The 111021-nt window shown below is 72.0% G+C and carries 113 protein-coding genes, 1 pseudogene and 1 riboswitch (2 of these 115 running past the window's edge); of the genes and pseudogenes, 65 read left to right on the top strand and 49 right to left on the bottom strand.

Translation table 11 applies throughout. The features are described 5' to 3' along the window. The 8 genes from ACFWRV_RS02885 to ACFWRV_RS02850 form a co-directional block, all read right to left on the bottom strand. On the bottom strand, positions 1–553 hold the 5' portion of the coding sequence (locus tag ACFWRV_RS02885; RefSeq protein ID WP_384327282.1) for an alpha/beta hydrolase. Its footprint begins 1016 nt before the window's first position; 553 of the gene's 1569 nt are visible here — the first part of the coding sequence; its start codon is at positions 551–553; the stop codon falls past the left edge of the window. A gap of 168 nt (positions 554–721) precedes the next feature. Continuing rightward, positions 722–1507, bottom strand: coding sequence for an urease accessory protein UreD (locus ACFWRV_RS02880; RefSeq protein WP_384327181.1), 786 nt, complete (start codon positions 1505–1507; stop codon positions 722–724). Continuing rightward, positions 1504–2181, bottom strand: coding sequence for an urease accessory protein UreG (gene ureG / locus ACFWRV_RS02875; RefSeq protein ID WP_384327179.1), 678 nt, complete (start codon positions 2179–2181; stop codon positions 1504–1506). Before ureG ends, ACFWRV_RS02880 begins: the two co-directional genes overlap by 4 nt. A gap of 56 nt (positions 2182–2237) precedes the next feature. Then, on the bottom strand, positions 2238–2900 hold the full coding sequence (locus ACFWRV_RS02870; RefSeq protein ID WP_384327177.1) for an urease accessory protein UreF: 663 nt from the start codon (positions 2898–2900) through the stop codon (positions 2238–2240). Between the two features lie 15 nt (positions 2901–2915). After that, positions 2916–4637: an urease subunit alpha gene (locus ACFWRV_RS02865; RefSeq protein ID WP_384327175.1), complete on the bottom strand. Its 1722-nt coding sequence runs from the start codon at positions 4635–4637 to the stop codon at positions 2916–2918. Continuing rightward, positions 4630–4941, bottom strand: coding sequence for an urease subunit beta (locus tag ACFWRV_RS02860; protein WP_044369300.1), 312 nt, complete (start codon positions 4939–4941; stop codon positions 4630–4632). Before ACFWRV_RS02860 ends, ACFWRV_RS02865 begins: the two co-directional genes overlap by 8 nt. A gap of 13 nt (positions 4942–4954) precedes the next feature. Then, a complete protein-coding gene (locus ACFWRV_RS02855) occupies positions 4955–5257 on the bottom strand; it encodes an urease subunit gamma (protein WP_050357661.1) in 303 nt (100 codons plus the stop codon). A gap of 137 nt (positions 5258–5394) precedes the next feature. Then, the gene (locus ACFWRV_RS02850) at positions 5395–6015 is read right to left on the bottom strand and encodes a TetR/AcrR family transcriptional regulator (RefSeq protein WP_384327172.1); all 621 of its coding nucleotides are present in this window, start codon (positions 6013–6015) and stop codon (positions 5395–5397) included. A gap of 138 nt (positions 6016–6153) precedes the next feature. On the opposite strand from ACFWRV_RS02850, the gene ACFWRV_RS02845 reads away from it, so the two are divergent. Beyond that, positions 6154–7149 carry an ABC transporter permease gene (locus ACFWRV_RS02845; RefSeq protein ID WP_384327171.1) on the top strand — a complete coding sequence of 332 codons (996 nt, stop codon included), beginning with the start codon at positions 6154–6156 and terminating at the stop codon, positions 7147–7149. Between the two features lie 111 nt (positions 7150–7260). Here the strand turns inward: ACFWRV_RS02845 and ACFWRV_RS02840 are convergent, their stop codons facing one another. Then, on the bottom strand, positions 7261–7551 hold the full coding sequence (locus ACFWRV_RS02840; RefSeq protein WP_384327169.1) for a type II toxin-antitoxin system Phd/YefM family antitoxin: 291 nt from the start codon (positions 7549–7551) through the stop codon (positions 7261–7263). 92 nt (positions 7552–7643) lie between these two features. Between ACFWRV_RS02840 and ACFWRV_RS02835 the strand changes: the two genes are divergently transcribed. The 3 genes from ACFWRV_RS02835 (at position 7644) to ACFWRV_RS02825 (ending at position 9716) form a co-directional block, all read left to right on the top strand. Beyond that, on the top strand, positions 7644–8249 hold the full coding sequence (locus ACFWRV_RS02835; protein WP_384327167.1) for an ATP-dependent Clp protease proteolytic subunit: 606 nt from the start codon (positions 7644–7646) through the stop codon (positions 8247–8249). A 37-nt stretch (positions 8250–8286) separates the two neighbouring features. Beyond that, positions 8287–8592, top strand: coding sequence for a hypothetical protein (locus ACFWRV_RS02830; RefSeq protein ID WP_384327165.1), 306 nt, complete (start codon positions 8287–8289; stop codon positions 8590–8592). 485 nt (positions 8593–9077) lie between these two features. Beyond that, positions 9078–9242: riboswitch (cyclic di-AMP (ydaO/yuaA leader) on the top strand. Between the two features lie 3 nt (positions 9243–9245). Beyond that, positions 9246–9716 (top strand): C40 family peptidase, encoded by a 471-nt coding sequence (locus tag ACFWRV_RS02825; RefSeq protein ID WP_384327163.1) that lies wholly within the window; start codon positions 9246–9248, stop codon positions 9714–9716. Between the two features lie 65 nt (positions 9717–9781). Here ACFWRV_RS02825 and ACFWRV_RS02820 read toward each other — a convergent pair whose 3' ends face one another. Continuing rightward, positions 9782–10429, bottom strand: coding sequence for a LysE family translocator (locus tag ACFWRV_RS02820; RefSeq protein WP_384327161.1), 648 nt, complete (start codon positions 10427–10429; stop codon positions 9782–9784). Between the two features lie 74 nt (positions 10430–10503). On the opposite strand from ACFWRV_RS02820, the gene ACFWRV_RS02815 reads away from it, so the two are divergent. Beyond that, complete coding sequence (locus tag ACFWRV_RS02815) at positions 10504–11445, top strand: LysR family transcriptional regulator (RefSeq protein WP_384327159.1); 942 nt, start codon at positions 10504–10506, stop codon at positions 11443–11445. 31 nt (positions 11446–11476) lie between these two features. Here ACFWRV_RS02815 and ACFWRV_RS02810 read toward each other — a convergent pair whose 3' ends face one another. Further along, on the bottom strand, positions 11477–11908 hold the full coding sequence (locus ACFWRV_RS02810) for an ATP-binding protein (protein WP_384327157.1): 432 nt from the start codon (positions 11906–11908) through the stop codon (positions 11477–11479). 235 nt (positions 11909–12143) lie between these two features. Here ACFWRV_RS02810 and ACFWRV_RS02805 point away from each other — a divergent pair, with 235 nt between their 5' ends. Further along, positions 12144–12998 (top strand): helix-turn-helix domain-containing protein, encoded by an 855-nt coding sequence (locus ACFWRV_RS02805; protein WP_384327155.1) that lies wholly within the window; start codon positions 12144–12146, stop codon positions 12996–12998. Positions 12999–13057: 59 nt separating this feature from the next. Beyond that, entirely contained in the window at positions 13058–13318 is a 261-nt protein-coding gene (locus ACFWRV_RS02800; protein ID WP_384327154.1) for a DUF397 domain-containing protein, read from the top strand. Here the strand turns inward: ACFWRV_RS02800 and ACFWRV_RS02795 are convergent. Continuing rightward, positions 13311–14471: an 8-amino-7-oxononanoate synthase gene (locus ACFWRV_RS02795; protein ID WP_384327152.1), complete on the bottom strand. Its 1161-nt coding sequence runs from the start codon at positions 14469–14471 to the stop codon at positions 13311–13313. The two genes, ACFWRV_RS02800 and ACFWRV_RS02795, sit on opposite strands and share 8 nt — an antisense overlap. 270 nt (positions 14472–14741) lie before the next feature. Here ACFWRV_RS02795 and bioB point away from each other — a divergent pair, with 270 nt between their 5' ends. From bioB to ACFWRV_RS02775, 4 genes are all read left to right on the top strand, one after another. Next, a complete protein-coding gene (bioB, locus tag ACFWRV_RS02790; RefSeq protein ID WP_384327150.1) occupies positions 14742–16016 on the top strand; it encodes a biotin synthase BioB in 1275 nt (424 codons plus the stop codon). Next, the gene (locus ACFWRV_RS02785) at positions 16009–17352 is read left to right on the top strand and encodes an adenosylmethionine--8-amino-7-oxononanoate transaminase (RefSeq protein ID WP_384327148.1); all 1344 of its coding nucleotides are present in this window, start codon (positions 16009–16011) and stop codon (positions 17350–17352) included. The genes bioB and ACFWRV_RS02785 overlap by 8 nt, the downstream gene beginning before the upstream one ends. A 6-nt stretch (positions 17353–17358) precedes the next feature. Then, the gene (gene bioD / locus ACFWRV_RS02780; RefSeq protein ID WP_384327146.1) at positions 17359–18057 is read left to right on the top strand and encodes a dethiobiotin synthase; all 699 of its coding nucleotides are present in this window, start codon (positions 17359–17361) and stop codon (positions 18055–18057) included. Between the two features lie 116 nt (positions 18058–18173). Further along, the gene (locus ACFWRV_RS02775) at positions 18174–18851 is read left to right on the top strand and encodes a class I SAM-dependent methyltransferase (RefSeq protein WP_384327144.1); all 678 of its coding nucleotides are present in this window, start codon (positions 18174–18176) and stop codon (positions 18849–18851) included. A gap of 27 nt (positions 18852–18878) precedes the next feature. On the opposite strand, the gene ACFWRV_RS02770 is transcribed toward ACFWRV_RS02775, so the two are convergent. Both ACFWRV_RS02770 and ACFWRV_RS02765 read right to left on the bottom strand, forming a co-directional pair. Further along, the gene (locus ACFWRV_RS02770; protein ID WP_018957883.1) at positions 18879–19250 is read right to left on the bottom strand and encodes a hypothetical protein; all 372 of its coding nucleotides are present in this window, start codon (positions 19248–19250) and stop codon (positions 18879–18881) included. Further along, a complete protein-coding gene (locus ACFWRV_RS02765; protein ID WP_384327142.1) occupies positions 19247–19474 on the bottom strand; it encodes an antitoxin in 228 nt (75 codons plus the stop codon). The genes ACFWRV_RS02770 and ACFWRV_RS02765 overlap by 4 nt, the downstream gene beginning before the upstream one ends. Positions 19475–19583: 109 nt before the next feature. On the opposite strand from ACFWRV_RS02765, the gene ACFWRV_RS02760 reads away from it, so the two are divergent. From ACFWRV_RS02760 to ACFWRV_RS02730, 7 genes are all read left to right on the top strand, one after another. Next, on the top strand, positions 19584–20024 hold the full coding sequence (locus tag ACFWRV_RS02760) for a GNAT family N-acetyltransferase (protein WP_384327141.1): 441 nt from the start codon (positions 19584–19586) through the stop codon (positions 20022–20024). Between the two features lie 188 nt (positions 20025–20212). Beyond that, positions 20213–21550: a hemolysin family protein gene (locus ACFWRV_RS02755; protein ID WP_384327139.1), complete on the top strand. Its 1338-nt coding sequence runs from the start codon at positions 20213–20215 to the stop codon at positions 21548–21550. After that, a complete protein-coding gene (locus ACFWRV_RS02750) occupies positions 21547–22566 on the top strand; it encodes a hemolysin family protein (protein WP_384327138.1) in 1020 nt (339 codons plus the stop codon). Before ACFWRV_RS02755 ends, ACFWRV_RS02750 begins: the two co-directional genes overlap by 4 nt. A gap of 77 nt (positions 22567–22643) precedes the next feature. Next, positions 22644–23513 carry an SGNH/GDSL hydrolase family protein gene (locus tag ACFWRV_RS02745; protein ID WP_384327136.1) on the top strand — a complete coding sequence of 290 codons (870 nt, stop codon included), beginning with the start codon at positions 22644–22646 and terminating at the stop codon, positions 23511–23513. 103 nt (positions 23514–23616) lie between these two features. Beyond that, positions 23617–25050: an adenylosuccinate lyase gene (gene purB / locus ACFWRV_RS02740; RefSeq protein WP_384327279.1), complete on the top strand. Its 1434-nt coding sequence runs from the start codon at positions 23617–23619 to the stop codon at positions 25048–25050. A 19-nt stretch (positions 25051–25069) separates the two neighbouring features. Beyond that, entirely contained in the window at positions 25070–25639 is a 570-nt protein-coding gene (gene mug, locus ACFWRV_RS02735; protein ID WP_384327134.1) for a G/U mismatch-specific DNA glycosylase, read from the top strand. A 154-nt stretch (positions 25640–25793) separates the two neighbouring features. Beyond that, a complete protein-coding gene (locus ACFWRV_RS02730; protein ID WP_384327132.1) occupies positions 25794–26951 on the top strand; it encodes an ROK family protein in 1158 nt (385 codons plus the stop codon). A gap of 106 nt (positions 26952–27057) precedes the next feature. Here ACFWRV_RS02730 and ACFWRV_RS02725 read toward each other — a convergent pair whose 3' ends face one another. Beyond that, positions 27058–27828, bottom strand: a complete 771-nt coding sequence (locus tag ACFWRV_RS02725; RefSeq protein WP_384327130.1) for a GntR family transcriptional regulator — start codon at positions 27826–27828, stop codon at positions 27058–27060. 285 nt (positions 27829–28113) lie between these two features. Then, the gene (gene sigJ, locus ACFWRV_RS02720) at positions 28114–28998 is read right to left on the bottom strand and encodes an RNA polymerase sigma factor SigJ (protein ID WP_384327129.1); all 885 of its coding nucleotides are present in this window, start codon (positions 28996–28998) and stop codon (positions 28114–28116) included. A gap of 122 nt (positions 28999–29120) precedes the next feature. Between sigJ and ACFWRV_RS02715 the strand changes: the two genes are divergently transcribed. After that, positions 29121–29951: an alpha/beta fold hydrolase gene (locus ACFWRV_RS02715; RefSeq protein WP_384327127.1), complete on the top strand. Its 831-nt coding sequence runs from the start codon at positions 29121–29123 to the stop codon at positions 29949–29951. Positions 29952–30044: 93 nt separating this feature from the next. Here the strand turns inward: ACFWRV_RS02715 and ACFWRV_RS02710 are convergent. Continuing rightward, positions 30045–30887: pseudogene (locus ACFWRV_RS02710) on the bottom strand (DMT family transporter); the annotation flags it as partial. 47 nt (positions 30888–30934) lie between these two features. Here ACFWRV_RS02710 and ACFWRV_RS02705 point away from each other — a divergent pair. The 3 genes from ACFWRV_RS02705 (at position 30935) to ACFWRV_RS02695 (ending at position 35684) form a co-directional block, all read left to right on the top strand. Beyond that, positions 30935–32386 (top strand): PLP-dependent aminotransferase family protein, encoded by a 1452-nt coding sequence (locus tag ACFWRV_RS02705; protein WP_384327125.1) that lies wholly within the window; start codon positions 30935–30937, stop codon positions 32384–32386. A gap of 147 nt (positions 32387–32533) precedes the next feature. Next, on the top strand, positions 32534–34126 hold the full coding sequence (locus ACFWRV_RS02700) for an alkaline phosphatase D family protein (protein WP_384327124.1): 1593 nt from the start codon (positions 32534–32536) through the stop codon (positions 34124–34126). Between the two features lie 145 nt (positions 34127–34271). Further along, on the top strand, positions 34272–35684 hold the full coding sequence (locus ACFWRV_RS02695) for a GNAT family N-acetyltransferase (RefSeq protein WP_384327276.1): 1413 nt from the start codon (positions 34272–34274) through the stop codon (positions 35682–35684). On the opposite strand, the gene ACFWRV_RS02690 is transcribed toward ACFWRV_RS02695, so the two are convergent. Further along, complete coding sequence (locus ACFWRV_RS02690) at positions 35617–36831, bottom strand: trans-sulfuration enzyme family protein (RefSeq protein WP_384327122.1); 1215 nt, start codon at positions 36829–36831, stop codon at positions 35617–35619. The two genes, ACFWRV_RS02695 and ACFWRV_RS02690, sit on opposite strands and share 68 nt — an antisense overlap. Before the next feature lie 60 nt (positions 36832–36891). On the opposite strand from ACFWRV_RS02690, the gene ACFWRV_RS02685 reads away from it, so the two are divergent. The 3 genes from ACFWRV_RS02685 (at position 36892) to ACFWRV_RS02675 (ending at position 40148) form a co-directional block, all read left to right on the top strand. Then, positions 36892–37371, top strand: a complete 480-nt coding sequence (locus ACFWRV_RS02685) for an Lrp/AsnC family transcriptional regulator (RefSeq protein ID WP_384327120.1) — start codon at positions 36892–36894, stop codon at positions 37369–37371. Positions 37372–37507: 136 nt separating this feature from the next. Then, on the top strand, positions 37508–39196 hold the full coding sequence (locus tag ACFWRV_RS02680; RefSeq protein ID WP_384327118.1) for a DUF885 domain-containing protein: 1689 nt from the start codon (positions 37508–37510) through the stop codon (positions 39194–39196). Positions 39197–39266: 70 nt separating this feature from the next. Beyond that, positions 39267–40148, top strand: coding sequence for an ATP-grasp domain-containing protein (locus tag ACFWRV_RS02675; protein WP_384327117.1), 882 nt, complete (start codon positions 39267–39269; stop codon positions 40146–40148). A gap of 79 nt (positions 40149–40227) precedes the next feature. Here ACFWRV_RS02675 and ACFWRV_RS02670 read toward each other — a convergent pair whose 3' ends face one another. After that, positions 40228–40722, bottom strand: coding sequence for a rhodanese-like domain-containing protein (locus ACFWRV_RS02670; RefSeq protein WP_384327115.1), 495 nt, complete (start codon positions 40720–40722; stop codon positions 40228–40230). An 88-nt stretch (positions 40723–40810) separates the two neighbouring features. On the opposite strand from ACFWRV_RS02670, the gene ACFWRV_RS02665 reads away from it, so the two are divergent. Beyond that, positions 40811–41257 (top strand): Lrp/AsnC family transcriptional regulator, encoded by a 447-nt coding sequence (locus ACFWRV_RS02665; RefSeq protein WP_359144110.1) that lies wholly within the window; start codon positions 40811–40813, stop codon positions 41255–41257. A 31-nt stretch (positions 41258–41288) separates the two neighbouring features. Here ACFWRV_RS02665 and ACFWRV_RS02660 read toward each other — a convergent pair whose 3' ends face one another. From ACFWRV_RS02660 to ACFWRV_RS02650, 3 genes are all read right to left on the bottom strand, one after another. Beyond that, on the bottom strand, positions 41289–44441 hold the full coding sequence (locus ACFWRV_RS02660; RefSeq protein ID WP_384327113.1) for an AAA family ATPase: 3153 nt from the start codon (positions 44439–44441) through the stop codon (positions 41289–41291). Next, positions 44438–45607 (bottom strand): exonuclease SbcCD subunit D, encoded by a 1170-nt coding sequence (locus tag ACFWRV_RS02655; RefSeq protein ID WP_384327111.1) that lies wholly within the window; start codon positions 45605–45607, stop codon positions 44438–44440. Before ACFWRV_RS02655 ends, ACFWRV_RS02660 begins: the two co-directional genes overlap by 4 nt. Before the next feature lie 178 nt (positions 45608–45785). Further along, entirely contained in the window at positions 45786–46412 is a 627-nt protein-coding gene (locus tag ACFWRV_RS02650) for a YigZ family protein (RefSeq protein WP_384327109.1), read from the bottom strand. 74 nt (positions 46413–46486) lie between these two features. Here ACFWRV_RS02650 and ACFWRV_RS02645 point away from each other — a divergent pair, with 74 nt between their 5' ends. Both ACFWRV_RS02645 and ACFWRV_RS02640 read left to right on the top strand, forming a co-directional pair. Then, positions 46487–46948, top strand: a complete 462-nt coding sequence (locus ACFWRV_RS02645; RefSeq protein WP_384327107.1) for a CoA-binding protein — start codon at positions 46487–46489, stop codon at positions 46946–46948. A 46-nt stretch (positions 46949–46994) separates the two neighbouring features. Further along, positions 46995–47819, top strand: coding sequence for an aminoglycoside N(3)-acetyltransferase (locus ACFWRV_RS02640; protein WP_384327105.1), 825 nt, complete (start codon positions 46995–46997; stop codon positions 47817–47819). Positions 47820–47872: 53 nt separating this feature from the next. Here the strand turns inward: ACFWRV_RS02640 and ACFWRV_RS02635 are convergent, their stop codons facing one another. The 3 genes from ACFWRV_RS02635 to ACFWRV_RS02625 form a co-directional block, all read right to left on the bottom strand. Then, on the bottom strand, positions 47873–48427 hold the full coding sequence (locus ACFWRV_RS02635; RefSeq protein WP_384327103.1) for a YbaK/EbsC family protein: 555 nt from the start codon (positions 48425–48427) through the stop codon (positions 47873–47875). 44 nt (positions 48428–48471) lie between these two features. Continuing rightward, complete coding sequence (locus ACFWRV_RS02630; protein ID WP_384327101.1) at positions 48472–49044, bottom strand: helix-turn-helix domain-containing protein; 573 nt, start codon at positions 49042–49044, stop codon at positions 48472–48474. A 200-nt stretch (positions 49045–49244) separates the two neighbouring features. Next, positions 49245–49994 carry an acyltransferase gene (locus tag ACFWRV_RS02625; protein WP_384327099.1) on the bottom strand — a complete coding sequence of 250 codons (750 nt, stop codon included), beginning with the start codon at positions 49992–49994 and terminating at the stop codon, positions 49245–49247. Between the two features lie 160 nt (positions 49995–50154). Between ACFWRV_RS02625 and ACFWRV_RS02620 the strand changes: the two genes are divergently transcribed. After that, entirely contained in the window at positions 50155–50685 is a 531-nt protein-coding gene (locus ACFWRV_RS02620; RefSeq protein ID WP_384327273.1) for a gamma carbonic anhydrase family protein, read from the top strand. 115 nt (positions 50686–50800) lie between these two features. Here ACFWRV_RS02620 and ACFWRV_RS02615 read toward each other — a convergent pair whose 3' ends face one another. Further along, on the bottom strand, positions 50801–51238 hold the full coding sequence (locus ACFWRV_RS02615) for a DUF4442 domain-containing protein (RefSeq protein WP_384327270.1): 438 nt from the start codon (positions 51236–51238) through the stop codon (positions 50801–50803). Positions 51239–51359: 121 nt separating this feature from the next. Here ACFWRV_RS02615 and ACFWRV_RS02610 point away from each other — a divergent pair, with 121 nt between their 5' ends. Continuing rightward, positions 51360–52451 (top strand): hypothetical protein, encoded by a 1092-nt coding sequence (locus tag ACFWRV_RS02610; protein ID WP_384327097.1) that lies wholly within the window; start codon positions 51360–51362, stop codon positions 52449–52451. A 50-nt stretch (positions 52452–52501) separates the two neighbouring features. On the opposite strand, the gene ACFWRV_RS02605 is transcribed toward ACFWRV_RS02610, so the two are convergent. The 4 genes from ACFWRV_RS02605 to ACFWRV_RS02590 all read right to left on the bottom strand — a co-directional run bounded on the left by ACFWRV_RS02605 (position 52502) and on the right by ACFWRV_RS02590 (position 55641). Next, positions 52502–53347, bottom strand: coding sequence for a spermidine synthase (locus ACFWRV_RS02605; protein ID WP_384327095.1), 846 nt, complete (start codon positions 53345–53347; stop codon positions 52502–52504). A gap of 72 nt (positions 53348–53419) precedes the next feature. Further along, on the bottom strand, positions 53420–54595 hold the full coding sequence (tuf, locus tag ACFWRV_RS02600; RefSeq protein ID WP_384327093.1) for an elongation factor Tu: 1176 nt from the start codon (positions 54593–54595) through the stop codon (positions 53420–53422). A gap of 97 nt (positions 54596–54692) precedes the next feature. Then, complete coding sequence (locus tag ACFWRV_RS02595) at positions 54693–54860, bottom strand: hypothetical protein (RefSeq protein WP_384327091.1); 168 nt, start codon at positions 54858–54860, stop codon at positions 54693–54695. A gap of 67 nt (positions 54861–54927) precedes the next feature. After that, positions 54928–55641 carry a DNA alkylation repair protein gene (locus ACFWRV_RS02590; RefSeq protein WP_384327089.1) on the bottom strand — a complete coding sequence of 238 codons (714 nt, stop codon included), beginning with the start codon at positions 55639–55641 and terminating at the stop codon, positions 54928–54930. 49 nt (positions 55642–55690) lie between these two features. Here ACFWRV_RS02590 and ACFWRV_RS02585 point away from each other — a divergent pair, with 49 nt between their 5' ends. After that, positions 55691–56413 (top strand): TVP38/TMEM64 family protein, encoded by a 723-nt coding sequence (locus ACFWRV_RS02585; protein WP_384327087.1) that lies wholly within the window; start codon positions 55691–55693, stop codon positions 56411–56413. A gap of 169 nt (positions 56414–56582) precedes the next feature. Continuing rightward, entirely contained in the window at positions 56583–57455 is an 873-nt protein-coding gene (locus ACFWRV_RS02580) for an undecaprenyl-diphosphate phosphatase (protein ID WP_384327085.1), read from the top strand. Between the two features lie 134 nt (positions 57456–57589). Here ACFWRV_RS02580 and ACFWRV_RS02575 read toward each other — a convergent pair whose 3' ends face one another. Continuing rightward, positions 57590–58150 carry an AAA family ATPase gene (locus ACFWRV_RS02575; protein ID WP_384327083.1) on the bottom strand — a complete coding sequence of 187 codons (561 nt, stop codon included), beginning with the start codon at positions 58148–58150 and terminating at the stop codon, positions 57590–57592. 20 nt (positions 58151–58170) lie between these two features. Further along, positions 58171–62361, bottom strand: coding sequence for a molybdopterin-dependent oxidoreductase (locus ACFWRV_RS02570; protein WP_384327081.1), 4191 nt, complete (start codon positions 62359–62361; stop codon positions 58171–58173). A 388-nt stretch (positions 62362–62749) separates the two neighbouring features. Here ACFWRV_RS02570 and ACFWRV_RS02565 point away from each other — a divergent pair, with 388 nt between their 5' ends. Genes ACFWRV_RS02565 through ACFWRV_RS02550 form a run of 4 tightly spaced genes read left to right on the top strand, consistent with a single transcriptional unit; the run spans position 62750 to position 67101 of the window. Then, the gene (locus ACFWRV_RS02565; RefSeq protein WP_384327079.1) at positions 62750–63490 is read left to right on the top strand and encodes a class I SAM-dependent methyltransferase; all 741 of its coding nucleotides are present in this window, start codon (positions 62750–62752) and stop codon (positions 63488–63490) included. Beyond that, a complete protein-coding gene (locus tag ACFWRV_RS02560) occupies positions 63487–64632 on the top strand; it encodes a pyridoxal-phosphate dependent enzyme (protein ID WP_384327078.1) in 1146 nt (381 codons plus the stop codon). The genes ACFWRV_RS02565 and ACFWRV_RS02560 overlap by 4 nt, the downstream gene beginning before the upstream one ends. Further along, positions 64629–65855 (top strand): ATP-grasp domain-containing protein, encoded by a 1227-nt coding sequence (locus ACFWRV_RS02555; protein WP_384327076.1) that lies wholly within the window; start codon positions 64629–64631, stop codon positions 65853–65855. The genes ACFWRV_RS02560 and ACFWRV_RS02555 overlap by 4 nt, the downstream gene beginning before the upstream one ends. A gap of 10 nt (positions 65856–65865) precedes the next feature. Further along, positions 65866–67101, top strand: coding sequence for an MFS transporter (locus ACFWRV_RS02550; RefSeq protein WP_384327074.1), 1236 nt, complete (start codon positions 65866–65868; stop codon positions 67099–67101). On the opposite strand, the gene ACFWRV_RS02545 is transcribed toward ACFWRV_RS02550, so the two are convergent. Then, positions 67098–67715 (bottom strand): sigma-70 family RNA polymerase sigma factor, encoded by a 618-nt coding sequence (locus tag ACFWRV_RS02545; RefSeq protein ID WP_384327267.1) that lies wholly within the window; start codon positions 67713–67715, stop codon positions 67098–67100. The two genes, ACFWRV_RS02550 and ACFWRV_RS02545, sit on opposite strands and share 4 nt — an antisense overlap. 410 nt (positions 67716–68125) lie before the next feature. Next, positions 68126–68803 (bottom strand): hypothetical protein, encoded by a 678-nt coding sequence (locus tag ACFWRV_RS02540; RefSeq protein ID WP_384327073.1) that lies wholly within the window; start codon positions 68801–68803, stop codon positions 68126–68128. 244 nt (positions 68804–69047) lie between these two features. On the opposite strand from ACFWRV_RS02540, the gene ACFWRV_RS02535 reads away from it, so the two are divergent. The 4 genes from ACFWRV_RS02535 to lnt all read left to right on the top strand — a co-directional run bounded on the left by ACFWRV_RS02535 (position 69048) and on the right by lnt (position 73687). Then, the gene (locus ACFWRV_RS02535; RefSeq protein ID WP_384327071.1) at positions 69048–70127 is read left to right on the top strand and encodes a ferric reductase-like transmembrane domain-containing protein; all 1080 of its coding nucleotides are present in this window, start codon (positions 69048–69050) and stop codon (positions 70125–70127) included. Positions 70128–70216: 89 nt separating this feature from the next. After that, the gene (locus ACFWRV_RS02530) at positions 70217–71086 is read left to right on the top strand and encodes a universal stress protein (protein WP_384327069.1); all 870 of its coding nucleotides are present in this window, start codon (positions 70217–70219) and stop codon (positions 71084–71086) included. 92 nt (positions 71087–71178) lie between these two features. Beyond that, positions 71179–71688, top strand: coding sequence for a nuclear transport factor 2 family protein (locus ACFWRV_RS02525; protein WP_384327067.1), 510 nt, complete (start codon positions 71179–71181; stop codon positions 71686–71688). Between the two features lie 232 nt (positions 71689–71920). Beyond that, positions 71921–73687 (top strand): apolipoprotein N-acyltransferase, encoded by a 1767-nt coding sequence (gene lnt, locus ACFWRV_RS02520; protein ID WP_384327065.1) that lies wholly within the window; start codon positions 71921–71923, stop codon positions 73685–73687. Here lnt and ACFWRV_RS02515 read toward each other — a convergent pair. Then, complete coding sequence (locus ACFWRV_RS02515) at positions 73611–74516, bottom strand: Gfo/Idh/MocA family protein (RefSeq protein WP_384327063.1); 906 nt, start codon at positions 74514–74516, stop codon at positions 73611–73613. The genes lnt and ACFWRV_RS02515 overlap by 77 nt on opposite strands. Before the next feature lie 328 nt (positions 74517–74844). Here ACFWRV_RS02515 and ACFWRV_RS02510 point away from each other — a divergent pair, with 328 nt between their 5' ends. Continuing rightward, the gene (locus ACFWRV_RS02510; protein WP_384327062.1) at positions 74845–75303 is read left to right on the top strand and encodes a hypothetical protein; all 459 of its coding nucleotides are present in this window, start codon (positions 74845–74847) and stop codon (positions 75301–75303) included. A gap of 29 nt (positions 75304–75332) precedes the next feature. Here the strand turns inward: ACFWRV_RS02510 and ACFWRV_RS02505 are convergent, their stop codons facing one another. From ACFWRV_RS02505 to ACFWRV_RS02450, 12 genes are all read right to left on the bottom strand, one after another. Next, positions 75333–75860, bottom strand: coding sequence for a hypothetical protein (locus ACFWRV_RS02505; RefSeq protein WP_384327060.1), 528 nt, complete (start codon positions 75858–75860; stop codon positions 75333–75335). A gap of 112 nt (positions 75861–75972) precedes the next feature. Continuing rightward, a complete protein-coding gene (locus ACFWRV_RS02500) occupies positions 75973–76656 on the bottom strand; it encodes a uracil-DNA glycosylase (protein ID WP_384327058.1) in 684 nt (227 codons plus the stop codon). Between the two features lie 104 nt (positions 76657–76760). Then, positions 76761–78341 (bottom strand): ABC transporter substrate-binding protein, encoded by a 1581-nt coding sequence (locus tag ACFWRV_RS02495; RefSeq protein WP_384327057.1) that lies wholly within the window; start codon positions 78339–78341, stop codon positions 76761–76763. Between the two features lie 118 nt (positions 78342–78459). Next, on the bottom strand, positions 78460–79215 hold the full coding sequence (locus ACFWRV_RS02490; protein WP_384327055.1) for an SDR family oxidoreductase: 756 nt from the start codon (positions 79213–79215) through the stop codon (positions 78460–78462). 31 nt (positions 79216–79246) lie between these two features. Continuing rightward, the gene (fabG, locus tag ACFWRV_RS02485) at positions 79247–80008 is read right to left on the bottom strand and encodes a 3-oxoacyl-ACP reductase FabG (RefSeq protein ID WP_384327053.1); all 762 of its coding nucleotides are present in this window, start codon (positions 80006–80008) and stop codon (positions 79247–79249) included. A 219-nt stretch (positions 80009–80227) separates the two neighbouring features. Continuing rightward, positions 80228–80611: a DUF3037 domain-containing protein gene (locus ACFWRV_RS02480; RefSeq protein ID WP_384327051.1), complete on the bottom strand. Its 384-nt coding sequence runs from the start codon at positions 80609–80611 to the stop codon at positions 80228–80230. Further along, positions 80608–81489, bottom strand: a complete 882-nt coding sequence (locus tag ACFWRV_RS02475; protein ID WP_384327049.1) for a HipA family kinase — start codon at positions 81487–81489, stop codon at positions 80608–80610. Before ACFWRV_RS02475 ends, ACFWRV_RS02480 begins: the two co-directional genes overlap by 4 nt. A 110-nt stretch (positions 81490–81599) precedes the next feature. Next, the gene (locus ACFWRV_RS02470) at positions 81600–82835 is read right to left on the bottom strand and encodes a tyrosine-type recombinase/integrase (RefSeq protein WP_384327047.1); all 1236 of its coding nucleotides are present in this window, start codon (positions 82833–82835) and stop codon (positions 81600–81602) included. A gap of 50 nt (positions 82836–82885) precedes the next feature. Continuing rightward, positions 82886–83194, bottom strand: coding sequence for a helix-turn-helix transcriptional regulator (locus ACFWRV_RS02465; protein WP_384327045.1), 309 nt, complete (start codon positions 83192–83194; stop codon positions 82886–82888). A 637-nt stretch (positions 83195–83831) separates the two neighbouring features. Continuing rightward, positions 83832–84332 (bottom strand): gamma-glutamylcyclotransferase family protein, encoded by a 501-nt coding sequence (locus tag ACFWRV_RS02460; protein WP_384327043.1) that lies wholly within the window; start codon positions 84330–84332, stop codon positions 83832–83834. Continuing rightward, entirely contained in the window at positions 84329–84832 is a 504-nt protein-coding gene (locus tag ACFWRV_RS02455) for a GNAT family N-acetyltransferase (protein WP_384327041.1), read from the bottom strand. The genes ACFWRV_RS02460 and ACFWRV_RS02455 overlap by 4 nt, the downstream gene beginning before the upstream one ends. 70 nt (positions 84833–84902) lie before the next feature. Then, complete coding sequence (locus ACFWRV_RS02450; protein WP_384327039.1) at positions 84903–86087, bottom strand: hypothetical protein; 1185 nt, start codon at positions 86085–86087, stop codon at positions 84903–84905. A gap of 1029 nt (positions 86088–87116) precedes the next feature. Between ACFWRV_RS02450 and ACFWRV_RS02445 the strand changes: the two genes are divergently transcribed. Further along, the gene (locus ACFWRV_RS02445; RefSeq protein ID WP_384327037.1) at positions 87117–87533 is read left to right on the top strand and encodes an ATP-binding protein; all 417 of its coding nucleotides are present in this window, start codon (positions 87117–87119) and stop codon (positions 87531–87533) included. A 101-nt stretch (positions 87534–87634) separates the two neighbouring features. On the opposite strand, the gene ACFWRV_RS02440 is transcribed toward ACFWRV_RS02445, so the two are convergent. Together ACFWRV_RS02440 and ACFWRV_RS02435 are read right to left on the bottom strand one after the other, a co-directional pair. After that, positions 87635–88117 (bottom strand): SAM-dependent methyltransferase, encoded by a 483-nt coding sequence (locus ACFWRV_RS02440; protein ID WP_384327035.1) that lies wholly within the window; start codon positions 88115–88117, stop codon positions 87635–87637. Between the two features lie 72 nt (positions 88118–88189). Further along, complete coding sequence (locus tag ACFWRV_RS02435) at positions 88190–89434, bottom strand: Tat pathway signal protein (RefSeq protein ID WP_384327264.1); 1245 nt, start codon at positions 89432–89434, stop codon at positions 88190–88192. A gap of 333 nt (positions 89435–89767) precedes the next feature. Between ACFWRV_RS02435 and ACFWRV_RS02430 the strand changes: the two genes are divergently transcribed. From ACFWRV_RS02430 to ACFWRV_RS02320, 23 genes are all read left to right on the top strand, one after another. Then, the gene (locus tag ACFWRV_RS02430) at positions 89768–90265 is read left to right on the top strand and encodes a DUF6415 family natural product biosynthesis protein (RefSeq protein ID WP_384327032.1); all 498 of its coding nucleotides are present in this window, start codon (positions 89768–89770) and stop codon (positions 90263–90265) included. Positions 90266–90625: 360 nt separating this feature from the next. Continuing rightward, the gene (locus tag ACFWRV_RS02425) at positions 90626–92146 is read left to right on the top strand and encodes a sensor histidine kinase (RefSeq protein WP_384327030.1); all 1521 of its coding nucleotides are present in this window, start codon (positions 90626–90628) and stop codon (positions 92144–92146) included. Positions 92147–92210: 64 nt separating this feature from the next. Next, positions 92211–92729: a roadblock/LC7 domain-containing protein gene (locus tag ACFWRV_RS02420; protein ID WP_384327028.1), complete on the top strand. Its 519-nt coding sequence runs from the start codon at positions 92211–92213 to the stop codon at positions 92727–92729. Then, complete coding sequence (locus ACFWRV_RS02415) at positions 92726–93133, top strand: DUF742 domain-containing protein (protein ID WP_384327026.1); 408 nt, start codon at positions 92726–92728, stop codon at positions 93131–93133. Before ACFWRV_RS02420 ends, ACFWRV_RS02415 begins: the two co-directional genes overlap by 4 nt. A 7-nt stretch (positions 93134–93140) precedes the next feature. Next, positions 93141–93767, top strand: coding sequence for an ATP/GTP-binding protein (locus ACFWRV_RS02410; RefSeq protein ID WP_384327024.1), 627 nt, complete (start codon positions 93141–93143; stop codon positions 93765–93767). 101 nt (positions 93768–93868) lie between these two features. After that, complete coding sequence (locus ACFWRV_RS02405; RefSeq protein ID WP_384327023.1) at positions 93869–94414, top strand: GAF domain-containing protein; 546 nt, start codon at positions 93869–93871, stop codon at positions 94412–94414. A gap of 87 nt (positions 94415–94501) precedes the next feature. Then, entirely contained in the window at positions 94502–95755 is a 1254-nt protein-coding gene (locus ACFWRV_RS02400; protein WP_384327021.1) for an acyl-CoA dehydrogenase family protein, read from the top strand. A 128-nt stretch (positions 95756–95883) separates the two neighbouring features. Next, on the top strand, positions 95884–96375 hold the full coding sequence (locus ACFWRV_RS02395; protein ID WP_384327019.1) for a LuxR C-terminal-related transcriptional regulator: 492 nt from the start codon (positions 95884–95886) through the stop codon (positions 96373–96375). Between the two features lie 71 nt (positions 96376–96446). Next, positions 96447–97019, top strand: coding sequence for a hypothetical protein (locus tag ACFWRV_RS02390; protein ID WP_384327261.1), 573 nt, complete (start codon positions 96447–96449; stop codon positions 97017–97019). After that, positions 97016–97591: a DUF6624 domain-containing protein gene (locus ACFWRV_RS02385; protein ID WP_384327018.1), complete on the top strand. Its 576-nt coding sequence runs from the start codon at positions 97016–97018 to the stop codon at positions 97589–97591. Before ACFWRV_RS02390 ends, ACFWRV_RS02385 begins: the two co-directional genes overlap by 4 nt. A 181-nt stretch (positions 97592–97772) precedes the next feature. After that, entirely contained in the window at positions 97773–97985 is a 213-nt protein-coding gene (locus ACFWRV_RS02380; protein WP_384327016.1) for a DUF5999 family protein, read from the top strand. An 8-nt stretch (positions 97986–97993) separates the two neighbouring features. After that, entirely contained in the window at positions 97994–98533 is a 540-nt protein-coding gene (locus ACFWRV_RS02375) for a hypothetical protein (RefSeq protein WP_384327014.1), read from the top strand. Between the two features lie 24 nt (positions 98534–98557). Further along, a complete protein-coding gene (locus tag ACFWRV_RS02370) occupies positions 98558–98869 on the top strand; it encodes a hypothetical protein (RefSeq protein ID WP_384327012.1) in 312 nt (103 codons plus the stop codon). Between the two features lie 15 nt (positions 98870–98884). Beyond that, the gene (locus tag ACFWRV_RS02365; RefSeq protein ID WP_384327010.1) at positions 98885–99211 is read left to right on the top strand and encodes a DUF6082 family protein; all 327 of its coding nucleotides are present in this window, start codon (positions 98885–98887) and stop codon (positions 99209–99211) included. A 251-nt stretch (positions 99212–99462) separates the two neighbouring features. Beyond that, on the top strand, positions 99463–99648 hold the full coding sequence (locus ACFWRV_RS02360; RefSeq protein ID WP_384327008.1) for an FxLD family lanthipeptide: 186 nt from the start codon (positions 99463–99465) through the stop codon (positions 99646–99648). An 89-nt stretch (positions 99649–99737) separates the two neighbouring features. Further along, positions 99738–101777 (top strand): lantibiotic dehydratase family protein, encoded by a 2040-nt coding sequence (locus ACFWRV_RS02355; protein ID WP_384327006.1) that lies wholly within the window; start codon positions 99738–99740, stop codon positions 101775–101777. Beyond that, a complete protein-coding gene (locus ACFWRV_RS02350; RefSeq protein ID WP_384327005.1) occupies positions 101774–102838 on the top strand; it encodes a lanthionine synthetase C family protein in 1065 nt (354 codons plus the stop codon). Before ACFWRV_RS02355 ends, ACFWRV_RS02350 begins: the two co-directional genes overlap by 4 nt. A 34-nt stretch (positions 102839–102872) precedes the next feature. Beyond that, positions 102873–104918 carry a methyltransferase, FxLD system gene (gene fxlM, locus ACFWRV_RS02345; RefSeq protein ID WP_384327003.1) on the top strand — a complete coding sequence of 682 codons (2046 nt, stop codon included), beginning with the start codon at positions 102873–102875 and terminating at the stop codon, positions 104916–104918. 4 nt (positions 104919–104922) lie between these two features. Then, positions 104923–106035 carry a hypothetical protein gene (locus tag ACFWRV_RS02340; protein WP_384327002.1) on the top strand — a complete coding sequence of 371 codons (1113 nt, stop codon included), beginning with the start codon at positions 104923–104925 and terminating at the stop codon, positions 106033–106035. A gap of 434 nt (positions 106036–106469) precedes the next feature. Then, on the top strand, positions 106470–107765 hold the full coding sequence (fxlM, locus tag ACFWRV_RS02335; RefSeq protein WP_384327000.1) for a methyltransferase, FxLD system: 1296 nt from the start codon (positions 106470–106472) through the stop codon (positions 107763–107765). Positions 107766–107843: 78 nt separating this feature from the next. Further along, entirely contained in the window at positions 107844–108980 is a 1137-nt protein-coding gene (locus ACFWRV_RS02330; RefSeq protein ID WP_384326998.1) for an NUDIX domain-containing protein, read from the top strand. Between the two features lie 53 nt (positions 108981–109033). Then, entirely contained in the window at positions 109034–110509 is a 1476-nt protein-coding gene (locus tag ACFWRV_RS02325) for an NUDIX domain-containing protein (RefSeq protein ID WP_384326996.1), read from the top strand. After that, on the top strand, positions 110506–111021 hold the start of the coding sequence (locus ACFWRV_RS02320; RefSeq protein WP_384326995.1) for a M15 family metallopeptidase. 750 nt of this gene lie beyond the right edge of the window; the window shows 516 of its 1266 coding nt (coding positions 1–516); its start codon is at positions 110506–110508; the stop codon falls past the right edge of the window. Before ACFWRV_RS02325 ends, ACFWRV_RS02320 begins: the two co-directional genes overlap by 4 nt.

Here is a 111021-nt window from a genome sequence, read left to right as displayed (position 1 = left end):
CCAGCTTGCGCTGGGCACGTTTGTCGGCCTCGCTGTCGGGGACCGGGTCGGCCTTGGGGGCCTTGACGAACTCCTGCGGGTCGACACAGGAGATCGGGGCGGAGTGGCCGACGCCGCGCGGGTCGAAGCCGACGAAGTCGTACGCCTTCGCGGTCTTCGTCCAGAGCGGGTTCTTGCCGGTGATCCGGGTGGGGAAGCGCAGTCCCGAACCGCCGGGGCCGCCCGGGTTGTAGAGCAGGGCGCCCTGCCGCTCGTCCTTCGTCCCGGTGCTGACGTGCCGGTCCACGGCCAGCTCGATCTTCTTGCCGTACGGCTTGGCGTAGTCGAGCGGCACGGTCACCCAGCCGCACTGGATGGGGGCGGTCAGGCCCCAGTCCTCCGGGCAGTCCTTCCAGTCGATCCCGGTCTTCGCGGCCCGGTGCGCCGCGACGGCGACCCCACGCGCCTCCGCGTCGCCCCGGCCGTGGTGGCGGCCGTCGGCACCGGCGGCGGGTGCGGCCATCGCCCCCGCTATGAGCGTGCCCGCGACGAGAGCCCCGGCCGAGCCGAGCATCGTTGTGCGTCTCACGTGAATCTCCCCCTTCATCCGATCCGCCGCCGAGGGCGGCGTGGTCATCGGTACGTCGCGGGGATCCTTTCGTCTGCGGGGCGCCCGGGGCCAGGGCGTACACGTGTTTCTTTACCGAACCCATAACCGGTGAAGGAAGTTCGCTGAGCGGACTCAGCCGCCGGAGCCTTCCCCGAGTCCGCCCAGCAGCTCGCTCGTCGCACCGTCCAGGATCCCGCGCAGCAGGCGGGCGTCGGCGGCCACGGCAGTGACGAGGACGGCGGGGCCGGCCAGCGGGGTGAGGGCGGCGGTGGGACCGAGGAGGCGGGCCGGGAGCGGGGCGTCCTCGAAGGACGGGTCGGCGAGCAGCAGTTGACCGACGGCCCGGTGGCCGGCGAGGACGGCGGGGCCGTCCCAGCCCTCGGGGGCGGCGGGGCCGTAGGCCAGCTGCTGGTCCAGGAGCGGGCGGCCCGCGCGGTGGACGGTGAGGCGGGTGGTGAGCGCGCCGGTGGCCTCGCCGTGCCGGCCGAGGATCTGCTCCTCGCGCAGCAGGAGGCGGGCGGTGGCGCCGAGTTGGACCCGGGTGCTCTGGTGCAGGTCGCTGCCGTGGGCGGAGACCAGCTGTTCGGGCAGCCAGTGCAGGACGGCCCCCTCCCCCACGCTCAGGTCCACGGTGTACGTGGACGGGCCGGTGTCCTCCCGGGGGCCCGGGAGGGCGACGGTGGCCGCCGCCGCGTCGACCGTGAGGCGTGCGCCCTCGGCGACCTCGGCCTCGATGGCGAGGCGGTCGCCGTTCAGCGGTGCGCTCATCGCGCCGACGACGGTGACCCGGGCGTACGCGGCATGTGCGGACCGGGTGCGGCGCAGGGCGAGCGGGCCGTCGCTCTCCAGGACGGGCAGGGCGGTGCCGCCCCGCCCGTCGGGCTCGGCGCGGAGCCGGGCCCGCGCGCGGACGCTCACGCGGTCCAGGCGGCGAGCTGTGCGCGCACCCAGTCGGCGACCGGTCCGACGCCCTCGGCCGAGGTCAGCGAGGTGAAGGCGACGGGGAGTCCGCCGCGCTGCTTCTTGGCGTCCAGGGCCATCCGCTCCAGGTCGGAGCCGACGTAGGGGGCGAGGTCGGTCTTGTTGATGACGAGGAGGTCGGCGGTGGTGACCCCGGGTCCGCCCTTGCGCGGGATGTCGTCGCCGCCCGCGACGTCGATGACGAAGATCTGCGCGTCGACCAGGCCCTTGGAGAACGTGGCGGTGAGGTTGTCGCCGCCGGACTCGACGAGGATCAGGTCGAGCGGCCCGACCGCGTCCTCCAGGTCCTCGACCGCTTCGAGGTTGGCGGAGATGTCGTCGCGGATCGCGGTGTGCGGGCAGGCGCCGGTCTCGACGGCCTGGATGCGCTCGGGCGGCAGGACGGCGTTGTTCAGGAGGAAGTCGGCGTCCTCGCGGGTGTAGATGTCGTTGGTGACGACGGCGATGGAGAGCCGGTCGCGCAGTTCCCGGCAGAGGGCGGCGACGGTGGCCGTCTTGCCGGAGCCGACGGGACCGCCGAGGCCGATGCGCAGGGCGCGCCGGGTCCCGTCGGGGCGGGTGGCGTCGGCGCTGACGGCGGCGGGGCCGTCGTGGGTGTGACCGAGGTGCATGAGGGCTCCTGTGGGTGTGCGGATCGGAAGGGGCCCGCGAGCGCGGGCGGGTGCGGTTACGAGGCGAAGAGGCGGACGGGCCAGGCGGCGTGCGCCTCGGCGGTGATGTCGAGGAGCGGGGCCGAGGCGGCGGGCAGGGCGTCGATGCCCTGCCGGGCGGCCTCGGCGGCCTGTTCGGCGACCCGGTCCAGCTCGGGGGCGAGCCGGGCGAGTACGGCGGTGGCGTGGAAGGGGTCGAGGGACAGGAGGCGGACGACGGCGGTGGCGGGGCCGCTGACGGTCTCGTAGGCGACGCAGTGCGCGGCGTCCTCGGGGGCGAGGCCCGCCGACCGCGCGGTGAGCCCGAGGACGACGGGCTGGTGGGCGCCGCGTGGCCGGGCCCGGGCGAGCGCCTCCAGTTCGGGGCTCGGCCAGGTGGCGCGGGCGGCCCGCATCATCTGCCGGCCCAGCTTGCGGGCGGTGGCGCGCAGGGCCGGCGAGGGCGTACGGGCGTCGGCGGCCTCGTCGAGGACGAGCGGGTCCAGGCCGTGGGCCGCCGCCGCGGCGAGGGCGGCGGCGGTGAGGCCCGCGGTGTGCAGGCGGCCCCGGCAGAAGGCGGCGAGGGATTCGGCGTCCCGGATCCGCCCTTCGGCGACGGCCGGTTCGGCGCCACCGGAGTGGGCGTGGCCGCCGGCGGGGAACCGGCCGTCGGCGAGGACGAGGAGAGCTGCGCGTGACATGGCTGCGACCGGCCCTCAGAAGAGGAAGTAGCGCTGGGCCATCGGCAGTTCCGCCGCCGGGGCCGGCTCGACCGGGTCGCCGTCGATGGTGACGGCGAAGCTGTCGGGGTCGACCTGGACCTGTGGCACGGCGTCGTTCTCCCGCATGTCCGCCTTGGTGACCCCCCGGGTGCTGGTGATCGGCACGAACCGCTTGTCCAGGGCGAGCCGTTCGGGCAGCCCGTCCTCGATCGCGGCGGCGGAGACGAAGTTGAACGAGCCGTGGGCGGCCGCCCGTCCCAGCGCGCCGAACATCGGGCGGGGCATCACCGGCTGGGGCGTCGGGATGGAGGCGTTGGCGTCGCCCATCTGCGCGTACGCGATCTGGCCGCCCTTGATGACGGTCTGCGGCTTGACGCCGAAGAACGCCGGGTCCCAGAGCACGAGGTCGGCGAGCTTGCCGCTCTCCACCGAACCGATCTCGCCGTCCATGCCCTGCGCCACCGCCGGGTTGATGGTGTATTTGGCGACATAGCGACGGACCCGGTGGTTGTCGGCCCGGCCGTCCCCGGGCAGGGCCCCGCGCCGCTTCTTCATCACGTGGGCGGTCTGCCAGGTCCGCAGGATCACCTCGCCGATGCGCCCCATGGCCTGGGAGTCGGAGGAGATGATCGAGATGGCCCCGAGATCGTGCAGGATGTCCTCGGCCGCGATGGTGGAGGGCCGGATCCGGGACTCCGCGAACGCCAGGTCCTCGGGGACGGCGGGGTTGAGGTGGTGGCAGACCATCAGCATGTCGAGGTGTTCCTCGATGGTGTTGACGGTGTGCGGCCGGGTGGGGTTGGTCGAGCTGGGCAGGACGTACGGCTCGGAGACCACGCTGATGATGTCGGGCGCGTGCCCGCCGCCCGCTCCCTCGGTGTGGTACGCGTGGATCGTCCGGCCGGCGATGGCGGCGAGGGTGTCGGCGACGAACCCGGCCTCGTTGAGGGTGTCCGTGTGGATGGCGAGCTGCGCGCCGGTCTGCTCGCAGACGGTGAGGCAGGCGTCGATGACGGCGGGGGTTGCGCCCCAGTCCTCGTGGATCTTGAAGCCCAGTGCTCCGCCGCGCAGTTGGGAGTGCATGGCGTCCTGCGACATCGTGTTGCCCTTGCCGAGCAGGCCGATGTTGACGGGGAAGGTCTCCAGCGCCTCGAACATCCGGGCGAGGTGCCAGGGGCCCGGGGTGACGGTGGTGGCCTTGGTGCCCTCGGCAGGGCCGGTGCCGCCGCCGACGAGGGTGGTGATGCCGCTGGAGAGCGCCTGGTCGACGAGGGTGGGCGAGATGAAGTGGACGTGGGCGTCGACCGCTCCGGCCGTGAGCAGTTTCCCGTTGCCCACGATGACCTCGGTCTCCGGCCCGATCACCAGGTCGGGGTGGACGCCGTCCATGGTGTCCGGGTTCCCGGCCTTGCCGATGCCGGTGATCCGGCCGTCCCGGATGCCGATGTCGGCCTTGACGATGCCCCAGTGGTCGATCACGACGGCCCCGGTGATGACGGTGTCGGGCGCGCCCTCGGCCCGGGTGGTGCGGGCCTGGCCCATGGACTCCCGGATCACCTTGCCGCCGCCGAACACCGCCTCGTCGCCCGCGTGTCCGGGGCCACCGGAGCGGTCCTCCTCGATCTCGACGAGCAGATCGGTGTCGGCGAGCCGGATCCGGTCACCGGTCGTGGGCCCGAACAGGTCGGCGTACACGGCTCGTTTGAGGTCAGGCATCGAGGGCACCTCCGGTTTCGCCGCGCAGGCCGGGGACGACGCGGCGGCCGGCGAGGGGGACGAGTTCGACGTCGGCGGGGATGCCGGGCTCGAAGCGGACCGCCGTACCGGCGGCGATGTTCAACCGCAGGCCGTGGGCGGCGGCGCGGTCGAAGCGCAGCCCGGGGTTGGCCTCGGCGAAGTGGTAGTGGGAGCCGACCTGGACGGGGCGGTCGGCGGCGTTGAGGACGGTGAGGCGGGTGACCGCCCGTCCCTCGTTGAGGGGGATGTCCCCGTCCCCGTACAGGATCTCTCCGGGAATCATCGGCGCGCCCCCGTCAGACGATCGGGTCGTGGACGGTGACGAGCTTCGTGCCGTCGGGGAAGGTGGCCTCGACCTGGACGTCGTGGAGCATCTCGGGGATGCCCTCCATGACGTCGTCCCGGGTGAGCACCTTCCGCCCCGACGCCATGAGTTCGGCGACGGTACGGCCGTCCCGGGCGCCTTCGAGCAGATGGGCGGTGATCAGGGCGACGGCCTCGGGGTGATTGAGCCGCAGCCCGCGTGCCCGGCGCTTCTCGGCCACATCGGCGGCCACATGGATGAGCAGACGTTCCTGCTCGTGCGGGGTCAGTTGCACGCTTCCACCTCATCCTCTTCCGTCCGGCTCCGGGTCCGGACGCAGCGGGACCCTATCCCCGTTCAACAACTCGTTGAACGCGGATCGCGGTCTCGCGACCAGGCATTGCACGTTAGGGCGGAAGTTTTTCCGTTGCGTTAACTGATCTTTTGCGGGGTGATGGACATCAGACCGCACAACCCGTTCTCCAGGACCTCGGGGCGTACGTCCCCGAAGAGCGCCTCCTGCACGATGAAACCCTGCGCCGTCGCGATCATCGTGCGCGCCACGTCGTCGCCGGGCACGTCGCTCCTCAGGATCCCGGCGGAGCGGTAGGCCTCGACGAGCTTCGCCCAGGCGACGCGCATGGTGGCGTAACCGTCGTCGAGGAGTGCGGCGAGCCGCTCGTCGCGCAGGGTCTCGGACCAGAGCTGGACCACGAGCGCGGCGAAGGTACGGCGCTCCAGCCCGTGTACCTGCCCCGCGAGCACCCCGCCGAGCACCCGGCCGAGCAGCGCGTCCGGGGTGGGCGGCGGTGTCATGCGGGAGGCCTCCTCGAAGGCGCCGCGAATGACGCCGAAGGTCTCCTCGGTGATGGCCGCGATGATGTCCTCCTTGCCGGGGAAGTAGCGGTAGACCGCTCCGGCGGACAGGCCCACCTCCTTGAGGACGTCCTGCATGGACGTGCCGTGAAATCCGTTGCGGGCGAAGCAGCGCGCCGCACCGTCGAGGATCTGACGGCGGCGGGCGTCGAGGTGTTCCTGGGATACACGAGCCATGACCTCAATCTAAAACGAACGTTCCTTCTTGACAATCGGGCGCGGCGTGCCGACAGTGGGACCACGCCGTAAAACGAACGATCCTTCTCTTTGGCCGCCCCCCTGCGCGGCCCTCGCCCCACGAATCGAGGCCCCCCCATGTCCACCGCACCCAACCGCCGCGCGGTGGCGGTGATCCTGCTGGTCCCCCTGATGGTGACCCTCGCCCTCTGGGCCTTCGCCTGGCCCGCCGCCCGGATCGCGCCGCGCGACCTCCCGGTCGGAGTGGCGGGCGCGGGGCCGGCCGCCGAGCAGCTGGAGCAGCGGTTCGAGCAGCGCGGTGGCGCCTTCGAGGTGCACCGCTACGACGACGAGGCCTCCGCCCGCACCGCGATCGAGGACCGGGTCGTATACGGATCGGTCGTCGCCACTCCGCAGGGGCCGCGCCTGCTCACCGCATCGGCGGCGAGCCCCGTCGTCTCCCAGCTACTGCGTGAGGCCGTGACCGCGTCCGTTCCGAAGGGCACCCCGGTCGAGGTCACCGACGTGGTGGCCGCGCCGCCCGGGGACCCTCGCGGCAGCGCGCTCGGCGCGAGCGTCCTGCCGCTGGCCCTGGCGGGAATGGCGGCCGGAGCCGTCGTCACCCTCATGGGGCTGCGCGGGGCGCGGGCCGCGTTGACCCTCATCGGGTCGGCCGTGCTGGTGGGGCTCGCCGCCACGGCCGTGGCGCACAGCTGGCTCGGCGTGGTCACGGGCGACTGGTGGACGGAGGCGGGCGTGCTCGCGCTCACCGTGCTGGCCATCGGTTCGGCGGTGGCGGGGCTCGCCGCCCTGTTCGGTTCGCGCGGCATCGGACTCGGCGCGCTGCTGATGGTCCTGCTGGGCAATTCCTTCTCCGGGGTCACCAGCGCCCCGCAGCTGCTGCCCGAGCCCGTCGGGGCGATCGGCCAGTGGCTCCCGCCGGGCGCGGGCGGTTCCCTGCTCCGCTCGGTCGCCTTCTTCGACGGGAGCGCGGCGGGCGGGGCCGTACTGACGCTCTCGCTGTGGTCGGCGCTCGGACTGGCGGCGGTGCTGCTCGCCCGCCGCGCACCGGCGCCGGCTCCCGAGCCGACCGAGCCGAGCGAGCCCGCCCGGGAGCCGACCCTGACCGGCTGAGCCCGCAGGCGCACGAGCCGAGCCGGGCGCCCCGTGACGTACGGGCCGAGCCGGGCGCCCCTCTTCCGGGAGGGGCGCCCGGCTCTGCGCTGTCGCGGGCCGGTCGGGGCGTCAGGCCTCCGGGCCCTCGCCGTCGTAGGGGCGGTGCTCGGCGGCGATGCCGAACCTGCGCCGTTCGCCCTGAGCGGAGGGCGCGGAGCCGATCGAGGAGACCGAACTGATCACCTGCTCCTCGGCGGCAGTCTCCTCCGCTTCAAGTCGTTGCAGGTCAGCGGCGGAGACCAGTGCGATGAGCGGCTTGCCGTGCCGTGTCACCACGACGCGTTCACCGCCGTAGACGACGCGGTTGATCAGTTCGGCTAGCTCCGCCCGTGCTTGCGTCACCGGAATCTCGTAGGCCATAGTCCCCATCATAACCTTCTGTACGTCCTGTACATTTTTTACGCAGGGACGGACGGACAGACGGATGGTCAGTTCCAGGAGAGAGGCACGCCATGATCCGCCCCGCCGCCCGCTACGTCCTGCCCGAGTTCACCGAGCGCACCGCGACCGGAACCAGGACGCTGGACCCGTACTCCAAGCTGCTGTCCGAGCGGATCGTCTTCCTCGGTAGCCCGATCGACGACACCGCGGCGAGCGACCTCATCGCCCAGCTGATGTACCTGGAGCACGCCGATCCGGACCGGCCCCTGTCGCTCTACATCAACTCACCCGGCGGCACCTTCCAGGCGATGGCCGCGGTCTACGACACGATGCGGTTCCTGACCTGCGAGGTGGAGACCTTCTGCCTGGGGCAGGCGGGCTCCTACGCGGCGGCCCTGCTGGCGGCCGGGGCAAAGGGGCGTCGACATGCACTGCCCGGCGCGCGGGTAGTCATTCAGCAGCCCGCGCTGGAGGAGCCGATGCGGGGCCAGCCGTCCGACCTGGAGATCCACGCGCGCGAACTGGTGCGCACCCGCGAGATGTTCGCGGCCATGCTGGTCCGGCACACGGGCCGGACCGCGGAGCAGGTCACCGCCGACATCGAGCGCGACACCATCCTCGACGCGAAGGCCGCCCTCGCCTACGGGCTGGTCGACCACGTCGTGGAGAACCGCTGACTCTCCCGGCCGCCGTACGACGCGAGGGGAAACGCCGATGGAGCCACCCGAGTTCCCGCCCCTGCCCGCGCTGACCCGCGCCGAGGGCGAGTTCGTCGACTGCTATCTGGCCGTGCTCGACCAGGTGGGCCGGATCAACCCGGCCCACGGCGGCGACACCTACAGCGCGCTGCGAGCCGCCCAGGCCCTCGCCTCCGGCGCGGCGGCCCTGCGCGACGCCCTGGCCCTGATGCACGAGCGGGGCGAGTCGCGGCTCCACGCGGCCACCCTGGCGCGGGCCCTGCGCGTCCTGGACGGGGAGCGCCGGGCGGGCCGGGTCGCGATGCCGCCGACGGTGAACTGACCCGCTCCGCACCCGGAAGCACGATACGGAGACGGCCGGAAGCGCCTCACGGGGCTGGGGCGAGCGCCCCGTTGGAGCGGGCAGAACGGCCTCACGGGGTCGGGGCGGGCGCCTTGTTGGAGCGGGGAGGACATCAAACGGGGGCGGACCGGTCGCCCGCCGCACGACACGCCCGGTCCCGCGATCGATTTGCCTCGCTCGTTCGGCGTAGGAGATCACCCGCGCGAGCGACTGCTCAACTTGCGTTCGACGCCCGGCCCGTACTCGAAATGCGCCCTTTCGTCGCTGGTACGAGGGTGTGCGCCCGGCTCGTCGGCGAGCGCGAATCGGGCCTGTCCACCTGAATGGATCAGTGGTGAGGAGACTCACAAACCACCGTTTCAGCTCGGAAATCCGGCACGGAGTGCGTCAAGATCCCTGGGACGAACAGCCCCCGCCACCGCGGCGGGGCGGTCCGGGCGGACGCCGAGTCCTGCCGCCGCCCGGATGACTGGTCGACAGAAGTGGATCGGCAGGAGTGGAGGACCCGAGCACAACGGGCCGACCGGGAGACCGGGAAGCCCTCGGGGTGAAGCCGCGTCAAGCGGCCGGGCAACTTCGCCAGCCCGAACCCGACAGGTCATCCTTCACAGGCGGCTGACGAAGGGTTGCGCATGTCTGCGCAGGTTCATGTCCCGTCTCTGTTCGCCCGGGTCGGTACGGCCTCGGTGCTCACCCTGGCCGTGACGTCCACGATGCTGGCGCCCGGCATGGTGAGCGACGCCGAGGCCGCCGCTCACTCGACGAAGGCCCTGAAGGTCGCCGCGTCGAAGAAGGGTGCTCCCTACAAATACGGAGCGGCCGGCCCCAGCCGTTTCGACTGTTCGGGCCTGACGGTCTACTCGTTCAAGAAGGCCGGCAAGAAGCTTCCCCGCACCGCACAGCAGCAGTACAACAAGACCCGCCATATCGCGAAGTCGCAGCGCAAACGCGGCGACCTCGTCTTCTTCCATTCCGGGCGCAGCGTCTACCACGTGGGCATCTACGCCGGGGCCGGGAAGATCTGGCACTCCCCCAAATCGGGGGACGTGGTGCGACTGGCGAAAATCTGGTCCAAGAGCGTCTGGTACGGAAGGGTCCGCTGACCTCCGGCCGGACGCTCTTTCCGTGCGGGAGTCACGGGCGGCCGCTGAGGGCGCCCGCGACGTCCTCAGCGCAGCAGCGGGCCGGTGACCAGGGCGAGTCCCAGACCGGTGAGCGCCACACCGCTGCCGCCCTCGATCGCGCGGGCGGTACGCGGTCGGCGCAGCCACCGGCCCAGCCGGTCCACGAGCAGGGCCACGGCCGGGAACCAGATCAGCGCCAGCACCACCACGAGGGCCGCGAGCAACAGGGTCCGGGGCAGGGGCGGCTGGCCGTCGGGCACGAACTGCGGCAGCAGACTGAGGAAGAGGACCGGGGCCTTGGGGTTCAGCGCGTTGGTCAGGAACCCCTGGCGCACCGCGCGTCCGAACTCGCCGGGCACGGGCCGCCCCGGCGCGTCCTCGGGAGTTCCGTCGCCGTCCGCCGCTCCGCGACGCCGGATCGCGTACAGCGTGCTGATCCCGAGGTAGAGCACGTACGCGCCGCCGAGCAGCTGGACGGTGCGGAAGAGCACGGGCATCGTCACGAGCACCGCGGCGAGTCCGGCGACCGCGAGTGCGGTGTGCACCAGCAGCCCCCCGGCGACGCCGAGCGCGGTGGCCAGGCCGGCGGCGCGTGAGGCCAGGGCGTTGCGTACGACGACGGTGAAGTCGGCGCCGGGCAGCGCGACCATACCGGCGGCGACCCCCGTGAAGGCGATCAGTTGTGCGTCCATGAGGTCCACCTTGGACCGGCGGAGCCTTTAGCGTGTACTTGCAATCTTCTGGGTCTACCTAAAGGAACGCTTTCATGTACGACCCGACACGGCTCGCGGCACTCGTGGCGGTCGCGGAGGCCGGATCGATCACCCGGGCCGCCGCCCGCCTGGGCTACACCGCGCCCGCGCTCTCCCAGCAGCTGGCCAAGCTGGAGCGGGAGGCCGGGGCGGCGCTGCTGGTGCGCCACCATCGCGGTGCGCGGTTGACGGCGGCGGGCGAACTGCTGGCGGGCCGGGCCCGGCGGGTGCTGGACGAGCTGGACCAGGCGCGGCACGAGCTGGCGCAACTGGCCGGGCTCTCGGGCGGCAGGCTGCGGGTGGGGACGTTCACGACGGCCGGGATCCATCTGCTGCCCCCGGTCCTCAGCGCGTTCCGGCGGGCTCATCCGGAGGTCGAGCTGACCGTCGCCGAGTACGAACCGCCCGGCGGGGTCGCCGCCGTGGTCGCGGGCGAGGTGGACCTCGCTCTGACGCATGCCTATGAACCGGCGACGGCGGGCCCCCTGCCGGTGGGTGTCCTCGTCGAACCCCTGCTGGTCGAGGAGCTGGTGCTGGTCACCTCGGCGGGTCACCGGCTCGCCGAGGGCACCGGTCGGCTGCCGGTCAGCGAGCTGGCGGGGCGGCCGCTGATCAGCAGCGCGCCCACTCACCCGCCCCGGCACGGGGTCGAGAGCGCGCTCGCCGAGGCCGGGGCGACGCCCGCGGTGGTCTGCGAATCGCCCGGGTACGCGCTGGTGTGCGCGCTGGTCAGTGCGGGTCTCGGGGTGGCGGTGGTGCCGGAGATGGTCGCCTCGATGGCGGCGGCCCCGCTGTCGGTCCGTCGACTGGAGCCCGCGTCGTTCCGGAGGACCATCTCGGTCGCGCACCGGGGCGACCGGTCGAGCGCGGCTGCCGGGACGCTGCTCGCGCTGCTGCGCAGCGGCTTCGGCCGTGGCGGCACGGCAGCACCGGCGAATCGGCCGTCCGCGGGCTGACGCCCCCGGCTCTCCCCGTGCTCCGCCGGGATCAGCCCTGGACGGCGACGACCCACGGGAGCGCGATCCAGACCGTCTTGCCGCCCTCGGCGGTCGGGGTGACCTGGAGCCGCCCGCCGCGCTCCTTGGCCAGTGCCCGGATGATGACCATGCCGCGCCCGTTGTCCTGCCGTACGGCGGCGGGCAGTCGCTGCGGCCAGCGGGGGTGACTGTCCGTGACGCCGAGATACAGCTCCTCGTCGCGTTCGAGGCGCAGATCCACGGTGAAGGTGGGCGACTGGCCGAAGGTGTGCTGAACGGCGTTGGTGGCCAGCTCCGAGACGATCAGGCGGATGGTGTCGGCGAACTCGCTGTCGTCGGGCAGGCCCCATTGGGTCAGGGTCCTGGCGACATGTCTGCGGGCCGAGGAGACCGAGACCGGATCGCTCGGCAGAGTGACGGTTGCTTCCTGATGGTCTGCCATGGCGACGCCGTCCCTTTCCCGCCCCGGCCGACCGACGGTCGGCCAGGATTGTGCTTCGCGCCAGATTGCCATCGATGCAGCTCCCTGTAACGGGGTTCGGCCAAGATATGCATATATCTGTCGCTCGAAGCGGTGAATTCGGGACCCGTACGGCGTGGGCGGGCGGCACACTGACCTCCCTGCGGGCCGGCCCCGGTGACGGACCGGCCCTTCCCGACAGCAGAAGGAGACCGGCATGCTGCACGGCCCCGTCGTCCGGCGGCGCAAGCTCGGTGAGGAGCTGCGGAGCCTGCGCAGCGCCTCCGGCCTGACCAGCCGGGACGCGGCGCGGCTGCTCGGCTGGCACCAGTCGAAGGTGAGCCGCATCGAGACGGGCGCCAGCGGGGTGACGCCGGCCGACGTTTCGCGGCTGCTGGACGTCTACGCGGTGCGGGACACCCAGTTGCGTTCGCTGCTGGAAGTCCTCGCGGGGTCGGCGGGCGGCGGCGGTTCGGGCTGGTGGCACGCCTACCGGGGGCTGATCCCGCCGCAGTACCGCGACTTCATCAGTCTGGAGTCGCAGGCCAGTACGGTCCGGACGCTGGAGACCTCCGTGGTGCCGGGGCTGCTCCAGACGGCCGGATACGCACGGGCCGTGACCCGAGCCTCACTGGACGGGTTACCGGACGGCCGGCTCGACTCCCTGGTCGAGGTCCGGCTGACCCGCCAGCGGGTGCTGCGCGCGAGTCCGCCGCTGCGGTTCACCGCCGTCCTGGACGAGGCGGTGCTCCATCGCGAGGTGGGTGGGGCGGCGGTGATGCGGGATCAGCTGCACCACCTGATCCAGGTGTCCCAACTCCTGCATGTCCAGTTGCAGGTGTTGCCGTTCTCGGTGGGCGGGTACGTCGGACTCACCAGCCCTTTCGTTATCTTCTCCTTTCCGAACACTTCTGATCTGGATGTGGTCGTTCTTGACCACTTGACGAGTAGCCTCTATCTGGAACGGAAAGAAGACCTTGAGGCGTACAGCTCGGCCTTCCGTACGTTGCAGGCGCACGCGCTGTCGCCCGAACGCTCGCTGGACCTCATCACCGCGATCAGCCGCGGCTAGCGGAACCGGGCCGTCCGGCCGGGTCCCGCCGGACCGTCCGACTGCCCGAGGGGGCCACCATGTCCGACCGTTCCGCACCACAGCCGTCGCCCGGGGCGCCGTCCACCGCGTCGTGGCGGCGCAGCAGCCGCTCGACCGGGATGAACAACTGCGTGGAGACCGCGCTGTTCGGCGCCCTGCTCGCGGTACGCGATTCGAAGGACGTGGACCGGCCGCCGCTGCGCTTCTCGGCGGCGGCCTGGAGCACGTTCGTCACGGGTCTGGGGCCTGCCCGACCCTTCACGTCGTCGCCCGCGGGGCGGCCGCGCGGGGTCAGCTGACCGGAGCGTCCGCCGGCCGGGGAGCGGTGGCGACGATCGTGGCCACCGCGGTCGTGAGCTGCTCCTCGGTCAGGTCGGCGCGGGCGGTGAGCCGCAGCCGGGAGATGCCGTCCGGTACCGACGGCGGGCGGAAGCAGCCCACCGCCATCCCGGCCGTGCGGCAGTCGGCCGCCCAGCGCACCGCCGCGTCCGCCGAGGGCGCCCGGACGGAGACGACGGCCGCGTCGGGCCGGACCGCCCGCAGCCCGGCGGCGGTGAGCCGCGTGAACAGCGCGGTGGCCACCTCACGGGCGCGGGCCGCCCGTTCGGGCTCCCGGCGCAGCACGTCGAGCGCGCCGAGCGCGCCGCCGGCCGCCGCCGGGGCGAGTCCGGTGTCGAAGATGAACGTACGGGCCGTGTTGACCAGGTGGTCGATGACCCGGGCGGGCCCCAGAACCGCTCCGCCCTGGCTGCCCAGCGACTTGGACAGGGTGAGCGTGGCCACGATCCCGTCGCGGCCCGCCAGGCCGGCGGCGGCGAGCGCGCCGCGACCGCCGTCGCCCAGGACGCCGAGGCCGTGGGCGTCGTCGACGAGCAGGGCGGCGTTCGCGGAACGGCAGGCCTCGGCAAGGGCGGGGAGCGGAGCGGCGTCGCCGTCGACGGAGAAGACCGAGTCGGTGACGGCGAGGGACCGGCCGTCGTGGGCCCCGAGCGCCTTGGCGACCGCGTCCGGGTCGGCGTGGGAGACGACGGCGGTCTCGGCGCGGGAGAGCCGGCAGCCGTCCACGATCGAGGCGTGGTTGCCCGCGTCGGAGACGATGAGGGAGCCGCGCCCGGACAGCGCGGTCAGGGCGGCGAGGTTGGCCGCGTAGCCGGAGGAGAGCACGAGGGCCGCCTCGAAGCCGCAGAACGCGGCCAGCTCCCGTTCGAGTTCGGCGTGCAGGGCGGTGGAGCCGGTGACCAGCCGGGACCCCGTCGCCCCCGCCCCCCAGCGAAGGGCGGCATCGGCCGAGGCGGCCGTGACCTCCGGGTGCCGGGTGAGGCCCAGGTAGTCGTTGCTCGCGAGGTCCAGCAGCTCCGGCTCGGCGTCGCGTGGACGCAGCGTGCGTACGAGTCCGGCGGCGGCCCGGCCGCGGGCCTCGGCGTCGATCCAGTCGAACGGGGCGAAGGACATGGGGCGGTCCCTTGGGTAGGCGGGCCTCGGCGGGCGGCTCCGCGCGGACGTCCGGTGCGGACAGCCCGGTGCGGAGGGTCTGGCGCGGCAGGTCTGGGGCGGACGGTCCGGTGCGGGCAGTCCTGTGCGGACGGGCTCTTTGTAGGCAGCCAACAGACCCTAGCCGGGTGCGCAGCAGGTCAGGGTGTGGCAATACACACACCCTCGCCCGGGTCTCCTGTCTGGTTCCTCCTTGGCTGGAGGCGGTGCGGTAAGCCAGGATCATCTTCCATGGACCTGCTGAACACGCTGGTGGACAAGGGGCTGCGGCGCGAACTGCCGACCCGCGAAGAAGCGCTCGCCGTACTGGCGACCTCCGACGACGAGCTGCTCGACGTGGTGGCCGCCGCAGGGAAGGTGCGCCGGCAGTGGTTCGGGCGGCGCGTGAAGCTCAACTATCTGGTCAACCTGAAATCGGGGCTCTGCCCCGAGGACTGCTCGTACTGCTCGCAGCGGCTCGGGTCGAAGGCCGGAATCCTCAAGTACACCTGGCTGAAGCCGGACGAGGCGTCCAAGGCCGCCGCCGCCGGAGTGGCGGGCGGCGCCAAGCGGGTCTGCCTGGTCGCGAGCGGGCGCGGCCCGACGGACCGGGACGTCGACCGGGTCTCGAAGACCATCGAGGCGATCAAGGAGGAGAACGAGGGCATCGAGGTCTGCGCCTGCCTCGGCCTCCTCTCCGACGGACAGGCCGACCGGCTGCGCTCGGCGGGCGCCGACGCGTACAACCACAACCTGAACACGTCCGAGGAGACGTACGGGGCGATCACCACGACGCACACGTACGCGGACCGGGTGGAGACCGTGCAGCAGGCCCAGGCCGCCGGGCTCTCGGCATGTTCCGGGCTGATCGCCGGGATGGGCGAGAGCGACAAGGACCTGGTCGACGTGGTGTTCGCGCTGCGGGACCTGGACCCGGACTCGGTGCCGGTGAACTTCCTGATCCCGTTCGAGGGCACGCCGCTGGCCAAGGAGTGGAACCTCACCCCGCAGCGCTGCCTGCGCATTCTGGCGATGGTCCGCTTCGTCTGCCCCGATGTCGAGGTGCGGCTCGCGGGAGGGCGTGAGGTGCACCTGCGCTCGATGCAGCCGCTGGCGCTCCACCTGGTCAACTCGATCTTCCTGGGCGACTACCTGACCAGCGAGGGCCAGGCGGGCCAGGCCGACCTGGAGATGATCGCGGACGCCGGTTTCGAGGTGGAGGGCGCGGGCACGACGACGCTGCCGCGCCACCGGGCCGACGCTCTCGCCGGCGGTTGCGGTACGTCGGCGGAGCCGGCCGCGTGCGGACCGCAGGAGTCCGCCGGCTGCGGTGCGCACGGGGGCGGCGGAGGCTGCGGCCCGTGCGGTGGCCATGGAGAGCAGGAGCCGGTGGCCGACCCCGTCGCCGTCGCCGACGGCGGGGAGAGCGTCCCGGTCGCGCGTACGGAGACGAACGGCGCGGCGCGTACGGACCTGGTGGCGGTCCGCCGGCGCGGTGCGGGGACGGATCTCGCCCCCAATGCCTGAGCCGTACGCCCCCGCGCTCCCGTTGTCCGCCGCTCCGAAGCCGTACGCCCCCGACGAACTGCGGGCGCTCGACCGCGCGCACGTCTGGCACCCGTACGGTCCGATGCCGGGCCGCCAGGAGCCGCTGATCGTGGAGTCGGCCTCCGGGGTACGCCTCAGGCTCGCCGAACCCGTCGAGGGGCAGCGCGAGTTGGTGGACGGCATGTCGTCCTGGTGGTCGGCGGTGCACGGCTACAACCACCCGGTCCTCAACGAGGCCGCGCGCGGCCAGCTGGACCGGATGAGCCATGTGATGTTCGGCGGGCTCACGCATGAGCCCGCCGTCCGGCTGGCGACCCGGCTGGTGGAGATCACCCCCGAGCCGCTCCGGCACGTCTTCCTCGCCGACTCGGGGTCCGTCTCCGTGGAGGTCGCGGTCAAGATGTGCCTCCAGTACTGGCGTTCGGCCGGCCGGCCGGCCAAGCGGCGGCTGCTGACCTGGCGCGGGGGCTATCACGGGGACACCTGGCAGCCGATGTCCGTGTGCGACCCGGAGGGCGGGATGCACGAGCTGTGGTCGGGCTCCCTGCCCCGGCAGGTCTTCGCCGACGCCCCGCCGGACGGCTTCGAAGCGGAGCCGGACCCCGCCTACGTGAACCATCTGCGGGAGCTGGTCGCGGCGCACGCCGAGGAGTTGGCGGCGGTCATCGTGGAGCCGGTGGTGCAGGGGGCCGGGGGGATGCGGTTCCACTCCCCCGCGTATCTGCGCGTGCTGCGCGAGGCGTGCGACGAGCACGACGTGCTGCTGGTCCTCGACGAGATCGCGACCGGGTTCGGGCGTACGGGCAAGCTGTTCGCCGCCGGGCACGCCGGGATCTCGCCGGACGTCATGTGCGTCGGCAAGGCCCTGACCGGCGGTTATCTCACGATGGCGGCGACGCTGTGCACCACGCGGGTGGCCGAAGGCATCTCCAGCGGCGAGGTGCCGGTGCTGGCGCACGGGCCGACGTTCATGGGCAATCCGCTGGCCGCCTCGGTGGCCGCGGCCTCGGTGGACCTGCTGCTCGGGCAGGACTGGGAGGCCGAGGTGGCGCGGATCGGCGCGGGCCTGCGGGCCGGGCTCGCTCCCGCCGCGGACCTCGCGGGAGTGGTGGACGTACGCGTCCTGGGGGCGATCGGGGTCGTCCAGCTCGACCACGACGTGGACATGGCGGCGGCGACCCGGGCGGCCGTACGCGAGGGCGTGTGGCTGCGGCCGTTCCGCGATCTCGTCTACACGATGCCGCCGTACGTCACGGGCGACGAGGACGTGGCCCGGATCTGCCGGGCCGTGTGCGCCGCGGCGCGGGAAGGTTGAAGCGACATGTCGACGATTCTGGTGGTGTCCGGTACGGGCACGGAGATCGGCAAGACAGTGGTGACCGCCGCGGTGGCGGCCGCCGCCCGGGGCCGCCGGGTCGCGGTGCTCAAGCCCGCGCAGACCGGGCTCGCCCCCGGGGAGCCGGGTGACGCGGCCGAGGTCGCGCGCCTGGCGGGAAGCCATGTGACGGCGGTCGAGCTGGCCCGCTTCCTGGAGCCGCTGGCCCCGGCCACGGCCGCGCGGCGGGCCGGGCTCGCCCCGGTTCGGCAGTTCGAGGTCGCCGAAGCGGCCGAGAAGCTGGCCACCGAGCACGATCTCGTGCTGGTGGAGGGTGCGGGCGGGCTGCTCGTGCGGTTCGACGACGAGGGCGGCACCCTCGCGGACGCGGCCCGGCTGCTGTCCGCGCCGGTGCTGGTGGTGGCCCCCGCGGGTCTGGGCACACTGAACTCCACCGCGCTGACGGCCGAGGCGCTGCGGAGCCGGGGTCTGAGCTGCCGGGGCGTGGTGATCGGCAGCGCGCCGGCGGAGCCGGACCTCGCGTCGCGGTGCAACATCGAGGATCTGCCGGTGGCGGCCGGCGCGCCGCTGCTGGGCGCGGTACCGGCCGGCGCGGGTGCGCTGCCGGGCGCGGACTTCGCGGCGCACGCGCCGAACTGGCTCGCTCCGGAACTGGGCGGGACCTGGGCCCCGACCCGGCCGTGAGCGCTGCGCTCCGAGGTTCCGCGAGGGTCCTCCGCGGGCTGCGGAGGGCTATCGGGGGGCGTTACGGGGGAGAATCGTCGAGGAGCCCTACGCCCACGCCGTAACGGAGGTCCGTCATGCAGCTGCGCAGCAGGAAGCTCCCCCGGGACGCCGTGCACCACCCGGTCTTCGCCCGCTTCTACGCACGGTTCAGCGTGACCGCCGATCTCAGGGGAGGCGTCGCCGCGTACCGCGAGGAGCTGCTGTCGGGGCTCTCCGGCCGGGTCATCGAGGTCGGTGCGGGGAACGGGCTGAACTTCGCCCACTACCCCGGCGCGGTCTCGGAGGTCGTGGCGCTGGAGCCGGAACGTTCGCTGCGGCAGCTCGCGGTCCGCGCCGCCCTGCGCGCCGAGGTGCCGGTGGACGTGGTGCCGGGGGCGGCCGAGGCGCTGCCGGTCAAGAGCGAGGGGTTCGACGCCGCCGTCGCGTCCCTGGTCCTGTGCACCGTACGGGATCTGCCCCGGGCGCTCGCCGAGATCAGGCGGGTCCTGCGGCCGGGCGGCGAACTGCGGTTCTTCGAGCACGGGCTGGCGCCGGGGCGGGCGCTGGCGACCGCGCAGCGGGCGGCCGACCGGACCCTGTGGCCGCTGCTCTTCGGCGGCTGTCACACGGCCCGGGACCCCCTGGCCGCGATCGAGGCGGCGGGCTTCGAGATGGGCACGTACCGCAGGCTGCGCATTCCGGAGGCGGGCCTCCAGATGCCCTCGTCCCCCTGTGTCCTGGGCGTGGCCCGCAAGCCGTTCACGGAGGACTGAGCCGGCGGCCGGGGCGTTCGCACCGTCTCACACGCTCCACTGCCGCAGCTCGTCGGCGATGGCCCGTACGTCCGCCTTGCCCTGCTTCACCAGCAGCGCCAGGTCGCGGACCTGTTCGGGCGAGGTGATGACCTTGAGCCCGGAGGCGACGAGATAGCCGTACGCGACGGCCGAGGCGAACATCGCGTTGGAGTGTTCGAGCGCGGGCACATGCAGCAGCAGCTGCAACAGGGCCGCCGCCCGCGCGTGCGGGTCGCTGTAGACGGCGCTGCCGAAGATCTCCGCGTCATGCCGTGCCACAGCGGCGACGAGCGCGCCCCAGTCGACGACCTGCGGGTCTCCGGGCGTCTTGTGCTCGGCGACCATGAGCAACCAGGAAAGGTCGATCCGCAGGTTCAACGGGTGCCTTCGCGCTCCGGGCCGAACTCCTCGGCGAACACCGTCTCGTACTGCTTCATGAAGTCGGCCGCGGCCTCGACGAAGGTGTGTCCCACCTCGCCGGCGTCCTGCTGGACCAGTTCTTCTATGTAGCGGTTCACACTCATCCCCCTCTGCAGCGCGCGCTGCCGCGCGGCCTCGGCGGTGGCCTCGTCCACTCGAACGTTCAGCTGAGTCTTGGGCACCCTCCCAAGCTAGCGCGACCGTGCTAGCACCGGCAAGGGGACGGCGTCCGGGACCCGGGGCGGCCGCATCGTGGAATGCGTTCGATTCCGTGCCGCGGCGGATGATGGGATGGCCGTCATGAACGATCACTCGCTGTCGACACGGTCCGCGACCCCCGCCGATCTGGACGAGGTCCTCGCCTTCTGGAAGGTGGCCGCGGAGGGCACGAGCATCAGCGACGACGGGGACGGGATCGCCCGCCTGGTGGAACGGGACCCCGAGGCGTTGGTCCTCGCCGAGCGGGAGGGGGCGCTGGTCGGCACCGTCATCGCGGGATTCGACGGCTGGCGCTGCCATCTCTACCGCCTCGCGGTCCACCCGGACCAGCGGCGCCGGGGCGTGGGCAGCGCCCTCCTCGCGGCGGCGGAGGAACGCTTCACCGCGCTGGGCGGGCGGCGCGCCGACGCCATGGTCCTCGACCGCAACGCCTCGGCCCACCAGGCCTGGCGCGCGGCGGGGTACGAGCCCGAGCCGCAGTGGAGCCGCTGGGTGAAGCACCTGACGGAATGACGCGGTAGGACGGGGCGCAGCTGGGCAGACGCCTACGATGACATGCCCCTCCGTCACCCCCCTCCCGAAAGGTGTGAGCGTCCGTCCATGGGCGAGCCTCCCAGGAGCCGGTACCGCCGATCCCTCCGTTTCCGCCGACACCGCGCGGTCACCCCGCCCCTGCCTGATCATGGGACGGAGGTGAACCGATGATCGAAGTGCTTCTGCTGCTCGTCGCCCTGCTGCTCTGCGTCGCCTGCGGCGCGTTCGTCGCGGCGGAGTTCTCTCTGACCACGGTGGAGCGCAGCGAACTCGAACAGGCCGTCGAGCGGGGCGACCGGGGTGCTTCGAGCGCGCTGAAGGCCGTCCGGAGCCTCACCTTCCAGCTCTCGGGGGCCCAGCTCGGCATCACCGTCACCAACCTGGTGATCGGCATGCTCTCCGAGCCGTCCATCGCCAAGCTGATCCGCGGCCCCGTCGAGGCGGCGGGGCTGCCTCCCGCCGCGGCGTCCACCCTGGCGCTCGTCATCGGCACGGCGCTGTCCACGGTGGTCCTCATGGTGGTCGGCGAACTGGTCCCGAAGAACTGGGCGATCTCCTCCCCGCTGACCGTGGCCAAGGCGGTGGCCACCCCGCAACGGGGGTTCACCGCGGTGTTCCGCCCCTTCATCAGCCACCTCAACAACACGGCCAACCGGATCGTGCGCCGCTTCGGTCTGGAGCCGACCGAGGAGCTGGCCTCCGCCCGCAGCCCGCAGGAACTGGTGGCGCTGGCCCGGCACTCCGCGAAGGAGGGCGCACTGGAGGCGGACACGGCCGAGCTGTTCGTCCGCACCCTGAACCTCTCGGAGCTGACGGCGGAGAACGTGATGACGCCACGGGTCCAGGTGACCGCGCTGGAGCTGCAGGCGACGGCCGAGGACGTCGCCAACGCCACCCGGGCGACCGGTCTGTCCCGCTTCCCCGTCTACCGGGGCAGCCTGGACACCGTGGTCGGCGTGGCCCACATCAAGGACGTCCTGGCGATCCCCGCCGACCGGCGGCCCCGCACCCGCGTCTCGGAACTGCTGCGCGAGCCCCTGCTCGTACCGGAGACGCTCACCGTGGACCGGCTGCTGGACCGGCTGTCCGGCAAGCTCGCCATGGCCGTGGTGATCGACGAGTACGGCGGGACCGCCGGGGTCGCGACGCTGGAGGACATCGTGGAGGAGGTCGTCGGCGAGGTCCGCGACGAGCACGATCCGCACGAGACGCCCGATCTCGCCGCCGCCGGTGAGGACGCCGACGGACGGAACCTGTGGTCGGCCGACGGGGCGGCACGCACCGACCAGCTGCGCAGGATCGGTCTGCGAGTGCCGGACGGACCCTACGAGACCCTCGCCGGGCTGATCGCCTCCGAGATCGGCCGGATCCCGTCGGTGGACGACAGCGTCGAGCTGGCCGGATGGCGGATCGACGTGGTGGACGCTTCGGGACGCCGGGCCGCCCGAGCCCTGCTGCACGCCCCGCTGCCGGGGTCCGAGGACCGGGCGGAGGTCGAACAGTGATCGTTCTCCAGCTCTTCATCGGCCTGCTGACCCTCGTGGCCAACGCCTTCTTCGTGGGCGCCGAATTCGCCCTGATCTCGGTGCGCCGCAGCCAGATCGAACCGGAGGCCGAGGCCGGGAACCGGCGGGCCCGCAGTGTCATCTGGGGCCTGGAACACGTCTCCGCGCTCCTCGCCGCCGCCCAGCTCGGCATCACGCTCTGCACCCTGGTGCTGGGCATCGTCGCCGAACCGGCCATCGCGCATCTGCTGGAGCCGGGCTTCGACGCGGTGGGGGTGCCGCACGGTCTGGTGCACCCGCTGTCGTTCGTCATCGCGCTGGGCGTGGCGACCTATCTGCACATGCTGCTGGGCGAGATGGTCCCGAAGAACATCGCGCTGGCCGAACCGGCCCGGAGCGCTCTGCTCCTGGGGCCGCCGCTGGTCGCGATGGCCCGTGCCCTGCGGCCGGTGATCTTCGCGATCAACGCGTTCGCCAACGCCCTGCTCAAGCTGTTGCGGGTGGAGACGAAGGACGAGGTCTCCGCGACGTTCTCGGACGACGAACTGGCCCGGATGGTGCAGGACGCCGGGGACGCCGGACTGGTCGACGACCGCTCCGCGCAGCGCCTCCACCACGCCCTGGAGCTGGGCCGCAGGCCGGTACGGGATGTGGTGATGCCGGTCGATCGGGTGCTGTACGCCAGGGTCGGCACCACTCCGGAGGAACTGGAGCGGCTCTCGTCCGAGTCCGGGTTCTCCCGCTTCCCGGTGATGGACAGCGAGCAGCGCATCCTGGGCTACCTCCATGTGAAGGACGCCCTGGACGCGATGCCCCGCGACGTTCCCTTCCCGGTGTCGGCGATGCGGCCGATCGCCCGCGTCCGTGCCGCGACTCCGCTGGACGACGCGCTGACCGCGCTGCGCCGCAGCCGGACCCATCTGGCGGCCGTCCTCGACGAGGACGGGCGGCTGGCCGGCATGGTCACGATGGAGGACGTGCTCCGCGAACTCGTCGGGCGGCCGGGAACCCGCTGACCCCCGCGCCCGCCCCGTCGGCCCGCCCCGCCGCTCGGCGGGCGGGCCGACGGGGTGCGCGGTAGGATCCTTGGGCCATGGAATTGAATGCTTCCTACACCAGTCTCGTCGCGGTCGGCGACTCCTTCACCGAGGGCATGTCGGACCTGCTCCCCGACGGCACCTACCGGGGCTGGGCCGATGTCCTCGCCTCCCGCCTCGCGGTGCGCTCCCCCGGTTTCCGGTACGCCAATCTCGCCGTACGCGGAAAGCTCATCAGCCAGATCGTGGACGAGCAGGTCGAAGCGGCGGCGGGGCTCGGGGCCGACGTGGTCACACTGGTCGGCGGGCTCAACGACACGCTGCGCCCGAAGTGCGACATGGGGATGGTCAGGGGGCGGCTCGAAGAGGCCGTGGAGCGTCTCGCGCCCTCCTGCAAGCAGCTGGTCCTGATGCGCAGCCCCGGGCGCAGCGGGCCGGTCTTCGACCGGTTCCGCCCGCGGGTGGAGGCGCTGTTCGCCCTGATCGACGATCTGGCCGGGCAGCACGGCGCCGCGGTGGTGGACCTCTACTCCGCGCGCTCGCTCACCGACCCCCGGATGTGGGACCTCGACCGGCTGCACCTCTCCGCGGAGGGGCACCGGCGCGTCGCCGAGGCCGTCTGGCAGACCCTGGGGCTGCCGGCGGAGCTGGACTGGCAGACTCCGATGCCCGCGACCGCGCTGCCGCGCTGGACGTCCCGGCGGACCGAGGACATCCGCTTCGCACGCCGGCATCTGGGCCCCTGGATCGGGCGCCGGCTCACCGGACGCTCCTCAGGCGACGGACGCTCGGGCGCCCAGTTCGACGCGTCGACGGGCCGGGCCTTCTGGATCACGCCCGCGGATGCGGAGAATCCGGGACCGGTGACGGGCTGGCACCGTGCGCTCTCCCCCGACGCCGCGGTGGGCACCACGGAGACCGACTGAACCGGGTCCCTGGACCCTCCCCCGCTCCTTCGTAGCAAGCCACAAACCGGGGCGGGGCGCTGGCCTGCACGAACCGCCAGTAGAATCCCTTTACGTGAACGCCGTGTCTGCGAAGCCTCGCATCCCCAATGTCCTGGCCGGCCGCTACGCCTCCGCGGAGCTGGCCGTCCTCTGGTCCCCCGAGCAGAAGGTGAAGCTGGAGCGTCAGCTGTGGCTGGCGGTGCTGCGCGCTCAGAAGGACCTCGGGATCGAGGTGCCCGACGCGGCGCTGAGCGACTACGAGCGGGTGCTGGACCAGGTGGACCTGGCCTCCATCGCCGAGCGCGAGAAGATCACCCGGCATGACGTGAAGGCCCGGATCGAGGAGTTCAACGCCCTCGCCGGTCACGAGCAGGTCCACAAGGGCATGACCTCCCGGGACCTGACGGAGAACGTCGAGCAGCTGCAGATCCGCCTGTCGCTGGAGCTGATGCGCGACCGCACAGTGGCCGTGCTGGCCCGGCTCGGCAAGCTCGCGGCGGAGTACCGCGAGCTGGTGATCGCCGGACGCTCGCACAATGTCGCCGCGCAGGCGACCACGCTGGGCAAGCGCTTCGCGACCGCGGCCGATGAGCTGCTGGTCGCCCACGGCCGCCTGGAGGACCTCCTCTCCCGCTACCCGCTGCGGGGGATCAAGGGCCCGGTCGGCACGGCGCAGGACATGCTGGACCTGCTCGGCGGCGACGCGGACAAGCTCGCCGACCTGGAGCAGCGCGTCGCCGGCCATCTCGGCTTCGCCGAGGCGTTCACCTCGGTCGGCCAGGTCTACCCCCGGTCGCTCGACTACGACGTGGTCACCGCGCTGGTGCAGCTCGCGGCGGCGCCCTCCTCGGTGGCGAAGACCATCCGGCTGATGGCGGGCCACGAGCTGGTGACCGAGGGCTTCAAGCCCGGCCAGGTCGGCTCGTCCGCGATGCCGCACAAGATGAACACGCGCTCCTGCGAGCGGGTGAACGGTCTGATGGTGATCCTGCGCGGCTACGCCTCGATGACCGGCGAGCTGGCGGGCGACCAGTGGAACGAGGGCGACGTGTCCTGTTCCGTGGTCCGCCGGGTGGCGCTCCCGGACGCCTTCTTCGCCTTCGACGGCCTCCTGGAGACCTTCCTGACGGTGCTGGACGAGTTCGGCGCGTTCCCCGCGGTCGTGGCGCGCGAGCTGGACCGTTACCTCCCCTTCCTGGCCACCACCAAGGTCCTGATGGGCGCGGTGCGGGCCGGGGTGGGCCGCGAGGTGGCGCACGAGGCGATCAAGGAGAACGCGGTCGCCTCCGCCCTCGCGATGCGGGAGCAGGGCGCCGAACGCAACGAGCTGCTCGACAAGCTCGCCGCGGACGAGCGGATCCCGCTGGACCGGGCCCAGTTGGACGAGCTGATGGCCGACAAGCTCTCGTTCACGGGTGCCGCCGGCGACCAGGTGTCATCGCTGGTCGCCCGGATCGAGGAGATCACCAAGCAGCACCCCGAGGCCGCGAACTACACGCCCGGCTCGATCCTCTGACCGGCACCGCGCGCACCGTATGACCCCCGAAGAGCTGAGCGCCGCCCGTGACCGCATCGTCCCCGATGTGGCCGCGGGCGGTCTGCGCGTGCTCTTCTGCGGCATCAACCCGAGCCTGACGACCGCGGTGACGGGCCACCATTTCGCCCACCCAGGAAACCGGTTCTGGCCGGTCCTGCACCGCTCGGGATTCACCCCCCGGCAGCTGCGCCCGTCGGAGCAGGCCGAGTTGCTCGGCCTCGGACTGGGCATCACCAACGTGGTCGCGCGGGCCACGGCCCGGGCCGACGAGCTGGACGCGGAGGAGTTCCGTCGGGGCGGGGCCGCGCTGACGGCGAAGGTCGAACGGCTCGCGCCACAGTGGCTCGCGGTGGTCGGCATCACCGCCTACCGGACGGCCTTCGGTGAGCCCCGGGCCCGTATCGGCCCCCAGGAGCGGACCGTCGGCGGCGCCCGCGTATGGGCCCTCCCCAACCCCAGCGGCCTCAACGCCCACTGGACGGTGCGGACCATGGCCGAGGAGTACGCGCGCCTGAGGGACGCCGCCGGGCGCCCGGCCAGGCCCGCCGCCCCTGCCTCGGCCGACTGAGCCCTCGACCGGCCCCGGCCCGTGACGGGGGCGGATGCGTCGCTCCCGGATGCCCCAGGTTGCGGCTCGATACCGGCTTCCCCGGCTGGCCGCAGGGGTCCCGGCCAGCGAGTACGATCCGGCAGAACATGCGCACGAGCTGGGAGGACATACCGTGGGCCGGCTGACCGGTGGGGACCCGTCGCTGTTGCGGCGGATCAATTCCGCGGTAGTGCTGCACGCCCTGAGGGGGGCCGGCGCGCCGACGCTGACGGACCTGACGCGGATCACCGGGCTGTCCCGGCCGACGGTCGAAGGGGTCGTCGAGGGGCTGTTCGAAGCGGGGCTCGTGGTCGAGGCCCTGCCCGACGAGAGTGAGGCGCGGCGTCAGGGGCGCCCTGCCCGGAGGTTCCGATTCCGGGCCGAGGCGGGGCACCTCCTCGGGGTGGAGATCGGTCCGCACCGGGTCTCGGCGCTCATCTCGGGGCTCGACGGGCGGATCGTCGGGGCGGGCTCCCGTGCCGTGTCGGAGACGGCCGGCGCGGACGACCGGCTCGACCAGGTCCGGGCCGTCATCGCGGACGTGCTGCGCCGCACCGGGGTGGCCCGGAGCAGTCTGCGTGCGGTCGGTGTGGGCAGTCCCGGGATCGTGGAGGCCGACGGCACCGTGCGGCTGGGCACCGCGTTGCCGGACTGGACCGGCCTCGCGCTCGGGGAGCGGCTGCGCCGTTCGTTCCGCTGCCCCGTGCTCGTCGAGAACGACGCCAACGCCGCCGCGGTGGCCGAGCACTGGAAGGGTGCGGCCACCGAGTCCGACGATGTGGTCTTCGTGCTGGCGGGGCTCAGTCCCGGCGCGGGGTCCTTGATCGGCGGGCGTCTGCACCGCGGGTTCGGCGGGGCGGCCGGGGAGATCGGCGCTCTGCACCTGCTGGGCAGGGAGGTGACGCCGGAGCATCTGCTGTCGACGACGGACACTCCGCTGGACCCGCTGGACGAGCAGGCGGTGGCCGCGGTGTTCGCCAAGGCCAAGGAGGGCGATGCGGGGGCCCGGGCCGCGGTCGAGCGGTTCCTTCAGCGGCTGGTGCACGACGTGGCGGCGCTGGTGCTGGCGCTCGACCCGGAGCTGGTCGTGGTCGGCGGCTGGGCCGCCGGGCTGGACGGGGTGCTGGAACCCCTCCGCGGGGAGCTGGCCCGCTACTGCCTGCGCCCGCCCCGGGTGACCCTCTCGCTGCTCGGAGAGGCCGCCGTCGCGACGGGGGCGCTGCGGCTCGCCCTGGACCACGTCGAGGAGGAGCTGTTCGCGGTCGAGGGGGCCGTGACAGCCCGCCGCTGACCTCGCGGCAGGCCCGAGCGGAACGGGACGACGCACGCCCGCCGACCTCCCCGGGACCGGAGTCTTCGGGGGAGGTCGGCGGGCGTGGACCGAGGGCCGGAGGCGATCAGGAAGCCTGGCGCTCCGGCTCTTCGTCGTGGCTGATCTCCAGCGCGCCGGAGTCCCCGAAGGTGAGGCGGCAGGTGTCCGCACGGTAGGTGGCGACGGACACGGCCGCCGTACCGTCCGCGGTGAAGTAGCGGGTGGTGACGACGAGGACGGGGGCGCCGGGGAGCCGGTCCAGCTCCTTGGCGTCGTCCGCCCGCGCGGAGCCGAGCTCCACGGAACGGTCCTGGCCCTGCAGGCCGAGCCGGTGCAGCTCGCGCAGTACGCTCCGGGCGCGGACGGCGCCCGACGGGGCCTCGATGGCGGAGAGGTCGGGCACCGAGGAGGCGGGGATGTAGAGGAGTTCCGCCGCTACCGCCTGCCCCTGGGTGTCACGGATACGGCGCACCACGTGCACCGGTTCGGCCGGGTCCGTTCCGAGCATGGCGACCACCGCCGCCGGGGCCTTGTCCATGCTGCTGCCGACCGGCTGCCAGGCCTCGCCGCTGACGCCGCCCGCCCATTCGTGCTGGGCGGTGGAGACGGCGATGCCCACGCGCGGCGGGGCGACGGTCGTCCCGACCCCGCGGCGGCGCTGCAGCCTGCCTTCCAGTTCGAGCTGCTCCAGGGCCTGCCGGAGCGTGGCTCGCGCGACACCGAACCGTGCCGCGAGGTCCCGCTCGTTGGGCAGGATCTCCCCCACCGCAAAGTCCGAGTCGAGTGCCTCACTGAGCACGGTCTTGAGGTGCCAGTACTTCGGCTCCTGTACCGATTCCAGCTGCGTGGTCCCCACCCTGTCCTCCGCAATCGCCCAGCGTCTTTTTCCGCGACGTTATTTATTAAAGGTTCCTGCCTTAAGTGGAGACCCTAGGACGGCCTACCCCCTTGGTCAAGACCAATCCTTATTCCGTAACGGAACGAAACGGGACTTTGGCGCAGAGCGTTCACACGACGTTCGTGATGCCGTGGGGCGAGCGCGACACGGAGCCCCGGCATCCGGGCGGATGACGGGGCTCTGACCAGGCCCCCGGCGAACCCAGGAGGCCATGGGGACCGAGGCGACCAGTGGTGTTCTCGGCTACGCGACGGGCAATCCGGAGAATTTGTCCGGATTGCTAATCAAATAGGCACATTGGATGACACCTTGGCCGACTTCGATCTGAAAGACGGCGTCGGGCTTCCCGCCGACGAGGTGGACGACGGCAGGCCCGCCGTTGAGTTCCACGACGCGGATCTCCCCGTCGGGATCCAGCTCCCGCGCCACCGCGAAGAGGAAACGGCCGACCTTGTCGGCGGTCTCCATGATCCGCCGCGGCGCCTTCGCCCTGCCGCCGTGGTCGCTGACGAGCCGGACATCCGGGGCCAGCAGGGCGAGCAGCTGCTCGATGCCGTCTCCGGAGGCGGCGGCCAGAAAGCGTTCGGTGAGGTCGCGCCGCTCGACCGGGTCCACGTCGTAGCGCGGCTTGCGCTCCTCCACGTGCCGCCTGGCCCGGCCGCCGAGCTGCCGGACGGCCGCCTCGGTGCGGTCCAGGGCGGTGGCGATCTCGGCGTACGGGAACCCGAAGGCCTCCCGGAGCACGAATACCGCGCGCTCCAGCGGTGAGAGCGATTCGAGGACGACCAGCACGGCGAGCGAGACGGAGTCGGCGAGGACGGCGCGTTCCGCGGTGTCGGGCACGGCGGGGCCGAAGTCCGTGACCACCGGCTCCGGCAGCCAGGAACCCGGGTACGACTCCCGGCGCGACCGCAGGTGCCGGAGCCGGTCGATGGCCAGCCGGGTGGTGATCCGCACCAGGAAGGCCCGCGGCTCCCGGACGTCCTCACGCGCCGCCGCCGACCACCTCAGCCACGCTTCCTGGACCACGTCCTCGGCGTCGGCCACACGGCCGAGCATGCGATAGGCGACACCGGTGAGAACGGGCCGGTGTTCTTCGAAGAGATCGGTCGCGGCGTCGGCGGTCATCGGCCCATCCCAGCCCACGGGCCACAGGGTGTCCAGCGGGAATCGCCGGGCCCCTTGAACTGCGGGCTACCCGACGGTAATTGTTGTTGACGAGATGTCTACCCACGCCAGGGAGCAGCAGCATGACCACCACGGTCTCCTTCACCGTCGCAACGGCCGACGGCCCCCGTCCGGTCTCGGTCGCGTACGAACGGACGGGCTCGGGCGATCCGTTGCTGCTCCTGCACGGCATCGGCCACCATCTGAGGGCCTGGGACCCGGTGACGCGGATCCTGGCCGCCGAGCGTGAGGTGATAGCCGTGGACCTGCCCGGCTTCGGCGCCTCGCCCGCGCTGCCGGACGGAGTCCCCTACGATCTCGCGACCTTCGGCCCGGTACTCGGCGCCTTCTGCGCCCAACTCGGCCTGGACCGCCCCCATGTGGCCGGGAACTCGCTGGGCGGTCTGATCGCCCTGGAGCTCGGCCGCACCGAACGGGTGCGGTCGGTCACCGCGCTGTCCCCGGCGGGCTTCTGGACGGAGGCGGAACGCCGCTACGCCTTCGGCACGCTGCGGACGATGCGCCGGAGCGCGCTGGCCCTCCCGGTGCCGCTGATCGAGCGCCTGTCGCGCAGCGCGGCCGGCCGGGCGGCGCTCACCAGCACCATCTACGCCCGGCCCGGCAGGCGTTCACCGGAGGCCGTCGTCGCCGAGACGTTCGCCCTGCGCGGAGCGACCGGATTCCACGAGACGCTGGAGGTGGGCCGGGGCGCGTTCTTCGGCGACGACGTGAAGGGCATCCCCGTCACCGTCGCCTGGGGCACCCGCGACCGGATCCTGCTGCGCCGGCAGGGGGTCCGCGCCAAGCGGGTGATCCCCGACGCCCGGCTCGTGCGGCTGCCCGGCTGCGGGCACGTTCCGATGAACGACGACCCGGCGCTGGTGGCCCGCGTCATCCTGGACACCAGTCGCTGAGCCGGCCCGTCGGGGCGCCGGTGTGCGGCCGGAAAGCCGCGCTCCGGCGCTCCCGCGCCGCCCGAGGACGCCGGAGCCGTACGCCACACCGGCGCCGACCAGAAGGCTTCCCGCGCCCTGCGCCAGGCCGTAGGTCCCGGCTCCGACCAGGGGGGCGGTCAGGGCGGCGGAGACCGGGATCAGGCCGGAGAAGAGCGTGGCGCGTTCGGCTCCGATGCGCTGCATCCCGCTGTACCAGCAGACGAATCCGATCACGGTGACGACGACGGCCTGCCACAACAGGGCCGCCGCCTCGCCGCCCGTGGGGACCCGCAGGAACGCCTCCCCGTCCAGCAGCAGGCCGAGCAGCGCCGACTCGACGGCCGCCACTGCGCAGACCGTCGCGGAGAGCAGCTTCGGACCGAGCGGCCGCAGCACGGAGACGGCGAGGACCGCGAAGCCGACCTCACCCGCGAGCGCGCCCACCGAGAACAGGATGCCGGCCAGGTCGGTGCGGCCCCAGCCCTGGACGGTGAACGCGCCGACGGCGACGAGTCCGGCCGCGTACAGCGTGACGCGGGACGGACGACGGCCGTCCAGCAGCGGGACGAGCACGCCGACCACGATCGGCGCACAGCCCACGAAGACGCCCGGAACAGCCGGTTCCGCGGACTGTTCGGCCGCCAGGACCGCCAGGTTGAAGCCGACCATGCCCACGGCGGCGAGCAACGCGATCCGCCCCCATGGGCGGCGGCCGAGACGCCGGAGCCGGGCCGTCGCGGAGTCCGGGTCACGCCGCAGGAGCGGCACCAGCAGGAGCGCGGCCAGACCGTAGCGGAGGGCCTGACCGCCCGCGTACGGGTAGTCGCCGAGGACGCTGTTGGCCGTGAAGGATGCCCCCACCAGCACGCACGCGAGGGCCGCGAGGAGGGCCCCGCGCAGAGAGGTTGCGTTCATGGGGCCGACGCTAGGGCCGGCGACGGACCGGTTTAAGGTCCACTTCCATGACGTCTTCGGGGACCAATCCGCGGCGCCCGACGACGGATTCCCTCTCTCCGGCGTGGGAGTTGCTGCTGCCCGCCGCTGCCGCGCCGACGCGCGGGCGGGGGCGCGCGCTGCGGTCCGCGCTGCGGGAGGCGGTCCGCTCCGGCCGTCTCGCCGGCGGCACGAGGCTGCCCTCCAGCCGTGAACTCGCCGCCGATCTGGGGGTGTCGCGCGGGCTGGTCACGGAGGCGTACGAGCAGCTCACCGCGGAGGGCTATCTGCGCAGCGGGCGGGGTGCGGGGACCTGGGTGAGCGAGGGCGTACGCGCGGCGGAGCGTCCGGTACGCGACCGTGCGCCGGGCGCGGCGGGCGCGCGGGTGGACTTCCGGCCCGGCACCCCCGATCTGTCCCTCTTCCCGCGCGGCGCGTGGAGTGCCGCCCAGCGGACGGTGTTCGGCCGGCTGCCGCACGGCGCGCTGGGCTACCCCGATCCGCGCGGGCTGCCGGAACTGCGCGAGGCGCTGGCCGGACTGCTCGCCCGGCGTCGGGGCGTGGTGGCCGATCCGGAGCGTCTGGTGGTCTGTTCGGGGGTGGCGCAGGCGACGACCCTGCTCGGCTTCGTCCTCCGGGACGAGGGCGTGACCTCGGTCGGGGTGGAGGATCCGGGCAGCCCGGAACACGCGTCGCTGTTCGCGGCGACCGGTCTGGGCACGGTCCCGCTGCCCCTCGACGACGACGGCCTCGCCCTCGCGCCCCTGGAGCGCTCCGGCGTGCGCGCGGTGGTGACCACGCCCGCGCACCAGTTCCCCACCGGAATCGGATACTCCGCGCACCGCCGCGGCGAGCTGCTCCGCTGGGCGCGGGAGGTGGACGCCGTGATCATGGAGGACGACTACGACGGGGACTTCCGGTACGACCGGGCGCCGGTGGGCGCCTTGCAGGGACTGGATCCCGAGCGGGTCGTGTACACCGGATCCGTGAGCAAGTCGCTGGCTCCCGGTCTGCGGCTCGGCTGGCTGATCGCCCCCGCCGCGCTCACCGAGCGGATCGTCGCCCGCAAACGGACCATGGATCTGGGCAACCCGGTACTCGACCAGGCGGTACTGGCCGATTTCATCGTGCGCGGCGGCTACGACCGGCAGTTGCGGCGGTGCCAACGGGCCTACCGGGAACGTCGGGACGCGATGGTGGGCGCGCTCGGCGAGCACTTCCCCGGCACGGCGGTCAGCGGTATCGCTGCGGGGCTGCACATCATTGCCCGGCTGCCGGCGCGGTACGGCCCCGAGGACGTCTTCCTGGAGCGGGCGGCCGGGGCGGGCATCGCGCTGCGTTCGCTGCGCGACTGCACGACGGCCGGCTCCGAGGACGGCACCGTGCCCCTCGTCCTGGGCTACGCCCACCTCGCCCCCGGCGACATCGCCCGGGGAGTGGCCACGCTGGCGGACGTGTGGCGCTCCGGCCGGCCCGGGTGAGCGGCCGGTCCCGGGTGACGGCCACCGTTCACCCGGGGTTGGGGCTCCGGCCGCCGCAACGCGCTAGGCATGGGCGGAGACCGGCGCCGGTCCGTGATCTTCTCGCGAACGGCGCACCGCCCGCCGACCTTCTCCGGAGGCGCTTCGATGTCCCACCGCCCGCACCGTCCCCTTGTCCCCTCGCCCGGCCGCCGTGCCGTGCTGCGCGGTTCGCTGATCGCCCCGGCGGCGGTCGCCCTCTCGCCCGCGACCGCTACGGCGGCGCCCGCGCTGCACCTCGCGGGGCGGCCCGAAGCGTCCTGGGGTGTGCAGGTGGGCAGCGTCACCGCGTCGTCGGCGCTGCTGTGGGTGCGCTCGGACCGGCCGGCCCGGATGCTGGTGGAGACCTCGGCGACCGAGTCGTTCCGGCGGGTGCGGAGGTGGCAGGGGCCGTCGATCGGCCCCGGGACGGACTTCACAGGGACCGTCCCGCTGTACGGGCTGCCGGCGGGCGAGCAGGTGCACTACCGCGTGACGCTCGCCGACCCGGCCGATCCGCGCCGTACCGGAGAACCGGTGTACGGGACGTTCCGTACCGCTCCGGCCCGGCGCCGGTCCGGGGTGCGGTTCCTGTGGTCGGGCGATATCGCGGGGCAGGGCTGGGGCATCAACCCGGACATCGGCGGCTACCGGGTGTACGAGGAGATGCGCCGCCTGGACCCGGACTTCTTCCTGTGCAGCGGGGACAGCGTCTACGCGGACGGCCCGCTGGAGGCGAGCGTGACGCTGCCGGACGGCCGGATCTGGCGCAATGTCATGACCGACGAGAAGGCGAAGGTCGCCGAGACGCTGGACGAGTACCGGGGGAACTTCCGCTACAACCTGCTCGACCGGAACGTCCGCCGCTTCAACGCCCAGGTGCCCTCCGTCGTGCAGTGGGACGACCACGAGGTGCGCAACAACTGGTATCCCGGCCAGATCCTCGACGACGCCCGCTACACCGAGAAGAACGTGGACATCCTCGCGGCGCGCTCCGTGCGTGCCTTCCACGAGTACGTCCCGCTCGCGCCCTCGCACGGTTCCGGACGCCCTGCGCGGATGTACCGGGTCGTCCACCACGGGCCGCTGCTCGATGTGTTCGTGCTCGACATGCGGTCGTACCGCAACGCCAACTCCCCCGGCCGACAGCCCGACGACACGACGGGCATCCTCGGCGCCGAGCAGTTGCGGTGGCTGAAACGCTCGCTCGCCGCCTCCCGGGCGGAGTGGAAGGTGATCGCCGCCGACATGCCGCTCGGCCTGGTGGTCCCGGACGGTGCGACGGACTTCGAGGCCGTGGCGCAGGGTGACCCCGGCGCCCCGCTCGGGCGGGAGCTGCAGATCGCCGAGCTGCTCCGGTTCGTGAAGCACCGCAGGATCACCGGCACCGTGTGGCTGACGGCCGACGTCCACTACACCTCGGCCCAGCACTACGCGCCGGAGCGGGCGGCGTTCAAGGACTTCGCCCCGTTCTGGGAATTCGTGTCGGGCCCGCTGGCGGCGGGCGGCTTCCCGGCCAACGCGCTGGACGGCACCTTCGGCCCCGACCGGGTCTTCGTGCGGGCCCCGGACCGGGCCAACGTCTCGCCGATGGAGTCGCCCCAGTACTTCGGCGAGGTGGAGATCGACGGCGACAGTGCGGAGCTGACGGTACGTCTGCGGGCCGAGGGCGGATCGGTGCTGTTCACCAAGGTGCTCCGGCCGGGCCGCGTCGGTCAGTGAAGGGCGGCTGACGCGCTCGGCACGGCGGCCATCTCTGAATATGGCCGAAAACGACGATAGGCGACCAGATCAACACGTAACCCATCAGTCACAAAGCGTTCGTGATCAGGCAACACCGTTCGTTCACAGTGAGGATATGACTGATGTGACCTCCGCGAAGAGCGCCCGCCGTCCCCACCACTGGCGGCGGGACCTGATCGAACTGGCCGCCCTGTTCACCGCCGTGGCCGTGGCCGACGCGATCGCCAACCTGATCGGACACCAGCCGGACGGGCCCTACCTGCTCATGGCGTCGGCGGTGGCACTGGTGGCCACGGCCGCGTTCCACACCTGGTGGGCCCGACGCCACAGTCATGCCCCCCCGTCCGATCAGGCGGGCGTCGCGCCGGTCGGGGCCGGTGGCGCGGCGGCGGACACGGCCGGGAGCAGCGGTGCGAGTCCGATCGCCGGCGCCGAGGAGACCGGGACCACGCTGTGGCGGATGCGGACGACGGTGCTCGACGCCCCGGGCAGTCTGGCCGCGCTGTGCATGGCCCTCGCCGGGCTCCGGGTCGACATCCTCACCCTCCAGACGCACCCGCTCGCGCAGGGGACCGTGGACGAGTTCCTGCTGCGTGCCCCGGCCTCGCTGTCGGCGCGGGAGCTGTCCCGGGAGATCGCGGCCGCGGGCGGCGCCTCCACCTGGATCGAGCGGGCGGACGCCCACGATCTGGTGGACACCCCGACCCGGGTGCTGTCGCTGGCCACCCGGACCGCGCTCGACGCGGCCGAGCTGCCGCTCGCCCTGCGGCAGTTGCTCGGCCGGTGCACCATCCACTCGCTGCCCGCCGTCTCCGTCACGGGCCGCGCGACCGGTCAGAGCGCCCCGGTCGAGGGCGTGCTGGAGGAGACGGTGATGCGGCTGCGGGACCCGTCCGGCGGCGTGATCTCCGTCGAGCGCCCGTATCTGCCGTTCACCCCGACCGAGTTCGCGCGGGCGCGTGCCCTGGTCGAGCTCGACGCCCGGCTCGGCCCGCGGGTGCCGCGCAGCGAGGACGTCCTCACGCTGCCCGAGGGCAACGAGATCACCGTGCGCCGCGCGGACCGCGGGGATCTCGCCGCCGCCCGCGCCATGCACGACCGCTGCTCGCAGGACACCCTGGGCCTGCGCTACCACGGTCCCGTCGCGGACGCCGACCGCTACCTCGACCACCTGTTGAGCCCCCGCTTCGGCCGCACCCTGGCGGTGCAGACGGCGTCGGGCAAGCTGGTGGCGATGGGCCACCTCCTCTGGGACGGCGACGAGACCGAGGTAGCCCTCCTCGTCGAGGACGACTGGCAGCGCCGGGGCATCGGCTCCGAGCTGCTCCGCCGCCTGGTCGCCCTGGCCGGGGAAACGGGCTGCGACAGCGTGTACGCGGTGACGCAGTCCCGCAACACCGGCATGGTGGCGGCGATGCGCGCGCTGGAGCTGCCCCTCGACTACCAGATCGAGGAGGGCACGCTCGTCATCACCGCCCGGCTGAGGACTGAAGGGGCCGCCCGGCCGTCCGCGCCGACGGAATGGGCCCGTCGCTGAGCGCCTGGCACAGATCCGCCCACAGGTCCTCGACGTCCTCCAGGCCGACCGACATCCGCAGCAGCCGGTCGCCGACGCCGGACGCCCGCCGGTCTCCCTCCTCCACGATGCGGTGGCTGATGGAGGCCGGGTGCTGGATCAGCGAGTCCACGCTGCCGAGGCTGACGGCGGGCGTGATGAGCCGCACGCCGGAGATCACCCGGTGCGGGTCCCCGTACACCTCAAAGGAGATCATCGCGCCGCCGATCCGCGGATAGTGCACCCGGGCGATCCGCGGGTCGGCGGTGAGCCTGCGGACGAGTTCGGCGGCGCTCGTCGAGGCCGCCCGTACGCGTACCGGAAGCGTGGACAGGCCGCGCAGCAGCAGATAGCCGGCCAGCGGGTGCAGCACCCCGCCGGTGGCGAACCGCACCTGGCGCAGGGTGGCGGCGAACTCCTCGTCGCAGGCGACGACGCCGCCCATGACGTCCCCGTGGCCGCCGAGGTACTTGGTGGCGCTGTGCAGGACGATGCGTGCGCCGTGTTCGACGGGGCGCTGCAGGACGGGGGTGGCGAAGGTGTTGTCGACCAGCAGCGGCACGGTTCCGCAGGCGTGGGCGACGGCCCGGATGTCGATCTCGGCCAGCGTCGGGTTGGCCGGCGTCTCGACCATCACGAGTCCGGTGTCCGGGCGGATGGCGTCGGCGATGCCCGCCGGGTCGGTCCACGTCACCTCGGTGCCCAGCAGCCCGGCGCCGAGCAGATGGTCGCTGCAGCCGTAGAGCGGGCGGACCGCGACGACGTGGCGCAGTCCCTGGCTCGCCCGGGCGAGCAGGACAGCGGTGAGCGCGGCCATCCCGCTGGCGAAGGCGACCGCGCTGTCGGTCCCCTCCAGCCGGGCGAGCGCCGTCTCGAAACGGCCCGTGGTGGGGTTGTCCAGCCGGGCGTAGACGGGCGGCCCGTCGGGGCGGGCGCCGGTGGTGGCGAAGGCGTCGATCCGCATCGCCTCGCCGCGCGAGTCGTAGGAGGGGTAGGTGGTGGACAGGTCGATCGGCGGGGCGTGCACGCCCAGGGAGGCGAGGTCGTCGCGTCCGGCGTGCACGGCTTCGGTGGCGAGAGCCCTGGCCGGGGTGGGAGCAGGGGGCGTCATCGAGACTTCGTTGTCCATGCCGGTCACTCTGAACAGCTACCGGCTCGTAGTGACCGATGGCCGTGCTACGTTCGCCACATGTCCGATTCTGTCGCTCTCGATCCGGTGGATCTGCAGATTCTGCGGCTGCTGCAGAACGACGCACGGACCACCTACCGCGAGTTGGCGGCCGAGGTGGGCGTGGCCGCTTCGACGTGTCTGGACCGGGTGGCCCGGCTGCGCCGCAGCGGGGTGATTCTCGGGGACCAGTTGCGCCTCGATCCGGCGAAGCTCGGCCGGGGTCTCCAGGCGCTGCTCCTGGTGCAGGTCAGGCCGCATCGCCGGGAGTTGATCGGGCCGTTCGTCGACCGGATCAGGTCGCTGCCGGAGTCGCGCGCACTGTTCCATCTCACCGGTCCCGACGACTATCTGGTGCAGGTGGCGGTGGCCGACGCGGCGGATCTGCAGCGGCTGGTCCTGGACGAGTTCACCTCGCGCCGGGAGGTGGCCCGGGTGGACACCCGGCTGATCTTCCAGCAGTGGGAGTGCGGGCCGCTGCTGCCTCCTGCCGGAAACTGACGCACCGGCGAGTTCCCGGAAGGCGACGCACCGGTCGAGCTCCCGCAAGGTCCGGAAGTGCTGGAGTGATCGTCTTTCGGACGTCCGACGGCCCACGATGATGACGGGAAGGCCGCCGCCGTACGAGGATGTCCGCATGTCAGACACTTCGAGCAGCGCGCTGCCCCGTCAGGTCGCCGACGCCTACGTCGACGCACTCATCGAACTCGACCCCATCACGGGCACGTTTCTGGGCGTGCCGGAAAGCTCGCGCCGACTGCCCGACTTCTCACCGGCCGGCGAGGCCGCGAACGCCGACCTCCTCCGCACGACGCTGCGGGAGCTGGACGCCGCCGAGCAGCGTCCCGGTGCGGACAGCGATGCCGAGCGGCGTTGCGGACGGCTCCTGCGGGAGCGTCTGACGGCGCAGCTCGCCGTGCACGAGGCCGAGGAGGGCCTGCGGGCCGTCTCCAACCTGTCGTCGCCCGCTCACAGCATCACCGAGGTCTTCACCCTCACGCCGACCGCGACGGACGAGGACTGGGCGGCGGTCGTGGAACGGCTGCGCGCGGTGCCCGCCGCGTACGAGGGGTACCGTGCCTCGCTCGCGCTCGGCCTGGAGCGCAAGCTGTACGGCGGTCCGCGCGCGACCGCCACGTTCGTCGGGCAGCTCACGGAGTGGGGCGGTCAGGGCGACGGCGAGGGGTTCTTCGCGGATTTCGTGGCCCCCGGCCCGGCCTCCCTGCGGGCGGAGCTGGACGAGGCCGCCCGGCTGGCGACGGCCTCGGTGCTCGCGCTGCGGGACTGGGTGCGCGACGTGTACGCCCCCGGTATCGAGGGGGCTCCGGACCCGGTCGGCCGGGAGCGCTACGCCCGCTGGTCGCGGCTGTACAACGGCACCGATCTGGATCTCGACGAGGCGTACGCGTACGGCTGGGCGGAATACCACCGGCTGCTCGCCGAGATGAAGACCGAGGCCGAGAAGGTGCTGCCCGGGTCCGGGCCCTGGGAGGCGCTCGCCCACCTCGACGTACACGGCAAGCACATCGAGGGCGTCGACGAGGTCCGCGCATGGCTGCAGGGCCTGATGGACGAGGCGATCGAGGCGCTGGACGGCACGCACTTCGACCTCGCCGAGCGGGTACGGAAGGTGGAGTCCAGGATCGCGCCGCCCGGCGGGGCCGCCGCGCCGTACTACACCAGCCCCTCCGAGGACTTCACCCGCCCCGGGCGCACCTGGCTGCCCACCATGGGAGAGACCCGCTTCCCGGTGTACGACCTGGTCTCCACCTGGTACCACGAGGGCGTTCCCGGCCATCACCTGCAGCTCGCGCAGTGGACGCACGTCGCCGACAGCCTCTCCCGCTACCAGGCCTCCGTCGGCATGGTCAGCGCGAACGCCGAGGGCTGGGCGCTGTACGCGGAGCGGCTGATGGACGAGCTGGGCTTCCTGCCCGACCCGGAACGCCGACTCGGCTATCTGGACGCCCAGATGATGCGCGCCTGCCGGGTCATCGTCGACATCGGCATGCACCTGGAGCTGGAGATTCCGGCTGACTCGCCCTTCCACCCGGGCGAGCGCTGGACTCCCGGTCTGGCCCAGGAGTTCTTCGGCAACCACAGCGGCCGTCCCGCCGACTTCGTGGAGAGCGAGCTGACCCGCTACCTGTCGATGCCCGGCCAGGCCATCGGCTACAAGCTCGGGGAGCGCGCCTGGCTGCTCGGCCGGGAGAACGCGCGCGCCGCGCATGGCGACGCGTTCGATCTGAAGGCCTGGCACATGGCGGCGCTCTCCCAGGGGTCGCTGGGCCTGGACGATCTGGTGGACGAGCTGTCGCGGCTCTGATCCGGCCGGAGGTACGTACGGTCCGAAGGTCCCGTCGTGGAGAGCGGTGAGGCGAAATGAGGCGGTCGTCGTGAACGATCGGAGCGGATTCCTCTTCTGCGCCGATCCGTTGAGTTCGTCGCGGCCCGATCCGGAGTTCTCCGGCGAGCTCGCGGCAGCGCGTGCGGCCGGCGGGCGGATCGCGCTGCTCGACCATGACGCGCTGCTCGCGGGGGACGCGCCGGGGGCGGTGGCCCGGGTCGCGCGGGACTCCGGACCGTACTGGTACCGCGGCTGGATGATCCCCTCCGCCCGGTACGCGGAGCTGGAGGCCGCCCTCCGCGCCCGGGGCTGCGCCCTGCTCACCGGCGCCGTCGGCTATCGGCGCGCGCATGAACTTCCCGGCTGGTACGAGGAGTTCGACGGGCTGACGCCGCGCAGCGTCTGGCACGCCACGGCACCGGGGGCTCCGCCGCCCTCCGTGGACGAGCTGGCCCGGCTCGCGGCGCCGCTGGGGGCGGGGCCCGGCATCGTGAAGGACTTCGTGAAGTCCCGCAAGCACGAGTGGCACGAGGCCTGTTACGTGCCGGAGCTGGCGGACCGGCAGCAACTGGCCGCCGTGGTGGAGCGGTTCGTGGAGTTGCAAGGCACCTTCCTCGCGGGCGGCCTGGTGCTGCGGTCCTTCGAGCCGTTCGTCGCGGGCGGCGAGGCACGGGTGTGGTGGGTGGACGGGGAGGCGGCGCTCGTCACCGCCCACCCGGACACTCCCGATCGGCACCCGGTCCCCGAACTTCCCTCCCTGCGCGAGGCGGTGGGCCGTCTCGGACTGCGCTGGGTCACCACCGACCTGGCGTTGCGCGAGGACGGGGTGTGGCGGGTGGTGGAGGTCGGCGACGGCCAGGTCAGCGGGCTGCCCGCCGGGGCGGAGGCGGGGGACCTGTTCGCGGCGCTCGCCGCCGCCGGCACGCGCTGACCCCCGCCCGGACGCGCGCTCCTCCGTCCGGGCGCGGCGGCGTCCGGGCGTGGCGGCCTCCGTCCGGACCCGTGGGGCCTCAGCAGCCGCAGTCGGCCGCGTCGACCGGTGCGGTCAGCGAGTCGGGGGCGCGCCGCTCGCCGCCCTCCCAGGTCTCGTAGGCGAACCCTTCGCGCGCCCAGTACTCGAACCCGCCGAGCATCTCCGCCACCTGGTAACCCAGTTGGGCGAGAGCCAGGGCCGCGCGGGTCGCGCCGTTGCAGCCCGGCCCCCAGCAGTACGTGACCACGGGGACGGCCGGGTCCAGCAGCGCCGCCGCCTGCTCGGGGATCAGCGCGGTGGGCAGGTGGACCGCCCCGGGGATGTGCCCCTGGTCCCAGGAGGCGGCGGAGCGGCTGTCCAGGACGACGAACCCGGGGTCACCGTCGGCGGCGAGCGCGGCGGCGACGTCGGAGACATCCGCGTGGAACGCGAGCGAAGCGCCGAAATAGGCGGCCGCGGCGGCGGGAGAGGCGGGCGCGACGCGCAGGACGGGGTGGTCGGCCGTGGCCGTGCTGCGGGAGTTCATGACCATGAATGTATGGCGGTGGAACGGGTCCGAGAAGTGGGATTCCCCGGCGCCTCTCTTGATTCGCCGGGGATTTCCCTGTTGCCTCGGCAAGGTGACCGACTATTCCCCGGACGCCACCGACTGGCGCATCCTCGACGTCCTCCAGCGCGACGGCCGCGCCACCTTCGCCGAGCTCGCGCGTGCCGTCGCCATGTCCCCGAGCGCCGTGACGGAGCGGGTGCGGCGGCTGGAGGAGCTGGGGGTGATCAGCGGGTACGCGGCGGTGGTCGACGCCGAGCGGCTCGGGCTGCCCATCCTCGCCCTGGTGCGCCTGCGCTACCCGAACGGGAACTACAAGCCCTTCCACGATCTGCTGGAGACCACGCCGGAGATCATCGAGGCCCACCACGTCACCGGCGACGACTGCTTCGTCCTCAAGGTCACGGCCCGTTCGATGAGGCATCTGGAGGAGACCACCGGGCGGATCGGCGCGCTGGGCTCCGTCACCACGAGCATCGTGTACTCCTCACCGCTCCCCCGCCGCGCGATCGGCCGCTGAACCGGCGGCCGGCCGACGTGGCCGCGGGCGGTCACAGGCGGTGGTGGACGGATGATCCCTGGCGCTCCTTGACCACTTCGAGCCGGACCGGGATCCGGCGGCGCAGGTCGGCCACATGGCTGACGATGCCGACGCTGCGGTCCCGCTCCCGCAGGGAGTCCAGTACGTCGAGCACCTCGTCCAGCGTCTGGTCGTCCAGACTGCCGAACCCCTCGTCGATGAAGAGGGTGTCCAGGCGTACGCCACCGGCCTCCTCGGTCACGACGTCGGCGAGGCCCAGCGCGAGGGCCAGCGAGGCGAAGAACGTCTCCCCGCCGGACAGCGTCGCGGTGTCGCGTTCGCTGCCGGTCCAGGCGTCGACCACGTGAAGCCCGAGTCCGGCGCGGCGTCCGCCGGCGCGGGCATCGGAGTGCACCAGCGTGTAGCGGCCGGAGGACATCCGCCGCAGCCGTGCGGTGGCGGCCGCCGCCACCTGTTCGAGGCGGGCGGCCAGGACGTACGCCTCCAGGCGCATCTTGCGCTCGTTGTCGGCCGAGGTGCCCGCCGCCAGACCCGCGAGCCGGGCGATCCGCTCGTACTCCTGGCGCACCGGGCCCAGCCTCAGCACCTCGTCGGCGGCCTGCCGGGAGAGCCGGGTCAGCTCCCCGCAGCGTTCCTCGGCGGCGGCGAGCGCGGAGGACGCCTCGCGCAGCAGCCATTCCGCCGTCTCGAACTCGCCCTGTGCGGCGGCCGGTCGGGCCGCGGGCTGCTCGGCGGCCTCGCGGGCGTCGCGTTCGGCGCGGCGGTCGGCCACCGCGGCGGCCTCGGCCTGCCAGGCGTCGATGCGGTGCTGGAGGTCGCGTTGGGCCGCTGCGTCGAGGAGCGTCGCGGCGGCGGCTTCGGGGGTGTCGAAGCCGGCCCGGAACGCCGCGTCGGAGAGCCGGTCGTCGGCCTCCTTGCGCCGCTGGGCCGCGTCCTGTTCGGCGCGTACGGCCTCGGCGGCCTCCGCCAGCAGCTCCACCCGGCGGGTCAGGCGGTCCGCGTACGCGGCGACGGACCCGGACTCGCCCCGGACGGCGGCGAGTTCGCTGTGCAGCGCGGCCTGTTCCCGGTCGAGCGCCTCCCGCCGGGAGGTGCGGGCGGCGGCCCGGCGCTCAGCCTCCTGCCGGAGTTCGAGGCGGCCGGCGTGCTCGCGCTCGGCGGCGTCGAGGGCCTCGCGGGCGGCGTGTGTCCCGGCGGCGAGCCGGTGCGCCTCGGTGTGCTCGGCGGTCAACCGGTCGACGGTGTGACGGAGTTCGTCGACGGACGGGCCGGGGGCCGGTTCCCCGTCTGGGTCGGCGCCGGTGTCCGGGTTGGGGGGCGTGTCCGGGTCCGGGTCAGGGCCCGCGTCCGGGTCGGCGCCCGCGCCCGGGTCCGGGTCCCCGTGCGACTTCGTCCTGGCCTCGGCGACGGCTGTCTCCGCAGGGTCCGCGTCGCGGGCCTCGGCGGCGGCGGTGGCGTGGCGTTCGCGGACGAGGCCGAGGGCCTGCTCCGCGCGGGTACGGGTCTCCTCGGCGCGGCGGTGAGCGGTGAGGGCCGCCTCCTCGGTGGCCCGGTCGACGTGGCCGTCGCCCTCGGTGGCGGGGGCCGGGTGCTCGGCGGAGCCGCAGACGGTGCAGGGGGCGCCGTCGACGAGTCCGGCGGCCAGTTCCGCCGCGATGTCCCGCAGCCGCCGCTCCCGCAGTCCGAGCCAGGTCTCGTGGGCGTCGAGGGCGCGCTCGCGGGCCTCGGCCAGCGTCTGCCGGGCGCCCTTGGCCTCGGCGGCCAGTGTGTCGCGGCGGCGGGCGGCATCCAGTCGGCGGCGGGCCGGGGCGAGGAGTCCGGCGAGCTGTTCGGCGCGGGTCGCCGCCTCCTGCGCCGTGGCGATGCGCTCCCGGAGCCCGGCGTGGACGGTGTCCCAGCCCGCGAGCCAGACCTCGGTGTCCCGGACGGTCGCTTCGTCGGCCCGGGACTCGCGCTCCAGCCGGTCCCGCTCCTCGTCGATCCCGGTACTGCGTGTCTCGGCCCGGCGAGCGGACTCCAGGCCGCCCAGCTCCTGCCGGAACCGGCGCTCCAGCTCGGCGAGTTGGTCGGGGCCCGCGTCGGCGAGGTCGGGCGGCAGTTGCGCCCTGGACCGGCCGAGGGCGTCGGCCGCCCGGCGGTGGGCGCGCTCCGCCTCCTCGCGCAGGTCCAGTGCGGGGGCGACCCGGTCCGCCGTGCGGGCGCGGTCCAACCGCTCCTGGCAGCGGTCGTGTTCGGGCCGCCGCTCCTCCAGCGCCGTGGAGCGCCGCCGGGTCTCCTCGTACCGCTGCTGGAGGCGGGCGAGTTCACGTGTCGCGTCCAGGGCGTGGCGTGCCGCGCGCTGGCGGTCCTCGGCCCCGGCGACGACGCACTGGGCGATCTCCAGCCGCTCCCGCGCGGTGGAGCGGGCGATCGCGGACCACTCCAACACGGCTTCGGCGAGGCCCGGTTCGCCGGGCCGGGCGGCGATCGGCGTGGCCTCGGCCCCGGCCGGCCCGGCCGCCTGGGCGGTGCGCTGGGCGAGGGCGAGGATCCGCTCGTCGGCGGCGGTGATTCTGGCCTCGGCGCCCCGGCGCAGTTCGGCGAGGCGTTCCTCGACGGCGGCGAAGCGGCGGGTGTCGAAGAGCCGGCCGAGCAGCTTGCCGCGGGCCTCGGCGTCCGAGCGCAGGAAGCGGGCGAAGTCGCCCTGCGGCAAGAGCACCACCTGGCAGAACTGGTCGCGGCTCATGCCGATGAGCTGGGTCAGCTCCTCGCCGATCTCCTGGTGGGACTTGCTGAGGGCCTGCCAGCCGCGCTCGGGGTCGTAGCCGCGCAGCCTGCTCTGGGCCTTCTCCATCGTGAAGCCGTCGCCCCGCTTCTTGGGGCGCGGCTGGGCGGGGCTGCGGGTGACTTCCAGGCGACGGCCGCCGACGGTCAGTTCGAGCTGGACCTCGGTGGGCAGGTCCACGGGCGCGTGGTCGCTGCGCAGGGAGGCCCCGGGGCTCTGCCGGGCGCCGGGCACGGCTCCGTACAGGGCGAAGCAGACGGCGTCCAGGACGGAGGTCTTCCCCGCGCCGGTGGGTCCGTGGAGCAGGAAGAGCCCGGCGGAGGAGAGGGCGTCGAAGTCGACTTCCTGGGTGGCGCCGAACGGGCCGAAGGCGGTGATGCTCAGGCGGTGCAGTCTCACCGGGACACCTCGCGCACGGTCTCGTCCACCCGTACGTCGTCGAACGCGGCGCGCAGCACGGTCCGTTCGAGGTCGCTCGGGCCGCTGCCGCCCCGGACGTGGGCGACGAAGTCCTCGGCGATCTGGTGGTCGTCGCGGCCCTTGAGGCGCTGGGCGTAGGAGGCCGCGGGGTCGTCCGGTGGCCGCTCGGGGTCGAAGACGAGGCTGAGGGTGTGCGGAAAGCGCCGGGCGAGCCGGGCCATGGGGTCGGCGGGGCGCACCGGGTCGGTGAGGGTGGCCTCGACCCAGGCGTGCTCGTGGCGGTCCAGGGCGGGGTCCTCCAGGAGGGTGTCGAGGCGGCCTCGGAGCCGGGCGAGGGGCCGCTCCACGGGGCAGTCGATCCGTTCCTCGGCGGCGATGCCCCCGTCCGCGTCGAGGTCGATGAGCCACATGGTCTTGCGGTGGTCGGCTTCGGAGAAGGAGTAGGCGAGCGGCGAGCCGGAGTAGCGGACCCGGGCCGTGACCCGCTGGGAGCCGTGGAGGTGGCCGAGGGCCGCGTAGTCGACGCCGTCGAAGACTCCGGCCGGGACGGCGGCGACCCCGCCGACGGTGATGTCGCGTTCGCTGTCGCTGGGCTCGCCGCCCGCCACGAAGGCGTGCGCGAGGACGACGGAGCGGGTTCCGGCGGGGCGGGTGGCGAGGTCGGCGCGGACCCGGTCCATGGCGGCGGTGAGCACCGCCTCGTGACCCGCCTTGCCCGCCCCCAGGGCGTCCTTGACCAGGGCGGGTTCCAGGTAGGGGAGCCCGTAGAACGCGACGTCGCCGCGGTCGTCGGCGAGCACGACGGGGGTCGCGCAGCCCTCGGGGTCGGTCCGCAGATGGATCCCGGCGCGCTCGAAGAGCCCGGCGCCGACGCCGAGCCGGCGGGCCGAGTCGTGGTTGCCGGAGATCATGACGGTGGGAACGCCGGCCGCGGCGAGCCGGTGCAGCGCGCGGTCGAACAGCTCGACGGCGGTGAGCGGCGGCACGGCCCGGTCGTACACGTCTCCCGCGACGAGGACGACGTCCACCTCGCGTTCCCGGACGGTCGCCACGAGATGGTCGAGGTAGGCGGCCTGGGCCTCCAGCAGGGAGACCCGGTGGAAGGACCGGCCCAGGTGCCAGTCCGAGGTGTGCAGGAGCCTCACGCCATCACTCCGCCGGTCTTGGCCTGCATCGTCGTCGTCCTCCACCCCGTGGGCCGCGCACCGGCGGCCCGTGATCCCGCTCGGCACCGACCACGCTAACGCCGCCGGGCCGCCGAACCCGCATCGATCATGATTTTGACCTCCGTGGGATCGCCCCCACGTCTCCCCCGACGTCCGGTCACACGTCGCCGTACGCCTCGCCGCCCAGTTCCAGGGTCGCGGTCCCCGCGGTCGCGTCGGCCAGCCAGGCGGTGAACGCCTCGACGTCGGCGTCCGGCAGCCCGATCTCGATGCTGACGGCCTCGGCGTACCGCACCTCGCGGACGTCCCGGCCGGTGGCCCGCAGGTCGTTCTCCAGCTTTCCGGCCCGCTGGTGGTCGACGTGGACCGTGGCGAGCCGGAAGCGCTGCCGGGTGAGGGTGCCGAGCGCGTCGAGGGCTTCGCCGACCACTCCCCCGTACGCCCGGATCAGTCCGCCCGCGCCGAGTTTGACCCCGCCGTAGTAGCGGGTGACGACCGCGGCGACGTACCGCACCTCCCGCCGCAGCAGCATCTGGAGCATGGGGACGCCCGCGGTGCCGCCGGGTTCGCCGTCGTCGCTCGCCTTCTGTACGGAGGCGTCGGCGCCGATCACGTACGCGTAGCAGTTGTGGGAGGCGGTCGGGTGTTCCTTGCGGACGCGAGCGACGAAGTCCTGCGCCTCCTGCTCGGTGGCGGCGGGGGCGAGGGAGCAGAGGAAACGGGATCGGTTGATCTCGCTCTCGTGCACACCCGCGCGGGCGACGGTCCGGTACTGCTCCTGCATCCGTCCACCCTATGCGCCGCCGCGCGGGCGGGTCCCGGCGGGAATGGCGAGGTGGGGCCGCAGGTTGTCCCGGCATGAGCGCAGACCGCAGCACCGCAGACAGCACGTACGCGAGCGACGCCTCCTCCGACGACGCGACGATCAGGCGGATTCTTAACGACACGGGCGACACCTGGGCGGTGGTCGGTCTCTCCGGCAACCGGTCCCGGGCGGCCTTCGGGGTGGCGGAGGTCCTCCAGCGGTTCGGCAAGCGGGTGGTGCCGGTGCATCCGAAGGCCGAGACCGTGCACGGCGAGCCGGGGTACGCCTCGCTCGCGGACATCCCCTTCCCCATCGACGTGGTGGACGTGTTCGTCAACAGCGAGCTGGCGGGCGCCGTCGCGGACGAGGCGGTGGCGGTGGGCGCGAAGGCGGTCTGGTTCCAGCTCGGCGTCGTGGACCCGGACGCCTACGGGCGGACGCGCGCGGCGGGCCTGGACATGGTCATGGACCGGTGCCCCGCGATCGAGATCCCGCGGCTGGGCACCCGCGCCTGAGCGGCCCGGGTGTGCGGGGCGCCCCGGGACGGGAAGGATCCCCGCCGTGGACGAAGTGGACGGGGCGGACGACGCGACCGACGGGGCCCGGACGACGGCCGCTCTGACCGCGCTGGGCGTACGGCCCGGCGATGTGCTCCTGGTGCACGCCTCGCTGCGGTCGCTGGGACCGGTGGCGGACGGTGCGCGGGGGGTGCTGGGCGCGCTGCGCCGGGCCGTGGGGACGGAGGGGACCGTGGTGGTTCCCTCCTTTACCCCGGAGAACTCCGACACCTCCCCGCACTACCGCGAGCGGGTACGGGGCCTGGACGCCGGGGCCGTCGACGCCGTGCGCGCCTCGATGCCACCGTACGACCCGGCGCTGACCCCCGCGCCGTCGATGGGCGCGCTGGCCGAGGCCGTACGGACGGCGGCGGGGGCCGGGCGCAGCACCCATCCGCAGACCTCGTTCGCCGCGCTCGGCCCCGGGGCGGCTCGGCTGCTCGCCGGGCACCGCCCCGACTGCCACCTCGGGGAGGACTCGCCACTGGCCCGGCTGTACGAGGCGGACGCCCGGATCCTGCTGCTCGGCACCGGCTACGCCACGTGTACGGCGTTCCACCTGGGCGAGTACCGGATGGCCGGGCCGCCGCGCCGGAGCTACCGCTGCGTGGTGGCCTCGCGGGGGGTGCGCCGGTGGTGGGAGTACGAGGATGTCGCCCTGGACGACGGGGACTTCGCGGCGCTGGGCGCCGCGTTCGAGGAGGCTGCCGCCGAGGGGGACGTACGGACGGGGCGCGTGGGCGCGGCCGTGAGCAGGCTCGTCCGGCTGCGCCCCGCCGTCGACTTCGCCACGGCGTGGCTCACGGAGCACCGGACAGCCGGGCGTTGACCCGGCTGCCCGGGGAAGGGCCTCTCAGAGGTCCCGGCTGCCCGGGGCGAGGCTCAGACGCCGAGGCCCTCGACGATCACCGCGCCCGGGAGGGCGGCGAGCGCCTTGCCGGGGACGATGAGCTTGCCGCGCCGGCTGCCGCTGCCGATCAGGACCCATTCCGCGTCCACGACGGCGGGGTCCAGCAGGAGGGGCCAGGCGGCGGGCAGCCCGATCGGGGTGATGCCGCCGTACTCCATGCCGCTCTCGCCGACCGCCGTGTCCATCGGGGCGAAGGATGCCTTGCGGGCGCCGAGGTGCTTGCGGACGGCGCCGTTGACGTCGACCCGGGTGCGGGAGAGCACCACGCAGGCGGCGAGGGTGACGTCCTGGCCGCGCTTGCCCGCGACGACGACGCAGTTGGCCGAGGTATCGAGCAGTTCCACGCCGTGGTGCTCGGCGAAGACCGCGGTGTCGGCGACGGCCGGGTCGCTGTCGACGTGGACGAGCTGCTCGGCGGTGAACTCGCCCCAGCCCGCGGTCAGCGCCGCGACGACGGGGGCGGGGAGCAGGTCGAGCCGCTCCGCGGCGGGAGCGGCGTCCTCGAAGGTGCCGATGGGTGCGCGCATGGCACGCACGCTAACAGCGGCGGGGGCAGGGCCGGCCGTGCGTCTCAGCGGACGGGCGGAATGGCGACGGCCATGGTGAAGACGGTCGGCTCGCCGCCCTCGTTGCGGTAGCCGTGCGGTACGTGCGCCTCGAACGTGGCGGAGGTCCCCGCCGATACTGAATGGGTGAGTCCGTCGACGAGGAGGGTCAGCTCGCCCTCGGTGACGTGGAGGAGTTCGACAGTGCCCTCGGGGTGCGGATCGGAGGTCGTGCCCTCCCCGGGCATCAGCCGGCAGGTCCAGAGTTCGAGCGGGCCTCGGGCCTCGGCGCCGACGAGCAGGGTGGTGGAGCTGCCCGCCTCGGTGGACCACATGCGGACGGCCCGGCTCTCGGGGACCAGCCGGACCTGGGTGCCCTGCTCGTGGTCGAGGAGGGTGGTGATGGCGACGCCGAGCGCGTCGGCCAGCTTCACCGTGGTGCCGACGCTCGGGTTCGTCCGGGCCTGCTCGATCTGGATGATCATCCCGCGGCTGACTCCGGCGCGGGCCGCGAGCGCGTCGAGGGTGAAGCCGCGCTCCCCCCGCCAGCGTTTGAGATTGCGGGCCAGCGACTGGGTGAGCTGGTCGAGGTCGGACACGTACCGTCCCTGCGGTGGATGGCGGAGTGCGGGTGGCTGAGTCGAGTACAGCGGATGCCGTGGTCAAGAATATTGCACTGCCGTACGGTGCACTCCCCCGTCCAGCAGCCTGTACCGCCACCCGCCACCCGCCACCGGCATCGCCGGCACCGCCACCCGCCACCCGCCACCGGCATCGCCGGCGCCCATCGGCGTCCGCGTTACGGCGTGTCCCGCGGCTGGTCCAGCTCCGCGAGGGCCAGCAGCTGCTCGGGCGTCACGCCCTTGGGGATCGGGATGGGCGCCGGGGTGCGCAGCGGCGGCTGCCAGCCCTTCTCCGGGTCCCAGCTGCGGACGACGCGGGCGGGGGCTCCCGCGACCACCGCGTGGTCGGGGACCTCGCCCCGGACGACGGCGCCCGCCGCGACCACCACGTTCCGGCCGAGCCGGGCCCCGGGCAGGATCACCGCACCGGTGCCGATCCAGCAGCCGGGGCCGATCGCCACCGGCTCCATCCGGGGCCACTGCTTGCCCACGGGCTCGTGCGGGTCGTCGTAGCTGTGGTTGGTCGAAGTGATGTAGACGTACGGACCGCAGTACGTGTCCGGGCCGATCGTCACCGTCGTGTCCGCGATCACATGGCTGCCGCGCCCCAGCACCACGCCGTCGCCCAGGGTGAGGATCGGATCGGGTCCCAGGTCCAGGTCGGGCATCATCCCGGCGGTGAGCGTGACCTGCTCGCCGATGATGCAGTGCCCGCCCAGCTCGATCCACGGCTCCCCGAACACGGTCCCCTGCGGGAAGGCGAGCCGGGTGCCCGCGCCGATCGCGCCGAACCGCAGCCGTCCCGGGTGCTCGGCGGTGACCGCGCCCGCCCGCTGTGCCCAGGCCCAGCCCAGGTGGACCGCGCGGGAGGCGGCACGGCGCGGCCAGCGGGCGAGGAAAGAGAACGTGTTTCGGTTCTTCGGCACGCGCTCACGGTAGTCGGCGGCGCGATCGGCGATCCGTGCGGTGACCTGTGATGTTCGCCCCACTGCGCGGCGTCCGCCGGGAGCCGTCGCCTACCGTGTGAGTCGGCCTGATCCGGTGGAGAGGGCCCAGGAGCACCACACCGGCGCGAAGGAGCAGGCGATGGCGGAGCAGGCGTTGATCACGGGCATGGGCGGCAAGGAGCCGGACATCGACGTGGACGCGTTCGTGGCCCCGACCTCCGTGGTCATCGGCGAGGTGACGCTCGCCCCGGGCTCCAGCGTCTGGTACCAGGCGGTGCTGCGCGCCGACTGCGGTCCCATCACGCTCGGCCCCGACAGCAACATCCAGGACAACTGCAGCGTGCACACCGACCCCGGCTTCCCGCTCACCGTGGGCGCGCGGGTCTCGGTCGGCCACAACGCGGTGCTGCACGGCTGTGTGATCGAGGACGACGTGCTGGTCGGGATGGGCGCCACGGTGCTCAACGGCGCGCGCGTCGGCGCGGGTTCGCTGATCGCGGCGCAGGCCCTCGTACCGCAGGGGATGCAGGTGCCGGCGGGCTCGCTCGTCGCGGGGGTGCCCGCGAAGGTGAAGCGGCCGCTGACCGCCGAGGAGCTGGAGAGCATCCGCTTCAACGCGGCCGGGTACGTGGAGCTGGCGAAGGCCCACCGTGAGGCACACCAGGGCTGACGTCCGCCCACCCGGAAACACTCCGGGCCGCCGCCCCGCCGAGAAACACTCCGGGCCGCCGAGCCTCCTCGAACGGGAGGGCCGGCGGCCCGGTATCACGTGCGTAGGGCGGTGGTCAGCCGTTGGGGCGCAGGGTCCACACGACGGTCATCTCGCCGGTGATCGCGCCGTCGGCGCGCGTGATCTCGATGGCTACGGGGAACTCCGGCCGCTGTCCGGCGTCCAGTTCGGCGACGACGTCGGCGATGGGGCGGCCGAGGGTCGCGGTCGCCGTGACCTCGCCCATGGCGAGCTTCTTGTAGCCGATCTCGGCCTTCACGGCGAGCGGTACGGCGCGCGACATCTGGTCGCCGAAGGCGGCGATGACGATCGCGCCGCTGGCGGACTCGGCGAGCGTGAACATCGCTCCGGCGTGGGGTCCACCGACATGGTTGTGGTAATCCGCCTGGTCGGGCAGCCGGACGACGGCACGCTCCGGGGTCGTCTCCAGGAATTCGAGGTTGAGGGTCCGGGCCATCGGAACCGTCGCGACGAGCATCTCGCCCACGGTCATCTGTTCAGCGCTCATGTCCGAAGGTTACTCACCAGTAGCACTGTTTGGCCATCCCCTTGTGACGGCTCTGGGACAGGGCGGCCGTAGAAGTGGGCGCACGGCCCATCTATGGTTACTGGCCATGTGGCCAGGAACGCAGCCGCCCGGGGGCGAGCAGAACCCGCAGGACCAGAACCAGAACCCGTACCAGCAGCCGGGGTACCAGCAGCCGAATCCCTATCAGCAACCGGGATATCCGCCGCAGGGCCAGCCGGGGCAGCCCGCGGAGCCGGGCTACGGATACCCGCAGGGCCCGCCCGGCGGGCAGCCGGGCTATCAGCAGCCCAATCCCTACCAGCAGCCGACGGTGCCGCAGTACGCCGTCCCGGGTCCGCCCGGCGGGCCGAAGCCCGGCGACGACAAGAAGAAGACGACGATCGTGGCGATCGTCGCGGCGACCGCCGTCGTCGTCGCGGCGGGGGTCACCGGTTTCCTCGTGCTCGGCAAGGACGACGAGGGCGGCAAGACCGTCGCCGACGACAAGAAGTCCGCGTCGCCGAGCGCCAAGCCCAGCGAATCGGCCACCGGCTCCGCGCCGGTGGAGAACCCGCGGGGCTCCGAGGGCGACCCCAAGCCCCTCATCCCGGGCTGGAAGGTCGTCACCAACCCCAAGTGGGGCACGCAGTTCGACGTTCCCGGTGACTGGGAGGTCGCGGGGGCGGGAGTCTTCTCCGGCTTCGAGGACGCCAAGAAGCCCGAAGGCCCGCCGGTCGCCGGCTTCTCATCGCCCGCGTACTACAAGAGCAAGTGGTGCGTGGACGACTCCGACGGGGACGGCAGCGAGGAGGACACCGGGCTCGCCGGCGTCGGCACGAAGGGCGCCCAGGGCGCCAAGAACAGCGACGAGGCCGCGACGAACGAGGCCGCCAACTGGGTGTGGGCCGCCTACGCCCAGCTCGACCCGAAGTCCAAGGTCAAGATCGGCAAGGCCAAGCCGTTCACCACGAAGTCGGGTCTCTCCGGCAGTGTTGTCCAGGCCAACGCCCGGGAACTCGCCAACAAGGAGAAGTGCGACAGCGACGGGAAGTCGATCGCGTTCTCCTTCAAGAACTCCAAGGGCGACTTCTCCACCTGGGTCCTCTACGCCGCGGCCGGCGTCAAGGACGAGCTGCCGGACACCACGATCCAGCAGATCCTGAGCACCGTCCGCCTCGCGGGTGAGCCCACCGGCTGACACCCGCACAGTCCCGCCCCGCGCCGCCCCGACCGCCGGGAGCCTCGGCCTCAGCCGACGCTGAAGGCCCCGTCGGGCGGTTCGGGCGAGGCGACCGCGTCGGCGTCCGCCACCGGGCGGGCCCCGCCGAGGAATCCGGCCAGCGCGGCGCCGTGGGTGACCCGCGAGGGAAAGGCGTCCGCGGCGCAGCGGCGGACGAGCGGGTCCACCCCGAGGGGCGTGTGGGAGGCGAGGAGGACGACGTTGCCGAAGCGCCGCCCGCGCAGCACCGCCGGTTCCGCGATCAGCGCCAGCTCCGGGAAGACCGCGGCGAAGTTCGCCAACTGGGAGCGGAGGAAGGCGAACGGCGCACTGTCGGCCAGGTTGGCCGCGTAGATCCCGTCCGCCCGCAGGACCCGGCCGGCGGCCCGCGCGTACTCGACGGACGTGAGGTGGGCCGGGACCCGGGAGCCGCCGAAGACGTCCGCGATCAGGAGGTCGGCGGAGGCGGGGGCCGTCGCCTCCAGCCGCTCCCGGGCGTCGGCCGTGTGCAGGATGATGCCGCTGCCGTCGGGCAGCGGCAGATGCTCCCGGACCAGCGCCAGCAGCTCCCGGTCCGCGTCGACGACGTCCTGACGCGAGCCGGGGCGGGTCGCGGCCACGTAGCGGGGCAGGGTCAGCGCCCCGCCGCCCAGGTGCAGGACGTCCAGGGGCGCGCCCGGCCCGGCCGCGCAGTCGACCACGTGGGCGAGCCGGGTCACGTACTCGAACTCCAGGTAGGACGGATCGTCGAGGTCGACGTAGGACTGGGGCGCGCCGTCGACCGTGAGCAGCCAGGCCCGGTCGCGGTCGATGTCGGGCAGCAGCCGGGCGGTGCCGCAGTCGACCTCGCGGATGACGGGTATCGGCTCGTTCACCTCTCCATTGTCGCCTGCCTCACCCCGCGGCCCGCCACCCCTGGGCCGAGGGGTGGCGGGCCGCGGTGGTGCTCAGAGCAGCTCGGTGACCGTGCCCGCGCCGACCGTGCGGCCGCCCTCGCGGATCGCGAAGCCGAGACCGGACTCCAGCGGCACGTCACGGCCCAGCTCCACGGTCATCGTGACCGTGTCGCCGGGGCGCGCGACCGCCGCCTCGCCGAGGTCGACGTCGCCGACGACGTCCGCCGTACGGATGTAGAACTGCGGCCGGTAGCCGGTGGCGACCGGGGTCGACCGGCCGCCCTCCTTCGTCGACAGCACGTAGACCTGGGCGGTGAACCGGCGGCTGGGCACCACGCTGCCGGGCGCGGCCACGACATGGCCGCGGCGGACCCGGTCGCGCTCCACCCCGCGCAGCAGCAGCGCCACGTTGTCCCCGGCCTCGGCGGACTCCATCGGCTTGCCGAAGGTCTCCAGGCCGGTGACGACCGTCTCGATGTCCGCGCCCAGCACCTGGACCTTGTCGCCGACGCGGACGGTGCCGCGCTCGACGGCTCCGGTGACGACGGTGCCCCGGCCGGTGATGGTCAGGACGTTCTCGACGGGCAGCAGGAACGGCGCGTCGGTGTAGCGCACCGGAATCGGCACGTACGTGTCGACGGCGTCCAGCAGCCCTTCGATCGCCGCCGTCCACCGTGGGTCGCCCTCCAGCGCCTTGAGCCCGGAGACCCGGACCACGGGGACGGCGTCGCCGCCGTACCCGTGCGCGGAGAGCAGCTCACGGACCTCCAGCTCGACCAGGTCGGTCAGCTCGGGGTCGCCGGCGTCGGCCTTGTTGAGGGCGACGACGATGTGGTCGACGCCGACTTGACGGGCCAGCAGGACGTGCTCGGCGGTCTGCGGCATGATCCCGTCGAGCGCGGAGACGACGAGGATCGCCCCGTCGAGCTGCGCCGCTCCGGTCACCATGTTCTTGATGTAGTCGGCGTGACCGGGCATGTCGACGTGCGCGTAGTGGCGGGTGTTGGTCTCGTACTCGACGTGCGCGATGTTGATGGTGATGCCGCGCTGGGCCTCCTCGGGGGCCCGGTCGATCCGGTCGAACGAGACGTAGGAGGTGCTGCTGCCGCCGCGCTCGCTGAGGACCTTGGTGATGGCGGCGGTGAGGGTGGTCTTGCCGTGGTCGACGTGGCCCATGGTGCCGATGTTGAGGTGCGGCTTGGTGCGCACGTATGCCGTCTTGGACATGGTTCGTTCCTTATGAAGAACTCGAAGCTGAGAAGAGAAGACCCCAGGGCCCCGCCGACCCTCCCCTTGCGGGGTCCGCCGGACTGTCGGGGGAGGGTCAGCTTCGGGCGCCGTCGACGGGCGCTGCGGCAACGGCGAACGCCGCTGCGACGACTGCTGCTTCTGCTGCGGCCGGGGCGAGTGCCTCGGCGACCGCGTCGTTCGGGGCAGCCTTCGGCGCGACCGCGACTGCGGACCGCGCTGCGAGGAAGGCGTACCGGAACATGCCCCTGATGATGGCCGGGCGCGGCGGTCGCGTCGAATGGTTTTCTCCGCCCGGTCCCGCCCGCCGCTCAGAGGTTCTTGAGGGCCTCGCGTACGGAGAGCGGGGAGAGCCGGGTCCTGGCTCCCTCGACGAAGTCGCGTACGGCGGCGGGGTCGGTCTTGGCGTACTCGCGCAGGGCCCAGCCGATCGCCTTGCGGATGAAGAAGTCGGGGTGGTCCGCGCGGCGCAGGCAGTAGCCGAACAGCCGGTCGGCGTCGGTGGCTTCCTTGTAGCGCAGTTGGTGCAGCAGAGCGGTCCTGGCCGCCCAGAGGCTGGGGTCGTCGATCCACCGGTCCATCTCGCGGGCGAGCCTAGGGTCGGCGGCGACCAGCGGGCCCGCGACATGCGCGGCGAGCAGGTCGACCGTGTCCCACCAGGGGACCGTGGTGACGAGATGGTGCAGGACGGGCAGGAAGCCGGAGGTGCAGCGGCCCGCGTGGCGGCGCAGGTAGTCGACGGCGAAGTAGTGGTACTCGCGCTCGGGCAGCCGCCAGCAGCGCAGCGCGATCGCCGTGCAGTCCCGCTCGTCCGGCCGCCCGGCGCCCGCCAGCACGGTCCGTGACAGGGCCCGGCGCCCGGGGGTGGGGATCCCGAGGAAGGGCGCGACGTGCTTCATGTACGCGGCGGCCGCCTCCGCCCTTACGGGGTCGGCGGCCGGGGCGTAGGCGGCGACGAGGCGCTCCAGGACGGTGTCGGCGAGGGTGCTGTCCGGCGGGACGGGGGCGTCGGCGGCGGGGTTCACGCGACGCACATTACGGCGATCACACAGCCTTTTCGGTTACTCTCCCCGAATGTTCGACCCCGTCCCCACCGCCCGGCCTTCCTCGGGTCCGGCCCTGCGCCTCTCGCGGGCACTGTTGTCGCCGTGGTCCCGGCTCTCGCTGCTCGTGGTCGTCCTGCTGGCGGCCGCGTCGACGATGCTGCTGTTCGAACCACAGCGGCTGCTGGAGTCGGGCTGGCCGGCCCAGCTGACCGGGGGCACGGCCGCGATGCTCTTCGGTCTCGCGTACGGGGCGCTGACGGTGGCGTTCGTGCCGCGTCCGCTGCTCAACATCGCCGCGGGCGCGTTGTTCGGCGCGCAGGCCGGCCTGGCGGCGGCGCTGGCGGGCACGGTGCTGGGTGCGGGCGTGTCGTTCATGCTGGGCCGGGTGCTGGGGCAGGACGCCTTGCGGACCCTGCTGCGCGGAAAGCTGCTCACCGCCGCGGACGGGGTGCTCAGCCGGCACGGCTTCCGGTCGGTCCTGGCGCTGCGGCTCTTCCCCGGGGTCCCGTTCGCCGCCGCCAACTACTGCGCGGCGACCTCCCGGATGGGCGCTCCGCCGTTCCTCCTGGCCACCGGGCTCGGGTCGATCCCCAACACGGCGGCGTACGTGATAGCCGGCAGCGAGGCCGCCTCGCCGACCTCGCCCGTGTTCCTGGCCGCCATGGGCTTCATCGTGCTGTCCGCACTCGGCGGGGCGCTGGTGGCCTGGCGCAAGCGCCACCGGCTGGGCCGGGAAACGCCGAACGACTGAGCGTACGGCGGCACGTGGATGACCGGTGCAGTCGGCCTGACGTTCACTTCCAGGCGATACGCTGCCCGCGACATCGATGTCCTTGACCGCACTCCGCACTTTGCACGCAGCCGACGGGCCCAGTCGTCCGTGGCCGATGCACGATCACCTCCGGGATGGCCTAAGCCCCATGAGCTGGTTCGAATCATTCGTCCTGGGACTTGTTCAGGGACTGACCGAGTTCCTGCCGATCTCCTCCAGCGCCCATCTGCGGCTGACAGCCGCGTTCGCCGGCTGGCACGACCCGGGGGCGGCCTTCACGGCGATCACCCAGATCGGCACGGAGGCGGCGGTGCTCATCTACTTCCGTCAGGACATCGCGCGGATCGTGTCGGCCTGGTTCCGCTCGCTGACGGACCGTTCGATGCGCAGTGACCACGACGCCCAGATGGGCTGGCTGGTCATCGTCGGCTCGATCCCCATCGGGGTGCTGGGCCTCACGCTCAAGGACCACATCGAGGGCCCGTTCCGCGATCTGCGGCTGATCGCGACGACGCTGATCGTCATGGGCATCGTGCTGGGCATCGCCGACCGGCTGGCCGCGCGCGACGAAACGGGCGGCAGGCACCGGGTGGTGAAGGAGCGCAAGACGCTCAAGGACCTGGGGGTCAGGGACGGCCTGATCTACGGGTTCTGCCAGGCGATGGCGCTGATCCCGGGGGTCTCCCGTTCGGGCGCGACCATCAGCGGTGGTCTCCTGATGGGCTACACCCGCGAGTCCGCCGCCCGCTACTCGTTCCTCCTGGCCATCCCCGCGGTGCTCGCCTCGGGCGGGTACGAGCTCAAGGACGTGGGCGAGGGGCACGTCTCCTGGGGTCCGACGATCTTCGCGACCGTGGTGGCCTTCTTCGTCGGGTACGCCGTCATCGCGTGGTTCATGAAGTTCATCACCACCAAGAGCTTCATGCCCTTCGTCATCTACCGCATCCTGCTCGGCATCGTCATCTTCGCGCTGGTCTGGTCCGGCGCGCTGAGCCCGCACGCGGGTGAGTCGGCGGGCTGACCCGACGGGTGTGCGCCCCGCCCGGGAGCAGCCGGGCGGGGCGACCCAGCAGCGCAGCAGCCAGCAGCGCGGATAGATGTCCCCACCGTACGGCGGGGGTCTGACAGCGCGGCCGCGTCGACGGGCCGGAGGGCTCAGGGGGCGTGGAGCCCCGTCGCCGCCAGGACCGCGTCCACCGTCTCCTCCACCGTCAGCTCCGCGCTGTCGATCCAGATCCTCTCGCCGGCCAGTTCGTCGCGCATCGCCGTCTCCAGGAACGACCAGTTCGTGGTGAGGGTCTTGTCCCGGGCGAGGTTGCGCTCCAGGGCCTTCGCCGCGCCCGGGGCCAGGATCACGGGGTGCAGCGGTCCTCCGGTGAACGTGGCGCGGTAGAAGTCGAGGTGGGCGCGGCGTACGACGACGTCGTCGATGACCGGGAGGAAGCCCGCGGCGAGGAAACTGTCCGCCAGCAGGCAGGCGTTGCGGGCCCGGAGGAAGATCTGCCGGTCGGCCTCCTCGTCCCGTTCGGGCGAGGGCCACCGGCCGCCGGAGACGATGAGTTCCTGGAGGGCGTCCACCTCGATGTGGGCGGCGGCGGCGAACCGGGCGGCGAGCGCGGCGGCCACCGTGCTCTTGCCGCTGCCCGGGATGCCGATCAGGAGGACCGCGCCCGCCGCCGGCGGTCCGGTGTCCACCGGTACTTCCGCCCACGCCATGTCGTACTCCCTCGGTCGGTTCAGTACACGTCCCGTACGTATCTGCGGTCCGAGGCTAGCTGTTTGACCTGAGCGGTCGCGGCGTCGGGTTCGAGGCCGCCGTGGGCGACGGCGATGTCGCGCAGGGCGCGGTCGACGTCCTTGGCCATGCGGGAGGCGTCGCCGCAGACATAGAGGTGGGCGCCGTCGCGGAGCCAGGACCAGAGCTGGGCTCCGTGCTCGCGCATCCGGTCCTGTACGTAGACCTTGGCGCGCTGGTCGCGGGAGAAGGCGGTGTCCAGCCGGGTGAGGGTGCCCGCGCGGCTCAGCGCGTCGAGTTCGTCGCGGTAGTAGAAGTCCGTGGCGCGGTGCTGCTCGCCGAAGAACAGCCAGTTGGCGCCGGAGTGGCCGAGCGCCCGCCGCTCCTCCAGGAAGCCCAGGAACGGGGCGACTCCGGTACCGGGCCCGACCATGATCATCGGGGTGGCCGGGTCGGCGGGCGGGCGGAAGCGGTCGTTGCGCTGGACGAACACCGGGACGGGGCTGTCGGGTTCGGCGTCGGCGAGGAAGGTGGAGGCGATGCCCTTGCGTATCCGCCCGCGGTGGCCCTCGTAACGGATCACGGACACGGTCAGCCGCATCCGGTGCGGGTCCGCGAGCGGGCTGGAGGCGATGGAGTACAGCCGGGGTCGGAGCGGCCCCAGCACGTCGGCCCATTCCGCGGCCGTGGCGCGTACCGGATGTTCGGCGAGCACGTCGACGGCCTGCCGCCCCCACGTCCACCGGTCCCGCTCGCCCTTGTTGTCGGGGCGCAGCAGCTTCTTCAGGGACCGGTCCCCCGTGTGGTCGGCGACCAGGCGCAGCAGGTCCGGGGTGATGCGGGTGATGTCGAGGCGGCGGTGGAGCGCGTCGCCGAGGGGGACCGCTCCGTGGCCGGGTACGTCGATCGTCCCGGCGGGGTCCAGTCCGGTGACGGCCAGCCATTCGGCCACCAATCCCGGGCAGTTGAGCGGCTGCACGCCGAGAGCGTCCCCGGTCCGGTACGTCAGAGGGGTGTCGGCGTGCCGCGTGTCGAGCGTGAAGGCGCGGACCTCCTTCGTCGCGCCGGGCAGGCTCAGGAGGCGGTTGCCGGTGAGGCGCGCGGTGACGGGGGCGGTCCGGGAGGGGGTGGCGGGCGGCTTCCCGCCCGGTGTCGTGGCCGTTGCCGGCCCCGCTGTCGCCGGTGCTGTCGGCGTGGCCTCCGTCCCCGTGCCTCCTTCCGGTGTCGTCGCCTCCAGTGCCGCCCGCACCTCCTTGAGCCACTGGCCGAAGGGCTGTTCGTACTCCGGTTCGCAGTCGGTGCGCGGGACCAGCCGCTCCGCGCCGAGTTCGCCGAGGCGTTCGTCCAGGCGGCGGCCGTGGCCGCAGAAGTCGTCGTACGTGGAGTCGCCGAGGGCGAGGACCGCGTAGCGGACGCCCTCCAGGCGCGGGGTCCCGGGGGCGTTCAGCGACTCCCAGAAGCCGGAGCCGTTGTCGGGGGCGTCGCCGTCGCCGAACGTGCTGGTGACGATTAGCAGGTCGGCCGGGCGGGGCAGGGCGTCGGGGGTCCCCTCGTCCATGCCCAGGAGCGTGGTGCGGTGCCCCTCGGCGGCCAGGGTGCGCGCGGCCGAGGCGGCGGCCTCCTCGGCGTTGCCGGTCTGCGAGGCCCAGAGCACGACGACCGGGCGGCCCCGGTCCTCGTCCGGGACGGGGCCCGGGGACCCGGTGGGCGCGGTGGGGGCGGGTCCGGGTTCGGCGAGCCGGGAGTGGGCGCCTGCCAGCACCCCGTTGACCCACAGGGCATGGTCCGGGTCGAAGGGCGCGTGCGCGGGAAGCACCGGGGTGCCCGTGGGGCGCTCTCCCAGGCCCGCCAGGAATCCCGCGAGGTAGCGGCGTTCCGGGGCGGTGAGTTCGGGCGGGGCGGTGGCGGTGTCCGGGAGGCCGAGGACGGCCGCGAGCGCGGGCTGTTCGTCGGGCGAGCCGTGCGCCGGTTCGGCCCTGCCCCCGGCCGGGGCCGCGACCTTGGCCAGCCGGACCGCGCACACCTTGAGCTCCGGCTGGAACGAGATCGGGTCGACCGCGTCGTTGGTCACGGCGTTCACGCCGAGGTACTCGCCGAACAGGTCGTTCCAGTGGAACGGGGCGAAGCACTCCCCTGCCCGGACCCGGTCGGTGATCCGGGCCGGGAGCACCGCGCGGCCGCGCCGCGAGGCGACCTCGACGCCGTCGCCCTCGGCGAGGCCCAGGGCCGCCGCGTCGTCGGGGTGGATCTCCACGAAGGGTGCGGGGTCCAGCCGGTTGAGTTTGGGGATCTTCGCCGTCTTGGTGAGGGTGTGCCACTGGTGCTGGAGCCGCCCGGTGTTGAGGAGATGGGGGAAGTCCTCGTCGGGCATCTCGGCCGCCGGCAGGTGCGGGCGGGCGTGGAAGACGGCCCGGCCGCCGGGCAGCGGGAAGGCGAGCCTCGGCACGCTTCCGTCGGGACGTACGGTCAGCTCCTGGCTGACGCCGTCGTTGAGGTAGCGCACGGGGTTGCGGGCGGGTCCCCCGATGTCGGCGCTCGGCCACTGCACGGGCGTCTCGCGCAGCCGCTCGTACGTGACCCCGCGCAGGTCGTAGCCGGTGCGCGGGTTCCCTGCCCGGGTGATCTCGGCGAAGATCTCCTCGGCGCTCGTGTAGCCGAAGGCGTCCTCGTACCCCATGGCGCGGGCGACCTCCGCGATGATCCGCCAGTCCGGCCAGGCCTCCCCGGGCGGGTCGGTGGCGCGGCGGGAGAGGGTGAGGGTGCGCTCCGAGTTGATCATCACGCCCTCGGACTCGGCCCAGAGGGCGGCGGGCAGGACGATATCGGCGTACGCGTTGGTCTCGGTGTCGGCGAACACGTCCTGGGTGACGACGAATTCGGCGGCCTCCAGCCCCTCGATGACGGTCCGGCGGTTGGCGACCGAGGCGACCGGGTTGGTGCAGATGATCCAGCAGGCCTTGATCTCCCCCTCGGCCATGCGCCGGAACATGTCGACGGTGCCGCTGCCCGAGCCGTCCGCGCGCAGGGCGCCGGGCTCGATGCCCCACAGCTCCTCGGTGAAGGCGCGGTCCTCGTCGGACAGGACCGATCGCTGGCCGGGCAGGCCGGGGCCCAGGTAGCCCATCTCGCGGCCGCCCATGGCGTTGGGCTGGCCGGTGAGCGAGAACGGGCCGCTGCCGGGGCGGCAGATCGCGCCGGTCGCCAGGTGCAGGTTGATCAGCGCGTTGGTGTTCCAGGTGCCGTGGGTGGACTGGTTGAGCCCCATCGTCCAGCAGCTCATCCACTCGCCGGCCTCGCCGATCCAGCGGGCCGCCTGCCGGATGTCGTCCTCCGGGATGCCGGTGATCTCCGCGACCGCTGCGGGCGGGTAGTCGCGGAGGAAGGCGGGCATCCGCTCCCAGCCCTCGGTGTGCTCGGCGATGAAATCGGGGTCGGTGTGCCCGTTCTCGACGAGGAGGTGCAGCAGTCCGTTGAGGAGGGCCAGGTCGGTGCCGGGCCGGATCCGGAGGTAGAGGTCGGCCTTGGCGGCGGTGGCGTTGCGCCGGGGGTCGACGACGATCAGCTTCGCGCCCGCCTTGACGCGCTCCATCATCCGCAGGAAGAGGATGGGGTGGCAGTCGGCCATGTTGGCGCCGGTGACGAGGAAGACGTCGGCGTGGGCGAAGTCCTCGTAGGAGCCGGGCGGCCCGTCCGCGCCGAGGGACAGCTTGTAGCCGCTGCCCGCGCTCGCCATGCAGAGCCGGGAGTTGGACTCGATGGTGTTGGTCCGCATGAAGCCTTTGGCCAGCTTGTTGGCGAGGTACTGCGCCTCCAGCGTCATCTGGCCGGAGACGTAGAGGGCCACCGCGTCCGGGCCGTGGGTGTCCAGCACGGACCGCAGCCGGCGCGCCGTCTGTGCGATGGCGGCGTCCCGGCCGAGCGGGGCGGGCTGCTCGCTGCGGTCGGCGCGGGCCAGGGCGGTGGTCAGCCGTCCGGGGGCGGCGAGCAGGTCCGCGCCGGTCGCGCCCTTGGTGCAGAGCCGGCCGGCGTTCGACGGGTGCTCCTTGTCCCCCGAGGCCTTCACGACGGTGCGGCGGCCGTCGGGGCCGGCGGCGATGTCGAGGACGATCCCGCAGCCGACACCGCAGTACGAGCAGACCGTCCGCACCCGGTCGGTGGCGGAAGCGTCCGGCGGCGGGGTCGGCACGGTCATGTGCGGGGCCCTTCTGGGGCGGGCGTTCCCGGAGGGACGCGGGGCGGGCGGCGGTCACCCCGAAATCTAGGAAGCGCCCGTTACCCGGGGATGACACCGGGCGAACAACGCCGGTTACGTCGCCTGCACACCGGCCGGGAACCGCCGGTGAGGCTTCCCGGCGGCGGGCCCCGGACGTCGGCCGGTGACCACCGGGAACTCCCGGACAGCACATCGGCCGGTGATCGCGCGGGAACTTCCCGGCCGGGGCGGCCGACTACTGGAGAGACGCCGGGTGCGGATGGCCCTCCCGGTGACGCGAGCGGCGGCCGGTGAGACGGGACGGCCGCCGGGGTGACGGCCGCAGCACACCCACGGGGCCCCCGGGCCCGGGAGGAGACCGCGAGGCATGCACTGGTACGAGGACGAGGCGCTCTGGTCCGATTTCGCCCCGACGATGTTCCCGCCGGCACGGGCCGAGTCCGCCGCCGCCCTGGTCGCGTCCTCACCGCTGCTGGACTTCCCACCGGGCGCGAGAGTCCTGGACCTGTGCTGCGGGCCGGGGCTCTTCGTGGTGCCGCTGGCGGGCCGCGGGTACGAGGTGACGGGCGTCGACCTGTCCCCCACGATGCTGGAGAGCGCGCGTGCCGTCTGCGACGCGGCGGGCGCGAAGGTCCGGCTGGAGCGCGCCGACATGCTCACGTACCGGGACCCGGGCGCCTTCGACGTGGTCCTGAACGTCTTCACGTCGTTCGGCTACTTCGAGGAGGCCGAGGACAACCTCCAGGTGCTGCGCAACGCGTACGAGAGCCTCGCGCCGGGCGGGCAGCTCCTGGTGGACGTGATGGGCAAGGAGGTGCTGGCGGGCTGGATCGGGCGGCCCAAGGCGGTCGACCTGCCGGACGGCTCCTACGTCGTCCAGCGCGACACCGTCCTCGACAGCTGGCGGCGGCTGCGCACGGACTGGACACTGGTGCGCGGCGAGACGGCGCGCACCGCCTCCATCACCTCCTGGCTCTACTCCGCGGCCGAGCTGCACGCGCTCTTCGAGAGCGCCGGCTTCAGCAAGGTGGAGTGCTTCGGCGGGTTCGACGCGTCCGGCTACGACCAGCGCTCGGACCGGCTCATCGTGCGCGGGCGGCGCGCGTGAGGGCGAGTGCGGACGCCCGTCCGCGCGCCGCCGCCACGCCTGTCGCCACCGTGCACGAGCACATCACCGACGCGGTGAAGAGCCCGGACCTGATCCGGCTGACCGGCGACGTCGTCCTCGCCCGCTTCGAGACGATGAAGGTGTACGCGGCGCTCGGCGCGGTCCGCTCGCTGCTGCGCCGGGGCCGGGTGGTCCCCGGGCAGACCCTGGTCGACAGCTCCAGCGGGATCTACGCGCTGGCCCTCGCCATGGCCTGCCACCGCTACGGGCTGCGCTGCCACATCGTCGCCTCCACCACCGTGGACGCCACGATGCGGGCGCAGTTGGAGATCCTCGGCGCGACGGTCGACGCGATGCCGCCCTCGCAGAGCCTGCGCCTGGACCAGGAGCTGCGGGTGCGCCGTGTGCGCCGGCTGCTGGCCGAGCGGCCCGACTTCCACTGGATGCGGCAGTACCACGACGGGGTCCACCACGAGGGCTACCGGGAGTTCGCGGAGCTGCTGACCGAGGCGCTGCCGGAAGGGCCGCTGACCGTGGTCGGCGCGGTCGGCACGGGGGCGTCGACCGGTGGACTGGCGCGTGCGCTGCGGGAGTCGGGGCGCTCGGTACGGCTGGTGGGCATCCAGCCGTTCGGCAGTGTGACCTTCGGGAGCGAGCGGTTCGAGGACCCGGAGGCGATCATCGCGGGCATCGGCAGCTCGATCCCGTTCGGGAACGTCCGCCACGAGCTGTACGACACCGTTCACTGGCTGGACTTCCGCCATGCGATGGCCGGGGCGGTCGGACTGCTGCGGGAGCACGCGGTGTTCGCGGGCCTGTCCACCGGGGCGGCCCATCTGACCGCGTCCTGGGAGGCGGCCCGTGACCCCGGGCGGCTGCACCTGGTGCTGGGCGCCGACACCGGACACCGGTACGCGGAGCGGGTGTTCGCCCGGCATGCCGAGGCCCTGGACCCGGCCGGGCTGCGGCCCCGGACCATCACGTCGCCGGACGATCTGCGGCCGCCGTGGTCGGTGATGGAGTGGGCCGGGCGCGGCGCTCCACAGGCCGCCAGGACCACCGAGGGCGACCGGACCGCGGGGGCCGGAGCCGTCGAGGGCGATGTCCCCTCCCCCGTACCGACCGTGGAGCTGCTGCCATGACGATCGTCGCACTGGAGTCCCTGTCCTTTGGCCTGGGGCGGATGGCCCGGGCCGCCGCGGAGGCGGGGCACCGGCTGTGCCTGCTGACCGGTGACCGTTCGGTCTACCGGCACGAGCTGGCGGTCCTGCCGCCGGACGCGCTGGACGTCGTGGACGTCGACACCTGGGACCAGGAGGCCGTCCGCCGGGCGCTGGACGCCGTGCCGGACCTGGCCGGGCTGATCAACACGACGGACACCTGGAGCCTGCCGGCCGCCGAACTGGCCCGCGAACGGGGCCTCCCGGGGCCTGACCCGGAGGCCGTAACGCTGCTGCGGGACAAGCGCCGGGTCCGGGAGACGCTCCACGCGCACGGGCTGAGCCGGAGTACTTCCGTAGCCGTCCCGCCGGGTCCCGAAGGCGCCGGGGAGGTGCTGCGGGCAGTGGGGCTGCCCGCGGTCCTGAAGGACTCGGCGGGCACCTCCTCGCGGCACGTGTGGATCGCGCACGACGAGGAGGCCCTGCACCGGGCGCTGGCCGAGGCGGGCGAACAACGCCTGATGGGCGGGCTGTTCGCCGAGGCGTTCCTCGCCGGTCCGCTGTACAGCGCGGAGACCCTCAGCTGGGACGGGACCACCCGGCTGCTCGGGGTGCTGAGCCGCCAGACGTCCCGGGCCGCGGTGGTACGGGAGGAGGCGGCGGCGTTCCCGGTGGCGCTGCCGGAGGCCGAACGGGCCGGGGTCGAGGCGTGGGTGGGCCGGGTCCTGGCGGCGGCCGGGCACGAACGGGGCTTCGCCCACGTGGAGTTCATCCTGACGGCCGAGGGGCCCGAGCTGGTCGAGATCAACCGGAGGATCGGCGGCGCACTGGTCGGTGAGGTGCTGTGCCGCACGCTGCGGACCAACGTCTACACGGCGATGACGGACGAGGCGCTGGGCCGCCGCCCGGCGCTGCTGGACGCCCCGCTCGATGGCGAAGGGCCCGCTTACGGCTTCGTGCTGGTGTACGCGGAGCGGCCCGGGACGCTGAAGGGCTGGCTCGGGCTCGACGAACTCGTGGCGTTTCCCGGGGCGGTGGAGTGGTTCCCGGTGCGCGAGCCCGGCGAGAGCGTGGTCCACGTCGGCGACCAGCGGGGCTGCACGGGCATGGTGCTGGCCGAGGGGCACACGGCGGAGCTGGCCCAGCACCGGGCGTGGAGCGCGGCCGTCCGGGTCCGCCCGGTCGTCGCGGCCGGCACGGCGTGAGCCCGGGAAGATGAGCCACCGGCGGCCGGGCGGGGCGCCGGAGGCGGACCGTGGGCGCGCGGTCCGGCCGCCGTTCACCGGCCCCCAGCGGTTCCTGCTGGCGGGCTCGTTCCTGATCACGCTGGGCAGCTTCGCCGTGCTGCCCTACATGTCGGTGCTGCTGCACCAGCGGCTCGGCCTCGGACTCGGCACGGTCGGCTTCGTACTGGCCGTGGCCTCGCTGATCCAGTTCGCCGGGGGCATGGTCGCGGGGCCGGTGACCGGGCGGATCGGGCTGCGGCGCGCGATGCTGCTGGCGCTGGCGCTGCGCACGGCGGGGTTCGCCGCGTTCGTCCCCGGGCTGAACAGTCCGGTCCTGGCGGTCGGGGCGCTGCTGCTGGTGTCGGCGGGCGCGGCGCTGTACCTCCCGGCGAACAAGGCGTACCTGGTGGACGGCGTGTCCGAGGCCGCCCGCCCCCGGCTGCTGTCGGCGAGCGGTTCGGCGTTCAACGCGGGGATGGCGCTGGGCCCTCCGGCCGCCGCGCCCCTCGTCATGGGCTCGCCCGGGGTGCTGTTCTCCTGCGTCACCGTGCTGTTCGCGCTCGTCGGGGCCGGGCACGCGCTGTTGCCGCCGGGTGCTGCGGACCGGGGCGACGACGCACCCGCCGCCCCGGTCCGGGATTCCGGCACGCCGCGCCCGGGGCCCTCGCCGTTCGTGGTGACCGTGCTCAGCGTGTACGCGTTCATGTTCTTCCAGCACTATCTGGCGCTGTACGCGGTTCCCCGCACGTCGGCGGCCTTCTACGGGGCCGTCCTGACGGGGTACGCGGCCCTCCTCGTCGTCGCCCAGCCGTTGCTGGCACAACGGGTCGCCGCACTGAGCTACCCGGCCGCGCTGCGGTGGGGCTTCGGTGCGATGGCGGCGGGCATGGCGGCGATCGGCGCCGGGGGGTACGCGGGGATCGCGGTGGGCGGGGCGCTGCTGTGTCTCGGGGAGATCGTGCTCTTCCTCAAGAACGACCTGGAGGCGCTGGCCCGTTCGTCGGCCGCCCCGGCGGGCGTGTTCGGGCGGCAACGACTGGCGGCGGGCATCGGCGCCTTCGCCAGCGGTGTGGTGGGCGGGCAGTTGTACGGGGCGGCGGAGTCGGCGGGCTCTCCACGGGCGTTCTGGGCGGCGGTCTGCCTCCAGTGCCTGCTGCTGCCGGTGTTCCTGCTCCGCCGCCGTACCGCCCGGGAACCCGAGGGATCCCGGGCGGACGCCGACTAGGCGGCGTCGGGTGCGGGTTCGGCCGGTTCCGCGCGCCACTGCCCGGCGAGTTCGCGGCGGGCGCGTGCCACGCGGGATCGGACCGTGCCGATCGGGCAGCCGGCGGCGGCCGCGGCCTCCTCGTAGGACGCGCCCAGCAGTTGAGTCAGGACGAAGGCCTGGCGGCGAGCGGGGTCCAGCCTGCGCAGGGCGTCCAGCACCGCGGCGGACTCCTCGAATCCGGGCAGGTGACGGGGCTGGGCGCGTTCCGCGGCGGTCTGCCAGTCCGCGGTGTCGGCGGTCCGGGGGCGGACGGCAGCGGCCCGGTGCCGGTCGATGACGACGCGCCGCGCGATCGACATGAGCCAGGTCCGGGCGCAGGAACGCCCGGCGAACCGGGCCAGTCCGCTCATCGCCCGCAGATAGGTCTCCTGGGCCAGGTCGTCGGCCCCCGGGGCGTCGGAGCTGAGGTAGGCGACGAAGCGGCGGACGTCCTCGTAGGTGGCCCGCACGAAGCGGTCGGCGGCCTCCCGGTCACCGCCGCCCGCGGCCAGCGCCCAGTCGGTGATCTGCCCGTCGTTCTGCCGGGCGGCCGGGACCCGTGGGCGGGGCGGACGGGTGGCGGAGACCCGGATGACCGGCGGCCGGGAGGCGGGCGCCCGGACGGACGAGGCGGCGGTGCCTGGGGCGGTCGGTGGCGCGGCGACGGCGCGGTGTGCGGGAGTTGGTTGTGCGGGGGCCGGTCGTGCGGAGGCCGGTCGCGCCGCAACCGGCAGCACGGCCGCCAGTGGTCCGGCCGCCTGCCGCGGTGTCGCCGGCCGCGGTGTCGCCTGTCGCGGTGTCGCCGGTAGTGCGGGAGCAGGAAGTGTCACAGCAGTCCTTCGCGTCCTTGCGGAGCCGGGCAGCGGTCGCCCGGCTCCGGTCACCGGTCCCGGGCGCCGCCGATGGCGGGCGACCCGGAGAGCCGGCATGCCTGTCACGGGTGTGCGCGGGGCGCACACCCGTACCGCCACCGGCGCACGGAGGCCGGGAGGGCGGATGGAGGTCAGAGGAAGCGGAGGGAGAACGGCGGCCCGCGCCGGGAGATGGCATGCCGGGCCAGCAGGTCCTGTGGGCGACGCCCGGGCCGACGGCGGGTGCGTCGCCGGGCGGACGGTGCAGGGGCGGCCGGCGTCGCGGCCCACAGGCGCCGGGCCGTCCGCAGCGGGGCGCGGACGAACAGCACCAGGGAGCGGCCCAGCCGGGCGAGAGCGACCTCGCCGCGCCACAGCCACCAGCCGCAGACAAGTCCGGCCAGCGCGTGGGCGGCGGCCATGCCGAGGGTGAACACCGTGCCGTCGAAGGCGGCCAGAAGTCCCATCAGGTCCGACGAGCCGCCGAGCGGGACGTCGTGCGCGGTGTGTTCCATCGCGCCCGACGACGCACGGTGCCCGCCGCCCGAGTGGTGCGCGCCGAAGCCGGACGGCAGCCAGGACCCGGCGCCGGCGAAGAAGGCATGGAGCCCCAACTGGCCGAGGACATGGGCGGCGACGGTCACCGGAGCGCTCCGCTCCCGCGCGGCGAGCCACCACCCCGCCCCGCACACCGGCACCAGCGCGGCGGCCTGGACGAGCAGGGGCAGGGGCGCGCCGGACATCAGCGCGTGGCCGAGTCCGGACACGGCGACGCAGACCACCGCGAACAGTGCGGTGCGCCCGAGTCGGAGTGCGGTTCCGGCTCCCATGGCAGCCATCGTGCCAGCCTCCCCCACCCCGGAGAGAAGAGCACCAGATGCCGAAACAACGGGAGTTCACCTCGTTTGCCCCACCGGCACCACAGTGTGATTCACATCACAGAGACATGTCGGGAACTTTCCCCTTCCCTCGTCCGACTGCTCCAACAACGCGTCTGCGTAAGCCTCGTGGCCCGAGGCCGCCGCAACCGCCTCCGCCAGCGATCAACCCGCTCCCCCGCCCCGAAGAGGCCGCATGACGAATCTGCCCCCCGCCCCCGAACCGGCAGCGGCCGCCGAGACGCCCGGAAGCGCCGCACCGGCCACCGACGCCGGATCCGAAGCCGCGGTCACGGCGACGGCCACGGCCGAAGGCGGCGCCGTACCCGACAACGGTCCGGTGCCCGGCCCCAGAGGGCCGGGAGAGCCGAGACGCCCGACGCTCCGCTCCGACGTGCGGGCCTCGTGGCCCGACGGCCTGGTGGCGCTCCTCATCACCGCGGCGATCTTCGTCCTGCTCTACATACGCATCCGCAACAAGACCTCCTCCACGGTCACCGTGATGCCGTTCATGGCGGACGCGGGCGGCTTCTGGATGTACTTCCTCAGCCAGGCGTTCGGCTGGTCCGCCCTGCTGTGGGCCTGGGGAACCGTCATCCTCGGGCTGATGCTGTCCGGACCGCGGCCGGGCCGCCTGCCCCTGTCGGGCCCCCGGCTGGAACGCCTGCACCGCACCACGAGCCTCAACACCATCGCCCTGATCGCGGCCCACGCCCTGCTCTTCGCGGCCGAGTTGGTCCGGCACGACACGGCGGCCTGGAACTCCGCGGTCGCCACCGCCTTCGTGGAGGCTTTCGTCCCCGGCGGCTACGACTCCGGGACCGGGCAGATCGCCATGCCCATCGGCCAGGCGGCCCTGTACCTCGCGATCCCGCTGGGCCTGCTCTTCTACGTACGCCACCGCATCGGCCCCAAGACCTGGCGGATCCTGCACCGCTGCGTGATCGTCGTCTACGTCCTGAGCGTCTGGCACACCCTGCTGTACGGGACCAACGTCTGGTACGACGGCTGGTTCCGCACCAGTGTCTGGCTGCTCCAGCTCCCGATCGCCGCGCTGCTGCTCCTGCGTCTGATGCGGCCCGCCCGCCGCTCCGAGAAGCTGCCCGGCAGGCCCGGTGCGACCGCCGGGGCCCGCACGGGGTGGGCACTGCGGCTGGGCGGGCGGCTCGCGGTGGCGGCGATCGTGGTGGCCCTGGTCGCCGTCGTGGCCAGCGGCAGCGACGGCGGCCGCAGCGAACCCCCGGAGGACACCTCCTCCACCCACAACCACGACTGACACGACCGAGGGGGCCGTGCTCCCGGCGCCGGTGAGAGCCGTCCACCACCGAGGGAGAGCCGTCGGCCCGGCGACGTACGCTCGGAGGCATGACCACCAACGATCTTCCCGTGATCGCCGCCGTCGACGGCTCCACGCACAGTCGGCAGGCGCTCGACTGGGCCACCCGCGAAGCCGTGCGGCGCGGACTGCCGCTGCTGATCGTCCACGTCCGCCCGCTCACCCGGCAGGTCGACGAGGAGACCGGGCGGCGCGAGGCGGAGACGCTTCTGGCCGAGTCCGTACGCCGGAGCGGGCTCATCGCTCCGGAGCTGCGGCCCTCGACGCTGGCCCCGCTGGACTTCCCGTCGGCGGCCCTCGTCTCACTGGGCCGGGACGCGTCGATGATCGTGGTCGGATCGCGCGGACTGGGCGGTTTCCGCTCGCTGATGATCGGTTCCAACAGCCTCGCCACGGCGTCGATGGCGAGCTGTCCCGTCGTCGTCGTGCAGGACGACCGCCCGGAGGGGGACGACGACCGGGGCGCGGACGCGGCGGCCTTCACCGACATCGTGGCGGGGGTGGCCGCCGACGAGAGCAGCGAGGCGGTCCTGGAGTTCGCGTTCGCCACCGCGGCCTCCCGGCCGGGCGCCCGGCTGCGGATCGTCCACGGCTGGACGATGTTCTCCTCGATGCTCGCGGGCGGCCCGGTCCTGGACCGGCAGGAGGCTGCGGGCTCGGCCGCCCGGACCCTGGCCGAGCTGACGTCGGGCTGGCACGAGAAGTACCCGCAGGTGGAGATCGTCCGGGAGCCGGTCAACGGTTCCGCCTCGCGCACCCTGGTGACCGCGTCGGCGACGGCGGCCCTGACGGTGATCGGCCGCCGCAGGGGCGGCGAGTCGCTCGGGCTCGGGCTGTCCCCGGTGGCGCAGACGGCGGTCACGCACGCCTTGGGGCCGGTCGCCGTCGTGCCCTGCTGAGGCCGCCGCCCGCGCGCCCCGTCGCGTCGCCCCACGCGTCCGGTCGGCGCAGGCCTCTTGGCCTGGCGGGCGGCTTGACCGAGACTTGACCGATGACACAGCGTGTGGCGCTCGCGACCGTGCTGGACCGGCTTGCCATCGATGCGGTGATCACCGGGTACGCGGTGGCCGTCGACGACGGGGCCTGGTCGGACTACGGCGCCCTGTTCACCCCGGACGGCCGCGCGGACTACCGGGGCGCGGGCGGTGTGGAGGGCCCGGCCGCCGAGATCGCCCGGTGGCTGGAGGAGACGATGCGCCTCTTCCCCGTACGTCAGCACCTGATCGTCAACCGCCGGATCGACCTGGAGGACCTGGGCGGCTATACGGGCGACCGGGCCGAGGTGCGGGCCGACTACCTCAACCCGATGGGCCTGGCCCGGAAGGCGGCGAGCGGCTCGGGCGGCGCCCCGGGGCAGGCGGATTCCGGGCAGCCCGGCGGCGCCACACCCGACTTCGTGACCGGCGGCCGCTACACCTTCGAGCTTCGGCGCGCCGAGGCGGGCTGGCTGATCCACACGGTCACCGTCCACGAGAAGTGGCGCCGGACGCCGGACGCGTAGGCCCCGGGCGCGCAGGCCCGTGGGCCCCTGACGCGCACGTCCCCGAGGCCGGGCGCGCGGGGCCTGTCGTCGCACCGCCGTCGCCGCCCGCGGGGGCGCCCGGGTCCGTCCGCCGTGCCCCGCTCGGCCCGCGCCCTGTGTCCGGCGGGGATCACCTCCCCCACACTGGGTACCCAGGGGTTGACGCGGTGACGGCGACCGCCCGCCCGCGCACGACCGAGGAGGGCACGGCATGCGAATCCCGGGCGGGCGTCTCCCGGCCGGCCGGAACACGGCCGACGTCTCCGGAGGCAGCGCGTCCGGGGACAGCGCCGCCGGGGGCGGCTCCTTCGGCGGGGGCGGCTCCTTCGGCGGGGGCGGCTCCTCCGGCGGGGGCGGCTCCTCCGGCGGGGGCCCGGCGGCAGGCGGCCGGGGCTCCGTCGGCGCCGGGCCGCTCTCGTCCCCCTGGTTCCGGGGCGCGGCGGCACTGCTCGCCGGGGCGCTGCCCGCGCTCTCCTTCCCGGCGCCCGGACTCTGGTGGTTCGCCTATGGGGCGCTGGTCCCCTGGCTGCTGCTGATCCGCGCCGCACCCTCGCCCCGCCGGGCGGCGCTCGACGGCTGGATCGGCGGGATCGGGTTCGTCATCGCCGTGCATCACTGGCTGATGCCGAGCCTCCATGTCTTCATCGTGCTGCTGGCCGCCCTGCTCGGGCTGCTCTGGGCCCCCTGGGGGCTACTGGTGTCCCGGCTGCTCGGCGGGGCGCCTTCCGCGCCGCGTGCCGTGGCCGCCGTGGTCGTCGTGCCTTCCGGGTGGCTGATGATCGAACTGGTCCGGTCCTGGGAGGGGCTCGGCGGGCCCTGGGGACTCCTCGGCGCGAGTCAGTGGGAGGTCGCCCCGGCCCTGCGGGTCGCCTCGGTGGGCGGGGTGTGGCTGGTGAGCCTTCTGGTGCTCGCGGTGAACACGGGCGTGGCCCTGCTGTTCGCCGACCGCCGGGCCCGGACGACCGCCGGGGTCCTGCTGGTGGTGTGCGCCCTGTCCGTCACGGCGATGTGGGCCTGGGCGCCCCGGCCCGAGAGCGCGGGCACGGTTAGGATCGCCGTCGTGCAGCCGGGTGTCGTGGAGGGGCCGGGGAGTGTCGCGCGCCGCCTGGACCGGGGCGAGGAGCTGACCCGTTCGCTGGCGGGCCGGGGCGTGGATTTGGTGGTGTGGGGCGAGAGCAGCATCGGGGCGGGTGCGTGGCAGCGCCCGGAGACCGCGAGGCGGCTGGCGGAGCTGTCCCGGCGGGTCGGCGCGGATCTGCTGGTCAATGTGGACGCCCGGCAGACGGACGGCTCGGGGCGGTCCGGGATCTTCAAGTCGGCGGTGCTCGTCGGCCCGGGCGGGCCGACCGGGGACCGCTACGACAAGATGCGGCTGGTCCCGTTCGGCGAGTACGTCCCGGCCCGCTCCCTGCTGGGGTGGGCGACCTCGGTGGGCAAGGCGGCGGGCGAGGACCGGCTGCGCGGCGACCGCCAGGTGGTGATGACCCTGCCGGACGGGGCGCGGGGGCTGCGGATCGGCCCGCTGGTCTGCTTCGAGACGGCGTTCCCCGACATGAGCCGCCGGCTGGTGCGCGACGGCGCGCAGGTGCTCGTCGCGCAGTCCGCCACCTCGACGTTCCAGGACAGCTGGGCCCCGGCCCAGCACGCGTCGCTGGGGGCGCTGCGGGCCGCCGAGAACGGCCGCCCCATGGTCCACTCCACGCTCACCGGAATCAGCGCGGCGTACGGCCCCCGGGGCGAGCGGGTGGGCCGCCCGCTGGGCACGGACGCGAGCGCGGGTGAGGTGTTCGACCTGCCGCTGGCGCGCGGGGAGACGCTTTACGGCCGGTTCGGCGACTGGCCGGTGTACGGGGCGTTCGCGGCGCTGGCCGCGCTGTGCGCCGTCGAGGGGCTGCGGGCCTTCAGGAGGCCTGCTCCAGGGCCTCCCGGACCACCCGCTCGCACAGCTCATGGGTCGCCAGGGCGTCCCGGGCACTGAGCGTCTCGCCCCGCCGCACGGCGTCGAGGAAGGCGTGCACACAGGCCTCGATGCCACGCTGCCGGGCCACGGGGACCCAGTCGCCGCGCCGCCGCACACTGGGTTGGCCCTTGTGGTCGATGACGTCCGCGAGGTTGAGGACCTGTCGTTTGGTGTCCTGGCCGGAGACTTCGAGGATCTCCTCGGTCGACCCGTTCAGCCGGTTCATCATGCCGATCGCGGTGAATCCGTCGCCGGACAGCTGGAGCACCACGTGGTGCAGGAGGCCGTCCACGAGCCGGGCCCGCACGGTGGTGTGGTCGACGGTGCCCGGGGCCAGGAAGCGCAGGGTGTCGACGACGTGGATGAAGTCGTCGAGGATCATCGTCCGGGGGTCCTCGGGCAGTCCGACCCGGTTCTTCTGCATGAGGATCAGCTCGCGCGGGTGCTCCGCGCACTGCGCGTAGCCGGGGGCGAAGCGGCGGTTGAAGCCGACGGCGAGGCTGACGCCGCGTTCCTCGGCGAGGTTCACCAGCCGCTCGGACTCGGCGTACGCGTAGGCGATCGGCTTGTCGACATAGGTGGCGACGCCGGCGTCGAGGAGGCGCTCCACGATCTGCGGGTGCACGGCGGTCGGGGCGTGCACGAACGCCGCGTCCAGCCCTTCGGCGAGGAGGGAGTCAAGGGTCGTGTGACGGCCGCCGGCCGGAATGCGGTGGGCGTCGCCGACTGCGTGGAGCGTGGCGGGGGTGCGGGTCTGCAGGTGCGGTTCGACCCCCGGTACGGCGGTGAGCACCGGCAGATACGCCTTCTGTGCGATATCGCCGAGCCCGATGCAACCGATCTTCACGAGGTCTCCCTGTCGCCGTGCCGCGCCGCCGTGCGCGGCTGTGCGCGCCCCGGCAGCATACGTCGCCGCCACCGGCGGCCCATGCTCCGGTTCCGCTCACAAAACCCCTGGCCAGGGACATGATCATGGCTGAGGATGGCCGCCGTGACTCCTTCCGGGAACCTGGTGCGCTCCGAGCCCGCCCTCGACGCCGCCGAACGCCCCGTGCCGGAGGTCTGCACCTGATGGGGCGCCCGGTTCGGTGCGCGCCGCTGACCGGGTCACTCGTGCGGGCCATTCCCTGCCCACCGGGCCCCCGAGGCCCCGGCCGCACCGCAGAGTTACCCGGGTGCAGAGAACCAGAATCACCGCGAAACTCCTGGTCGGGTTAGCGGTCACGACCGTCTCCGGCTGCGTGTCGGTGGAGCCCGGGGCCGTTCCCCCACCGCGACCGGGGGCCACTGGGCCGGTCCAGGACGTGGCCCCGCAGATCGTGCAGCCGCCCGCCCGTGAGGCGCTGGAGGTCGTGCCGGATCCGAGCCCGCCGACCGCCCGGCCGCCCTCCCCCGAGCCTCCGGCGGAGGCCCGGCGCACCGGACCGGCGGGGGCCGCCCGTCCACAGGAGCGCGCGGACCCGCCGGCGCCGCGGAAGCCTCGCCGGGTCCCGGATGTCCCGTCCGTCACCGTGCCCGCCGTGCCGCGCGTCCCCGGCGGCGGGACGGACGTCTGCGCGCTCGGCCGGGGGTACGGCGGCTGGCCCGCGGGAAGCCGGGCGGCCCGCATCTGTTCGGAGACGTACGGCCGCTGACGCGGAAGCCCGCAGGATCCCTACGGGCGTCACTGCTCCCGCATGCGGAGCTCCAGGCGGTCGATGGCGGCGCGGACCCCGCCGCCGTACCCGTCGTCCGCGAGCGACTCGGCCGCGGCGCGGGCCCGCTGGAGGTGGATGCGGGCCGAGTCGGGGCGCTGGAGCTTGAGGTAGTCCGCCGCGAGGTTGAGGTGAAGCGAGGGGTAGAACGCCCGGACGGCCGGGGTGTCCCGGTGTTCCGCCGCCGGCCCGCCGCCCGGCTGCCCGGCCGCCCTCGGCCCCTCCGCGGCACCCTGCCCCTCGGCGGTTCTCAGCCCCTCGGCGGCCGTCAGAGCCCGCAGGTCCCAGGCCAGCTCGTCGCCGGGGTCGTCCTGGGTGTCGGCCATGTAGTGCGCCAGGGTGCAGCGGTGCAGGGCGTCGCCGTCCGCTCCGAGCTCCGACCAGAGCGCGCCGAAGCGGTTGCGTGCCTCCTCGCGGTCACCTCCGTGGAGCAGCATGATCGCCTGGCCGATCCTGGTCATGACGGCGTCGTCGGACGCATCCTGCTGCTCCACCACTGCGGTCTCCTCGTCGCCCGTCCAGCCGGTTGCCCGTCCGTCCGACGCTAACGCCGGGCTTCCGGATAACCGGTCAGACACGGGCTCGGAGGGTGTCCCGCCGAGAAGCCCGTCAGCCGAGGTCGGGGATCCGCCAGTCGATCGACTGGTGCCCCTGGGCGGCCACGGCCTCGTTGATCTGTGTGAAGGGGCGGGAGCCGAAGAACTTCTTGGCGGACAGCGGCGAGGGGTGCGCGCCCTTCACCACCACATGGCGCTCCTCGTCGATCAGGGGCAGCTTCTTCTGGGCGTAGTTGCCCCAGAGCACGAAGACCGCCGGGTCGGGCCGGTCGGCGACGGCCCGGATCACGGCGTCGGTGATCTTCTCCCAGCCCTTGTTCTTGTGGGAGTTGGCCTCGCCACCGCGGACGGTGAGCACGGCGTTGAGCAGGAGGACGCCCTGCTCGGCCCAGGGCATCAGACAGCCGTTGTCCGGAACGGGCAGGCCGAGCTCCTGCTGCATCTCCTTGTAGATGTTGCGCAGGGACGGCGGTGTCCTGACGCCCGGGCGCACGGAGAAGCAGAGCCCGTGTCCCTGGCCCTCCCCGTGATACGGGTCCTGGCCGAGGACGAGGACCTTCACCTGGTCGTACGGCGTGGCGTCCAGAGCGGCGAAGACCTGCTCGCGCGGCGGATACACCGGGCCCCTGGCCCGCTCCTCCTCGACGAAGTCCGCCAGCTCCTTGACGTACGGCTTCTGCAGTTCTTCGCCGAGGACGCCGCGCCAGGACTCGGGCAGCAGGTCGATATCGGTCACGTCCACAACCTCCGGTGAGCAACAGGTTCTTGATCCCGAAACCTACCGGTCACCACTGACAACGGGCCTCCGAGGAGGCCCGTCGCCGCTGTCCCTGCCGTTGTCTACCAACTGGCCTTGCGGTACAGCTCCCACATCTGCATGACGGTCTGCGGGTCGAGTGCGCGCTCGCCGCCGCCGATGTCCTCGCCCGCGGCGACGTACAGCTTGCCCTGCCACAGGGGCAGCAGGCGGACGTCGTTGACAAGGATCTCCTGGGCCCGCTCGAACTGCTTGCTGACCGCGCCCCGGTCGCTCTCCTGCCGCGAGGCGGGGATGAGCTGCTGGGTGATCTCCTTGTTGATGTACGGGGTGCCGGTGACGGGTTCCTGGCCGACGAAGGGGGCGACGAAGTTGTCCGGGTCCGGGAAGTCAGGGAACCAGCCGCGGCCGAAGACCGGGTACTCACCCTTGTTGAAGCCCTCCTGGAAGGTCTTCCAGGGCTCGCCCTTCAGGGTGACCTTGAACAGTCCGGAGGCCTCCAGCTGCCGCTTGAGCTCCTCGAACTCGGGCTCCGTGGAGGAGCCGTAGCGGTCGGTGGTGTACCAGAAGCTCATCTTCACGGGCTCGGTGATGCCGGCCCCGGACAGGATGTTCTTCGCCTTGTTCACATCCGGGTCGCCGAACGTGTCGAAGAAGCTCGTGGTGTGTCCGGCGATACCCTTGGGGATCATGGAGTAGAGGGGCTCGGCGGTGCCCCGGTAGACCTTCTCGACCAGCGCGTCCCGGTCCACGACATGCGCGATGGCCTTGCGGACGGCGGGGTTCGCGGCGGCCGGGTCCTTCGGGTTGAAGACCAGGAAGCGGATGTCCGCGCCGGTGCTCTCGACGATCTGGAGGCCGGCGTTGTCGTCCTTGTTGTCCTCCAGGCTGACGACCTCCTCGGCTGTCAGACCCCGGTAGGTCGCGTCGATCTCATCGGCCTTGAGCGCGCTCACCATGTCGGCGGACTTCTCGAAGTAGCGGATGGTGACCGCGTCGTTCTTCCGGTTGGCGAAGCCCTTGTAGTCCGGGTTCTTCTTCAGCTCGGCGGTGGCCCGGTCCTCGTAGGACTCCAGGGTGTACGGGCCGGAACCGGTGACCTGGCCGTCGTCGCGGATCTTGTCCTTGCGGTAGTCGCCGGGGGCGACGAGCGACATGGCGGGCGTGGCCAGGATGAACGGGAACGTGGCGTCGGACTTGTTCAGGTGGAAGACGACGGTGTCGTCGCCCTTGGTCTCGACCCGGTCCAGGGAGCCGAGCAACCCGGCCGGGCCGCCCTTGAAGTGAATGTCCACGATGCGGTCGATGGAGTACTTCACGGCCTTGGCGTCGAGCTTCTCGCCGTTGGAGAACGTGAGGTTCTTCTTGAGCGTGCACCGGTACGCCATGCTCGTGGCGTCGGTGAACTTGCAGGATTCCGCCGCGTCCGGCTCCGGGCTCGTACTGCCGGTCGGGAAGCTCACCAGAGTCTGGTAAACGTTCCGCATCAGTTCCCAGGACCCGTCCCAGGCCGCCGCCGGATCGAGTGTGGACGGGGAGCTGGTGGTCCCGACGGTTATCTTCTGGTCCGTTTCCGATCCGCTGTCGGAAAGGAGACCGCAGCCGGCCAGCAGAGAAAGGGAAGCTAGGGCTGCAGCAGCCTGCAGACTGGCCCGGTAGAACACGTGCACGCTCCTCGATCAGCCATGGGTCGGCAGACCATACCGCAGCGCCCCACCGGATCAATCCGCTGGCCCGGTGGGGCACTTGACTCAATCAGGGCCAAAACGGTCCAGGCCGCTCTCAGCCCACGCCCGCGTTCAGGAAAATTCCTCCGTCGACCACGAGGGTCTGGCCGGTGATCCAGTCGGACTGCGCTGAGGTCAGGAAAGCCGCCGCACCCCCGATGTCCTCGGGCACACCGAGCCGGCCCAGCGGATAGGCGGCGGCCGCCTCCGCTTCGCGGCCCTCGTAGAGCGCCTCGGCGAACTTCGTCTTGACCACGGCCGGGGCGATCGCGTTGACCCGGACGACCGGGGCGAACTCGTGCGCCAGCTGGGCGGTCAGGTTGATCATGGCCGCCTTGGACATTCCGTACGCGCCGATGAACGGCGAGGGGGCGACGCCCGCGACGGAGGCGATGTTGACGATCGCCCCGCCGTTCTCCCGCTGCCACGCCTTCCAGGTCTGCTGGGCGAAGCCCAGCGCCGAGATCACGTTGGTCTCGTAGACCTTGCGGGCCACGTTGAGGTCGAGCTCGGCCATGGGGCCGAAGACCGGATTCGTCCCGGCGTTGTTGACCAGGTAGTCGACCCGGCCGAACGCCTCCATGGTGCGCTCGACCGCCGCGGCCTGGTGGGCCTCGTCGTGCGCCTTGCCCGCGATGGCGATCACCCGGTCGGAACCGAGCTTCTCGACGGCCTCCTTCAGGGCGTCCTCGCCCCGCCCGGTGATGGCCACCCGGTCGCCGCGGGCGACGAGCGCCTCGGCGATCCCGTAGCCGATGCCCCGGCTGGCGCCCGTGATGAGGGCGACCTTTCCACTGTCCTGCACCGTCATGATGTCCGCTGCCCTTCGGATCGGTTCCGGATCAGTTGAGGGGTCCGCCGGCCACGTACATGACCTGGCCGGAGACGAAGCCCGCGTCGTCGCCCGCGAAGAAGGCGATGGCGTTCGCGACGTCCTCGGGGCGGCCGACGCGCTGGACCGGGATCTGGGTGGCTGCCGCCGCCTGGAACTCCTCGAAGCCCATACCGACACGGGCGGCGGTCTGGGCGGTCATCTCGGTGACGATGAAGCCGGGCGCGACCGCGTTGGCGGTGACGCCGAACTTGCCGAGCTCCTTGGCGAGCGTCTTGGTGAGGCCCTGGAGCCCCGCCTTGACCGCGGAGTAGTTGGCCTGGCCCCGGTTGCCGAGGGCCGAGGAGGAGGAGAGTGAGACGATCCGGCCGAACTTGGCCTCGACCATGTGGGCCTGGACGGCCTTCGCCATCAGGAACGCGCCCTTGAGGTGCACGTTCATCACGAGGTCCCAGTCGGACTCGCTCATCTTGAACAGCAGGTTGTCGCGGAGCACGCCCGCGTTGTTCACGAGGATCGTGGGCGCGCCCAGCTCGGCGGCGACCCGCGCGACGGCGGCTTCCACCTGGCCGGCGTCCGACACGTCGCAGCCGACGGCGAGCGCGGTGCCCCCGGCGGCGGTGATCTTCTCGACCGCGTCCTTGCAGGCAGCCTCGTCGAGATCGAGTACGGCGACGGCGCGGCCCTCGGCCGCGAGGCGTACGGCGGTGGCGGCGCCGATGCCCCGTGCCGCTCCCGTCACGATGGCGACACGCTGCTCGGTGGTGGACATGCTTGGTTCTCCTCGCCCTTGGATAGCGGCTCAGCGGACGTCGGTGCGATTCCCTGACAGAAAGGCTCCCGGTCGCTGAGCAACCGCTTAGTACCTTCAGCAGTCGAGACGCTAGAAGCCCTGGCACCCGGTGTCAACGGCGCACGCCCCGGCGGGCCGCACGTCACACCGGGCGGGAGCACACGCCGTTGTGCCGTGAAGGTCCCGCCGGGGCGCGGATCAGCGCACGAGGAGGTCGAGCAGCCGTTCCACCTCACCGGCCGGGTCGGTGGTCAGCCCGCTGTGCACCGCGCCGGGCTGGACCACCGTGGAGCGCGGGGCGATCAGCCAGCGGAACCGCCGTCCGGCGTCGTCGCCCGCCGCCTGACCGGCCCCTTCACCGCCGCCGCAGACCCCCTCGACGGCGCGCAGGGCGGCTCGCACCCCGACGACGTCGGCATGCGGGTCCAGCGCCTTCAGCTTGGCCTCGTCGAGGTGCGTCCGGGCGGCGACGAACGAGTGGGCCCGGCAGTAGACGAGCACCCCGGCGTTGAAGCACTCCCCCCGCTCGACCCGGGGCACGATGCGCAGGAGCGCGTACTCGAAGACATCGCGCCGCGTCATCGGCCGGCCTCCTCGCCGGCCGGGGCGGCTGCCGCGGCACGGTCGTCGCCGTCGGCCCGCTTCCGCCGGGGCGGCAGGCGGTCGGTGAGCCAGCCCGGGGCTTGCGAGGGCCGGCTCGCGGTCGGCGCGTCCAAAGTGATCCGCTCGTGGATGGCGGCGGCCCGCGCGAGCAGCGGTGCGACGTAGGCCCGGCGCACCTCGTCGGCGGAGGCGAAGCCGGGCTCGTCGGCCAGCCATACGTCCGGCACGTCGGCGGCGACCTCGGTGAGCAACTCCTCGGTGACCAGCGGGGCGAGCTCCGCGGCGGCAGCGGCGATGTCCGGCCCGAAGGGGGCCAGGACATGGTCCGAGGCGTTGTACGGCTTGGCGGCGGAGGCCTGGGCCCCCGGCCAGTTGTGGTGCCAGATCATGGTCGCGCCGTGGTCGATGAGCCAGAGGTCTCCGTGCCAGACGAGCAGGTTGGGGTTGCGCCAGGAGCGGTCCACGTTGTTGATGAGCGCGTCGAACCAGACGATCCGCCCGGCCTCGGCCGCCCCGACCTCGTAGGCGAGCGGGTCGAACCCGAACGAGCCCGGGAGGTAGTCCATCCCGAGGTTCAGTCCGCCGCTCGCGCGGAGCAGCTCCTGCACCTCCTCGTCGGGCTCGGCGAGTCCGATGACGGGGTCGAGCTCGATGGTCACCAGCTCGGGCACCCGCAGCCCCAGCCGGCGGCCGAGTTCGCCGCAGATGATCTCGGCGACGAGCGTCTTGCGGCCCTGCCCGGCCCCGGTGAACTTCATGACGTACGTGCCCAGGTCGTCGGCCTCGACGATCCCTGGGAGCGAGCCACCCTCCCGCAGGGGCGTGACATAGCGGGTCGCTACGACTTCTTGCAACACTTTCCCAGGCCACCCATCTCTTCAGCCTTACAATCAACAGAGGGCTTCTGTCGGGCGCAGAGGCGGGAATCGCCGGTCGACGGCGCTGGGGAGAATCTGGGGAGTTTCGGCTAGCGAGCCGATGCCCCGCCCTTCCCAAGCAGACCGTCGATGGTGCCGCGCCCCTTGCTGCCAGCCTCCGGCATGAAGTGAGCATAGTAACCGAGAGTGATCGCTGGCGAGGAATGTCCGAGCCACCGCGCCAAGGTCACGACGGACTCGCCGGCTTCCAGCATGATCGAGGCGTAGGTGTGCCGGAGCACGTGGAAACCATCCTTCGGGGCCGCCGCCCACTGCCAGGCTTTCGCGCCCTCGGCACGTGGCGGGATGACACCGGCCTTGGCCAAGGCAGGCTTCCAGGTGTAGGTGTTCCATGTGTTCACCGCGATGGCGTTGCCGAAGCGCGTGGTGAGCAGCAGGGAGGACTTCTTCCTCTCCCCCTCCGGCTTACCCCACGGCAGCTCCACCTCAACTGGCGGGAACGCTTCGATGTGACGCCTGAGTTCCTCGGCCACCGAGGGGGGCAGATCCACGGTGCGGATCTTCTTCCCCTTCGGCAAGGCGAAGTACAGCCTTCCGTGAATCGCCTGCACTTGGCGCCGAACGTGAAGCATGCCGCGTTCATGGTCGATGTCCTCCGGACTCAGTCCGAACACCTCGCCCTGGCGGAGTCCGCAGCCCAGACCGACTACGACGGCGATCCTGTTCCGCTCGTTGATGGCATCGCGGACCCGCAGTGCCGTAGCCATCGGCCACGCGTCGCGCCGCTCCCGTGGCGACTTGGGCCACCGCACAGATTTTGCGTGCATGGGGTTGCGCGCAAGGCGCTTGTCGTCGACGGCCGCTTCCAGGATGGAGGAAAGCTCGGACAGGATGCCGCGCTGGTAGTCGACCGACGAGACTGTCGACTCCAAGTTGGCTACGAACGCACGCAGATCCGATGCGGCGATACTCCTGAGAGGAAGCTGGCCCAGGTACGGGATGATATGGAGACGCGTCCTACGCTCCTGACTGTCCTGGGTTTTCGGAGCACCTCCTCGACCTGGCGTCCAGTGCGTCGCGATATAGTCGGCCAGCGTGATGGACCCATCGCGCGGGTCTACGAACTCGCCTCGCTCCTCGTCCGTGGCTGCCCGGCGAAGCCACGCCTTGGCGTCCTCCAGCACATCAAAGGCTCGGTCTCGCACGCCAGGTAGGCCAGCGACCTTGTACCGCTTGCCCTTACCGTAGCGAGCGGTTTTCTCCCTTCTCCCGGTGACCGGGTCCTTCTTCTTTTTGAGCCAACGATCCTCGATGTAGCCGGCCAAACAGGTTTCCTTTCAAGTTGACATGAGCGGCGCCCGACGTGTTCGGCGCGTCAAGCACCGGGGTTCGTAGGTCGCTGCGGATGCGCACTCAGTGGGCTCAAAGCAGAGTTGGATCGAGAGTCTGCGCGTTCCTGCTCATGAATCCAGGTGTCAAGAGCTGTCCGCCGGTACATGACGCGCCCGCGAGGGCCCATGCGGAAGCTCGGCGGCCCCTGCCGTCGGTGCCGCCAGACGTAGAGCGTGTGCGGTGACATGCCGAGGTACGAGGCAGCATCCCTTACGTTGAGAAAGCAGGCGTCGCGTACAGCGCTCGCGGGTTCAGACACAGCCAGGGGAGCGAACGGCGATCGTGAAGGCATGGAGCACTTCCTAAGAGGGACGAGAGAGGATGGACCTAGGCGGCCCGCGTCCACCACGACTCCACCGCCAAGCACAGTCGTATGCGAACACCTGAATCGTCCTGATGATCGCCGGTTTGGCCAACCGGCGATCGTCGGCTATGTTGTGCGCGCCTCCCCGATGGGATCGCAGTACTTCGGTGGTCTCGATTAGGGAGCCAGGCGGTATGAGCACAGGAATGGCGTCGTGCCGTCCGTAACGAGCACCAGCAGACCGCCATCTCCTAGGTGGTTAGGATTTCGCGCACCACCTTTCGAAGAATTTCTTCTGACTTGGCGTTTTCCGCGGACGTTGTACATTGACATGGCCCCGACCGAGGTTCCAGTCTTTTGCTGTCAATTCTCGTCTGCCGTGAGCGAATTCCCATGATCAGCCCCCGAGGAATCGCTGGTCTCGACCTTGGCGAAGGGAAGGAAGCCGTTCACAGGCACCTTGAACCCCGCGCATGCCTTCGTCGACCGAAACTGCAGGCGGCCCCCTGAATCACGCGGGGGCCGCCTGCGGACGAAACGTCGCGCTGCCGCACGGACGGCGGTCAGTTACCGCTCGTCTGATTCGCGTTCCACCTTCGTCGCGCTCGGGCGCACGCCGCCCGGTTCAGTGGCCAGTTCCGGCGGTCAGCCCCGGGGCAATCCGCGCACACCGCGCGGCGTACTCGCCAAGGTGACGGGCACGGAACTGCTCGGCATCCCAGTCCTCCTCCAGCACTTCGCCATCCGGCCAGACATAGGCGAGCCCTCGCTCGCCGGAGGCCAGAGCCACCTCGCGCAGGTCGTAGCGGTCATCCTCGAAGGCATCGAGAATCGCCCACTCCGTCCGGCTGAGGTCCGTGAAAAGCACGCCGGGCGCCACGGAGCCGGGCGCCGCTACGAGTCCCGGGTAAACCCGGCCCTCCAGGGACGCCGCGCGCCAGCCGGGTGCGCTAGCCGGCACCTGCTTCGGTATTCGGCCGACCAGCGCTTCGAGGACGGCATCGAACTGGAGCGTCCCGTACACGAACAGGATCGCGGCATCCGGCGCGATGCGGTCACCGCGACCGACGGTCACCGCAATTGGGGAGGACTGGGCGGATATCTGGTGCATGATCATTCCGGTCATCGCGGGCTGGGCAGGTACATAGCGTTGTAGATCGGAGACTCTGGGGCGTGCTTGATCTCCCCCATCACCGTGTATCCCCATCGCAGATAGGCGTCATGTGCTGGCTGATTGTCGATGATGCAGGTCAGGGTGGTGGCGCTCTCCGCGCGTCCCGAGATCACGGTGTCGTGGATCTTTCTGCCGAGGCCCTGGTTCTGGCACTCGGGGAGGACCATCAGCTCACGGAGCCAGAAGACCTGCCGAATATCCGCAAGGGCCTTGAGCTGCGCCGGCCTCCGGGTGCCGAGGGAGATCCACCACGGCTTGTCGGCGGGCAGCGTGGCGCCGTGCACGTATCCGATGATCTGCCCGTCCCTGCGCGCGGTCACGGTCTCGAAGCCATCGCTGTCGAAAGCCGCCTCCAGCCGCTCCCGGAAGGAGGCGACGGAGAAGAACGGGTCGCCGCTGTACGGGGGCTTGTCGTACACCCTTGCGTACACCTCGACCATCTCGTCGGTCACGGCCTTGACTGACGCCCGATCGTATCGCTGGTACTCCACATCCACTGGTTGCATCTCTCCTTCTACCGAATCACGCGACAACCGCGCGGATCTCTGCGAGCAGGTCCCCTACCCCGCGGGCACGGTATCGAGGGGCCAGTCCATCGTGGACGATCTTCAGTTGCTGGACCGCCCGAGCGGAAGACAAACCCGCCGTCCGGATCAGCCCGATAGCCTTCCTCGCGGCATCGACGCTGTGGTCGATGTCCCCTGCGCCGATGGCCGCGGTCGCCAACCGGCCCAAGCACATGCCCCTGTTCCGCGAGTGCGCCACGTCCTGCAGCTTCTCCGATTGCGCCAGGAGCCTCTGGGCGCGGGCGGTCTGGCCGAGGTCGAGCCGGCACATCCCCTCCAGGCACACCAATTCCGCCTGATTAAGGAACGTCGTCCAATCCGGGTCGCGGTCGTCCGTCCCGAGTTCCCATTCCTTCCAGGCCCTCTTGATCGCGGACTCGCAGCTGAAGGCATCGCCGACCCGGGCGTGCCCTTGAGCCTCACGGATCGCCAAGAGTGCCGTGACACGTGTTGGCGCGCTCCACATACCCGCGTGTGTCTGCGCGAGCCGGGCAAAGCGGATGGCCTCACGCCCCTTGTTCAGATCCACGGCCTGGCGGGCCATGTTGCTCAGCGTCCGGCTGGAGAGCACATCGTCGCCGGTCAGCATCGCGGCGTTCAGCGCCTCTGAGAAGTACTGCCGAGCCTTGGCGTGGTGCCCGGCATCGTAGGAGAACCAGCCAAGGCTGGTAGTGAACTTTCCTGCCAGAGCATGCAGTTGCTGGCCTAGCTGCTCGTCGTAGATACCACGGTCGATCATGTGGTGTACCCACAGCAGGTGAGCACGCGTCGGCCGCCAGAGCCGGTTTCCGCCGAATTGCTGGTCCTGTGCGTCCATGTCATCCGCGGCCTGGCGGAGAAGTTCGACTTCGTCTTCGGCGATCTTCCAGTCCGCGGAACTGGCCACGTCTGTCGTCGTCTGAGCCAGCCACGGCGGCGGGTCCTGGTCACCTCCGGCGAGGAAGGGCATCGCCGCAGCCGACTGCTCGATGAGCGGGACCGGTGTCACAACGGGCACAGCGGAGGCACCAGGAGGCGCTTCTCCCGCACTCGGGCGGAGCCCGAGCTGCTCAACTGGCCGCTGGAAGTACAGCTCAAGGACTACCCGTGTTTCCGGGTGGGGGTAGGGGCGCGGTCTCGTCTCGCTCTCCCACTTCGACATCTGGCGGACGGTGAAGGTAGGGGGCTTCGAGACCCGCCCTTCAGCAGCCAGCCGTTCTGCCAGCGTGTTGAGTTCGTCAACCGCTTTCGCCTGGGTCCGGTTTCGGCTCTCGCGTAGCGCTCTCATCGGGCTGCGACTCACCGGATACCCCCTCTACCGACTGGTGTCAGCTCACCGTAGCGGTCATCTCGCGGGCTGCGTGAGGCGTCGTCAGCGAAAGCGCTGGTGAGACGGAAGTAGGCGTCGAAAGGGCGGGGGAAGGGCGGGTGGGAGGCGCTCAAGGGTCTGGCGAAAAGACCTGTTCAGCACCCAGAGCCTTCCGCTGCACTAGGTGACGTCGGATGCACCGTGCGTGCTCATGGATCAGATATCTACCTGGGAGGGGCTCATGGGGACCTGCACCGTGACCAGCGAGCCCGAGCGCATGTCCGCGTGGTTCGCTGCGTCGACTCCCTCGTCGGAGGAGTCCATGACCGTCTGGCGCCGTACGCCCGGCTTCCCTCGTCGACTGCCGACCGGCATCACCTTTGATGTCGTATTGGCGCCCCCCGCCCTCGTTGAAATGGCGTACGGCATCCTGCGGCAGTACGAACAGACCGTCGGACCTGCTGTCCGCTTCACCAACCCGGCCACGGCGGCCGTACTCGTGCCGCCCGGCACCGCAGCCCGTTGGGGCAATTTGGTCGCCGGGGCGTCCTGGCTCGACCGGAGTGCTGTTCCAGCGTGCCTTGGTGCCGGCCACGCGGTTCGTATCCCCGGGCTCGCGCCATCGGCGCAGGGCGTACCGGTGGAGTGGCTGGAGGCTCCCAGCGCCGAGTCGGCTATAGGCGGCGTCCCCCTGCTCACCGCTCCGGTGCAGCTGGTCCGGTGCCTTGCCGAAGCCCGTTCGCTTCTCACCCCCGACTACAGGCGGAGCCCCCTCTCCAGAGCGGCATCCGCGGTCCGGGCGATCCTCCTAGCTCCTCAGAGGGCGTGATGACAACGACTCCCGTACGACCGCACCGAGGCTCCTACCGTGGCGGCGACCTCATGCGTTCCACGTTCGACATCAAGCAGCGACCGCCAGGTGAGCTTCCGCCGCCCGAGGACGGCGAGAAGGTCGGCGTCATGCGACGCCGGACCCGACAGCGTCTGAGCGCCTGCGGGTTGGCCTGTGTTGCAGACGAGGCTGTCTTGATCGTTTCCGAGCTGGTCACCAATGCCATCGTGCACAGCGGAGGCCGGGAGATCACGGTGATTCTGTCGCTCCGCGCAAACTCCCTGCGCATCGACGTTCACGACGGCGTACCTAGTTCCCACGCACATCCCAAGGCTCCCAGTGACGCCGCCGAGGACGGCCGTGGCCTTGTCCTCGTGCAGTCCTTCGCCGAAGAAGGGCGAGGCACTTGGGGCGTTGACGACGCTGGCGCCACGACATGGTGCGAACTGAGATTGGCGGCAAGTTGATGACTGGCAACCAGGGCACAGAACACGCTCCCCCGACCTCTTCCTGCGCTGGTGGCGCGCCGATGGTCAGTGCCGCCATCGACAAATTACGGGAAGCCGAGTTACGGGCGCTCCGAAGCGTCCAGCCAGTACGTAGTAAGCATTTCGCCCGGCCAAGCGGGCTGACGGACGTCGCTTCGAGGCCCCATCTCCACGAAGTACGGGGCCAGGTCGATGATCGGCGTCCCGTCGACAGCGTCAAGATCTGTGACCAGAAGGTCCCGGCCCTCCACTTTCAGCAATCGCGGGCAGCTGATCGCCAGTTGGTTCGGTCGCCGGTGGTTGCGATGGACGTACGTACCGGTCGCCGGCCACCGCGGATTTCCCCTGGGGCTACGCGCGTGCAACTGAACGTCTTCTGGCCGCGCCAGGTGGAAGCGCCACGTCACCGTCAAGTGGGAGAACTCCTCGATGCCCTGCAGCGTTTCGAGGGGGTAACGGTCGTTGAGCCGGATGACCGATTGGACTCCGCCCTGGTAGTCGTCCTGAACGCGGGTGTGCCCCCCGACCACCGTTGCGATCGATTCGACCTCATACATCGCCACCGAGGTTCGTTCCCTTCCCTCAAAGTCACGCATTCCGTAGCCGTCTCGCGAAACGACGGCCCCTCTCCACGATCACCCTATGGCCCGCAACATCTCCCGGGCCCGACGGTCCAGTTCGGTTACGTGACGACCGCCTCGGTGCCGAACGGGGGAGAGATCGCTCTGTATCCGAACCATGACGTCACGCGCGCGCCCAGAGTGGACGCCAGCCATGGCGTCGAGCGCTTGATCCCAGGTGGCGCACGCCTCATCAAGGCGCCCCTGCTGGACCTGGACTGCGCCGAGGTAGCCGAGGGTCACACTGTGAGTACGGGCGAACTGCTGCTGACGGCGAGTGGCAACACTGCGCTGGAAGTGGATCTCCGCGTCCAGCGGCTGGCCCAAGTCGCGCAGAGCGCAAGCGGTCTCGTGGGCAAGGGAGGCTTCCTGAAAGAAGCCCACGCGGCCCGGTGCTTCGTCGTTGTCGGCGCGGGAGAGATCCCGCTCCGCGAGGCTGATGGCCGCGAGGGTGCCGGGCCGGTCGCCGTCGGACGCGAGCGCTCTGGCGTAGACGATCGCGAGCAGTGCTTTCTCGCGGTGGCTGGCCTGGCCGTAGCGGTCGCGGGACATGGAGGCGTCGGCCAGGGCGAGTGCCCTGCGCGAGTGCCCGAGGTCCACTGCTTGGTGTGCGAGGGCGCGCAGGATATGGCCACCGAGCGGTCCGTCTCCGGCTTCCGCCGCGATACCGGCCGCGAGGGTGAGGTAGCGCTGCGCTGTGCGGTGCTCGGAGGCATCGAAGGCCATCCAGCCAGCGAGATAGACCATTTCCGCGACAGCGGAGTACGTGTCCCCTCGGTCTCGTTCCGTACGGAATCGGCTTCCGAGCAGGGGGACTGCTTCGTCGCGAAGGTGGCCGGCCAAAGCCGAGCGCCCGGAGGCTCCACCGCGCTGCTGGTCACGCGCGGAGTAGAAGGTCGTGAGGTTACGGACGTCGTCGATGTCTGCCTGGGTCACCAGGCGAGGGGAGACTGCTGTGCGCCTGGCTGCCGCGGCCGGTGCGGCTGCCCACCAAGAGGCGGCGGGCAGGGCGAGGCCGGCGGCGGAGTACGCGGCGGTCGCCAGCAGCTTGCGTCGGTGCATGTCCAGATCGTCGCTTCCCAGCTCGGCCAGCACTGTCAGAGGGTCGACGCTCCAGTCGGAACTGCTGCCGGTCGGACCTGTCGGCTCTTCCTCCAGCCCGAGGTCCGCCAGGGTGAGGGGGCGGCCAAGCCTGCGGGACAGCGTCTCACGCAGGATATGCCGCGCTCTTCCGCTGGGAATCGTGCCCAGGACCCACATGGAGATGTGCGAGCGGGAAACGGCCTCCAGCTCCCGTACGCCGCTCTCCGCGGCCACTCGGGCGACCGCACCAGCTGCTTGAGGTTGGGACCAGCCCGCTTCCCGCAGAAGTGCGGCGAGGGCGACGTTTCGTTCACGGGCCACGGACTGCCCCTCGGTTCCGAAATGATCTTTGGCGCCTTTGGCGGCCTTGGCGGGCGTGCATGCATACCCCTTGGCGGGGATCCACGGTTTGCTCAACGTAGCGGCGGGATAACGCAGTTTGCACGCCACCCGTCAGCCTTCCACAGCAAATCTCATTCAAATTGGCTTGATCCAGACAGGAGTTGTCTCATGCGTCTCTCGCTGGTCCGACATCGGGCAACCTGTCGCGATGGCCGTGACAGGCAAGATCACCACTTCGCCATGCGGCCGGTCGATGTCCAGCGAGATCAACCAGTAACTGCGGCGGAGATGGTGGCGCTCGTGCTGGACGAGGACTCGCCGTTGCCGGAGAGCGTCGGCGATGTGGAGGAACTCGCGCAGCGTCTTCGCGGTCAAATCAGCCAACTCGGGGCCGTCGTACCGCCGGGAACGTCTGCGCTGCACAGTGCGCAGCAGCTCGCTTCGGCAAGCATCCCGGTCGGCTACGTGGCCAGCAGGGTGCATCTGGTGCAGCTGGCCGAGGCAACCCAGGCACTTGTCGCGACCGTGAAAGCCCACGGTGTTGCCCCCACGAATCCGGTGCAGAGACGGCGTTGGTGGAAACCGCAGCTCAACGTTCTGCGCGGTTCCGTCTTCGCTGTCGCCTTCGCCTGCCTTCTTCTGGCCGCGTCGGTGCCCCGAGCATGACCGTCATCGGGGCAGTTCTGATCGCGGTGGTTCTCAGCCCGATGGCGTGGCTGATGCTCCGCAGCGGCCGAGCAACCGGCCACGCCGCTCCCCAGGACGAGGACTCCGTACAGGGGCTGAACCGGACCTCCCCGCACAGGCGGCCACCTCGCCCTTCCTCCTCTACCGTTCCCGGCCGCTGTCGCGGCCCCGAAGCCATCCCCGGTTCGCGGGGTCTACGGAGATCCACACAATGGCTCGCCTTCCGCGTATCGAGCAGTACTGCCTGATCGGTGACATGAAGACCGAACCCGAGAATGTGCGTCCTGGATGAACGTCAAGGTCCAATCCCCCTGTGAGCCAACACCGTTGAGGTTATCCATGATCGACACCGCGTTCCCGAGTCGGCTGGCTGCGACCGGCCACCGCAGACGGCGGCCTCCGCAGATCGACTCCCTCACTATGCGCTGTGTCCGTCGTGCCGTGGCACGGCCCCTGCTGCTACTTGCGGCACTGCTGGGCGCCGTCTTCGCCGCCTGGTCGCTCTCCACGGTGGCTCCCGGCCTCCTCTTCGTCGGCCTTGTCGTCGGACTCGTCGCAGTCGCATGGGTCGCAGACCGTGGAGCGCGAACGGCCGCCGGTGCCGTGCAGGCAGGCGCCGAGGAACGGCGAGCAGCGGTGCTGACCGCCCTCACGGGAGCTGCGGCGGCCGTAGAGAAGTCGGTGGCGTGGTCGGCGGACGAGCTGTGCCGAGGAGCACGGCCGCCGTTGCCGGACATGTCAACGCCACAGCCGGCCAGTCCGAACGCCGAGGTCGACACGGTATTGAGTGCACTCCAGGTGCACGCCGTCGCCGCGCTCATACGCGTGCACGACGAGTCCCAGTCCGTCGTCCTTCTTGAAGTGCTGAGCCGCCTGGCCATGCGGGAGCACACCCTGGTCGGGAAGGCCCTGACGGCGCTCAGCCAGCTGGAGATGCTGACCGACGACCCGGAGCTGCTGTCGAAGATCTTCGAGATCGACCACCTCGTGACGCGGATGCGTCGCCAGGTCGAGAGCACGGCGGTGCTGGGCGGGCAGTCCCTGCGCAGCGTGCGCCGGCCGGTTCCCGTCACGACCACGCTCCGCGGTGCAGTATCCGAGGTGGTGCAGTACCCGCGCGTTGTTGTGGCAGCCGGTTCCGTGGGAGCCCAGCTTGGTCTTCCGGGACACGTGGGCCCGGATCTGACGCACCTGGTGGCCGAGCTGATCGAGAACGCCTGCGAGTGCTCCGATCCGGCGACGAAGGTGTGGGTGCGGGCCCAGCAGGTGCCCAGCGGGCTGGCGGTCGAGGTCGAGGACCGAGCCATCCCCATGCATGCGGAGGCCCGTGCGCAGATGAACCGTCTGCTCCAAGACCCCGACGAGGTTGATGTCAGCGGCCAGGTGCGAGCCGGACAGCTCGGCTTGCTGGTGGCCGCGAAGATCGCCCAATCGCATGGGCTGTCCGTCGTCCTCCAGGAGAACGTAACGGGAGGCACTACGGCTCTGGTCGTGATTCCAGCCCGGCTCCTCGTAACCCTTGCCCCCATCGATGGTGCGGGCGGCAGCCACCAGGAGATCCGCCCTGACGCGCTGCCACCTCTGCAGCCCCCCTCCGCGATGGCCAACCCGTCAACTGACCGGGCGAGTCGTCCGATCGCCGCGGAAGCACCGCTGGCCGGAAAGGCGGAGCAGTCTGCCTCTGCGCCCGATCTTCCTCGGCGTACGCGGCAGCCCGGCACACTCCGCCCGCCACGCGAACGGGAACAAGCCCCGGCGACGGCCGCGAGGCCAGGACTCGCAGGCGCCTTCCGCAACGGCATCGAGTCCGGCGGCAGCACGAGCTCGGCCCCCGATGCGACCGGCCAGCCCAGACACTGACGGTCATCCCTCCCCTCGGCCCGGACGTATCCGCTGGCCCTTCCCCCCTTCTGGAGCGATACCCATGAGCGCCCACCCTGAGATGAGCCCCGTTACGACCGGAGACGCGGTCGCCTCTGCGGCGACCGCGAGCCATCAGCGGGAGGACATGGCCTGGCTGCTGCGGCACTTCGTCGCCGACGTTCCGGGCGTCACGCACACCGTCCTGCTGTCGCGGGACGGGCTGCGGCTGCTGGACAGCGAGGTCAACAAGGACTGGGCGGACGAGTTGTCGGCCGCGCTCAGCGGTGTGGCCTCCATCGCGTCGAACATCACCGGCCCCAGCCACCAGAAGCGGCCGGCCAGGCAGGTCATGATCGAGCGCGACGACTGCCTGTTCTTCGTCCAGAGCGCCGGTCAGAGCGCGGCCTTCGGAGGCCATCCCAGCAACGAACGTGGTCTGGTGGATACGGTCCTCGCCGTCATCGCCGCGACGGACGCCGACGCCGGCACCGTCGGGTTCGAGATGGGGCGACTGCTCCAGAAATTCGCCCCCTTCATGCAGATCCCCGTCCGAGTCGGCACGGGTGAGGAGGTCCGGTGAGCCCCGACGGCGACGCGGCCGAGGAAACGGTGTTCGTCCGGACCTACACGCTGACGCGCGGGCGCACCAGGCCGCGGCATCTGCTGGGCATGGACACGGTGCTGGACGCCGGACCTGGACGACCTGGCCCCGGTCAGGTCGAGGAGTGCGAAGAGATCGTCGCCTTGTGCGGGGAGCACCGCCGTTCGGTGGCCGAGCTCGCGGGACGGCTCGGCCGCCCCGTCACCGCCGTCAAGATCCTCGTTTCGGACCTCCTTGACGTCCACGCCCTGGTCATCTCCGTCACCGATGCCTATGCCGCCTCCGATGCAGACAAACGCCCCAACTCTCATCTACTGGCTGCCCTCGCGGCGGGCCTGAAAAGGAAGTGGCCCGATGCCGTCGCCTACCCGCAGGCCGGATGATCCGCCCGTGGTGACGCGGACTCCGTCGCATCCGGAGGCCGGCGCACCGACCGTGCTGAAGGTCGTGATTGCCGGGGGCTTCGGCGTCGGCAAGACCACCGCCGTGGGAGCCGTTAGCGAGATCACGCCGCTGAGTACGGAGGAGTACCTGACCGAGGCGAGCGCGGACGTGGACAGCCTGGACGGGGTCGAGGCGAAGCAGACCACCACGGTCGCCTTCGACTTCGGCCGCCTCAGTCTGCCCGAGCCCGTGCCGCTGGAGCTGTTTCTGTTCGGCACACCCGGCCAGGACCGGTTCGGGGGCCTATGGGACGACCTTTCCCGCGGAGCCGTCGGCGCGGTCGTCCTGGTCGACACCCGTCGCCTGGCCAGCAGTTTCGCCGCCGTCAGCTTCTTCGAGGACATCCGCCTGCCCTTCGTAGTCGCCGTGAACCACTTCGACGGAGCCCACCGCTACCACCCCGACCAGGTCCGCGCCGCCCTCGAACTGCACGCCTCCGTACCGGTCGTCATCTGCGACGCCCGAAACCCGCGCCATGTCGCCGGTGTGCTGCTGACCCTGGTCGGCCACGCCCTGAAGAACGCACCGCAAGATCCCGCTCGCCCCTCATCCACGACCCTCCAGGACGCCTGATGTCATACCAGCCCGACGGCCCCCAACTCGCGACACAAACCGGCCCAGCCGTCCTTTCCTTACCGCAACGAGGCATCCGCAATGGTCCTCACGGCCCGTCCATGCCGTCCGGACACAGCGTCGCCGGTCCCCCGCCGGCCCACCGGGCGATCGAACTGGGCCAGCGGTACGAGCTGCTGGAGCGCCTGGGCGTGTCCACCGCCGCCAGCCAGGACTTCGACGAGCTGGCCCAGGACATGGCGGAGAAGGCCGGGTTCCTGTACGGGTTCGTCAATCTGTTCCTGGAGAAGCAGACCTTCGTCGGGCTGCACCAGCCGCCGGCGGACAGCGGGTACGTCATCGTCGGCCGCACCATGAACCACGACCACGGCTGGTGCCCGGAGGTCGTGGCGCGCAAGAAGGCCCTCCCGCTATACGACGTGCACGCCAGCCCGCGCTTCAGCGGTAACCAGGTGGTCGACGCGGTCGGGATCCGCTCCTACTTCGGGGCACCGCTCATCCACGACAGCAGCGGGACGGTGCTGGGAACGGTCTGCGTCATCGACCCCGAGAAGCGGCCCTTGAGCGAGGCCCGACGGCTCAGAGACATCGTCATCAGCGCCGGCGCCCAGGTGATGGACCACATCGCCCCCGCGCCCGGCCGCTAGACCCGTTACGCCACCCCCACCCGGGAGCCGCTAGCGATCCCCGGCCGCTCCACCGCGCGAACTTTACCCAGGGAGAGGGAGACGACCATGCCCGCCACACCCGCCACACCGCCTCCGGCGCTGCGGCCCTATCTCACCGCCCGCCACGAACTGCTGTGGGATGAGGCGGACGCCTTCGCGGCCGAGCACGTCGCACCGCGCGCCGTGCGGATGGAAGCCGCTCCGGGCAGGGTGGAGCGCAAGGTCGCCGATCTGATGGCCGCACGGGGCTGGTTCGCCGTCACCGTCCCGTCTGCCTTCGGGGGTCTGGCCGCCGGCCATGTGGCCAAGACGGTCCTGATCCACCGCATCGGCTGCGTCTCGGCGGCTGCCGCGGCCATCCTGCAGGCCACCTTGATCCCCGTCGGCGCCTTGCTGCACTTCGCCACCGTTGAGCAGCAGGGCCGCTGGCTACCCGGGGTGGCGGACGGTTCGCTGCTCTTGTCAATCGCGGTGACCGAACCGACCGCCGGCGGGCACATCGGCGGCATCGAGACCACCGCCAAGCGCACCGGCAACCAGTGGGTGATCACCGGCAGCAAGGCTCACATCGGCAACAGCCACCTCGCGGGAGCCCACCTCGTCCTCGCCCGGACCTCCAAGACGGGCATGCGTACCTCTCAGGCGCTAACCGCGTTCATGGTCGAGTCCGACCGCCACGGGCTCACCGTCGCCGACCACCGCCCCGGCCTCGGCCTGCACGGCTTCTCCGTCGGCCGCCTCGACCTCGACCATGTCCGCGTCCCCGCGGACAACATGGTCGGAGAGATCGGCCAAGGGCTGAGCGTGGCCCAGAGCAGCAGCATCTTGTACGGCCGGCCCAACCTGGCCGCGGTCAGCCTCGGGATTCACGAAGCGGTCGTGGCCACCACGACCGCTCGCCTCAAGGCACGCCCCCGCTACCGGGGCGCCCTGTCCGATCTGCCGGTCCTGCGGGACCGCATCGGTGACATGGAGGCCCGCCTGCGCGCCGGCCGAATCCTCGCCTACCAGTCCGTGCACCTTCTCGACCAGGGCCTGTCCTGCGACGCCGACCTGATCAACGCGAAGTACCTGGGCCACCAGTGGGCCATAACGTCAGCCCAGGACGCCATGGAGCTGCACGGCGCCCAGGCCCTGAACTGCGACTACGTCCTCCAGCGCCTGTGGCGCGACATCCAGCACACCTATCCGCCGGCCGGAACCGGTGAAGTCCAACGAATACGCCTCGCGGACGCCGCGTTCGACGAGGACCACATCCAGTGGTCCGAACGCCTGGCCGCCGATGCCGCCGGGGCGCAGCCCGACCCCACGGCCGCATGAAACCCCCGTGCGCGGCACCCCGTGGAATCCCAACCGCCGCGCACGGGCCCGTGCCGCCGGCCCCGTCCCCCGCGGGGACCGGCGGCACCCCTTCCGAGACCGTCAGCCCAGCTGAGAAAGAGACGCCCGTGACCCTGTCCATGACGACCAGCGCGCCGATCGAACCGCTGAAGCCTGCTCAGCAGCGAGTCGCTCAGTGCCTCGTGGAAGGTCTCTCCACCCGAGAGATCGCCGCCGGGAACGGCCTGTCGCTTGAGACGGTCCGCCATTACGTCCGAGGAATTCGGCAGAGCCTCAACTGCCCGCCCCGCTGCAAGCCGCAGGTGCTCGTCCACTTCGTGCTGGCCGCCGAACAGGTCACCCAGCCCACAACGGAGCGGCCAACGCCGGCTCTCAACGAGGCGCAGGAGTTGCTGCTGAAGGCGGTCGCTGAGCACAGCGCTCCCCGCGACGTCGCCCTCGCCGCCAAGATCGCCCCCGCCGACCTCCGGTCCGCACTCGATGAACTACTCGACGAGACGGGCACCGATGACGTCATCCAGCTCGTCGTACTGGCCCACGCGTGGGGCCTGCTGGGCGCCAGGCCGACCGGCGCGGTGGAGAGCGGGGCCGTCCGGTGAACACGTCACCCGCCGCGCCGTTCACCGAGCCGTCTCCCACGCCTCTGGGCCAGCCCGCACCGGCGGCAACCGTGTACGAGATGCGCACTCTGAGCACGGACGCCGAGCGAGACGAGGCCGTCGCACTCGTCCAGGACCGTCAACGCTGGCTCACTATGCGCGGCCTGCCGGTGCCCGCCCGAGCCGATATACCGGCTCTGTTCCGCGACCCGCAGGCCGTGCCCGCCGGCCTGTTCGAGGACGGGCTGCTGCTGGCCTGCATGATCCCGCACCGCGCACCCGACCTCGGATGGGGACGAGGTCCGTGCCTCTTTCTGAGCTGCTTCCACACCCTGCCCGACCACGCCGAGAACACCGTCCAGCTGATCACCCTGTGGGCCTCCGACTTCGCCGCGAGACTCGGACTCCCGCTCGTGCATGCCGAGGCCCTCGCCCGCCACCCCCTCTACGCTGATCCGATCGCCCCCTTCCTGCGTCGGCTCATCGACATTGGCTGGAACCTACGGGGATCGGGCACCGGGCAGCACGGCGAGCCAGTCGCTCGCCTCGAACTCATCGCCGAGCAGCGGCCTGGCCTAACCGCACTCATCGGCTGCCGGGTCCACAAGCCGCAGTCCGCCGCTGACAGCCGGAGCATCACGTGACGGCCGCCGAACCGCTGCGGCCGGACCTCGCCCGCGAACTCATCGACCGAGCCACGAAGGCGGCAACGTACCGGGCGGCACGCGTGCGCAACCATCTCGACGCCGTCCGACTCGGTCAAAGCCGACACTCCGACCACGCTGACACCAAGGTGCTGCGCCGCATCCTGGCCGAGCATGACTGGCCCGGCCATCGTCTCGTCGGCCCCGATGCCGCCCGCGCCGCGTGGAGCATCGCCCTGCACAGCGACGACGAACCCGACTTCCAACGCGCCGCCACCATCCTGCTGGAGCGAGCGGCTCAGGCCGGCGACGCGCGCATCGACCACTGGGCGCACCTGCACGACCGCGCCCTCATCACCAACGGGCGCGTCCAGGAGTACGGAACCCAGCTCCTGCTGAATCCCGAGGGCGTCACGCTGTGTCCGCTGCGCGCACCGGAGTCGCTGGACGAGCGCAGGGCCGCCGTCGGGCTGCCGCCAATCGCCGTCGCTCTGGAGGCAGTGCGCCGCCGGTACACGCCTTGCCACGTTGCCGACGACACTCCGACCGTCGTGCTCGCGGGGGCCGCATGACGAAGCGGGACCTCGACGGAATGGCAAGAACCCAAGGTCTCCGCGTCGATGACGCGGAAGACAGGACGACGTCTGAACGCGCGCCGTGCGCCGTCCCCCATGAACCCCCTCTCCGGTGCCTCGCGCCCCCGGGCGACGCGCGCCGGAGAGGGTCCAAAGCAGCGAATCAGAAAGGACAACCATGTGCTCGCACACTCCGCCCTGTCCGCCCGCTGACGGGCCAGCCGGCGAGGGTGCCAAGGTCGTCGCCCGGGACAGCGGTGTGGGGTCCTCTCGTCTCTGCAACGGCGTCCTGCTCTTCGAGGACACCGGGGCCTTGCTGCCCGACGGTCGGATCATCGAGCCGCACAGCGCATCGTTCGCTGGGGCCCTCCGAACCTGGATGGGCTTCTGATGGACGTGATGGCGTTAGACGAGACCGGCCGGCACGAGGACCTGCGCAGGCAGATCGGCGGCATTCTGGCCTTGGTCGCCCCGCTGGTGAAGCCAACGACGGGCCTGGACCTCCCGGGCCTGGTCTCCTTCCGGATCGTCCCCGTGGAGACCTGGCAGTCCGAACAGGCTGCGGAGAAGGCCCGACTCATTCGGGCATACCGAGAGCTGATGCCGTTCTGGAAGCGGCCCCTCATCGGACTGGGTGGCACCGTTGTGCTCCGCAGGTTCCGCCGGCTCTCCGCAGACCTGGGCGGGGTCATGGTGATGGGTGCCACCCAGCCGGGCCCGGGAGCCGACGAATCGCAGACGCTTCTCGTCCCGGAGGCCCTGGAGCACACCGGTGTCCTGTCCGACCCGGAGTTCCTCGCCCAGGTGATCGTGCACGAATTGGTCCACCACGCTCAGAACCGTGCGTCCCGGCACCGAGCGGACTGGACCGCGCACACGCCGAAGACCCTCCTCCGTGGAAACGGCGTGTCCTTCCTGGAGGAAGGCCATGCGCGCTAGGCGGACCAGGTCATCACCCGCAAGTTGTTCGGCACCGCGCCCGATGCCGACAGCGCACCGAAATCCGAGCGGTATGAGGACGTGGCCAAGCGCAAGGAGATTGCCCGTCTCAGGCCGAAGGTCAGCCCGTACAAGGTGGGCCAAGTGCTCGTCGCGTCGGCGGTCGACATCGTCGGTGCGCAAGAGCTGAGCGCGGTGTGGTCCAACGCGGAGCTTCTGCCCAGCAAGGTCGAGGTGGCGGAAGCTGTTGCCGCCCTCGCCGCCGACGCGCCCACGCGGCCCGAGCTCTGGGCCTCCCGCCTCGGGAACTCGACGCTGATCGATCCCCCAACCTGAAAGGGCCGTTGCCGTATGAAGCTCACCACCGCCGTCCTCGCTGCCGGCGCAGCAGTCTCCCTCGCGAGGCTCCGGCAGGACGTGCGGCACCAGGCCGAACGGAGCGAGGCGCTTCTCGCGAAGAACCAGATCGAATGGCTGGCGCAGATCTCCACCAACCCCGACCTCGCCGAGATCTGGAAGCCCGAGGACATGGAGACCGAGGAGTACATACGGCTGATGTCGGCCAACCGGCTCCTTTGCACGTTGAGCCTGCGCGACCGTCTCGGCTTGATCCCGAAGGGGCACCTGCCCCTCTTCGCCGCGTGGATCATGGAAAGCGACGTCAGCCGCCAGTACTAGAAAGCACTTCGGTGACCTTCGCTCCCAGGAGGCCGAGGGCGACGAGCGGGCCGAGCACTTCATCCAGGTATTGAGCCACGCCGCCGAGAACACCCCGCTGGCGCAGCCTGCAGCAGCCTGACTGCACCGCACCCCGACCCCCAGACGCCCTGGACCAGGCGACTTCGCCGGCCTGCTCGTCTGGCATCAGGCCCCGGGGCCCAACCGGGTCTCGGTACCCCGCACCATCCACCCCCTTACAGGAGGCAAGCATGACCGCCATCCAGACCGAAAGGCCGACCGCTCCCGCGCAGGCCGACCTCGTGAAGACCGACGACGACCCGTTCGGGCTCGACATCACCTTCATCGAGGGAACGCCGGCGACCGAGACGGTCCTGATGTGCGGCACCGGCGACAACTGCGGCAGCTCCTGCCCCAGCGCCTGCACCACCTCGTAAGCCGGGTCACCCCGGCAGCGCGGGCCGGACGGGGGTCTCCCCGTCCGGCCCGCCCCGCCCGTCACGCCGAGAAGATGAGGAAAGCGCTGATGACACGGCAACGGCTAAGCCTGTACGAGGCCGCGGGGCAGGCCATGCTGCGCGCCGCAGTCCACACGACCGAGCCCGCCATGCCGCCCTGGCCAACGCGCACGGCACCCGTGGAAGAGTGGCGCGCTTGGCTGAGCGCGGTGTGGTCCGATCCCGACTTCCACCACACCGTGTCGCAGGCGAGCCCCCACCTGGCGGAGAAAGTGCAGGCCATCATCGACGGCCGCACGCCGAAGGTGCGCCGGATGCGCCGGGCGGCGCTGGCCACCGCCCGCTACGCGATCCGCTACACACGTCGCTCCACCCCCTACGGTCTGTTCGCCGGCGTCGCTCCGCTCGGCTTCGCCAAGACCGCGTCCGTTCGCATCGGCGACGAGCACCAGGCCGTGGCCCGCCCCGAGCCGACCGGACTCGAGGAGATGCTCAGTAGCTGGGAGAGCGACGCTGCGCGCATGGCCGACGTGGAGGTCTGTGTCAACACCCTGGTCCGACAGCGCGACCAGCACATGCACGTGCCCTCCGAGGGCGACGCCGAGTTCCGCCTCGCTCTGAGCCCCGCACTGCGCCTCGTCCTCGATCTGGCCCGATCGCCGATCGCGTACGGCCACTTGTCCGACAAGCTGGCCGCGGAGTTTCCCACCGTGAGTGACACCGCGCGCGACCGGATGCTCGGTGAACTGCTGCGGGTGCGGGTGCTGCGCTCGTCGCTGCGTGCGCCCGCCACCGTCGCCGACCCCACCGACGTCTTGCCGCCCGCGGCTCGCGCTCAGGCAGCTGGCCTGCGGACAGCGTGCGACCTGCGGCTGGATGCTGGCGTGCGGCTGCCCGAGCAGGTGCTGGCCGAATTGGAGACCGCGGGGACTGTCCTGGCCCGCCTGGCCACCCACCCGGCCGGAACACCGACATGGCAGCGGTGGATCCAGCGATTCACCGAGCTCTACGGCGAGAACACCATGGTGCCGGTGGACGTGGCCACGGATCCTGACCGGGGCGTGGGTTTCCCGGCCGGGTTCCTCACGGCGAGCGAACCGCCCCGGGCGATGTCCCGACGAGACCGGCTGCTGTTGGAGCTGGGCGGCACCGCCGCCGCCGAAGGCAGCCGCGCTGTCGCCCTGACCGGGGCGATGATCGAGGAACTGGAAGCCGCGGCCAGCAAGAGGCCCCGCGATCTGGCACCTCACCTCGAACTTGCTACACAGGTGCACGCCTCCTCCGTCTCGGCTCTGAATCGTGGGGACTTTCGGTTGCGTGTGCTGACCGTCTCCCGCTCGGCCGGATCGATGACCGGCCGGTTCTGGCACCTACTGCCGGGTACGGAGGCGGCGTACGCGAACCTGCCCACCGTCGATCCGGAGGCGGAACTCGCGCATCTCTCCTTCCACGCTGGACGTGTGCCGGCTGACCTCCTCACCCGCGCGCCGCAGGCCCTGCCCCGCGTCGTCAGCGTCGGCGAATTCCGCCGCCCCGACCCCCACGTCCTCTTCCCCCGCGACCTGTCGGTCACCGTCGCCGACGGCCGCCCCCAGCTGGTGGAGACCGCGACGGGCAAGCCGCTGGAGCTGCTGGCCCCCACCGCCATCAACTTCCTGTGGAACAACTACACCCCCCCGATGGCCCGCTTCCTCGGCGAGGTCAGCCGGGCCGCGTCCCCGCAGGTGACCTGGTTCGACTGGGGCGCCGCCTGGGCCCTGCCCTTCACCCCGGCACTCACCTACCGGCGCACCATCCTCTCCGCCGCCCGGTGGAAGATCCGCAGCCGCATACTGCCTGACCGCACCGCACCGCTGCAGCAGTGGGCGGATCAACTCCATTCCTGGCGGGACCGGTTCCGGGTGCCGGAACAGGTACTCCTGGCGGAGGACGACCAGCACCTCACCCTTGACCTCAGCCGCGACGTCGACCTGGACCTGCTGCGCGCGCACCTGGATGCCAGCCCCGTCGGTATCGCCACCCTGCACGACGCGCCCCCGCTGGACGCCGACGGGTGGATCGGCGGCCGGGCCCACAGCATCGTCGTCCCCCTGGCCAGGCGCTCATGACGACGACCGTGCCCCGTACGCAGGACCTGTCCGAGGGTGCCCTGGGGATGGCTCTGTTCGACATCGAGCGCCGGGACCTGTCCACGGCCCGCCGTCACCTCGCCCAGGCCACCACCCGGGGCGTGAGCACCGGCAGCAACGCCAGCCTCTTCCACGGAGCACCCGCCCTGGAGTTCGTTCTGGCCCTCGCTAACGGGGTCGGCGACGACGTCCGCGCGGCTGTCGATCGCGTCGTGGACGCCCGGCTCGCCGCCGCCCACCGCCGTCAGGCCGCCGGCGCGCTGCCCCATCTCGCCGAATGGGACCTCATCCGCGGGCTGACCGGGCTCGCCGCGCTGTTGCTGTCCCGCCCCATCGCGCCCCGGCTGCACGACGTTCTCGCCTGCCTCGTCGCGCTCGCTCAACCCGCCCGCGGTGACGGTCGGATGCTGCCGGGGTGGTGGTCGGCGGCCGGCCCCGATGGGACCGATATGACTGGCGGGCACGGTAACAACGGCATGGCCCACGGGATCGCGGGGCCCCTGGCTGTCCTCTCCCTCGCCCTGCGCGCCGGAATCAGCGTCCCCGGCCAGGAGGAGGCCATCGGCACGTTCGCGATCTGGCTCGACCGGCACGGCACCCACTACTGGTCCACCGCAGCCCACCTGGACGTCGACCAACCGCCCGAGGCGGAGCCGGCCCGCCAGTCCTGGTGCTACGGCCAGCCCGGCATCGCCCGCGCGCAGCAGCTCGCCGCGCTCGCCCTCGGCGACCCCGCCCGGCGCCAAGCGGCCGAAAACACCGTCGAGACCATCCTGAGCGACCCGCAGCAGCTCGCCCGCATCAGCGACTCGACCCTCTGCCACGGCTGGGCCGGGCTGCTGACCCTCACCCGCGCGGTCGCCGCCGACAGCCCCACGCCCGCCCGCTTCACGCCGATCGTCAAGGACCTGCACCGACGGCTGGCCGCCGACTGGGAGCACTTGCCCAAACCTGGCTTCTTGGAAGGCCGCGCCGGAGCCCAACTCGCCTTGCACGAAACCGGCACCGCCGGCTGGACCCGTGCCCTCCTGCTCACCTGACCCCCTTGCCGTCCCACAAAGGAGTTCGCTGCCCATGATCTTCGACGACGAGAACCTGCCCATCCCACCGGACACCTCCTGGTGGCACGCCTCCGTGGCGTTCCCCGACCCGCACCACACCGCCGCACAGGCCCTGGCCACCGCGCTCTCCGGACGCCGTTTCCACTTCCTGCGCAAGGACGCCGGCGTGCGCCTGCGCACCGAACAGCCCGCCACCGGTCTGCTGGACCAGCTCGTGGCCGACCGTGTGATCACCGGCTGGACGGGCGGGATCTACGAGCCGGAGACCTATGCGTTCGGCGGCCCCGAGGGTATGGAGGTCGCGCACGACGTGTTCTGCGCCGACAGCCCGGCGGCGCTCGCCGAGACCGGTATGCCCGGCGCCCGCGAGCGCAGCGTGATGCTGCTGTCCGCCCTGATCCGCGCGACAGGGCTGGACCCGTTTGAAGTCGGGGACGTGTACGCGCGGTGGGCCGCCCTGCGGCACCCCGTCAACCCGCCCCAGGGGCCCGCGCTAGAGAAGGCCGTCGCCGCGATGCGGCGGCTGATGAACGCGGACGCCGCCCTGCGCCCGCAGCCGGAAGCGGGCTGGGGGGAGCGCGTCGCCGCGTTCGAGGACGCCGGCCGCCGCCTGCGCCGGCTCGCCGCCGACGGCCGGCTGATACGCGGAATCCGGGGCGTCCTCGCCCATCACGCCATTTTCGCGTTTAACCGCGCGGGCGTACCCGTTGACGCGCAGGCCGCCACCGCGTGGCTCGGCCGTCACGTCGCCTTCTCCACCGGAGAAGGAGCTGACGTGTCTCCCCGCAAGTCCGCCCCGGCAGACCCTAACCTCCTTCGAATGGAGACCACCGTGACACCCGTGAACGACCCCAACCAGCTGCGCGAAGCCCTCGCCCAGCGACTCGTCGACAGCGGCCACCTTCGCAGCCAGGCGGCCATCGAAGCGTTCCGCACCACCGACCGGCACGCCTTCCTGCCCGGAGTCGACTTTGAGCGCGCGTACAAGGAGGACGCGGTCCCGATCAAGCACGACGAGCACGGGGAGATGATCTCCTGCATCTCCGCGCCGTCCGTCGTCGCCACCCAGCTCGAACAGCTCGGCGCCCAGCCCGGTCACAAGGTCCTGGAAGCCGGGGCCGCCACCGGATACAACGCCGCCCTCCTCGGCCAGATCGTCTCGCCCGGCGGGCAGGTGTGGACCCTCGATGTCGACGAGGACCTCATCGCCGGCGCGAGCAAGCACCTTGCCGAAGCCGGCGTGCAGAACGCCACCGCGGTGATGGGCGACGGGGCGGCCGGGCTGCCTGAGCACGCCCCCTACGACCGCATCCAGTTCACGGTCGGCGCGGGCGACGTCCCGGTCAAGATCCTCGACCAGCTCGCGCCTGACGGGCGACTGGTCCTGCCGATGCGCATCCGCGGCAGCATCTCCCGCTCCTTCGCCTTCGAACGCGACGGGGACACGTGGAGGACTGTCTCCTGCGAGATGGCCACCTTCGTCCCGCTCCGCAAGGGCGTCTGCGACGACGTGTACACCCTCGTCCCCATGTCCGGCGAGGGCAACGTCCGCCTGGAGACGTTCAGCGAGCAGGACGTCGACCGCGAAGCGCTGCGCACGGTTCTCGACGAGCAGCAGACCAAGCTCTACACCGGAGTGAAGTTCCGGCAGGGCTCGGCGTGGGAGTGGCTGTACCTGTACCTGGCCTGCGCACTGCCCAACGGTCTGTCCCGACTGCCCGGCCAACGCCCCGGGTTCACCCCGCACTTCGGGTGGGGCTCCATGGCTGCCCTCGACGGCGGGTCGCTGGCCTACCTGACCATCCGTGAAGGTGAAGACGAGAAGGGCCGGTACTGGGAGGTCGGTGTGATCGGCCACGGCAAGGGCGGAGGCGACCTCGCCGAGCGCGTCGTGACCGAGATCCGCGCCTGGGACGCCAGCGGCGGCAACGGCGCCCCCGAGCCGGGCTTCCGGATGGCCGTCGCCGACTCCCGTGACCGGCTGATGGTCGACGAGGCGCGCTTCGTCCTCGACAAGCCCTACAGCCGACTCGCCGTCGACTGGGCGCGCAAGGGCTGAGCCGATGATCCCCGCGATAGCCAGCCGCATCCCCCTGGTCCGCCGCACCAAGGCGCCCGCGCTCCCGTTGGAAGAGCGCATCAACCACCTCACCGGGCTGACCGTCGCACCCGCGGGTGCGGGCCACCACGACATGGTGGCCCGCACCTGCAGCATCCTCAACTACGCCGCACTCATCGCCTCCGACGTCGGCCTGCCCAACCTGGCCACCGATCTGTGCTGGAGCCAGCACCAGGTCTTCGCCGACGCCGGACGCATGGGCGGGCCGATCGGCGTCATGTCGCTGATGCCGCTGGTCAACCTCTCCCGGTTACTGACACGCGACGGCCAAGGCGAGGCAGCCTATGACCTCCTCACCCGCCTCAACCACGCCGCCCGTCAACGAGGAAAGACGGAGATCGACGGCCGCACCGTCGACCTGTCCTCGCTGACCAGCACCGAGGCCGATCACCGGCAGGTGTGCCAGGAGCTGTGGGTCACCCTGCTCGTGGACGGTGCCCGCGCCCTCACACGCATCGGCCGGTGGACCGAGGCAGCCGACGCCATGGCCCAGCACCGCGGCATCGGCAACCGTCTCCTCGACGGCCGCCAGATCAAAGTCATGGCCCTGATGGAGCAAGGGCGAAGCCAGCCGGCTCTCGACCTGATCGACACCACCCAGCCCACGGAATCCTGGGAGACCGCCATCGGCCTACTCCTGCGCGCCCACTGCCGTCCCGTCGGCGTACCGGTTGCGCGGGCCGACCTCGAACACACCTTGGACGAAGCCGCCGTGCTCCTCGCCCCTCCCGATCCGTCGACCGCCGTGTTCCAGACCCGGGCGGGCCTGACCGCCCTCGAACTGGACCCCGACGGGCAGTGCGCGGACACGCTGCCGAAAACCATCGCCGAGGTGGCCCGGCTCGACGCCTACGCCGCCCGCGACGTACTGCACCACGCCCTTGCCGCGTCCGTCCTGGACGCCGGTTCGACCCACGCGCTCCACGCGGTGATCGCCGCAGCCGGACTGGGATCCGGCGTCCTGCCCGCCCACCACCACCAGGCGCTGACGGGCGCGGTCGCCCACGCCTCCGCAGAGCTGGAAAGGCTGCTGAAGACCGAACCGGAACCCCGTTAGGAGCGGACGACCGGGAGGAGCTGCCGGATGCTCCACGCCACGCGGCGGTGTCGGCGTTTCGGCCATTTCCCGCCCGGAGCTGCTCCAAGCCCCGTCAGGGATCCCGCGCCTGCAGGGTTCCTTCACGCAGGAAATAGCGGGCTTTCCAGCACGACCGAATGACGTGTGTTCGATATCGCAGCCGTGTCGTTAGACCTCACGACTCTGCCGCAGTGACCGTCCCAGGGCGAACGATGACCTAGGCCATCGCACAGGACCAGCCGCCGAAACCACCGAAAGAGACCGAGCCGGACGACGAGCCACAGGAGGCCAGTGTTCGAGAGGAGGGCTACCTCTACCGCGACGAGTTACGGCTCCAGTCCGGCTCCGACCCGCTGCCGGTCCTCCCTGCCCCCCATGCTTCAACCGTCCGACGAAACACCGGAAGGAATGCCGTGACGACTTCATCGGCCACCGAAGTCAGCGACGCGAGCGAGCTTCGCCACCAACTCGTCGAGCAGCTCCGCGCCAACAGCCACATTCGCTCCGCCGCAGTCGAGCGCGCCTTCCGAACCGTGCCCCGGCACGCTTTCGCCCCCGAGGTCCCCCTCCCCTCTGCGTACGCCGACGACATCGTCGCCACCCGCCACAGCGGCGACGGAACCATCACCAGCTCCCTCTCCGCGCCCTGGCTGCAAGCCGACATGCTCGAAGTTGCCCGCATCCAGCCCGGCCACCGCGTCCTGGAAATCGGCTCCGGCGGATACAACGCCGCGTTGATCGCCGAACTCGTCGGTCCGACCGGTTACGTCACCACCCTCGACATCGACCCGGTCGTCACCGAAAGAGCCGCCCGCTTCCTGCGCGAGACCGGATACAGCCAGGTCAGCGTAGTCACCGCAGACGCCGAGCACCTTCCCTCCAAGGTGGTGCCGGAGGGCAGATTCGACGCCATCGTGGTCACCGTCGACACCTGGGACCTGCCGTGGATCGACGCCCTGGCCGAAGGCGGCCGTCTCGTCGCGCCGCTGCGCCTGCACGGTTACCACTGGGCCATCGGCTTCACCAAGGGGGAGGGAGCGCTCCACAGCGACGAACCGCTCATCATCTGCGGCTTCGTCGCCATACAGGGCGACGGCGCCTGGAACAAGAACCGCCGCACCGTCCCCGGCGCCGGAGTCCGCCTCTTCTGGGAAGACGGCACTCCGCTGCCCGTCGACCAACTCGCCCTCGCCCTCACCCGAGAGCCGACCGTCACCCGCACCAGCATCACCGTCGGTGGCCAGGAACCCTTCGACCTCCTCACGCTCTACCTCGCCGGCGCCCTGCCCGGCTTCTGCCGCCTGGAAGTCGACCCCGACGACGACCACCAAGTCCTCAACCCTCCGCCCCAGCACTGGCCCGCCGCCGCGATCGTCCGCGGAGCCTCCCTCGCCCGGCTGGCCCATGAGCGCATCGGCGACGGAGACGACGGCGAGGGCCGGTACGAGTTCGTCGTCCACGGCTACGGCGACCACGGTCACCTCGCCGCGCAGGAGATGGCCGAGCACGTCGAGCACTGGCAGCGCAATCATCGCGGCGCCCGCTGTCCCTTCATCACCGCCCGCCCGGCAGTCGGCCGTGCTCCGGCGGACACGGACCACGAACCGCACCTGTTCGCCAAGAAGCACACCCACATCACCGTGGACTGGCCGATCGTGCCCGTCAGAGCCGCCTGTCCCACCGTCCCTGGGAAATGCGACGCCAGATGAACGATGGAGCCTCCTGATCACCGCCTGCCGCCCCGTGCTGCACGTCCACCCTTCCATAGTCGTGAAAGGCAGAGACCCGTGTCCTCTCCCGTCTCCCCTTCGGATCACGTCACACCAAATGCAGCTCTGCCCGCGGCGCAAGGCGCCGCCGCCCGGCACGCTGCGTGGCTCGGCGCAGCCGCGATCATCACCGACGAGGTCGGTCGGGTCCTGCTGGTGCACCCCACCTACCGCAAGGACGGCACTTGGCTGCTGCCCGGAGGCGTCGTGGAACCCGGCGAACACCCGCACGCCACCTGCCGGCGCGAGATCACCGAGGAACTGGGCCTGGATCTGCCCCTGTCAGCCGTTCTCGCCGTCCATTCTTTCTCCCAACACCACCCCGACCTTGAGCCCGGCACGTCCTGCCCCGGCGAGGTCCGGTTCGTCTTCGACGCAGGGATCCTCAGCCCCGACCAGGTGGAGGCCATCCGCCTGCCGCGCGAGGAGCTGTCCGAGTACGCCTTCCTGGAGACACGGGACGCCGTACAGCATCTGCGCCCCATGGATGCGCAGATCATGCTCGCTGCCTACCGTGCCCGACTTGGGCACACCGCCACCGCCCACCTCGCCGACGGCCAGCACATCCTCGACGTCCCCGCCCTGGACCGGCACGACGTCCACGTCCGCTACCGACGCCTGTGGGACAGCCCTCTGTACCGAAGCCCCGTCCCCGACCGGCTGTCCGTGCAGCAAGCCTGGTCGTGGTGCTTCGTACCCGACGGCCGCGTCGTCCTGGTGGCCGACCCCGGCCCGCGGGGCGCGCTGCCGATGCTGCCCGGCGGCACCGTGGAGAGCACCGACGCGACGCCCGAGGACACCCTGCACCGCGAAGCCGCCGAAGGAGCCCAGCTCACCCTGACCGACCCGGTCCGACTGGGCTGGGTAATGGATGAGACCGGCGAGGTCTTCGGCGGTGTGGGGCCCAATGCCCGGCTCCGGCTGGCCGCCCGGGTAACCGCCATCAGGCCGGCGGCAGTCGACCCCGCCACCGGTCGCCCCTTCGCCCGCCTGCTCTCCACAGCCGGCCAGGCAGCCGCCCTGCTGGGCTGGGGGCCGCCCGGAGCGCGGCAAGCCCAACTCGCCTTGGACACGGCACGCGCGCGGTGGGGCCTGCCCACCGCTTCCGCCGCTGCCATCGAGGAAATCCCTGCGGAGGGGATGCCGCTGAGCTGACCCGAACCCACGCCGTCTAGCTCTCTCGCTCCGCGCCCCTCTGAGGTAGCCCCATGCCCTTGTCGCAACACCACATCCGCACCACCGTCGATGCCTACCTCGCTCGCCGCGCTGACGAGCGCGAGCAGCTCGGCGTCCTCCTGGACGCCCTCGACCGGACCGGCGTGGACATCGCCAGCCGCTCGACCTTTACCGGACACGTCACCTGCAGTGCGATCGTCGTCGACCAGCTCGGCCGCGTCCTGCACGTGCTGCATCTGGCCAGCGGGAAGGTACTCGCCCCCGGCGGACACACCGAGCCCACCGACGATTCCCTAGCGACGGTGGCACTGCGGGAGCTGCACGAGGAGACCGGGATCCCGCCCCGGGCCGTAACGGCGTGGCCCGGCTACGAGACCGTGCCGCTGGACATCGACATCCACGACATCGACGCCCACCCGGGCAAGGGCGAAGCCGGACACCAGCACTTCGACCTACGGTTCCTCTTCCGGCTGCACACCTCGACCGAGGTGCCGGTCGTGCTTCAGGAAGAAGAGGTCGGAGGCATCGAGTGGCGACCCGTGGACCGGGTGACCTCACCGACCCTGCGCGAGAAGCTGCTTAAGCTCCCGCTCCAGGTCGAACCGGAGACGGCCAACGCCTCGGCCCTGATCTACAACGACCGCGGCGAGTACCTGCTCCACCTGCGCGACTACTTCCCCGGCCAGATCTGGGAGCCGGGTATGTGGTCCCTGCTGGGCGGGGGCCGAGAGCCCCAGGACGCCGCACTGGAACAAACTGTTCGGCGCGAACTGGCCGAGGAAGCCGGCCTCGACCTCACCGGCCTGGCCCCGTTCGGCACCGAGTACGCCACCGACGACGCCGGCGCGACCGTGCCCATCGCCATCTACGCAGGCCGCTGGAACGGTGATCCGCGCGAACTCCATCTGACCGAAGGGGTAATGCTCGCCTGGTTCGCCCCCTCGGACCTCCACCGCCTGCGCATCGCGGACACCACCAGCGACCTCATACGGCGCCACGCCGCCAGCAATCCAGCGATGCAGAGCGGGCCCGAACCCGAGGAGGAGCGTCTGGCTTCGCCGCACGGCACGGTCCCCAACATCATCGGCGTCCACCTCTACCTGGAGCGGCCCGACGGGACGGTGCTGCTCGGACTGCGCCACCCCAACTCCGCTTTCGCGCCGTCCACCTGGCACGTCTTGGCCGGCCACTGCGAGCAGGAGAACGCCATCGCCTGCCTGATCAGGGAGGCCCAGGAGGAGGCCGGCCTGCAAATCGAGCGTCAGGACGTCGAACTCGTCCACGTCGTCCACCACATCGACAAGCCCAGGAACCCACCCCGCATGGGTCTGTTCTTCCGGGCCCGCACCTGGCGCGGGGAACCGACGCTGCGCGAGCCGGACAAGTGCCTGCAGTGGAGATTCTGGGACCCAGCTGCCCTTCCCGATGACCTCGTCCCCTACACCCGACTGGCTATCGCGAAGATCCAGAGCGGTGAGCTTTACAGCGAGACGGGCTGGCCCGCATGACCGGCACCCCGACCAGCGCGCCCAGTCGCGTGCCCGCTGCGGCAGCGGCCGGGCGCCCGGACACCCGCCTCGTGGTGATCCGCGGGAACTCGGCGTCGGGCAAGTCGAGCGTGGCCCAGGGCCTGCGAGATCACTACGGCCGCGGTGTCGCGATCGTGGGCCCGGACGTGATCCGCCGGAACGTGCTGCGCGAGCACGACACCACGGGCGGCGCCAACATCGCCCTGCTGGGCAGGATCGCCCGCCACGCACTGGACGCCGGCTTCCACGTCGTACTCGAAGGGATCCTGTACGCCGACCGCTACAGCCACATGATCACGTCGCTGGTACGGGACCACCGCGGCGTCTCGGCCTGCTACTACCTGGAAGTGCCGCTGGAGACGACGTTGGCCCGGCATGCGTCGAAGGCGGACGCCGCGTACCTAGAGCAAGTCACCGACAGCCACCTCACCTCGTGGTACCGGCAGCTGGATCTGCTGACCGGCGGTCTGGAGACCGTGATCCCGGCCGAC

Origin of the sequence: Streptomyces sp. NPDC058576, from assembly GCF_042718715.1 — a bacterium.
Lineage (GTDB): Bacteria > Actinomycetota > Actinomycetes > Streptomycetales > Streptomycetaceae > Streptomyces.
This window is presented reverse-complemented; position numbering and strand designations above follow the sequence as displayed.

Bases quoted from the DNA above. Each gene is read 5' to 3' on its own strand.
- ureG (WP_384327179.1), bottom strand. From the start codon at position 2,181: ATGCACCTCGGTCACACCCACGACGGCCCCGCCGCCGTCAGCGCCGAC.
- ACFWRV_RS02870 (WP_384327177.1), bottom strand. From the start codon at position 2,900: ATGTCACGCGCAGCTCTCCTCGTCCTCGCCGACGGCCGGTTCCCCGCC.
- ACFWRV_RS02865 (WP_384327175.1), bottom strand. From the start codon at position 4,637: ATGCCTGACCTCAAACGAGCCGTGTACGCCGACCTGTTCGGGCCCACG.
- ACFWRV_RS02860 (WP_044369300.1), bottom strand. From the start codon at position 4,941: ATGATTCCCGGAGAGATCCTGTACGGGGACGGGGACATCCCCCTCAAC.
- ACFWRV_RS02850 (WP_384327172.1), bottom strand. From the start codon at position 6,015: ATGGCTCGTGTATCCCAGGAACACCTCGACGCCCGCCGCCGTCAGATC.
- ACFWRV_RS02845 (WP_384327171.1), top strand. From the start codon at position 6,154: ATGTCCACCGCACCCAACCGCCGCGCGGTGGCGGTGATCCTGCTGGTC.
- ACFWRV_RS02840 (WP_384327169.1), bottom strand. From the start codon at position 7,551: ATGGCCTACGAGATTCCGGTGACGCAAGCACGGGCGGAGCTAGCCGAA.
- ACFWRV_RS02835 (WP_384327167.1), top strand. From the start codon at position 7,644: ATGATCCGCCCCGCCGCCCGCTACGTCCTGCCCGAGTTCACCGAGCGC.
- ACFWRV_RS02830 (WP_384327165.1), top strand. From the start codon at position 8,287: ATGGAGCCACCCGAGTTCCCGCCCCTGCCCGCGCTGACCCGCGCCGAG.
- ACFWRV_RS02825 (WP_384327163.1), top strand. From the start codon at position 9,246: ATGTCTGCGCAGGTTCATGTCCCGTCTCTGTTCGCCCGGGTCGGTACG.
- ACFWRV_RS02820 (WP_384327161.1), bottom strand. From the start codon at position 10,429: ATGGACGCACAACTGATCGCCTTCACGGGGGTCGCCGCCGGTATGGTC.
- ACFWRV_RS02815 (WP_384327159.1), top strand. From the start codon at position 10,504: ATGTACGACCCGACACGGCTCGCGGCACTCGTGGCGGTCGCGGAGGCC.
- ACFWRV_RS02810 (WP_384327157.1), bottom strand. From the start codon at position 11,908: ATGGCAGACCATCAGGAAGCAACCGTCACTCTGCCGAGCGATCCGGTC.
- ACFWRV_RS02805 (WP_384327155.1), top strand. From the start codon at position 12,144: ATGCTGCACGGCCCCGTCGTCCGGCGGCGCAAGCTCGGTGAGGAGCTG.
- ACFWRV_RS02800 (WP_384327154.1), top strand. From the start codon at position 13,058: ATGTCCGACCGTTCCGCACCACAGCCGTCGCCCGGGGCGCCGTCCACC.
- ACFWRV_RS02795 (WP_384327152.1), bottom strand. From the start codon at position 14,471: ATGTCCTTCGCCCCGTTCGACTGGATCGACGCCGAGGCCCGCGGCCGG.
- bioB (WP_384327150.1), top strand. From the start codon at position 14,742: ATGGACCTGCTGAACACGCTGGTGGACAAGGGGCTGCGGCGCGAACTG.
- ACFWRV_RS02785 (WP_384327148.1), top strand. From the start codon at position 16,009: ATGCCTGAGCCGTACGCCCCCGCGCTCCCGTTGTCCGCCGCTCCGAAG.
- bioD (WP_384327146.1), top strand. From the start codon at position 17,359: ATGTCGACGATTCTGGTGGTGTCCGGTACGGGCACGGAGATCGGCAAG.
- ACFWRV_RS02775 (WP_384327144.1), top strand. From the start codon at position 18,174: ATGCAGCTGCGCAGCAGGAAGCTCCCCCGGGACGCCGTGCACCACCCG.
- ACFWRV_RS02760 (WP_384327141.1), top strand. From the start codon at position 19,584: ATGGCCGTCATGAACGATCACTCGCTGTCGACACGGTCCGCGACCCCC.
- ACFWRV_RS02755 (WP_384327139.1), top strand. From the start codon at position 20,213: ATGATCGAAGTGCTTCTGCTGCTCGTCGCCCTGCTGCTCTGCGTCGCC.
- ACFWRV_RS02745 (WP_384327136.1), top strand. From the start codon at position 22,644: ATGGAATTGAATGCTTCCTACACCAGTCTCGTCGCGGTCGGCGACTCC.
- mug (WP_384327134.1), top strand. From the start codon at position 25,070: ATGACCCCCGAAGAGCTGAGCGCCGCCCGTGACCGCATCGTCCCCGAT.
- sigJ (WP_384327129.1), bottom strand. From the start codon at position 28,998: ATGACCGCCGACGCCGCGACCGATCTCTTCGAAGAACACCGGCCCGTT.
- ACFWRV_RS02715 (WP_384327127.1), top strand. From the start codon at position 29,121: ATGACCACCACGGTCTCCTTCACCGTCGCAACGGCCGACGGCCCCCGT.
- ACFWRV_RS02705 (WP_384327125.1), top strand. From the start codon at position 30,935: ATGACGTCTTCGGGGACCAATCCGCGGCGCCCGACGACGGATTCCCTC.
- ACFWRV_RS02700 (WP_384327124.1), top strand. From the start codon at position 32,534: ATGTCCCACCGCCCGCACCGTCCCCTTGTCCCCTCGCCCGGCCGCCGT.
- ACFWRV_RS02690 (WP_384327122.1), bottom strand. From the start codon at position 36,831: ATGGACAACGAAGTCTCGATGACGCCCCCTGCTCCCACCCCGGCCAGG.
- ACFWRV_RS02685 (WP_384327120.1), top strand. From the start codon at position 36,892: ATGTCCGATTCTGTCGCTCTCGATCCGGTGGATCTGCAGATTCTGCGG.
- ACFWRV_RS02680 (WP_384327118.1), top strand. From the start codon at position 37,508: ATGTCAGACACTTCGAGCAGCGCGCTGCCCCGTCAGGTCGCCGACGCC.
- ACFWRV_RS02670 (WP_384327115.1), bottom strand. From the start codon at position 40,722: ATGGTCATGAACTCCCGCAGCACGGCCACGGCCGACCACCCCGTCCTG.
- ACFWRV_RS02650 (WP_384327109.1), bottom strand. From the start codon at position 46,412: ATGCAGGAGCAGTACCGGACCGTCGCCCGCGCGGGTGTGCACGAGAGC.
- ACFWRV_RS02645 (WP_384327107.1), top strand. From the start codon at position 46,487: ATGAGCGCAGACCGCAGCACCGCAGACAGCACGTACGCGAGCGACGCC.
- ACFWRV_RS02635 (WP_384327103.1), bottom strand. From the start codon at position 48,427: ATGCGCGCACCCATCGGCACCTTCGAGGACGCCGCTCCCGCCGCGGAG.
- ACFWRV_RS02620 (WP_384327273.1), top strand. From the start codon at position 50,155: ATGGCGGAGCAGGCGTTGATCACGGGCATGGGCGGCAAGGAGCCGGAC.
- ACFWRV_RS02615 (WP_384327270.1), bottom strand. From the start codon at position 51,238: ATGACCGTGGGCGAGATGCTCGTCGCGACGGTTCCGATGGCCCGGACC.
- ACFWRV_RS02610 (WP_384327097.1), top strand. From the start codon at position 51,360: ATGTGGCCAGGAACGCAGCCGCCCGGGGGCGAGCAGAACCCGCAGGAC.
- tuf (WP_384327093.1), bottom strand. From the start codon at position 54,595: ATGTCCAAGACGGCATACGTGCGCACCAAGCCGCACCTCAACATCGGC.
- ACFWRV_RS02595 (WP_384327091.1), bottom strand. From the start codon at position 54,860: ATGTTCCGGTACGCCTTCCTCGCAGCGCGGTCCGCAGTCGCGGTCGCG.
- ACFWRV_RS02585 (WP_384327087.1), top strand. From the start codon at position 55,691: ATGTTCGACCCCGTCCCCACCGCCCGGCCTTCCTCGGGTCCGGCCCTG.
- ACFWRV_RS02580 (WP_384327085.1), top strand. From the start codon at position 56,583: ATGAGCTGGTTCGAATCATTCGTCCTGGGACTTGTTCAGGGACTGACC.
- ACFWRV_RS02575 (WP_384327083.1), bottom strand. From the start codon at position 58,150: ATGGCGTGGGCGGAAGTACCGGTGGACACCGGACCGCCGGCGGCGGGC.
- ACFWRV_RS02570 (WP_384327081.1), bottom strand. From the start codon at position 62,361: ATGACCGTGCCGACCCCGCCGCCGGACGCTTCCGCCACCGACCGGGTG.
- ACFWRV_RS02565 (WP_384327079.1), top strand. From the start codon at position 62,750: ATGCACTGGTACGAGGACGAGGCGCTCTGGTCCGATTTCGCCCCGACG.
- ACFWRV_RS02555 (WP_384327076.1), top strand. From the start codon at position 64,629: ATGACGATCGTCGCACTGGAGTCCCTGTCCTTTGGCCTGGGGCGGATG.
- ACFWRV_RS02550 (WP_384327074.1), top strand. From the start codon at position 65,866: ATGAGCCACCGGCGGCCGGGCGGGGCGCCGGAGGCGGACCGTGGGCGC.
- ACFWRV_RS02540 (WP_384327073.1), bottom strand. From the start codon at position 68,803: ATGGGAGCCGGAACCGCACTCCGACTCGGGCGCACCGCACTGTTCGCG.
- ACFWRV_RS02535 (WP_384327071.1), top strand. From the start codon at position 69,048: ATGACGAATCTGCCCCCCGCCCCCGAACCGGCAGCGGCCGCCGAGACG.
- ACFWRV_RS02530 (WP_384327069.1), top strand. From the start codon at position 70,217: ATGACCACCAACGATCTTCCCGTGATCGCCGCCGTCGACGGCTCCACG.
- ACFWRV_RS02525 (WP_384327067.1), top strand. From the start codon at position 71,179: ATGACACAGCGTGTGGCGCTCGCGACCGTGCTGGACCGGCTTGCCATC.
- lnt (WP_384327065.1), top strand. From the start codon at position 71,921: ATGCGAATCCCGGGCGGGCGTCTCCCGGCCGGCCGGAACACGGCCGAC.
- ACFWRV_RS02490 (WP_384327055.1), bottom strand. From the start codon at position 79,215: ATGACGGTGCAGGACAGTGGAAAGGTCGCCCTCATCACGGGCGCCAGC.
- fabG (WP_384327053.1), bottom strand. From the start codon at position 80,008: ATGTCCACCACCGAGCAGCGTGTCGCCATCGTGACGGGAGCGGCACGG.
- ACFWRV_RS02480 (WP_384327051.1), bottom strand. From the start codon at position 80,611: ATGACGCGGCGCGATGTCTTCGAGTACGCGCTCCTGCGCATCGTGCCC.
- ACFWRV_RS02465 (WP_384327045.1), bottom strand. From the start codon at position 83,194: ATGCCTTCACGATCGCCGTTCGCTCCCCTGGCTGTGTCTGAACCCGCG.
- ACFWRV_RS02460 (WP_384327043.1), bottom strand. From the start codon at position 84,332: ATGACCGGAATGATCATGCACCAGATATCCGCCCAGTCCTCCCCAATT.
- ACFWRV_RS02450 (WP_384327039.1), bottom strand. From the start codon at position 86,087: ATGTCGAAGTGGGAGAGCGAGACGAGACCGCGCCCCTACCCCCACCCG.
- ACFWRV_RS02445 (WP_384327037.1), top strand. From the start codon at position 87,117: ATGCGTTCCACGTTCGACATCAAGCAGCGACCGCCAGGTGAGCTTCCG.
- ACFWRV_RS02435 (WP_384327264.1), bottom strand. From the start codon at position 89,434: ATGTGGGTCCTGGGCACGATTCCCAGCGGAAGAGCGCGGCATATCCTG.
- ACFWRV_RS02430 (WP_384327032.1), top strand. From the start codon at position 89,768: ATGCGTCTCTCGCTGGTCCGACATCGGGCAACCTGTCGCGATGGCCGT.
- ACFWRV_RS02425 (WP_384327030.1), top strand. From the start codon at position 90,626: ATGATCGACACCGCGTTCCCGAGTCGGCTGGCTGCGACCGGCCACCGC.
- ACFWRV_RS02420 (WP_384327028.1), top strand. From the start codon at position 92,211: ATGAGCGCCCACCCTGAGATGAGCCCCGTTACGACCGGAGACGCGGTC.
- ACFWRV_RS02405 (WP_384327023.1), top strand. From the start codon at position 93,869: ATGCCGTCCGGACACAGCGTCGCCGGTCCCCCGCCGGCCCACCGGGCG.
- ACFWRV_RS02400 (WP_384327021.1), top strand. From the start codon at position 94,502: ATGCCCGCCACACCCGCCACACCGCCTCCGGCGCTGCGGCCCTATCTC.
- ACFWRV_RS02380 (WP_384327016.1), top strand. From the start codon at position 97,773: ATGTGCTCGCACACTCCGCCCTGTCCGCCCGCTGACGGGCCAGCCGGC.
- ACFWRV_RS02375 (WP_384327014.1), top strand. From the start codon at position 97,994: ATGGCGTTAGACGAGACCGGCCGGCACGAGGACCTGCGCAGGCAGATC.
- ACFWRV_RS02365 (WP_384327010.1), top strand. From the start codon at position 98,885: ATGAAGCTCACCACCGCCGTCCTCGCTGCCGGCGCAGCAGTCTCCCTC.
- ACFWRV_RS02360 (WP_384327008.1), top strand. From the start codon at position 99,463: ATGACCGCCATCCAGACCGAAAGGCCGACCGCTCCCGCGCAGGCCGAC.
- ACFWRV_RS02355 (WP_384327006.1), top strand. From the start codon at position 99,738: ATGACACGGCAACGGCTAAGCCTGTACGAGGCCGCGGGGCAGGCCATG.
- ACFWRV_RS02350 (WP_384327005.1), top strand. From the start codon at position 101,774: ATGACGACGACCGTGCCCCGTACGCAGGACCTGTCCGAGGGTGCCCTG.
- fxlM (WP_384327003.1), top strand. From the start codon at position 102,873: ATGATCTTCGACGACGAGAACCTGCCCATCCCACCGGACACCTCCTGG.
- ACFWRV_RS02340 (WP_384327002.1), top strand. From the start codon at position 104,923: ATGATCCCCGCGATAGCCAGCCGCATCCCCCTGGTCCGCCGCACCAAG.
- ACFWRV_RS02325 (WP_384326996.1), top strand. From the start codon at position 109,034: ATGCCCTTGTCGCAACACCACATCCGCACCACCGTCGATGCCTACCTC.